General features: G+C 73.6%; 111 protein-coding genes, 4 tRNA genes and 1 pseudogene (1 of these 116 running past the window's edge). 89 read left to right on the top strand and 27 right to left on the bottom strand.

Annotated elements, in window-relative coordinates; genetic code table 11:
* Both ACI791_RS12585 and ACI791_RS12580 read left to right on the top strand, forming a co-directional pair.
* Positions 1-251 carry the 3' portion of an MMPL family transporter gene (locus ACI791_RS12585; RefSeq protein WP_456586340.1) on the top strand. Its footprint begins 1,981 nt before the window's first position, so only the last 251 of its 2,232 coding nucleotides appear in the window; the start codon falls outside the window, past its left edge; its stop codon occupies positions 249-251.
* Positions 252-289: 38 nt separating this feature from the next.
* Complete coding sequence (locus ACI791_RS12580) at positions 290-988, top strand: LmeA family phospholipid-binding protein (RefSeq protein ID WP_456586339.1); 699 nt, start codon at positions 290-292, stop codon at positions 986-988.
* A 12-nt stretch (positions 989-1,000) separates the two neighbouring features.
* On the opposite strand, the gene ACI791_RS12575 is transcribed toward ACI791_RS12580, so the two are convergent.
* The 3 genes from ACI791_RS12575 to ACI791_RS12565 all read right to left on the bottom strand — a co-directional run bounded on the left by ACI791_RS12575 (position 1,001) and on the right by ACI791_RS12565 (position 4,562).
* Positions 1,001-1,729, bottom strand: coding sequence for a hypothetical protein (locus tag ACI791_RS12575; RefSeq protein WP_456586338.1), 729 nt, complete (start codon positions 1,727-1,729; stop codon positions 1,001-1,003).
* A 311-nt stretch (positions 1,730-2,040) separates the two neighbouring features.
* Positions 2,041-3,642 carry a Na+/H+ antiporter NhaA gene (nhaA, locus tag ACI791_RS12570; protein WP_456586337.1) on the bottom strand — a complete coding sequence of 534 codons (1,602 nt, stop codon included), beginning with the start codon at positions 3,640-3,642 and terminating at the stop codon, positions 2,041-2,043.
* A 71-nt stretch (positions 3,643-3,713) separates the two neighbouring features.
* The gene (locus ACI791_RS12565; protein WP_456586336.1) at positions 3,714-4,562 is read right to left on the bottom strand and encodes an aminotransferase class IV; all 849 of its coding nucleotides are present in this window, start codon (positions 4,560-4,562) and stop codon (positions 3,714-3,716) included.
* A 38-nt stretch (positions 4,563-4,600) separates the two neighbouring features.
* Between ACI791_RS12565 and ACI791_RS12560 the strand changes: the two genes are divergently transcribed.
* The 7 genes from ACI791_RS12560 to ACI791_RS12530 all read left to right on the top strand — a co-directional run bounded on the left by ACI791_RS12560 (position 4,601) and on the right by ACI791_RS12530 (position 9,699).
* Positions 4,601-5,059, top strand: a complete 459-nt coding sequence (locus tag ACI791_RS12560) for a Fur family transcriptional regulator (protein ID WP_456586335.1) — start codon at positions 4,601-4,603, stop codon at positions 5,057-5,059.
* The gene (ygfZ, locus tag ACI791_RS12555) at positions 5,056-6,177 is read left to right on the top strand and encodes a CAF17-like 4Fe-4S cluster assembly/insertion protein YgfZ (RefSeq protein ID WP_456586334.1); all 1,122 of its coding nucleotides are present in this window, start codon (positions 5,056-5,058) and stop codon (positions 6,175-6,177) included. The genes ACI791_RS12560 and ygfZ overlap by 4 nt, the downstream gene beginning before the upstream one ends.
* Before the next feature lie 76 nt (positions 6,178-6,253).
* A complete protein-coding gene (locus tag ACI791_RS12550) occupies positions 6,254-6,814 on the top strand; it encodes an RsiG family protein (RefSeq protein ID WP_456586333.1) in 561 nt (186 codons plus the stop codon).
* A gap of 68 nt (positions 6,815-6,882) precedes the next feature.
* On the top strand, positions 6,883-7,902 hold the full coding sequence (locus ACI791_RS12545; RefSeq protein ID WP_456586332.1) for an asparaginase: 1,020 nt from the start codon (positions 6,883-6,885) through the stop codon (positions 7,900-7,902).
* An 88-nt stretch (positions 7,903-7,990) separates the two neighbouring features.
* Positions 7,991-8,452: a helix-turn-helix domain-containing protein gene (locus ACI791_RS12540; protein ID WP_456586331.1), complete on the top strand. Its 462-nt coding sequence runs from the start codon at positions 7,991-7,993 to the stop codon at positions 8,450-8,452.
* Positions 8,453-8,486: 34 nt separating this feature from the next.
* Positions 8,487-9,263 (top strand): hypothetical protein, encoded by a 777-nt coding sequence (locus ACI791_RS12535; protein WP_456586330.1) that lies wholly within the window; start codon positions 8,487-8,489, stop codon positions 9,261-9,263.
* 148 nt (positions 9,264-9,411) lie between these two features.
* Positions 9,412-9,699 (top strand): DUF2516 family protein, encoded by a 288-nt coding sequence (locus tag ACI791_RS12530; RefSeq protein WP_347058121.1) that lies wholly within the window; start codon positions 9,412-9,414, stop codon positions 9,697-9,699.
* Positions 9,700-9,830: 131 nt separating this feature from the next.
* Here the strand turns inward: ACI791_RS12530 and ACI791_RS12525 are convergent, their stop codons facing one another.
* Together ACI791_RS12525 and ACI791_RS12520 are read right to left on the bottom strand one after the other, a co-directional pair.
* On the bottom strand, positions 9,831-10,670 hold the full coding sequence (locus ACI791_RS12525) for a spermidine synthase (protein WP_456586329.1): 840 nt from the start codon (positions 10,668-10,670) through the stop codon (positions 9,831-9,833).
* On the bottom strand, positions 10,667-11,536 hold the full coding sequence (locus ACI791_RS12520) for a class I SAM-dependent methyltransferase (protein ID WP_456586328.1): 870 nt from the start codon (positions 11,534-11,536) through the stop codon (positions 10,667-10,669). Before ACI791_RS12520 ends, ACI791_RS12525 begins: the two co-directional genes overlap by 4 nt.
* Before the next feature lie 34 nt (positions 11,537-11,570).
* Here ACI791_RS12520 and ACI791_RS12515 point away from each other — a divergent pair, with 34 nt between their 5' ends.
* On the top strand, positions 11,571-12,578 hold the full coding sequence (locus ACI791_RS12515; RefSeq protein ID WP_456586327.1) for a UDP-N-acetylmuramate dehydrogenase: 1,008 nt from the start codon (positions 11,571-11,573) through the stop codon (positions 12,576-12,578).
* Between the two features lie 6 nt (positions 12,579-12,584).
* Here ACI791_RS12515 and ACI791_RS12510 read toward each other — a convergent pair whose 3' ends face one another.
* A complete protein-coding gene (locus tag ACI791_RS12510; RefSeq protein WP_456586326.1) occupies positions 12,585-12,851 on the bottom strand; it encodes an N-acetyltransferase family protein in 267 nt (88 codons plus the stop codon).
* A 235-nt stretch (positions 12,852-13,086) separates the two neighbouring features.
* Positions 13,087-13,872, bottom strand: a complete 786-nt coding sequence (locus ACI791_RS12505) for an SDR family oxidoreductase (RefSeq protein WP_456586325.1) — start codon at positions 13,870-13,872, stop codon at positions 13,087-13,089.
* A gap of 84 nt (positions 13,873-13,956) precedes the next feature.
* Here ACI791_RS12505 and mshA point away from each other — a divergent pair, with 84 nt between their 5' ends.
* The 4 genes from mshA (at position 13,957) to ACI791_RS12485 (ending at position 18,317) form a co-directional block, all read left to right on the top strand.
* Entirely contained in the window at positions 13,957-15,294 is a 1,338-nt protein-coding gene (mshA, locus tag ACI791_RS12500) for a D-inositol-3-phosphate glycosyltransferase (RefSeq protein ID WP_456586324.1), read from the top strand.
* On the top strand, positions 15,291-15,836 hold the full coding sequence (locus tag ACI791_RS12495; protein ID WP_347058114.1) for a YbjN domain-containing protein: 546 nt from the start codon (positions 15,291-15,293) through the stop codon (positions 15,834-15,836). The genes mshA and ACI791_RS12495 overlap by 4 nt, the downstream gene beginning before the upstream one ends.
* On the top strand, positions 15,833-17,425 hold the full coding sequence (locus ACI791_RS12490) for an MFS transporter (protein WP_456586323.1): 1,593 nt from the start codon (positions 15,833-15,835) through the stop codon (positions 17,423-17,425). The genes ACI791_RS12495 and ACI791_RS12490 overlap by 4 nt, the downstream gene beginning before the upstream one ends.
* 133 nt (positions 17,426-17,558) lie before the next feature.
* The gene (locus ACI791_RS12485; RefSeq protein ID WP_456586322.1) at positions 17,559-18,317 is read left to right on the top strand and encodes a phosphoglyceromutase; all 759 of its coding nucleotides are present in this window, start codon (positions 17,559-17,561) and stop codon (positions 18,315-18,317) included.
* 60 nt (positions 18,318-18,377) lie between these two features.
* On the opposite strand, the gene phoU is transcribed toward ACI791_RS12485, so the two are convergent.
* Positions 18,378-19,043 (bottom strand): phosphate signaling complex protein PhoU, encoded by a 666-nt coding sequence (phoU, locus tag ACI791_RS12480; protein ID WP_456586321.1) that lies wholly within the window; start codon positions 19,041-19,043, stop codon positions 18,378-18,380.
* 167 nt (positions 19,044-19,210) lie between these two features.
* Here phoU and ACI791_RS12475 point away from each other — a divergent pair, with 167 nt between their 5' ends.
* Positions 19,211-20,416: a sensor histidine kinase gene (locus tag ACI791_RS12475; protein WP_456586320.1), complete on the top strand. Its 1,206-nt coding sequence runs from the start codon at positions 19,211-19,213 to the stop codon at positions 20,414-20,416.
* Positions 20,413-21,099 carry a response regulator transcription factor gene (locus tag ACI791_RS12470; protein ID WP_347058109.1) on the top strand — a complete coding sequence of 229 codons (687 nt, stop codon included), beginning with the start codon at positions 20,413-20,415 and terminating at the stop codon, positions 21,097-21,099. Before ACI791_RS12475 ends, ACI791_RS12470 begins: the two co-directional genes overlap by 4 nt.
* Before the next feature lie 177 nt (positions 21,100-21,276).
* Here ACI791_RS12470 and ACI791_RS12465 read toward each other — a convergent pair whose 3' ends face one another.
* Together ACI791_RS12465 and ACI791_RS12460 are read right to left on the bottom strand one after the other, a co-directional pair.
* Positions 21,277-21,468 carry a DUF3072 domain-containing protein gene (locus tag ACI791_RS12465; protein WP_456586319.1) on the bottom strand — a complete coding sequence of 64 codons (192 nt, stop codon included), beginning with the start codon at positions 21,466-21,468 and terminating at the stop codon, positions 21,277-21,279.
* A gap of 10 nt (positions 21,469-21,478) precedes the next feature.
* Positions 21,479-21,694, bottom strand: a complete 216-nt coding sequence (locus ACI791_RS12460; RefSeq protein WP_456586318.1) for a hypothetical protein — start codon at positions 21,692-21,694, stop codon at positions 21,479-21,481.
* Positions 21,695-21,775: 81 nt separating this feature from the next.
* Here ACI791_RS12460 and ACI791_RS12455 point away from each other — a divergent pair, with 81 nt between their 5' ends.
* Entirely contained in the window at positions 21,776-22,879 is a 1,104-nt protein-coding gene (locus tag ACI791_RS12455; protein WP_456586317.1) for a helix-turn-helix domain-containing protein, read from the top strand.
* Here the strand turns inward: ACI791_RS12455 and ACI791_RS12450 are convergent.
* A complete protein-coding gene (locus ACI791_RS12450; protein ID WP_456586316.1) occupies positions 22,772-23,590 on the bottom strand; it encodes a hypothetical protein in 819 nt (272 codons plus the stop codon). The two genes, ACI791_RS12455 and ACI791_RS12450, sit on opposite strands and share 108 nt — an antisense overlap.
* Positions 23,591-23,679: 89 nt before the next feature.
* On the opposite strand from ACI791_RS12450, the gene ACI791_RS12445 reads away from it, so the two are divergent.
* Positions 23,680-24,624: a Ppx/GppA phosphatase family protein gene (locus ACI791_RS12445; protein WP_456586315.1), complete on the top strand. Its 945-nt coding sequence runs from the start codon at positions 23,680-23,682 to the stop codon at positions 24,622-24,624.
* Entirely contained in the window at positions 24,624-25,397 is a 774-nt protein-coding gene (locus ACI791_RS12440) for a hypothetical protein (RefSeq protein WP_456586314.1), read from the top strand. The genes ACI791_RS12445 and ACI791_RS12440 overlap by 1 nt, the downstream gene beginning before the upstream one ends.
* Positions 25,398-25,412: 15 nt before the next feature.
* On the opposite strand, the gene ACI791_RS12435 is transcribed toward ACI791_RS12440, so the two are convergent.
* A complete protein-coding gene (locus ACI791_RS12435) occupies positions 25,413-25,979 on the bottom strand; it encodes a type 1 glutamine amidotransferase domain-containing protein (protein ID WP_456586313.1) in 567 nt (188 codons plus the stop codon).
* 59 nt (positions 25,980-26,038) lie between these two features.
* On the opposite strand from ACI791_RS12435, the gene ACI791_RS12430 reads away from it, so the two are divergent.
* The 6 genes from ACI791_RS12430 to ACI791_RS12405 all read left to right on the top strand — a co-directional run bounded on the left by ACI791_RS12430 (position 26,039) and on the right by ACI791_RS12405 (position 30,545).
* Positions 26,039-26,698 carry a hypothetical protein gene (locus ACI791_RS12430; protein ID WP_456586312.1) on the top strand — a complete coding sequence of 220 codons (660 nt, stop codon included), beginning with the start codon at positions 26,039-26,041 and terminating at the stop codon, positions 26,696-26,698.
* Complete coding sequence (gene proC / locus ACI791_RS12425; RefSeq protein ID WP_456586311.1) at positions 26,695-27,513, top strand: pyrroline-5-carboxylate reductase; 819 nt, start codon at positions 26,695-26,697, stop codon at positions 27,511-27,513. Before ACI791_RS12430 ends, proC begins: the two co-directional genes overlap by 4 nt.
* A 331-nt stretch (positions 27,514-27,844) precedes the next feature.
* On the top strand, positions 27,845-28,189 hold the full coding sequence (locus ACI791_RS12420) for a helix-turn-helix domain-containing protein (protein ID WP_456586310.1): 345 nt from the start codon (positions 27,845-27,847) through the stop codon (positions 28,187-28,189).
* Positions 28,190-28,425: 236 nt separating this feature from the next.
* The gene (locus tag ACI791_RS12415; protein ID WP_012854759.1) at positions 28,426-28,524 is read left to right on the top strand and encodes a 30S ribosomal protein bS22; all 99 of its coding nucleotides are present in this window, start codon (positions 28,426-28,428) and stop codon (positions 28,522-28,524) included.
* 10 nt (positions 28,525-28,534) lie between these two features.
* Entirely contained in the window at positions 28,535-29,641 is a 1,107-nt protein-coding gene (locus ACI791_RS12410) for an NAD-dependent epimerase/dehydratase family protein (protein ID WP_456586309.1), read from the top strand.
* A complete protein-coding gene (locus tag ACI791_RS12405) occupies positions 29,634-30,545 on the top strand; it encodes a lysophospholipid acyltransferase family protein (RefSeq protein WP_456586308.1) in 912 nt (303 codons plus the stop codon). Before ACI791_RS12410 ends, ACI791_RS12405 begins: the two co-directional genes overlap by 8 nt.
* On the opposite strand, the gene ACI791_RS12400 is transcribed toward ACI791_RS12405, so the two are convergent.
* From ACI791_RS12400 to ACI791_RS12390, 3 genes are all read right to left on the bottom strand, one after another.
* Positions 30,503-31,513, bottom strand: a complete 1,011-nt coding sequence (locus ACI791_RS12400; protein ID WP_456586307.1) for an HAD family hydrolase — start codon at positions 31,511-31,513, stop codon at positions 30,503-30,505. The two genes, ACI791_RS12405 and ACI791_RS12400, sit on opposite strands and share 43 nt — an antisense overlap.
* 107 nt (positions 31,514-31,620) lie before the next feature.
* Positions 31,621-32,793, bottom strand: coding sequence for a DUF5667 domain-containing protein (locus tag ACI791_RS12395; RefSeq protein WP_456586306.1), 1,173 nt, complete (start codon positions 32,791-32,793; stop codon positions 31,621-31,623).
* Positions 32,794-32,893: 100 nt separating this feature from the next.
* Positions 32,894-33,643: a sigma-70 family RNA polymerase sigma factor gene (locus tag ACI791_RS12390; RefSeq protein ID WP_456586305.1), complete on the bottom strand. Its 750-nt coding sequence runs from the start codon at positions 33,641-33,643 to the stop codon at positions 32,894-32,896.
* Positions 33,644-33,838: 195 nt separating this feature from the next.
* Here ACI791_RS12390 and ACI791_RS12385 point away from each other — a divergent pair, with 195 nt between their 5' ends.
* From ACI791_RS12385 to ACI791_RS12315, 15 genes are all read left to right on the top strand, one after another.
* Positions 33,839-35,449 carry an AMP-binding protein gene (locus ACI791_RS12385; RefSeq protein ID WP_456586304.1) on the top strand — a complete coding sequence of 537 codons (1,611 nt, stop codon included), beginning with the start codon at positions 33,839-33,841 and terminating at the stop codon, positions 35,447-35,449.
* Positions 35,442-35,690: a glutaredoxin family protein gene (locus tag ACI791_RS12380; RefSeq protein ID WP_456586303.1), complete on the top strand. Its 249-nt coding sequence runs from the start codon at positions 35,442-35,444 to the stop codon at positions 35,688-35,690. Before ACI791_RS12385 ends, ACI791_RS12380 begins: the two co-directional genes overlap by 8 nt.
* Before the next feature lie 240 nt (positions 35,691-35,930).
* Positions 35,931-36,590: a redox-sensing transcriptional repressor Rex gene (locus tag ACI791_RS12375; protein WP_347058093.1), complete on the top strand. Its 660-nt coding sequence runs from the start codon at positions 35,931-35,933 to the stop codon at positions 36,588-36,590.
* Positions 36,587-37,939 (top strand): glutamyl-tRNA reductase, encoded by a 1,353-nt coding sequence (locus tag ACI791_RS12370; protein ID WP_456586302.1) that lies wholly within the window; start codon positions 36,587-36,589, stop codon positions 37,937-37,939. Before ACI791_RS12375 ends, ACI791_RS12370 begins: the two co-directional genes overlap by 4 nt.
* Complete coding sequence (gene hemC / locus ACI791_RS12365) at positions 37,936-38,922, top strand: hydroxymethylbilane synthase (RefSeq protein ID WP_456586301.1); 987 nt, start codon at positions 37,936-37,938, stop codon at positions 38,920-38,922. Before ACI791_RS12370 ends, hemC begins: the two co-directional genes overlap by 4 nt.
* A gap of 121 nt (positions 38,923-39,043) precedes the next feature.
* Entirely contained in the window at positions 39,044-40,588 is a 1,545-nt protein-coding gene (locus ACI791_RS12360) for a uroporphyrinogen-III synthase (RefSeq protein ID WP_456586300.1), read from the top strand.
* On the top strand, positions 40,585-41,583 hold the full coding sequence (gene hemB / locus ACI791_RS12355; protein ID WP_456586299.1) for a porphobilinogen synthase: 999 nt from the start codon (positions 40,585-40,587) through the stop codon (positions 41,581-41,583). The genes ACI791_RS12360 and hemB overlap by 4 nt, the downstream gene beginning before the upstream one ends.
* A gap of 25 nt (positions 41,584-41,608) precedes the next feature.
* A complete protein-coding gene (locus ACI791_RS12350) occupies positions 41,609-42,091 on the top strand; it encodes a DUF3093 family protein (protein ID WP_456586298.1) in 483 nt (160 codons plus the stop codon).
* The gene (hemL, locus tag ACI791_RS12345; RefSeq protein ID WP_456586297.1) at positions 42,088-43,455 is read left to right on the top strand and encodes a glutamate-1-semialdehyde 2,1-aminomutase; all 1,368 of its coding nucleotides are present in this window, start codon (positions 42,088-42,090) and stop codon (positions 43,453-43,455) included. Before ACI791_RS12350 ends, hemL begins: the two co-directional genes overlap by 4 nt.
* The gene (locus tag ACI791_RS12340; RefSeq protein WP_456586296.1) at positions 43,452-44,087 is read left to right on the top strand and encodes a histidine phosphatase family protein; all 636 of its coding nucleotides are present in this window, start codon (positions 43,452-43,454) and stop codon (positions 44,085-44,087) included. Before hemL ends, ACI791_RS12340 begins: the two co-directional genes overlap by 4 nt.
* Positions 44,088-44,134: 47 nt before the next feature.
* Positions 44,135-44,710, top strand: coding sequence for a TlpA family protein disulfide reductase (locus ACI791_RS12335; protein WP_456586295.1), 576 nt, complete (start codon positions 44,135-44,137; stop codon positions 44,708-44,710).
* 2 nt (positions 44,711-44,712) lie between these two features.
* Positions 44,713-45,552 carry a cytochrome c biogenesis CcdA family protein gene (locus tag ACI791_RS12330; RefSeq protein WP_456586294.1) on the top strand — a complete coding sequence of 280 codons (840 nt, stop codon included), beginning with the start codon at positions 44,713-44,715 and terminating at the stop codon, positions 45,550-45,552.
* Complete coding sequence (gene resB, locus ACI791_RS12325) at positions 45,549-47,162, top strand: cytochrome c biogenesis protein ResB (protein WP_456586293.1); 1,614 nt, start codon at positions 45,549-45,551, stop codon at positions 47,160-47,162. The genes ACI791_RS12330 and resB overlap by 4 nt, the downstream gene beginning before the upstream one ends.
* Complete coding sequence (ccsB, locus tag ACI791_RS12320; protein ID WP_456586292.1) at positions 47,155-48,120, top strand: c-type cytochrome biogenesis protein CcsB; 966 nt, start codon at positions 47,155-47,157, stop codon at positions 48,118-48,120. Before resB ends, ccsB begins: the two co-directional genes overlap by 8 nt.
* A gap of 125 nt (positions 48,121-48,245) precedes the next feature.
* Positions 48,246-48,533, top strand: a complete 288-nt coding sequence (locus ACI791_RS12315; RefSeq protein WP_456586291.1) for a hypothetical protein — start codon at positions 48,246-48,248, stop codon at positions 48,531-48,533.
* 61 nt (positions 48,534-48,594) lie between these two features.
* Here ACI791_RS12315 and ACI791_RS12310 read toward each other — a convergent pair whose 3' ends face one another.
* Positions 48,595-48,807, bottom strand: a complete 213-nt coding sequence (locus ACI791_RS12310; protein ID WP_347058080.1) for a hypothetical protein — start codon at positions 48,805-48,807, stop codon at positions 48,595-48,597.
* A gap of 105 nt (positions 48,808-48,912) precedes the next feature.
* On the opposite strand from ACI791_RS12310, the gene ACI791_RS12305 reads away from it, so the two are divergent.
* Positions 48,913-49,341: an Lrp/AsnC family transcriptional regulator gene (locus ACI791_RS12305; RefSeq protein WP_456586290.1), complete on the top strand. Its 429-nt coding sequence runs from the start codon at positions 48,913-48,915 to the stop codon at positions 49,339-49,341.
* Positions 49,334-49,657, top strand: coding sequence for a DUF4229 domain-containing protein (locus tag ACI791_RS12300; protein ID WP_347058079.1), 324 nt, complete (start codon positions 49,334-49,336; stop codon positions 49,655-49,657). The genes ACI791_RS12305 and ACI791_RS12300 overlap by 8 nt, the downstream gene beginning before the upstream one ends.
* Before the next feature lie 4 nt (positions 49,658-49,661).
* On the opposite strand, the gene ACI791_RS12295 is transcribed toward ACI791_RS12300, so the two are convergent.
* Both ACI791_RS12295 and menE read right to left on the bottom strand, forming a co-directional pair.
* Positions 49,662-50,531, bottom strand: a complete 870-nt coding sequence (locus ACI791_RS12295; protein WP_347058078.1) for a 1,4-dihydroxy-2-naphthoate polyprenyltransferase — start codon at positions 50,529-50,531, stop codon at positions 49,662-49,664.
* A 2-nt stretch (positions 50,532-50,533) separates the two neighbouring features.
* The gene (gene menE / locus ACI791_RS12290; protein WP_456586289.1) at positions 50,534-51,661 is read right to left on the bottom strand and encodes an o-succinylbenzoate--CoA ligase; all 1,128 of its coding nucleotides are present in this window, start codon (positions 51,659-51,661) and stop codon (positions 50,534-50,536) included.
* A gap of 107 nt (positions 51,662-51,768) precedes the next feature.
* On the opposite strand from menE, the gene ACI791_RS12285 reads away from it, so the two are divergent.
* Both ACI791_RS12285 and menD read left to right on the top strand, forming a co-directional pair.
* On the top strand, positions 51,769-52,740 hold the full coding sequence (locus tag ACI791_RS12285) for an o-succinylbenzoate synthase (protein ID WP_456586288.1): 972 nt from the start codon (positions 51,769-51,771) through the stop codon (positions 52,738-52,740).
* On the top strand, positions 52,737-54,425 hold the full coding sequence (gene menD, locus ACI791_RS12280) for a 2-succinyl-5-enolpyruvyl-6-hydroxy-3-cyclohexene-1-carboxylic-acid synthase (RefSeq protein WP_456586287.1): 1,689 nt from the start codon (positions 52,737-52,739) through the stop codon (positions 54,423-54,425). The genes ACI791_RS12285 and menD overlap by 4 nt, the downstream gene beginning before the upstream one ends.
* 1 nt (position 54,426) lies before the next feature.
* On the opposite strand, the gene ACI791_RS12275 is transcribed toward menD, so the two are convergent.
* Positions 54,427-55,671, bottom strand: coding sequence for an isochorismate synthase (locus ACI791_RS12275; protein ID WP_456586286.1), 1,245 nt, complete (start codon positions 55,669-55,671; stop codon positions 54,427-54,429).
* Positions 55,672-55,706: 35 nt separating this feature from the next.
* On the opposite strand from ACI791_RS12275, the gene ACI791_RS12270 reads away from it, so the two are divergent.
* The 20 genes from ACI791_RS12270 (at position 55,707) to ACI791_RS12175 (ending at position 77,497) form a co-directional block, all read left to right on the top strand.
* A complete protein-coding gene (locus ACI791_RS12270) occupies positions 55,707-56,480 on the top strand; it encodes a demethylmenaquinone methyltransferase (protein ID WP_456586285.1) in 774 nt (257 codons plus the stop codon).
* 123 nt (positions 56,481-56,603) lie between these two features.
* The gene (locus ACI791_RS12265) at positions 56,604-57,140 is read left to right on the top strand and encodes a hypothetical protein (protein WP_456586284.1); all 537 of its coding nucleotides are present in this window, start codon (positions 56,604-56,606) and stop codon (positions 57,138-57,140) included.
* The gene (locus ACI791_RS12260) at positions 57,131-57,409 is read left to right on the top strand and encodes a hypothetical protein (protein ID WP_456586283.1); all 279 of its coding nucleotides are present in this window, start codon (positions 57,131-57,133) and stop codon (positions 57,407-57,409) included. Before ACI791_RS12265 ends, ACI791_RS12260 begins: the two co-directional genes overlap by 10 nt.
* Before the next feature lie 432 nt (positions 57,410-57,841).
* Entirely contained in the window at positions 57,842-58,501 is a 660-nt protein-coding gene (locus ACI791_RS12255; protein ID WP_456586282.1) for a phosphoribosyltransferase, read from the top strand.
* A gap of 258 nt (positions 58,502-58,759) precedes the next feature.
* On the top strand, positions 58,760-59,125 hold the full coding sequence (locus ACI791_RS12250; RefSeq protein WP_456586281.1) for an NADH-quinone oxidoreductase subunit A: 366 nt from the start codon (positions 58,760-58,762) through the stop codon (positions 59,123-59,125).
* 13 nt (positions 59,126-59,138) lie between these two features.
* Positions 59,139-59,810, top strand: a complete 672-nt coding sequence (locus tag ACI791_RS12245) for a NuoB/complex I 20 kDa subunit family protein (protein ID WP_456586280.1) — start codon at positions 59,139-59,141, stop codon at positions 59,808-59,810.
* Positions 59,807-60,559 carry an NADH-quinone oxidoreductase subunit C gene (locus tag ACI791_RS12240; RefSeq protein WP_347058071.1) on the top strand — a complete coding sequence of 251 codons (753 nt, stop codon included), beginning with the start codon at positions 59,807-59,809 and terminating at the stop codon, positions 60,557-60,559. Before ACI791_RS12245 ends, ACI791_RS12240 begins: the two co-directional genes overlap by 4 nt.
* A 37-nt stretch (positions 60,560-60,596) precedes the next feature.
* Positions 60,597-61,928 (top strand): NADH-quinone oxidoreductase subunit D, encoded by a 1,332-nt coding sequence (locus ACI791_RS12235; RefSeq protein ID WP_347058070.1) that lies wholly within the window; start codon positions 60,597-60,599, stop codon positions 61,926-61,928.
* The gene (nuoE, locus tag ACI791_RS12230) at positions 61,925-63,040 is read left to right on the top strand and encodes an NADH-quinone oxidoreductase subunit NuoE (RefSeq protein ID WP_456586279.1); all 1,116 of its coding nucleotides are present in this window, start codon (positions 61,925-61,927) and stop codon (positions 63,038-63,040) included. The genes ACI791_RS12235 and nuoE overlap by 4 nt, the downstream gene beginning before the upstream one ends.
* A gap of 3 nt (positions 63,041-63,043) precedes the next feature.
* Positions 63,044-64,372 (top strand): NADH-quinone oxidoreductase subunit NuoF, encoded by a 1,329-nt coding sequence (gene nuoF / locus ACI791_RS12225; protein ID WP_347058068.1) that lies wholly within the window; start codon positions 63,044-63,046, stop codon positions 64,370-64,372.
* Positions 64,369-66,864, top strand: coding sequence for an NADH-quinone oxidoreductase subunit G (locus ACI791_RS12220; RefSeq protein WP_456586278.1), 2,496 nt, complete (start codon positions 64,369-64,371; stop codon positions 66,862-66,864). Before nuoF ends, ACI791_RS12220 begins: the two co-directional genes overlap by 4 nt.
* Complete coding sequence (gene nuoH / locus ACI791_RS12215; protein WP_456586277.1) at positions 66,861-68,348, top strand: NADH-quinone oxidoreductase subunit NuoH; 1,488 nt, start codon at positions 66,861-66,863, stop codon at positions 68,346-68,348. Before ACI791_RS12220 ends, nuoH begins: the two co-directional genes overlap by 4 nt.
* Positions 68,341-68,955: an NADH-quinone oxidoreductase subunit NuoI gene (nuoI, locus tag ACI791_RS12210; protein WP_456586276.1), complete on the top strand. Its 615-nt coding sequence runs from the start codon at positions 68,341-68,343 to the stop codon at positions 68,953-68,955. Before nuoH ends, nuoI begins: the two co-directional genes overlap by 8 nt.
* Positions 68,952-69,809: an NADH-quinone oxidoreductase subunit J gene (locus ACI791_RS12205; protein WP_456586275.1), complete on the top strand. Its 858-nt coding sequence runs from the start codon at positions 68,952-68,954 to the stop codon at positions 69,807-69,809. The genes nuoI and ACI791_RS12205 overlap by 4 nt, the downstream gene beginning before the upstream one ends.
* Positions 69,806-70,105, top strand: coding sequence for an NADH-quinone oxidoreductase subunit NuoK (nuoK, locus tag ACI791_RS12200; RefSeq protein WP_347058063.1), 300 nt, complete (start codon positions 69,806-69,808; stop codon positions 70,103-70,105). Before ACI791_RS12205 ends, nuoK begins: the two co-directional genes overlap by 4 nt.
* A gap of 16 nt (positions 70,106-70,121) precedes the next feature.
* A complete protein-coding gene (gene nuoL / locus ACI791_RS12195; protein WP_456586274.1) occupies positions 70,122-72,017 on the top strand; it encodes an NADH-quinone oxidoreductase subunit L in 1,896 nt (631 codons plus the stop codon).
* A 40-nt stretch (positions 72,018-72,057) separates the two neighbouring features.
* Positions 72,058-73,674, top strand: coding sequence for an NADH-quinone oxidoreductase subunit M (locus ACI791_RS12190; protein WP_456586273.1), 1,617 nt, complete (start codon positions 72,058-72,060; stop codon positions 73,672-73,674).
* Positions 73,671-75,209, top strand: a complete 1,539-nt coding sequence (gene nuoN, locus ACI791_RS12185) for an NADH-quinone oxidoreductase subunit NuoN (RefSeq protein ID WP_456586272.1) — start codon at positions 73,671-73,673, stop codon at positions 75,207-75,209. The genes ACI791_RS12190 and nuoN overlap by 4 nt, the downstream gene beginning before the upstream one ends.
* Entirely contained in the window at positions 75,209-76,264 is a 1,056-nt protein-coding gene (locus ACI791_RS12180) for a polyprenyl synthetase family protein (protein ID WP_347058059.1), read from the top strand. Before nuoN ends, ACI791_RS12180 begins: the two co-directional genes overlap by 1 nt.
* Positions 76,265-76,366: 102 nt before the next feature.
* Positions 76,367-77,497 (top strand): PQQ-dependent sugar dehydrogenase, encoded by a 1,131-nt coding sequence (locus tag ACI791_RS12175; RefSeq protein ID WP_456586271.1) that lies wholly within the window; start codon positions 76,367-76,369, stop codon positions 77,495-77,497.
* Here the strand turns inward: ACI791_RS12175 and ACI791_RS12170 are convergent.
* Entirely contained in the window at positions 77,481-78,167 is a 687-nt protein-coding gene (locus tag ACI791_RS12170; protein ID WP_456586270.1) for a pyridoxamine 5'-phosphate oxidase family protein, read from the bottom strand. The genes ACI791_RS12175 and ACI791_RS12170 overlap by 17 nt on opposite strands.
* An 82-nt stretch (positions 78,168-78,249) precedes the next feature.
* Between ACI791_RS12170 and pdxR the strand changes: the two genes are divergently transcribed.
* Positions 78,250-79,752 (top strand): MocR-like pyridoxine biosynthesis transcription factor PdxR, encoded by a 1,503-nt coding sequence (pdxR, locus tag ACI791_RS12165; RefSeq protein ID WP_456586269.1) that lies wholly within the window; start codon positions 78,250-78,252, stop codon positions 79,750-79,752.
* Positions 79,753-79,755: 3 nt separating this feature from the next.
* Here the strand turns inward: pdxR and ACI791_RS12160 are convergent, their stop codons facing one another.
* Entirely contained in the window at positions 79,756-80,850 is a 1,095-nt protein-coding gene (locus ACI791_RS12160; RefSeq protein ID WP_456586268.1) for a 2-oxoacid:ferredoxin oxidoreductase subunit beta, read from the bottom strand.
* On the bottom strand, positions 80,847-82,814 hold the full coding sequence (locus ACI791_RS12155) for a 2-oxoacid:acceptor oxidoreductase subunit alpha (protein WP_456586267.1): 1,968 nt from the start codon (positions 82,812-82,814) through the stop codon (positions 80,847-80,849). Before ACI791_RS12155 ends, ACI791_RS12160 begins: the two co-directional genes overlap by 4 nt.
* Before the next feature lie 190 nt (positions 82,815-83,004).
* On the opposite strand from ACI791_RS12155, the gene htpX reads away from it, so the two are divergent.
* Positions 83,005-83,883: a zinc metalloprotease HtpX gene (htpX, locus tag ACI791_RS12150; RefSeq protein WP_347058054.1), complete on the top strand. Its 879-nt coding sequence runs from the start codon at positions 83,005-83,007 to the stop codon at positions 83,881-83,883.
* A gap of 129 nt (positions 83,884-84,012) precedes the next feature.
* Here the strand turns inward: htpX and ACI791_RS12145 are convergent, their stop codons facing one another.
* On the bottom strand, positions 84,013-84,504 hold the full coding sequence (locus tag ACI791_RS12145) for a YajQ family cyclic di-GMP-binding protein (protein WP_347058053.1): 492 nt from the start codon (positions 84,502-84,504) through the stop codon (positions 84,013-84,015).
* A gap of 104 nt (positions 84,505-84,608) precedes the next feature.
* On the opposite strand from ACI791_RS12145, the gene ACI791_RS12140 reads away from it, so the two are divergent.
* Positions 84,609-84,690: transfer RNA gene (locus ACI791_RS12140), tRNA-Tyr, on the top strand.
* A gap of 59 nt (positions 84,691-84,749) precedes the next feature.
* Here the strand turns inward: ACI791_RS12140 and ACI791_RS12135 are convergent.
* Positions 84,750-85,181 carry a pilus assembly protein TadG-related protein gene (locus ACI791_RS12135; protein ID WP_456586266.1) on the bottom strand — a complete coding sequence of 144 codons (432 nt, stop codon included), beginning with the start codon at positions 85,179-85,181 and terminating at the stop codon, positions 84,750-84,752.
* Positions 85,182-85,810: 629 nt separating this feature from the next.
* Between ACI791_RS12135 and ACI791_RS12130 the strand changes: the two genes are divergently transcribed.
* From ACI791_RS12130 to ACI791_RS12100, 7 genes are all read left to right on the top strand, one after another.
* The gene (locus ACI791_RS12130; RefSeq protein WP_456586265.1) at positions 85,811-88,342 is read left to right on the top strand and encodes a putative bifunctional diguanylate cyclase/phosphodiesterase; all 2,532 of its coding nucleotides are present in this window, start codon (positions 85,811-85,813) and stop codon (positions 88,340-88,342) included.
* 154 nt (positions 88,343-88,496) lie between these two features.
* Positions 88,497-88,569 (top strand) — tRNA-Thr (locus tag ACI791_RS12125).
* A gap of 56 nt (positions 88,570-88,625) precedes the next feature.
* Positions 88,626-88,699 (top strand) — tRNA-Met (locus ACI791_RS12120).
* A 108-nt stretch (positions 88,700-88,807) separates the two neighbouring features.
* Positions 88,808-88,972, top strand: coding sequence for a 50S ribosomal protein L33 (gene rpmG / locus ACI791_RS12115; RefSeq protein ID WP_091770212.1), 165 nt, complete (start codon positions 88,808-88,810; stop codon positions 88,970-88,972).
* Positions 88,973-89,005: 33 nt separating this feature from the next.
* The gene (locus tag ACI791_RS12110; protein WP_456586264.1) at positions 89,006-89,464 is read left to right on the top strand and encodes an FAS1-like dehydratase domain-containing protein; all 459 of its coding nucleotides are present in this window, start codon (positions 89,006-89,008) and stop codon (positions 89,462-89,464) included.
* Positions 89,461-89,877, top strand: coding sequence for a MaoC family dehydratase (locus ACI791_RS12105; RefSeq protein ID WP_456586263.1), 417 nt, complete (start codon positions 89,461-89,463; stop codon positions 89,875-89,877). Before ACI791_RS12110 ends, ACI791_RS12105 begins: the two co-directional genes overlap by 4 nt.
* The gene (locus tag ACI791_RS12100) at positions 89,874-91,304 is read left to right on the top strand and encodes a M1 family aminopeptidase (RefSeq protein WP_456586262.1); all 1,431 of its coding nucleotides are present in this window, start codon (positions 89,874-89,876) and stop codon (positions 91,302-91,304) included. The genes ACI791_RS12105 and ACI791_RS12100 overlap by 4 nt, the downstream gene beginning before the upstream one ends.
* A 62-nt stretch (positions 91,305-91,366) precedes the next feature.
* Here ACI791_RS12100 and ACI791_RS12095 read toward each other — a convergent pair whose 3' ends face one another.
* A complete protein-coding gene (locus tag ACI791_RS12095) occupies positions 91,367-92,623 on the bottom strand; it encodes a pyridoxal phosphate-dependent aminotransferase (RefSeq protein ID WP_456586261.1) in 1,257 nt (418 codons plus the stop codon).
* Positions 92,624-92,860: 237 nt separating this feature from the next.
* On the opposite strand from ACI791_RS12095, the gene ACI791_RS12090 reads away from it, so the two are divergent.
* The 9 genes from ACI791_RS12090 (at position 92,861) to ACI791_RS12050 (ending at position 105,677) form a co-directional block, all read left to right on the top strand.
* Positions 92,861-92,936: transfer RNA gene (locus tag ACI791_RS12090), tRNA-Trp, on the top strand.
* 70 nt (positions 92,937-93,006) lie between these two features.
* Positions 93,007-93,537 (top strand): preprotein translocase subunit SecE, encoded by a 531-nt coding sequence (secE, locus tag ACI791_RS12085; RefSeq protein WP_456586260.1) that lies wholly within the window; start codon positions 93,007-93,009, stop codon positions 93,535-93,537.
* A 123-nt stretch (positions 93,538-93,660) separates the two neighbouring features.
* A complete protein-coding gene (nusG, locus tag ACI791_RS12080; protein ID WP_456586259.1) occupies positions 93,661-94,548 on the top strand; it encodes a transcription termination/antitermination protein NusG in 888 nt (295 codons plus the stop codon).
* A gap of 86 nt (positions 94,549-94,634) precedes the next feature.
* Complete coding sequence (gene rplK / locus ACI791_RS12075) at positions 94,635-95,063, top strand: 50S ribosomal protein L11 (protein WP_347058044.1); 429 nt, start codon at positions 94,635-94,637, stop codon at positions 95,061-95,063.
* A 139-nt stretch (positions 95,064-95,202) separates the two neighbouring features.
* Positions 95,203-95,922 carry a 50S ribosomal protein L1 gene (gene rplA / locus ACI791_RS12070; RefSeq protein ID WP_347058043.1) on the top strand — a complete coding sequence of 240 codons (720 nt, stop codon included), beginning with the start codon at positions 95,203-95,205 and terminating at the stop codon, positions 95,920-95,922.
* 416 nt (positions 95,923-96,338) lie between these two features.
* On the top strand, positions 96,339-96,953 hold the full coding sequence (rplJ, locus tag ACI791_RS12065) for a 50S ribosomal protein L10 (RefSeq protein ID WP_456586258.1): 615 nt from the start codon (positions 96,339-96,341) through the stop codon (positions 96,951-96,953).
* 17 nt (positions 96,954-96,970) lie between these two features.
* On the top strand, positions 96,971-97,363 hold the full coding sequence (gene rplL, locus ACI791_RS12060) for a 50S ribosomal protein L7/L12 (protein WP_347058041.1): 393 nt from the start codon (positions 96,971-96,973) through the stop codon (positions 97,361-97,363).
* A 782-nt stretch (positions 97,364-98,145) separates the two neighbouring features.
* Complete coding sequence (gene rpoB / locus ACI791_RS12055; protein ID WP_456586257.1) at positions 98,146-101,655, top strand: DNA-directed RNA polymerase subunit beta; 3,510 nt, start codon at positions 98,146-98,148, stop codon at positions 101,653-101,655.
* Between the two features lie 116 nt (positions 101,656-101,771).
* A complete protein-coding gene (locus ACI791_RS12050; RefSeq protein WP_456586256.1) occupies positions 101,772-105,677 on the top strand; it encodes a DNA-directed RNA polymerase subunit beta' in 3,906 nt (1,301 codons plus the stop codon).
* Between the two features lie 72 nt (positions 105,678-105,749).
* On the opposite strand, the gene ACI791_RS12045 is transcribed toward ACI791_RS12050, so the two are convergent.
* Positions 105,750-106,550, bottom strand: a complete 801-nt coding sequence (locus tag ACI791_RS12045; protein WP_456586255.1) for an SDR family NAD(P)-dependent oxidoreductase — start codon at positions 106,548-106,550, stop codon at positions 105,750-105,752.
* A 406-nt stretch (positions 106,551-106,956) separates the two neighbouring features.
* Here ACI791_RS12045 and ACI791_RS12040 point away from each other — a divergent pair, with 406 nt between their 5' ends.
* From ACI791_RS12040 to ACI791_RS12015, 6 genes and pseudogenes are all read left to right on the top strand, one after another.
* Positions 106,957-108,225, top strand: a complete 1,269-nt coding sequence (locus ACI791_RS12040; protein ID WP_456586254.1) for an ABC transporter substrate-binding protein — start codon at positions 106,957-106,959, stop codon at positions 108,223-108,225.
* Positions 108,226-108,275: 50 nt separating this feature from the next.
* The gene (locus tag ACI791_RS12035; protein WP_347058027.1) at positions 108,276-109,157 is read left to right on the top strand and encodes a branched-chain amino acid ABC transporter permease; all 882 of its coding nucleotides are present in this window, start codon (positions 108,276-108,278) and stop codon (positions 109,155-109,157) included.
* Positions 109,158-110,174, top strand: coding sequence for a branched-chain amino acid ABC transporter permease (locus tag ACI791_RS12030; RefSeq protein ID WP_456586253.1), 1,017 nt, complete (start codon positions 109,158-109,160; stop codon positions 110,172-110,174). It abuts the gene before it with no gap.
* Positions 110,171-110,944, top strand: coding sequence for an ABC transporter ATP-binding protein (locus tag ACI791_RS12025; protein ID WP_456586252.1), 774 nt, complete (start codon positions 110,171-110,173; stop codon positions 110,942-110,944). Before ACI791_RS12030 ends, ACI791_RS12025 begins: the two co-directional genes overlap by 4 nt.
* Entirely contained in the window at positions 110,931-111,644 is a 714-nt protein-coding gene (locus tag ACI791_RS12020; RefSeq protein ID WP_347058024.1) for an ABC transporter ATP-binding protein, read from the top strand. Before ACI791_RS12025 ends, ACI791_RS12020 begins: the two co-directional genes overlap by 14 nt.
* Positions 111,584-111,877, top strand: a pseudogene (locus tag ACI791_RS12015) (DUF6537 domain-containing protein); the annotation flags it as partial. The gene ACI791_RS12020 and the pseudogene ACI791_RS12015, both read left to right, overlap by 61 nt.
* A gap of 93 nt (positions 111,878-111,970) precedes the next feature.
* Here the strand turns inward: ACI791_RS12015 and ACI791_RS12010 are convergent.
* A complete protein-coding gene (locus tag ACI791_RS12010; protein ID WP_456586251.1) occupies positions 111,971-113,182 on the bottom strand; it encodes an acyl-CoA dehydrogenase family protein in 1,212 nt (403 codons plus the stop codon).
* Between the last annotated feature and the right edge of the window lie 87 nt (positions 113,183-113,269).

Genomic DNA, 113,269 nt, shown 5'->3' with positions numbered 1-113,269 from the left:
CGCTGGACAGCTTCCGGCAGGTCGCCTTCATCATGGCCCTGGGCCTGCTGATCGACACCTTCCTCATCCGGCCGGTGATCACGCCGGCCGTCCTCACCCTGCTCGGCCGTGCGGCGGGCTGGCCCAGCAGGCGGATCCGGACCTCCGGCGGCACCCTGGACGCGGCGCAGCAGGACACCCTGCTGGAGGAGCGTGACGCCGGGATCGTGCCGGAACGGCAGCCCGCGGTCACCGGTGGACCGAGCGCATGAGAGGGACGGACATGGCCCGGCGGCTGGGAGGCCGTGGCGTGGGGATCGCCCTCGGCGTGCTGCTGGGCACCGTGCTGCTGCTGTGGGGAGCCGACCTGCTGGCCCGCCGTGCGGCCGAGGGGCTCGTCGCCCAGGCGCTGCAGGAGCGGACGGGGACGCACGAGGAGCCGGAGGTCAAGGTGCGTGGCCCCCTGTTCCTCCCCCAGGTCCTCCGCGGTCGCTACGACGAGGTGGAGATCGCCATGCAGGAGGTCACCTCCGGGCCGCTGCGGATCACGTCCGTCGACGCCCGGCTCACCGACGTCTACCTGTCCTTCCACGACCTCCTGCGCGGTGACCCCGACCGGCTGCTCGTCACCGGCACCGAGGCCGAGGCCTTCCTGAGCTACGACGACCTGAACCGGTACCTCGACATGACCGGGCGTCCGCTGTCGCTCGAGGAGGCCGATCCCGGGGAGCTGCGGGTGACCGGGGCGGCGGACCTGCTCGGCAGCACGGTGGAGGCCTCCGCGGATGTCGACCTCGGCGCGGACGGGGACACGCTCGTCGTGGAGCCCAGGCGCTTCAGCGGCGTTCCCGGCCTGGGCGGGGTGAGCGAACTGCTGCTCGCCGAACGGTTCACCTTCCGGGTGCCCCTGGACCCGCTGCCCTTCGCCCAGCGGATCACCGACGTGCGACCCACCGACTCGGGGGTGCAGGTCGACGTCGTCGGGGACTGGGTGCTCATCGGCCCCTGAGCGACGCTCGGCTCAGCCGCGGGGCGGCACCGGGTTGACCGGGTCGTCGCCGAGGCCCACCGGGTCGGCCGGGGCCGCGCGGACGACCTCCAGCGCCGGCGTGGCCAGCAGCTCGGCGATGCACGTCGCCGTTCCGCCCACGTAGGTGCTCACCAGGTCGATGTCGGTCGCCACGAGCCAGGTACGGTCCGACGGCCACCACAGGTTGGCGCTCTGCTCCGAGGGCTCCCGCGCCAGGTTGCGGGTGGCATCGGTGACCCCGCCCCGCACGAGGACGACGTCGCGCGCCCCGGGCAGCGGCAGCGTCGGCAGACCGCGCACGGCGTCGGCGTCGAAGCCCGCCCAGCGGCCGAAGAGGCAGCTGCCGGGGACGGCGGTGTGCCGGGCGAGCACGCCGGCCATGCGCCCGGCGACCGTGGTGGGCAGGTGCCCCTCGGCGGGAGCGCCGTCCCACGTGGGCGGCTGGCTGTCCTCGGTCAGGTACTCCCAGCCGCCCGTCACCGCGGGCCACTGCATGAGCGGATGGGCGACGGTGCCGTTGACGGCGGCGACGGAGGACCAGGTGACCTCGACGTCCTCGTCGCCGTCGTACCGGTAAGCGGGATGCAGCACCCGGGCGTACGCGGGGAAGACCGGGGGCACGAGCGAGCCGACGGTGCCCCGGTCCTCGTGGGCGACCGCTCCGGCGATCCAGGTGCCGACCGACACATCGGTCTCGACGGGGAGTCCGCCGAGCTGCACGCCGACCTCCCCGGAGAACGGACAACCCCCGGGCTGCTCCGCGGCGCCTCCCTGAGGGGGCAGCACGCGGGCCGACTGGACAAATGTCGGCGGCCCGGGGGTCGGGTGACTGTCCGGTTCTCGCTCGCCGCCGTACGACGGACGGGCGATCATGCCGTCGTTCGGATTCCCATCCGAACGGGCGGCCCATCTGGACGGCGGCTAGCGGACAGCCACCTCACGAGTCCTGTAGCTCAGCAAGTTACGGACCACCTCCTCTCTCGTGTACGACGACGGTACGTCGGCGCGGAGGGCTCCGGCAACCGGATTTGTCAGCCGTCAGCGAACGGCCTGGCCGGCCGTCCCGGAGGCGGGGTGCCCGCCCAGTCGGGGTCGTGGTCGGCCTCGTCGTCGACCGTCTCGTAGGGGGCCGGCGGTGCCTCGCTCGTGCCAGCGGCGTCGGTGACGCCCCGCCCGGGCGGGGGTGCGCCCTTCCAGCCGGGGTCGTGGTCGGCCTCGTCGTCGACCGTCTCGTACGCGGGCGGGGGAGCGTCGTCCTCGTCCCCGCGCGGAATCCCGCCGAAGGTGTGGCCCGGTGGGGTCGCACCCTCCCGCTCGTGCTCGGCGCGGTCGTCGACGGTGTCCCAGGCGTCCGGGATCCCGTCCCGGTCGACGTCGCGGCTCTCCGCCGCGTACATCTGCTTGTAGCGGCGGTTCCGCAGCCGCAGGATGACTCCGGCGAGCACGGCGGCGAGCAGCGTGCCGAAGAGGATGCCGATCTTCGCGTGCTCGTAGCTCTCGCTCTCCGCGCCGTAGGCGAGCTCGGTGATCAGCAACGACACCGTGAAGCCCATGCCGCCGAGCAGGGCCAGGCCAACCACGTCGGCCCAGCCCAAGTTCTCGTCGAGCTGCGCCCGGGTGAAGCGCGCGATCAGCCAGGTGGCCCCGGTGATGCCGATCGCCTTGCCGGCCACCAGGCCGACCATGATGCCGATGGCGATGCTGTCGCCGAGCGACTCGCCCAGACCGGAGAGCCCACCGACGGCCACGCCCGCGGAGAAGAAGGCGAACACCGGGACGGCGATTCCCGCCGACAGCGGCCGGATGCGGTGCTCGAAGTGCTCAGCGAGCCCGGGTCCGGCGTCCGGTCCACCGGCCGCGGCGCTGCGGACGACCGGAACGGTGAAGGCCAGCAGCACGCCGGCGACCGTGGCGTGCACGCCCGACTCGTGCATGAGGACCCAGGTGGCCGCCGCGAGCGGCAGCAGCAGCCACCAGGAGCGGATCCGCTTCTGCACGAGGAAGCCGAAGATCGCCAGCGGCACCAGGGAGAGCAGCAGGGCCGGGACGACGAGCTGGGCGGTGTAGAAGACCGCGATGACGACGATGGCCAGGAGGTCGTCGACGACGGCAAGGGTGAGCAGGAAGGTGCGCAGCGCGCTGGGCAGGTGGGTGCTGATCACCGCGAGGACGGCGAGCGCGAAGGCGATGTCGGTGGCCGACGGGATCGCCCAGCCACGCAGGGCGCCCTCCGGTCCGCCGAGGTTGAGCAGGACGAAGAACAGGGCGGGCACCGCCATCCCGCCGACCGCCGCGGCGATCGGCAGCGCCGCACGGCGCGGGTCGCGGAGATCCCCGGCGACGAACTCGCGCTTCAGCTCCAGACCGGCGACGAAGAAGAAGATCGCCAGCAGCCCGTCGGCAGCCCAGGTGCCCAGCGTGAGGTCAAGGTGCAGCGCAGCCGGCCCGACGCGGGTGTCGCGCAGGGCCTCGTAGGACTCCGCCCAGGGGGAGTTGGCCCAGATCAGCGCGATGGCCGCGCCCGTCAGCAGCAGGACGCCGCCGACGGTCTCCTTGCGGAGGACGGAGGCCACCCGGCTGGCCTCGGTCCAGGAGCCGCGCCCGAAGAGGCGGGCGGGTGCGGGCGATGTCATGCGGCGGCTCCGTGGGGAAGGGTCGGTGAAGGGGCTGCCGACCAGACTTCCCGGCTCACCTCCCGTTCACGTTACCCGGCGAGCAGTTCTCGGACCCGTCGGGACAGCCCGGCGTCCCCCCGGCGCACCCCGTCGAGGGTGTGCACCGGTGCGGCGCCGCGCACCCCGGAGAGCAGCCACACGGCGTCGGCGGCGTGCAGGTCGTCGACCGTGCCGGCGGTGACGGCCGTGGGCCAGCCGTCGGCCTCCGCCCTGGCGAACAACCGGGCCTGGGTGGTGCCGGCGAGGATGCCGGTGTCCACCGGCGGCGTGTGCAGGGTGCCGCGGGCGGCCCACACGACGGTCGAGGTCGGGCCCTCGAGGACCAGCCCCTCGAGGCTGGTGAAGACGACGTCGTCGGCGCCGAGGTCGTGCGCGTGGCGCCCTGCCGCCATGTTGACCGCGTAGGACAGGGTCTTCGCGCCGCCGAGCAGCCACGGCGCCCGGGCGCGGAAGTCGGCGGGCACCCCCAGCCCGAGGCTGACCACCGACAGACCCTCGGCCCGCTGCCGCAGCGTCTCCTGCGGCACGGGGGCGAGCAGCGCGAGCGCGGTCGGCGGGGCGCCGTCGCCCGGCCCACGCGTGAGGAACAGGCGGCACAGGCCCTCGGTGCCGGCGTCCCAGTCCCCCAGCACCGCGGCGACCAGCGCCGACCAGACGGCGTCGCCGGGGGAGTCCAGCCCCAGGAGGGCGGCGGAGCGGGCGAACCGGGCCAGGTGCGCGTGCAGGTGCGGGGTGCGCCCGGCGACGACTGCGACGGACTCGAAGACGCCGTCCCCGCGGCCCAGGCCCTGGTCGAAGGCGGTCACCACCGGATCGCCGGCGGGAACCGCCACCGCCGCGCCGTCCCGCCAGACCGCCACCCTGCGCTCCTCCGTCACGCGCCCAGCCTGCCGCACCCCCGGCATAGGCTCTCGCCATGGGCACGGACGACGTCGCCGCGCCGCTCGCCGAGCAGTTGCGGGCCCGCGGCCTGCGGCTGACCCCGCAGCGCGCGCGGGTGCTGGCCGCGGTATCGGCGCTGGCGCACGCGACCCCGGAGGCCATCGGCGCGCGGCTGCGGGAGGAGGCCGGCCCGGGCGGCAGCGCTCCGGACACCTCGACGGTCTACCGCACGCTCGAGCTGCTGGAGCGGCTCGGCCTCGTGTGGCACACCCACCTGGGGCGGGGGGCGCCGGTCTACCACGCCGCCGAGCGGCCCCACCTGCACGTGGTCTGCAACTCCTGCGGGGAGATCTCCTCGGCGGCGCCCGACCTGCTCGACGAGGCGGCGGAACGTCTGGCGGCCGACCTGGGTTTCACCGTCGACGTCGGTCACGTCGCCCTCTCCGGCACGTGCCGCGCCTGCCGAGACCGCGCCCGAACGGAGTCGCCATGACCACGCCCTCGCCCCTGCTATCCCGACCGGGGGCCGTGCCCGTCGAGGTGGGGCCGGAGGCGGCCCGCGCCGTCGCCGCCCACTACGGCGACCCGCTGCGCGAGCAGCGGGTGCTGGCCGAGGGCGCGGGTCTGGTCGACCGCAGCGACCGCGACGTGCTCGCGGTGCCCGGGGCCGACCGGCTGACGTGGCTGCACAGCATCACCAGCCAGCACTTCGAGCGGCTGGGCGACAGCACGGGCAGCGAGGCGCTGGTGCTCAGCCCGAACGGGCACGTGGAGCACCACCTGGTGGTCACCGAGCTGGCCGGCACCACCTGGGCCGACGTCGAGCCGGGCACCGGGGCGGCGCTGCACGCCTTCCTCGAGCGGATGCGGTTCATGCTGCGGGTGGAGCCCCGGCTGGTCACCGACGCCTGGGCGCTGCTGGGCGTGGTCGGGCCCGAGGGCCCGGCGGTGCTCGCGGCGGCGGGGCTGCCCGTGCCGGAGGTGGCCTACGGCGTGGTGGCGACCGGCGGTGGCTGGGTGCGGCGGATGCCGGCCCTGGGGGACGGGACCGCCGCGGCGTTCGACGTCCTGGTGCCGCGGGCCGACGTCGGGGTGGTCGCCGACCGCCTGCTGGCCGCCGGGGCCCGGCTCGCCGGGGTGTCGGCGTACGAGGCGCTGCGCGTCGAGGCCCGGCGGCCGCGCTTCGGGACCGACAGCGACCACCGCACCATCCCCAACGAACTCGAGTGGCTCACCACCGCCGTGCACCTCGAGAAGGGCTGCTACCGCGGGCAGGAGACCGTCGCCCGCGTGCACAACCTCGGGCGCCCGCCCCGCCGGCTGGTGCTCCTGCACCTGGACGGCGTCAGCGAGGACCTCCCGGCCCCCGGCGAGCCCGTCCTGGCCGGCACCCGCACGGTCGGCCGGGTGGGCAGCGTCGTCCGCCACCACGAGCTCGGCGTGGTCGCTCTGGCGCTGGTGAAGCAGTCGGTGGCCCCGGGCACCGCGCTCACCGTGGGCGGTTCGACGGCGGCCGTCGACCCCGACGACGCGCCGTCCGGGCCCGACGACACCCAGGCGGCGGCGCGTGACCGCGTGCGGGCCGTCCGGTCTGGGACGATCCCGCAGTGAGCCCGCCGCACCGCCGGCGCCCACCGATCACCGCCGATGCCCGCGTGCCGGGCGTCCCGCCCCTGGAGGCCACCCCGTGAGCCCGAAGCCGTCCCCCGCCGGCGGTGCCGCCGTCGACGCGCTGCTGGACCCGTCGTTCCTGGAGTCCGCGGTCCAGCGGCCGATGAGCGACGTGCGGCGGCTGCGCCGCGAGGCGGAGCAGCAGGAGGTCAACCTCTCCTACACCCGCCGCCTGCTCCAGGGCCGGCTGGACATCGTCCGGCGCGAGCTGCAGCGGCGGGCCGAGCACGACGGGCGGTCGCTGGTGGACCTCCTGCCGGAGATCCTCGCGGAGAAGGGCCGGGGCCCTGCGCACGGCCTCGGGCGGCACCAGACGGTCCAGCCGGCCGACCCGCAGGAGTACGAGTCCTGGGTGAACTCGCTGACCCCGGGTGCCGACCTGTCGGCGATCACCGAGCTCTCCGGCGACGAGCTCGAGGAGGCCGCGCGCTCGCTCGCCGAGGCGGAGAAGGGCCTGTCGGAGCGCCGGCGCGGGGTGCAGCAGGTCATGGACGGGCTGGCCGCGGAGCTGGGCCGCCGGTACCGCGACGGCGAGGCCGATGTCGCCGCCCTGCTCGCCGACGAGGGCCGGCACTGAACGAGAACCGCCGCGCTCCTGCGGAAGCCGCGGCGCCGGCCGACCCCGTCCAGAGCCTCGCCCCGAGCGTGCGAGGGGTGCCGGGGACGGGGTCCTCCGATGTGCAAGGAGGCCCTTCCTCGTCACGGTGGCCGGACAGCCCCGTTCTCGTCGAGGTGTGGCGGTCGGGGTTCCTGGAGTCGGTCCACCGGGGAGCGCTCGTGGTGTTCGGCGCGGGCGGGGACGTGCTGCTGGCCGCGGGGAACGTCGACCGGCCGGTGCTGCCCCGCTCGGCGAACAAGCCGGTGCAGGCGACCGCGCTGCTCGCCGCGGGCTGGGCCCCGCGTTCGGGCGAGGAGCTCGCCGTCGGCGCGGGCTCGCACAACGGCGAGGACGGTCACCGCGAGCTGGTCGCGGGGATGCTGGCAGCCGTCGGCCTGGGCCCCGGCGACCTCGGCTGCCCGCCGGCCCTGCCGCAGCACGAGGGGACGAGGGCGGGCTGGCTCATCGCCGGCCGGGCTCCGGACCGCCTGGCGATGAACTGCTCGGGCAAGCACGCGGCGATGCTCTCGGCGTGCGTCGCCGCAGGCTGGCCGACCGTGGGCTACCTCGACCCCGTGCACCCGTTGCAGCAGGCGATCGAGTCGCGGCTGGGCGAGGCGGCCGGGGAGCAGGTCGCGGCGATCGTGGTCGACGGCTGCGGGGCTCCGCAGCACGCCCTGTCGCTCACCGGCCTGGCCCGTGGGGCGCTCTCGCTCGTGCAGGCGCGCGGGGGCTCGCGGGACCGGGCGGTGGCCGACGCGATGCGGGCGCACCCCTGGTTCGTCGCCGGCACCGGCCGGGAGGACACCGACCTCATGCAGGCGGTGCCCGGGCTGCTGGTCAAGGGCGGCGCGGACGGCGTCCACGTGGCGGCGCTGCCCGGGCGGGGAGCGGTGGCACTGAAGCTCGACGACGGTGGGGACCGAGGGCGGACCCCGGCGCTCACGGCGGGGCTGCGCCGGCTCGGCGTGCCGGCCGAGGTGCTTGCTCCGTGGGCGCGTCCACCGGTGCCGGGGGGGAACGGCGTCGTCGGCGAGGTCCGGGAGAGCTCGACGCTGGCGGTCTGAGCTGCGACGTCGAGGTGTGAGGGTGTTCACGCCCGGGTGCTAACAGATCCGCTTGCAAGAGCAAGCGCGCGGGGTTAGCGTGGTGTTTGTGCAGACCCCCGGTGACTTCGTCCGCGAACAGGTGACGACGGTCCGCTCGACGGTGGACCGGGTCGCCGGCAGCGTGGCCGACTCGGTCGCCGACGCCTCCGGCGTCTCGGCGGTCGGCTCGGTCGGCGACTTCATCCGTGAGCAGCGCAACGCCGCGCGCGTCTCGCTGCGCGAGCTGGCCCGCACCGCCGGCGTCAGCAATCCCTACCTGTCCCAGGTCGAGCGGGGCCTCCGCAAGCCCTCGGCGGAGATCCTCGCGTCGATCGCCCGGGGCCTGAAGATCTCGGCCGAGACGCTCTACGAGCAGGCGGGGATCCTCGACCGGCGTACCGGGAACCCGGACACCGTGGCGGCGATCCGCAACGACGACGCGCTGTCCGAGCGGCACAAGGCCGTCCTGCTCGAGCTCTACGAGACCTACGTCCGCGAGCACCGGGCGTCGTCCCCGGCCGCCAGCTGAACGTCCCCCACCCTTCCACTCCCAAGGAGTCGGCATGACCCCCACCCAGACCGTGAAGCAGTACGGCGAGTTCGCCGTCGCCCAGAGCCGCACCCTCGCCGAGCAGGCCCGCACCCCGCTGCTGGCCTTCGTCGGCGCCGGTGACCTGGCCGTCGAGCGGGCCCGCACCGTCGTCGCCTCGTTCCGCTCCAAGGCCGAGGCGCTGCCCGGCGAGGCCCAGGTCCAGGCCGACCTGGCCGTGAAGGAGGCCCGCACCCGGGCCACCGAGGCGGCCGGCAGCGCCCGGACCACCGCCCAGCAGCTGGCCACCGCCGTCCGTCCCGAGGCGCTGCGCAGCACCGTCGCCGAACTGGTCGAGCAGGCCCGCAGCCAGGCCGTCACGACCGTCGAGACCCTGGCCGAGCGTGGCGCCGAGGTCGTCGAGGACCTGCGCCGCCAGCCCGGCGTCCGCCGGATCGTCCGCCGCGCCGAGCAGGCCGTCGACAGCGTCGAGGACACCCTCGACGACGTCCTCGAGGACACCGCGGAGGCCGTCGTCGAGGCCTCCAACGAGGTGACCTCCGTGGCGCAGAAGACCGCGGCCAAGGCCACCAAGGTGGCGGCCGAGGCCGAGGACAAGCTCGAGGACGCCGCCGACGCGACCAAGGACGTCGCCGAGGAGGCCGTCGCGGCGCCCAAGGCCCGCACCACCGGCAAGAAAAGCAGCGCCGCCGCGCGCAAGTCGCCGGCCGACGCCACCTCGGCCCGCGTGACCCGGGCCCGAACCGCCAAGCCGGCGGACCCGACCGCGGTGCCCACGAAGAAGAGCTGACGTCCCCCGGACGTCGGACCACCGACCAGGGCCCCGGAGCTGCGACCAGCGCTCCGGGGCCCTGTCGCGTCCCCGGCCGTCCCTCCTCGGGGGTGAGTCGGCCCGCGCAGCGGGCCGGGGTGCGCCCGGGCGCGGGTAGGCTCGCGGCATGGGCCTGTTCGACGGATGGCTGCTGCTCATCCTGTACTGGGCGTCGCTGGCGCTGACCGCCTGGGCGTTCGTCGACGCCCTGATCCGGCCCGCCTCCGGGTACGTGGCGGCCGGCAAGCTGACCAAGCCGGGGTGGGCCGCGATCACCGGTCTCGCCCTGCTGATCATCTTCTGGCAGAAAACGCCGATGTCCCTGCTGGGGCTGCCCGCCGTCATCGCCGCGACCGTCTACCTGGTGGACGTGCGGCCCGCCGTCCGCGGCCTGAGCAGCGGGAACAGCTGGTAGCCGGCGCACCCCCTGCCGGCCCGCCTCAGGGCTGGTCGTCGGCCGGCATCAGCACCCGGACAGCAGATGGGCGCTGAGCTGCGGCCGAGGAGCACGCATGGGCGGCTCCGGGACCGCCTCGTGGTGGCTGCTCAGCGGCCGAACACACCGGCGGGCGGCTCGGGCGAGGCCTGGGCGTCGTCGTCGGAGACCGGGCGGGCGTTGCCCGTGAACCGGTCGAGGTCGGCGCCGTCGACCACGCGCGACGGCATCGGGTCGCGCGCGCAGGCGCGGCTGAGGTCGGCCAGCGGCAGCTCGGCGTCGGACGCGACGGCGACCAGGTTGCCGAACCGGCGGCCGCGGAGCGTGCCCGGCTCGGCCAGCAGGCACACGTGCCGGAAGGCGGCGCGCAGCGTGGCGACCTGCCCGCGGGCGAACCGCAGCGGCGGGCCGTCGGCGACGTTGGCCGCGTAGACGCCCCCGGGGCGGAGCACCCGGGCGACCTCGGCCACGAACTGCGCAGTGGTCAGGTGCGCCGGGGTCCGGGCGCCGGCGAAGACGTCGGTGACGACGACGTCGGTGCTCGCCGTGTGCATCGTCCCCAGCGCCTCGCGGGCGTCGGCGGCACGGACCCGGATGCGGGCGTTCCGGGGAAGGGGCAGGAACTCGCGCACCAGCTGGGTGAGCGGCTCGTCGATCTCGGCCACCCGCTGCCGGGAGCCGGGCCGGGTGGTGGCGAGATACCGCGGCAGCGTGAGCGCACCTCCGCCCAGGTGCACCACGTCCAGGGCGGCGCCGGGCGCCGCGGCGAGGTCGAGCACGTGCCCGATCCGGCGGACGTACTCGAACTCCAGGTGCGCGGGATCGTCGAGGTCGACGTGCGACTGCGGGGTGCCGTCAACCAGGAGCATCCACGACCCGTCGCGATCGGCGTCCGCGAGCAGCTCGGCCGTGCCGCCCGCGACGGCGACCGGCCCCGGCGGCAGCCTCACGCCCCGACCGGCGCGACCGCCGACCAGCGCACGGTGACCTCACCGTGCCGCCACCGCCGGCTCGAGCCCACCAGCGGCCAGCCCTGTTCGCCGAGCGCCTCCACCGCGGCGGTCCAGCGCTGGCGGGGGCCGAACGCGCTCATCCCCGCCGCGGCGGCCCAGGTCGCGTCGAAGGCGCGCAGGAACGCGTGCACCGGCTGCCCCGGCACGTTGTGGTGGATCAGCGCCTTGGGCAGGCGCTCGGCGAGGTCCGACGGCGCCGAGATGTCGGACACCCGGGCGGCCAGCGTGAGGGTGAGCGGGCCGTCGGCATCCAGCGCCACCCACGCTGAGCGGCGACCCCACTCGTCGCAGGTGCCCTCGACGACCAGCCCACCGGGCGCGAGCGCCTCGCGCATCGTGTCCCAGGCGCGGGCGGCGGACTCCTCGTCGTACTGCCGCAGCACGTTGAAGGCGCGGACCAGCACCGGCTGCAGCCCGGCCAGCTCGAACCCGCCCACTCGGAAGTCCACCCGGGGCGGGTCCCGGTCGGCCGCCACCGCCGCCACCCGGGCGGGATCGATCTCCAGGCCGACGACCTCCAGGCCGTCGACCTCGGGCGCCAGCCGCTCCACCAGCTCCAGCGTCGTCACGGCGGACGAGCCGTAGCCGAGGTCGACCACGAGCGGCCGCGCCGAGTCGCGCAGCCGCGGCACCTGGGTGGCCAGCACCCAGCGGTCGACCCGGCGCAGCCGGTTGGCGTTCGTCGTCCCGCGGGTCGGGAGGCCCAGGGCCCGGGCCCGCCCGGCGGCCAGCCGGGGCGCCTTGCGCGGCGGCTGAGGGGACAGCGAGGCCCGGCGCTTGTGCTCGTCGCCCGCCTCGCTCACCGGAGGGAAGCGTAGTCCCGGCTACCGTCGACCCGTGCAGGTGCGATCCGACGTCCCGCTGGCGGAGTTGACGACCCTCGCCGTCGGCGGCCCCGCCGAACGGCTCATCGAGGTGGAGACCCCGGCCGAGCTGGTGGCGGCGGTGCGCGACGCCGACGAGGCCGGCCGCCCGCTGCTGCTCGTCGGCGGCGGCTCGAACCTCATCGCCCCGGACGAGGGCTGGCCCGGGGACGTCGTGGCAGTGCGCACCCGGGGCATCCGGCGGGACGGCGATGCCCTCACCGTGCAGGCCGGGGAGAACTGGGACGCGCTGGTCGCTTACACGGTCGAGAACCGGCTGGCCGGCATGGAGGCGCTCTCGGGCATCCCCGGCTCGACCGGCGCCACGCCGGTGCAGAACGTCGGCGCCTACGGGCAGGAGGTCGCCCAGACCATCACCGCCGTCCGCGTCTACGACCGCGCGGAGAAGGGCGAGCGCGCGCTCACCCCCGGCGAGTGCGGGTTCGCCTACCGCGACAGCCGGCTCAAGCGCGAACCCGGTCGCTTCGTGGTCCTCGAGGTGAGCTTCGCCCTGCACCCGGGCGCGCTGTCCCGGCCCGTCGGCTACGCCGAGCTGGCCCGCTCCCTGGGGGTGGAGGTCGGGAGCAGGGCACCGCTGACGGCGGTCCGCGAGGCCGTGCTGGCGCTGCGCCGCGGCAAGGGCATGGTGTGGGACCCGGCCGACCCCGACTCGCGCAGCGCCGGCTCCTTCTTCACCAACCCGATCGTGCCGGCCGAGCGTGCCGTGGACGGCTGCCCGAGCTGGCCGGCCGGGAACGGGCAGGTCAAGCTGAGCGCCGCCTGGCTGGTGCAGCACGCCGGCTTCGGCCGCGGCACCCGCGCGGGCCACGTCGGGACGTCCTCCCGGCACAGCCTCGCCCTGACCACCGAGGACGGCGCCACCGCCGCGGAGCTGCTCGCGTTCGCCGAGAAGGTCGTCGCGACCGTGCAGGAGAGGTTCGGCGTCACCCTGGACCGGGAGCCGACCGCGGTCCGGCCCTGACCGCGGTCAACCGGCGCGCAGGTCCAGGTACATCACGTGCAGCCCGACGTAGCCCTGCTGCGGGTGGTCGAAGGCCTCGGGGACGGTGCCGACGATGCGGAAGCCCAGCGACCGCCACAGCGCCACGGCCGCCGTGTTGGTCTCGACGACGGCGTTGAACTGCATCGACCGGTAGCCGGCCTCGCGTGCCCAGGTGACGACGTGCTCACCCAGGGCGCGGCCCACACCGCGTCCCTGCGCCGCCGGGCCGACCATGAAGCTCGCGGTCGCCACTGGGAGCCGCGCCCCGGGCGGTTGGGGCCGGCCTTGGCGGTGCCCAGCACGGAGTCGCCGTCGACGGCCACCACCGTGCGGCCTGGGGGCGGCGCCATCCACAGTGCCCGCGCCTCGTCGGACGACAGCCCCGCCGGGTAGGTGTAGGTCTCACCCGCGTCGACCACCGCGCGGAAGACCGGGAAGATCGCCGGCCAGTCGGCGTCGGTCGCCTCGCGGATCTGCACGGGCCGGCTCATCCGTCCCGCGCGACCTTGTGCTGCGCCGCCTGCGCCCGCGGTCGCACGACCATGAGGTCGACGTTCACGTGGTGCGGCCGGGTCACGGCCCAGGCGATGCAGTCGGCGACGTCCTCGGCGACCAGGGGCTCGCGCACCCCGCGGTACACCGCGTCGGCGGCGTCGGCGGAGCCCAGCCGGTTCAGCGCGAACTCGTCGGTGCGCACCATCCCCGGCGCGATCTCGATGACCCGCACCGGCTCGCCCACGAGCTCCAGCCGCAGCGTCTCGGCCAGGGTGTGCACGCCGTGCTTGGCGGCCGTGTACGACGCCCCGCCCTCGTAGGAGATCAGCCCCGCGGTCGAGCTGACGAACAGCACGTCGCCGGCGCCGGAGGCCCGCAGGGCGGGCAGCAGCGCCCTGGTCACCCGCACGGTGCCGAGCACGTTGACGTCGTAGGTGCGCGCCCACGAGTCGAGGTCGGCGTCGGCCACCGCATGGGCGTCGAACGCCCCGCCCGCGTTGTTGACCAGCACGTCGACCCGGTCCAGGGCGTCGGCGAACGCCGCCACGGACCGCGCGTCGGTGACGTCGAGCGGCACGGCCCGGGCGCCGGTCGACTCCGCCAGCGCGGCCAGCCGGTCGGCGCGGCGGGCCGCGGCGACGACCTCGAAGCCCTCGGCCGCCAGCCGGGCGGCCGTGGCCGCGCCGATGCCGCTGGAGGCGCCGGTGACGACGGCGGTGCGCCCGGTGCCGGGCAGCGGGCGGTACCCCGACGGGGCGGAAGGTGAGGGACCTGACATGTGCTCATCCTGGCGCTGATGCAGGATGGGGGACCGACAGGGGTGCCGACAGCGAACCCTCGCGGGAGCAGAGCGGAGGTCCACGTGCCCGCTCGTCGCCTCTCCGGCCCCGGTCTGCCGTCCCGGGTGGCCACCCTCTCGGTGCACACCAGCCCGCTCGACCAGCCCGGTGCCGGCGACGCCGGTGGCATGAACGTCTACATCGTCGAGGTCTCCCGCCGGCTGGCCGCGCGGGGCGTCGCCGTCGACGTGTTCACGCGCGCCACCTCCAGCGACCTGCCGCCCGTCGTGGAGATGAGCCCCGGGGTCACGGTGCGCCACGTGAGCGCCGGCCCCTTCGAGGGCCTGGGCAAGGAGGAGCTACCCGCGCAGCTGTGCGCCTTCACCGCAGCGGTGCTGCGCGAGGAGGCCCAGCACGAGCCGGGCTACTACGACGTCGTCCACTCCCACTACTGGCTCTCGGGCCAGGTGGGCTGGCTGGCCCGGGACCGGTGGAGCGTGCCGCTGGTGCACACCGCGCACACCCTGGCCAAGGTGAAGAACGAGGCCCTGGCCGCCGGCGACCGCCCCGAGCCGCGGGCGCGGGTCATCGGGGAGGAGCAGGTGGTGACCGAGGCCGACCGGCTGATCGCCAACACCGACGAGGAGGCCCGCCAGTTGGTGCGCCTCTACGGGGCCGATCCCGCACGCACGCTGGTCGTGCCGCCCGGCGTCGACCTGGACCGGTTCACCCCGGGCAGCCGGGCCGCGGCCCGCCGCGCCGTCGGGACGGCCGACGACGCCGTCGTCCTGCTGTTCGTCGGCCGGATCCAGCCGCTCAAGGCGCCCGACGTCCTGCTCGCCGGTGCCGCGCGGATGCTGGCCGATGACCCCGGCCTCCGCTCCCGGCTGGAGGTGCACGTCGTCGGCGCGCCCAGCGGTTCGGGGCTGGAGGCGCCGCGGCAGCTCGAGCAGCTGGCCGTCGCGCTGGGCATCGGAGACCTGGTGCGGTTCCACCCGCCGCAGCCGCCCGACCGGCTGGCCGACTTCTACCGCGCCGCCGACGTCACGGTGGTGCCCAGTCACAACGAGTCCTTCGGCCTGGTGGCGCTGGAGTCGCAGGCGTGCGGCACCCCGGTCGTCGCCGCGGCCGTGGGCGGGCTGCCGACGGCGGTCCGCGACGGCGTCTCCGGTGTCCTGGTCGTCGGCCACGACCCGCGCGACTACGCGGCCGCGGTCCGCTCGGTGCTGGGTCGCCGGGAGCTGCTGGCCGCGGGCGCCCGCCGGCACGCCGGGCGGTTCTCGTGGGACCGCACCGCCGACGCCCTCGTCGACGCCTACGTCTCGGCGGCGGCGGAGATGGCCGCCGCGCCCGCCGTTCCGCTACGGGAACGGCGCCCCGGTCCGCTGCGGGCGCTGCCCGGGTTCGGGGTGGCCCGGTGAGCCGGGCGATCGAGGAGCTCGACGCCCTCATCGAGCAGACCCTCCGGGACAGCGAGCTGGTGCACGAGCACCCCCGGCCGGGCACCTGGCTGGTGGACCTCCCGGGCACCAAGAAGCTCAAGACGGTCTGCGGGCTGATCGTGGGGGAGCACGCGCTGCGCGTGGAGGCGTTCGTCTGCCGCCAGCCCGACGAGAACCGCGAGCAGCTGTGGACCTACCTCCTGCAGCACAACGCCCGCATGTACGGCGTCGCCTACTCGATCGACTCGGTCGGCGACGTCTACCTGACCGGCCGGCTGCCGCACGCCGCCGTCACCCCCGAGGAGCTCGACCGCGTCCTCGGCTCGGTGCTCAGCTACGCCGACGACCACTTCAACACCATGCTCGAGATCGGGTTCGGCACCTCGATCCGCCGGGAGTGGGAGTGGCGGGTGAAGCGGGGCGAGTCCCTGCGCAACCTGGAGGCCTTCGCCGCCTTCGTCGAGTCCTCGCACCGCACGGGCGGGAGCCCCGCCGGCGCCGACCCGGCTGCCGGGGCGTGACGGCGACGGACAAGTCGCAGCCGGGCGCCGTGGCACCCGGCGAGGAGACCGGCGCCGGATACGACCGGCGGTGGTGGGTGCTGGCCACCATGACCGTCTGCCTGCTCGTGGTCATCATGGGGAACACGATCCTCAACGTCGCCATCCCGACCCTGCAGCGGGAGCTGGACGCCACCCAGGGCGAGCTCCAGTGGGCCGTGGACGCCTACATCCTCGTGTTCGCGGGGCTGCTGTTCTCGTGGGGGGTGATCGGCGACCGGATCGGCCGCCGGCGGGTGCTGCTGATCGGCCTGAGCATCTTCGCCGTCGGCTCGGTGCTCGCCGCGTTCAGCGACACCGCGCTGGAGCTCATCGCGTGGCGGGCGGTCATGGGCATCGGCGGGGCGGCCGTCCAGCCCACGACGCTCGCCGTCATCACCAACGTCTTCCCGGCCCGGGAGCGCGGCCGGGCCATCGGGATCTGGGCCGGCACCGCCGGGATCGCGGTCGCCGGCGGGCCGCTGGCCGGTGGCGCCGTCCTGGAGCACTTCTGGTGGGGCGCGGTCTTCCTCGTCGGCGTCCCCGTCGCGGTCCTGGGGATCGTGGCCGTGCTCGCCGTGGTCCCCGAGTCCCGGGACCCGAACCCCGGCCGCCTGGACGTGCCCGGCGTGCTGCTGTCGATCGTGGCGCTCGCCGGGCTGGTGTTCGGAATCATCCGGGGCGGCGGTGGTGAGGGCTGGACGACGCCCGGCGTGCTGGTGCCGCTGGTCGGCGGCGTGGTCCTGCTGGTGCTCTTCGTGTGGCTGCAGCGGCGGTCCGCCCACCCGGCGCTGGACGTCTCGCTGTTCCGCAACCCGGCGTTCTCCGCGGCCGCCGGGGCCCTGGGGCTCAACTTCTTCGCCCTGCTCGGCGCCACGTTCTACCTGGTCTTCTACCTGCAGGGCGTGCGCGGCTACTCGCCGCTGCAGAGCGGGGCGGCCCTCATCCCGGTCGCGCTCGGCATGGCGCTCATGGCCCCGCGCAGCTCCGGGTTGGCCGAGCGCTTCGGTGCCAAGGCCGTCTGCGCCACGGGATTCCTGCTGATCGCGCTGTCCTTCGCCGGGGTGCAGCTGCTCGACCTGACGTCCCCGGTGTGGCTGCTGCTGACCGTGCTCTCGGTGCAGGGCGTCGGCATGGGGGCGGTCATGGCGCCCGCGACCGAGTCGATCATGTCCGTCGTCCCCCGGGAGAAGGCCGGCGCCGGGGCGGCGGTCAACAACTCGGTGCGCCAGGTGGGCGGGGCCCTCGGTGTCGCGATCCTCGGCTCGCTGCTCGCCGCCACCTACTCGGCGCAGCTCGGGTCCGCGGCCGACGGGCTGCCCGCCGGCGCGCGCGACGACGCCCGCCACTCGATCGTGGCCACGCTCGAGGCGGTGAGCCGGGCGCAGGCCGAGGGCACGCCGGAGGAGGCCGCGGCCGCCGCGGCGGTGGTGGAGCCGGCGCGGGAGGCCTTCGTCACCGCGATGCACGTGACCGCGGTCGGCACGGCGGCCGCGACGCTGGTGGCGGCGGTGGTCGTGCTGGTCTGGCTGCCGGGCCGGCGAGAGCGCACGTCCTCGGTCGCCCGGTGACTCGACAGGCGCTGCTGGCCGCCCTGCTGAGCAGCCGACCCGTACCCGGGCGGGAAGGCGAGGGTGAGCGGACGCGGGCCCTCGCCCGACGGCCCCGCTGCCCACGCGGGCGGCGTCGGGCAGGATGATCGACGTGACGACCTCCCCCGGAACCCTGGTGCTGCTCCGCCACGGCGAGAGCGAGTGGAACAAGGCCAACCTCTTCACCGGCTGGGTGGACGTCCCGCTGTCGGAGAAGGGCCGGGCCGAGGCCGCCCGCGGCGGGCAGCTCCTCGCCGAGCACGGGCTGCTGCCCGACGTCTCGCACACCTCGCTGCTCCGGCGGGCGATCATGACCGCCGAGCTGGCCCTGCACGAGGCCGACCGGCAGTGGATCCCGGTCAAGCGCTCCTGGCGGCTCAACGAGCGCCACTACGGCGCGCTCCAGGGCAAGGACAAGGCCGCCACACTCGCGGAGTACGGCGAGGAGCAGTTCATGACGTGGCGCCGGTCCTACGACACCCCGCCGCCCCCGATCGAGCCGGGCAGCGGGTTGTCGCAGGACGGCGACGACCGCTACTCGTTCCTGCCGCCGGAGGCGCGCCCGGCCACCGAGTGCCTGGCCGACGTCGTCGTCCGGATGCTGCCCTACTGGTACGACGCGATCGTGCCGGACCTGCGCCTGGGCAGGACCGTGCTGGTCGCGGCGCACGGCAACAGCCTGCGCGCGCTGGTCAAGCACCTCGACGGCATGAGCGAGGACGCCGTCGTGGGCCTGAACATCCCCACGGGGGTGCCGCTGCGCTACGACCTCGACGCCGACCTGCGCCCGACCACGCCCGGCGGGGAGTACCTCGACCCCGAGGCGGCCGCGGCCGCCATCGAGGCGGTCAAGAACCAGGGCAAGAAGTAGGAGCCCGGTGCCCGTCCGGGCGCCCTCGTGAACGGCGCCCCGCGCGCGGGCTCACCCGGATCAGGCCTTGCCGGTGACCTCGGACTCCCAGCGCTCGCCGGTGACCAGGTAGACGACCCGGCGGGCGACGCTGACCGCGTGGTCGGCGAAGCGCTCGTAGTAGCGGCCGAGCAGCGTGATGTCGATCGCCGTCTCGATGCCGTGCGGCCAGGTCTCGCTCAGCAGCTGCCGGAACAAGCCGCGGTGGATCAGGTCCATCGCGTCGTCGTCGGTCTCCAGCTCCCGCGCCGCCTCGACGTCCCGCTTGGCGATGACCGTCGCAGTCTTCGTGATGAGCAGCTCGGCCACGTTGCCGGCCTCGAGGAAGGCCGGACGGACCTCCTGCGGGACCGCGTGGTCGGGGAACCGCATCCGGGCGACCTTGGCGATGTGCGCCGCGAGGTCGCCCATGCGCTCGAGGTCGGCGACGATCCGCATGGCCGCCGTGATGGTGCGCAGATCGCCGGCCACCGGCTGCTGGCGCGCGAGCAGGGTGAACGTGCGCTGCTCGATGCTCTCGCGGGTGGCATCGATCTGGTCGTCGCCGGCGATCACCAGGTCGGCCAGGGCGACGTCGGCGTCGAGGAGCGCTGTCGTGGCGGTGCTCATCTGCGAGCCCACGGAGTTGGCCATCTCCACCAGGCAGGCGTTGATGTCGTCGAGTTCCTCGTGGTAGCTGTCCCGCACGGTCGTCCTCTCATCGTGATCCCCCACCGACAGTAGGCGGAGCGAGGGCCGGTCCGGTCGCCGCGGGGTGAACGTCTGCCCCCCGCGCGGTGAACAGTGACCCGTCGGAGCGGTGAACCTGTTGCCGATGGCTGTTCACCGGCGTCGGCCCACCTACCATCTGGGCCGTGAGCCCACTGGTCGCCCTGGTGGTCGGCCTCCTCCTGGGTGGGGTGGTGGCCGCCACAGTCATCATCCGCTCCCGTCCCGATCTGGGTCGACGCGCCCTCGACGGCGCGGCCGTGCCGCCGCCCGAGGCTGCGCTGGCGCGGCGCCTGGTGGACCTGATGGATCCCGCGGTCGTGGTCGTCGGCATCGACGACGCCGTTCTGCTGGCCAACCCCGCCGCCCGGGCCCTGGGCGTCGTCCGCGGCACCCGGCTGCTCGTCCCGGACCTGCTCGCGCTGGCCCGCACGGTGCGCAGCGGGGGTACCCGGCGCGCCGACGTCCGGTTACCCGGTGACCTGGTCGGCGCCGGTCCGCGCCTGGTCGGGGTGCACGGGGTCCGCCTGGACAGCGGCGCCGTGGCTCCGCCCGGCCCGGTGGCGCTGGTCCTCCAGGACGTCACCGAGGCGCGGCGGGTGGAGGCGGTCCGCCGCGACTTCGTCGCCAACGTGGGCCACGAGCTCAAGACGCCGGTCGGCGCCCTGGCGCTGCTGGCCGAGGCGATCGAGGGCGCGGCCGACGATCCCGAGGCGGTGCAGCGGTTCGCCGTGCGCATCGCCCACGAGGCCGACCGGCTCGGCCGGCTGGTGCGCGAGCTGATCGACCTGTCCCGGCTCCAGGGCGGTGAGCCGCTGCCCGAGCTGGTGCCGGTGGAGGTGGACCGGGTGCTCTCCGAGGCGGTGGACCGCACCCGGACGGCAGCCCGCGCCAAGCAGCTGGAGATCGTGCTCGGTGGCCAGCCCGATCTGGTCGTGCGCGGCGTGGAGAGCCAGCTGGTGACCGCGGTGACGAACCTGCTCGCCAACGCGGTCGCCTACAGCACGGGCAGCAGCCGGGTCGCCGTCGCCGCCCGGGCCCGGTCGGGCTTCGCGGAGATCGCCGTCACCGACAGCGGCATCGGCATCCCGCGCGCGGACCGTCACCGGGTGTTCGAACGCTTCTACCGGGTGGACCAGTCCCGGGCCAGCAGCACCGGGGGAACCGGGCTGGGACTGGCCATCGTCAAGCACGTCGCGAGCAACCACGGTGGTTCGGTGACCGTCTGGAGCGAGGAGGGGCTGGGCTCGACCTTCACCCTGCGGATCCCGCTCGCCGGCCCGGCCGACCACCCGGCGGCGGAGCCGTCCGCCGTTCCCGCACCCCAGAGTCTGGAGACCGAGCGTTCATGAGCCGTGTCCTGGTCGTCGAGGACGAGGAGTCCTTCTCCGACGCGTTGTCCTACATGCTCCGCCGGGAGGGGTACGAGACCGTCGTGGCCGCCACCGGGCCCGACGCCCTGGCCGAGTACGACCGCGGCGGGGCCGACATCGTGCTCCTCGACCTGATGCTCCCCGGCCTCCCGGGCACCGAGGTGTGCCGGGCGCTGCGGGCCCGCGGCAACGTGCCGATCATCATGCTCACCGCCAAGGACGCCGAGATCGACAAGGTCGTCGGCCTGGAGCTGGGGGCCGACGACTACGTCACCAAGCCGTACTCGGCGCGCGAGCTCGTCGCCCGCATCCGCGCGGTGCTGCGCCGCCGCGGGGAGGTGGCCGACGCGGCTCCGGTGGAGGGCGTGCTGGCCGCAGGCCCGGTCCGGATGGACGTCGAGCGGCACGTGGTCGCCGTGGACGGCGAGCAGGTGGCGCTGCCCCTCAAGGAGTTCGACCTGCTCGAGTTCCTGCTGCGCAACGCCGGGCGGGTGCTCACGCGTGCGCAGCTGATCGACCGCGTCTGGGGCTCGGACTACGTCGGCGACACCAAGACCCTCGACGTCCACGTGAAGCGGCTGCGGGCCAAGCTCGAGCCCGACCCCGCGAACCCGAAGTACCTGCTCACGGTGCGGGGCCTGGGCTACAAGCTCGAGGCCTGACGACAGCCTCGGGAGCATCGCAACGAGGAACGAGCGGCGAGCGGGCCGGGGCGCGGAGTCGGGCCAGGGGCGAGGCCTCGAAGGAGGACCCCGTCATCCCCACCCCCGGCACGCTCGGGGTCGGATCCGGGACGGGCCCGGGGGAACGGGCCCGTCGCCGAGGGCCTTCTGCTTTCCTCAGTCGTTCTTCAGCTCGTCGATCTTCTTCGACGCGTCGGCCTTCGACAGGTCCTCGGGGACCGCCTCGTCGGTGCCCCGGGCCAGGGTCTCCAGGTAGCTCTTCTGCGCTCCCGTGGCCGGCTCGTCGCCGGTGACCCAGGTGTCGGGGTCCTTCTCGGTGGTCTGGTCGGCGGAGTTCGCTTCGCTCATGTGTTCGATGCTAGGCGCGGGCGAGCTCTCTCGCCTGCTGAGCGGCCGCCGCCCGTGCGGCCCGGATCGCCTCCCAGCGGCGTCCGGTGCGGTAGACGTGGACCGCCCCGCAGGCGGGACAGTCCACGTGCAGCGCGACGTGCGTCGGGTGGTTGGTGACCGACCGGATCCGCCGGTCGGCGACCAGCTCGTCGGAGCGGGTGACGGGGCAGGTGATCAGCAGCATGGGCGCAGCCTGCGTCGCTCGGCTCGCCGAGACGAGTGGCAGGACCGACCGCCATCGCCTCTTTTCTGCCAACATGTCCGCATGACCAGCACCGTGCCCGCCGTGCCGGACACCCGCCCGGCCCCCGTCGTCGTCAGCGCCGTCGTGGCCGACGGGCTCGTCGGCAGCTTCGGGGTGGGGGTCGCCGCCGAGGTGTTCGGCTACGACCGCCGGGCGATGGGCCTGCCCGCCTTCGACTTCGCGCTGGTCACCCAGCGGCCGGGTGTGGTCCGCACCGACACCGGCATCCCGATCGTCGTCGAGCAGGGCCTCGACCGGCTCGAGCGCTCCGACATCGTGCTGATCACCGCCTGGGAGGTCTTCGAGGAGCACCCGTCGGCGGACCTGTTGGACGCGCTGCGGGCGGCCGCGGCCCGCGGCGCCATCCTGGTCAGCCACTGCACCGGGGCCTTCGTGCTCGCCGCAGCCGGGCTGCTGGACGGCCGGCGGGTGACCACCCACTGGAAGTACGCCGGGGAGCTCGCCGCGCGGTTCCCCGCGCTCGACGTCGACCCGTCGGTCCTCTACGTCGACAACGGGCAGGTCATCACCGGCGCCGGGACGGCGGCCGGCGTCGACGCGCTGCTGCACCTGCTGCGCCGCGAGTGGGGCGCGGCCGCGGCGAACGCGCTGGCCCGGGAGATGGTCGTCCCGCCGCACCGCGACGGAGGTCAGGCGCAGTTCATCGACGCGCCCGTGCCCGCCTGCCGCGACGACCTCCTGGGTGTGGTCCTGGACTGGGCCGCGGCGCACCTGGCCGAGGAGATCAGCGTGGACGATCTCGCTCGTCGCGCGCTGATGAGCTCCCGGAGCTTCGCCCGCCGGTTCAAGGCGACCACGGGCACCACGCCGCACGCCTGGCTGCTGGGTCAGCGCCTCGCGGCGGCCGAGGAGCTCCTGGAGAACAGCGACGCCTCGATCGAGGAGATCGCCCGGCTGGTCGGGTTCGGCACCGCGGCCGGGCTGCGCGAGCAGTTCACCCGCCGGCGCGGCGTCTCCCCACGGGCCTACCGGCAGACGTTCCGGTCGGCTGCGGCCTCAGCTGCCGGGACGTCGCCGGTGCAGCTCGACGGGCACCGGCCGCGGGCTGGCGGGGTGCGGCGCGATCAGGCCCTGGTCGAGGCGGGCCTCGGTCAGCCGGCGTAGCTCCTCGTACGCCGGGGCGCCGAGCAGCGCGGTCAGCTCCGCGGCGTAGGTGAGCACCAGCGGCTCGGGTGAGACGTGCGCCGTCGGCGACCCGGTGCACCACCAGTGCAGGTCGTGCCCGCCCGGGCCCCAGCCGCGGCGGTCGAACTCCCCGATGCTCGAGACCAGCACCCGGGTCCCGTCGGGGCGGTCGACGTGCTCCTGCTCCCGGCGCACCGGCAGCTGCCAGCAGACGTCGGGCTTGGTCGTGAGCGGGTGCAGCCCGGTGCGCACCGCCATGCGGTGCAGGGCGCAGCCGCTGCCACCGGCGAAACCGGGCCGGTTGAGGAACACGCAGGCGCCGTCGACGACGCGGGTGCGCAGCGACCGCACGGGCTCGGCGCCGTCGCCGTCGCCGGCGTCGTCCTCCTCGGTCCACGCGCCGCGGCCGGCCGGGGCGAGCTGCCAGTCCTCGTCGGTCAGGTCGGCGACCGCCGCGGTCACCCGGAGCAGGTCGTCCTCGTCGGTGAAGAACGCGCCGTGGCTGCAGCACCCGTCGTCGGGCCGGCCCGCCACGACGCCCGCGCAGCCCCGGCCGAAGACGCACGTCCAGGCCGACGTCAGCCAGGTGAGGTCGGCGCGGACGAGGTGCTCGGGATCCACGGGGTCGGGGAACTCCACCCACTCCCGCGGGAAGTCCGGTCCGACCTCCTCGGGGGCGACGTCGGGCACCGGGCCAGTCTAGTCAAAGGACTGCCTGCCCCCTCCGCTCGCAAGCTCGCGGTCGAACCCTGCAGGCGGCCGTCCGGCAGAATCGGCCCATGCGGCTCGGTGTGCTGGACGTCGGATCGAACACGGTGCACCTGCTGGTGGTGGATGCCCATCGCGGGGCGCACCCCACGCCGATGCACGACGACCGCTGGCTGCTGCGGCTCGCCGAGCAGATCGGGGACGACGGGCTGCTGTCCAAGGCGGGGGAGAAGGCGCTCCTGCGCGCGGTGCAGGCCGCCTGCGACCAGGCCGAGAAGCAGGGCTGCGAGGAGCTGCTCGCGATGGTCACGTCGGCCATCCGGGATGCGGCCAACGGCGTCGAGGTGCTCCACCGCATCCGCGAGCGGACCGGCGTCGAGCTGCAGGTGCTGAGCGGTGAGGACGAGGCCCGGCTGACCTTCCTCGCCGTCCGCCGGTGGTTCGGCTGGAGTGCGGGACGGCTGCTCGTCCTCGACATCGGCGGCGGATCGCTCGAGCTGGCCAGCGGTGTCGACGAGGAGCCGGACGTCGCCCTGTCCCTGCCGCTCGGTGCCGGTCGTATGTCCCGGCGGTTCCTGCCCGAGGCCCAGCGGGGCGGGCGGCCGGACCTGGCGGCGCTGGACGACCTGAACACCTACGCGAAGGGGCTGATCGAGCCGGCCGGGAAGAAGCTGCGCGGCGCCGGGACGCCGGACCTCGTGGCAGCCACCAGCAAGACCTTCCGCACCCTCGCCCGCCTGACGGGGGCCGCCCCGTACTCGGCGGGGCTGCAGGTCCCCCGGGAGCTCACCGCCGACGGGCTGGAGCAGCTGGTCGGCTTCGTCTCGCGGATCGAGAGCTCGGCGCTGGCCGAGCTCCGGGGGGTCTCGCCCGACCGCGCGCACCAGGTTCCCGCTGGGGCTGTTGTCGCTGCCGCAACTCTGCGTGCGCTCGACGTACGGTGCGTGCGGATCTGTCCGTGGGCGCTGCGCGAGGGAGTCATCCTGCGCAGGCTGGATTCGTTGGGAGGGGTGTGATGGCCGAACCGGACTGGAACCCGGACACGGGAGGGCGCTCGCTCGCCGAGATCCTCCGCGAGGCCGGCATCGAGTCCGCCGCCCGTACCGCCCGCCGGCGCCGTGTCGACGACGGCGACACCGGCATCCGCCAGCGGCGCGCCGACGACCCGGCGGCGGCCGACCGGGCCGGCTACGGCCGGCGCCGCAGCGACCTGCCCTCCTCCGATCCGACGGCGGCCCCGGCGCGCGGGAGCCGCGCCCCGGAGCGCGCGCCCGACCCCTCGACCGCCGCGATCCCCGGGCTGCGCCCCGACCGCAAGCCCGGTGTCCCCCAGCCGTCGGCGCCGGTGCCCTCGCTGCGCCGGTCGGCCGAGGCGGCCGGTGGGCAGCGCCGGGCCACGCGTACCGCGGCCCGGACCGCGCCCGCCCCCGGCGGGGTCGCCTCCACCGGCCCGATCCCGGTGGTGCGCGCCGGTGACGTGGACGACGCGGACCTCGACGCGACGCCGCGGGAGAGCGCGCTGGCCTGGCTGCGCTTCGCCGGCGAGCTGGTCATCGCCCTGGCGGCCGGGGTGGGGATCTACTTCGCCGCCACCGTCCTCTGGGAGATGATCCCGCACCTGGCGGTTTTCCTGGCCCCCCTCGCCGTCACCGGCCTGGTGGGCGGGGTGAACCTGTGGCGCCGGCGGCAGGGCACCGAACCCGTGGGATCCGGGATGCTCGCCGTCCTGGTGTTCGCGGGCACCCTGCTGACCATCGCCCCGGCGGCCACCCTCCTCGCGACCTCCTGACCGCCGGGGAGGCGGTCAGGCGTCGGCCGGCTCCTCCTCGCGGGAGACGGCGAACTCCTCCACGATCGCGGCGCCGAAGGCGTCGAGGTCGTCGGGCTTGCGGCTGGTGACCAGGTTCCCGTCGACGACGACCTCCTCGTCGACCCACGTCGCGCCGGCATTGCGCAGGTCGGTCTGCAGCGAGGGCCACGAGGTCATGCGTCGGCCGCGGACGACGCCGGCCTCGATCAGCACCCACGGCGCGTGGCAGATGGCCGCCACCGGCTTGCCGGCGTCGAAGAACGCCTTCACGAAGGTGACGGCGTCGGCGTCGGCGCGCAGGAAGTCGCCGTTGATGACACCTCCGGGCAGCACCAGCGCCGCGTAGTCGTCGGGGTCCGCCGAGCCCAGGTCGGTGTGGACGGTGCGGCGCTCGCCCTTGTCGATGTGCTGGTAGGCGGTGATCGTGCCGGTGGCGAACGAGACCAGTTCCGGCTCCGCACCGGCCTCCTCGAGGGCCTGCCAGGGCTGGTCCAGCTCGACCTGCTCCACGCCGTCGGTGGCCAGCACGGCCACCCTCATCCCGTCCAGTTCTCCTGCCATGCAGCCGCCGCTACCCGCCCCCCCGACCGAGCACACGCCGGAGCACTACGGTTTCGGGCGTGTCCGTCCGTACGCGCTTCCGCCGGCTGCCCGGCCGGCGCGCGCACCCGGCGCTCGCCCCCGAGGACGCCGTCCACGCCGCCGGTGACCTGGTCGCCGCCGGCCGACTGGTCGGCCTGGACCTCGCCGCAGCGGCATCGGACGCCGGAACCGCAGGGCTCGCCGTGCGGGTGGTCGACGCTGGGCTCGCCGCCGCCTGCGAGGTGACGGTCGCCGCGCGGACCGGGGCGGCCGGGGAGCTGGCCGCCCGGGGTCTCGCCGTCGCCCTGACCGGCCCGCCGGCCGAGGTCGACCCGGTGGCGCGGGCGCTGCCCGGGGCCCGGGTGGTGGTCCCGGCGGGCGAGCCGTGGGCGGAGGACCGGTGCCGCGCGCTGGCCGGAGGCCGGGTGCGGCTGGTCGCCGGCCGGGGGACAGGTGCGGAGCTCTCGTTCGTCCGCTGCGTGAACATCCTGATGGCCGGGGACGGCGAGCCGGCCGTCGCGACCACCGATCCACGACTGATCGCCATCACCGGTGAGCGCGCCGCCTGGAACGGCCGTTCGCCCGACAGCTGGGAGCACGTCATGCCCTGGGGAGAACCCACCGACGACCAGTCCCGCCTGCTGGCCGCGGGCCACACCGTCCGCGTGCTGGTGCCCGTCGCGGGGGGCCGGGGATGACCGCCACGGGCCGGCGCGGGCTGGCCGTCATCGGGGGCGGGAAGATCGGCGAGGCGCTGCTGTCCGGCCTGGTCCGGCGCGGTGGGCCCGACGGGATCCTGGTCGTCGAGCGCAGCGCCGAGCGCGCCGCCGAGCTGACCGCGCGCTACGGCGTCCCCGCGGTGGAGCTCGCCGACGCCGCCGCCCGGGCCCGGGTGCTGCTCCTGGCGGTGAAGCCGCAGGACATCGACACGCTGCTCGGGCTGGTGTCCGGGCACGTCGACGACGGGCACCTGGTGGTCTCGGTAGCCGCCGGGGTGCCGACGAAGCGGATCGAGGCGGCCCTGCCGGCCGGCGTCCCGGTGGTGCGCGTCATGCCGAACACGCCGGCGCTGGTGGACGAGGGCATGAGCGTGCTCTCGGCCGGCGCCCACGCCGGGGAGGAGCACCTGGACGAGGCGGAGGCGCTGCTGGCCGCCGTCGGGCAGGTGCGGCGGGTGCCGGAGTCGCAGCAGGACGCCGTCACGGCGCTGTCGGGCAGCGGACCGGCCTACTTCTTCTACCTCGTCGAGGCGATGGTGGACGCGGGCATCCTGCTGGGGCTGCCGCGGACGCTGGCCGCCGACCTGATCGTGCAGACCGCGCTCGGCGCGGCGGTGATGATGCGCGACTCGGGGGAGCACCCCGTCCAGCTGCGCGAGGCGGTCTCCAGCCCGGGCGGAACGACCATCGCCGCGATCCGGGAGCTGGAGAAGCACGGCGTCCGGGCGGCGCTCATGGCCGCGATCGAGGCGGCGCACGCCCGCTCCGTCGAGCTGGGCGTCGACAAGTCCTGACGTCGACAGGGCAAGACGTGGTGCCGGCGCCTTCCCGTGTCGACAGGTCGACGGGCACCGGGCGTGAGCGGTCGAATACGATAACGCACGTGCGGGCGTCCTGGTGCGACGCAGCGTCATCAGACCCTGACCGTGTCGCGAAACGCGCCGGAACGGGTGTGCACCGTGTTGCATAGGTGTAGTTCTGCCTAGTACGGACCGGTCCGCCTGTTCGTTTCACCCATCGCTTCAGTCACGCCAGCCCCCTTACTCTCAGTACCAGCGCGTGCGTGTTCAGTTGCCGGTGGGGAAGCCGGCGCCACGACACGAGCTAGGTTCCGGAGACGAAGACATGACCATGCCCCAGCGCCACGCTGCCGCCACCGTCGTCCGTCCGGGGATGCCCGTCCCCCGCCCGATGGGTCGCCCGATGAGCGCCGCGGCGGTCGCCCGGCCCGTGCCGGCCCAGCACCCCGCCGCCATGCCGCTCGGTCGTTCGGCCGTCCCGGCTCCCCGCGCCGCCGTCACCTTCCTGACCGTCGCCGAGGTCGCCTCGATGATGCGGGTCTCGAAGATGACCGTGTACCGCCTCGTCCACGCCGGTGAGCTCTCCGCCGTCCGCGTCGGCCGCTCGTTCCGCGTGCCGGAGCGCGCCGTGCAGGACTACCTGCGCGACGCCTACACCGACATCGCCTGAGACATTCAGGCCGCAACGCCTGCGGTGTCACGACCAATGGGGGGCCGGAGGCTGCCGCGAGGAGTGACGTGCCGGCTCCGCCCGACGGGAGCCGGCACGCGGCCGCGGTATCGCCCGGACGGCGACAGTGTCATCGGCGCGGGGCGGCTCGGGTACGCTCGGTCGCCGAGCGACACCGGGCACGGCCCGTGTCACGTTCGAGCTGATCTGTTTCGTCACGACGTCGGGAGCACCACGTGGGTTCGGTCATCAAGAAGCGGCGCAAGCGGATGGCGAAGAAGAAGCACCGCAAGCTGCTGAAGAAGACGCGCGTTCAGCGTCGCAACAAGAAGTGAGCTGACGCTCGTGCCGCCCGCGGTCGTCCTGGTCACCGGTGTCAGCCGGTGGCTGGGAGGCGCGCTGGCGGCCGAGCTCGCAGCCGATCCGCGGATCAGGCGGGTCATCGGCGTGGACACCGTCCCGCCGTCACCGGAGATGCTGCGCCGGCTGGGCCGCACGGAGTTCGTCCGGGCCGACATCCGCAACCCGCTGATCGGCAAGGTCATCGCCGCGGCGTCGGTCGACACCGTCGTGCACATGAACATCAGCTCCACGCCCGCCGGCTCCGGCGGGCGGGTGCCGATGAAGGAGCTCAACGTCATCGGCACGATGCAGCTGCTGGCCGCGTGCCAGCGGGCGCCGTCGGTGCGCCGGTTCGTGCTGAAGTCCACCAGCGCCGTGTACGGGGCCTCCTCGCGCGACCCCGCGGTCTTCACCGAGGCGATGCAGGCGCGGCAGGTCCCCTCCGGAGGGTTCGCCAAGGACAGCGTGGACATCGAGGGCTACGTGCGCTCCTTCGGCCGCCGCCGTCCCGACGTGGACCTGGCCGTGCTGCGCTTCACCAACTTCATCGGGCCGCGCATCGACTCGCTGCTCACCGGCTTCCTGCGGATGCCGCTGGTCCCCACCGCGCTCGGGTACGACGCCCGCGTCCAGCTGCTGCACGAGGACGACGCCCTCGCGGTGCTCACCCGCGCCAGCACCGGTGACTACGTCGGGACCGTCAACGTGGGCGGTCAGGGCACCCTGCTGCTGTCCCAGGCCATCCGCCGGCTCGGCCGCATCGAGGTGCCGCTGCCCTCGCCGGCGCTCGGCTCGGTCGGCCGGCTCTCGCGCCGCTTCGGGTTCGTGGACTACTCGCCGGAGCAGATGCGGTTCCTGAACTTCGGCCGGGTCGTGGACACCACCGTCCTGCGCACCGAGTTCGGCTACACCCCCCGATACACCACGGAGGCCGCCCTGGCCGACTACGCCCGCACCGTGCCCCCGGTCGTCGACCCCGGCGCGGTCCGTTCCGTTGCCGGCGGGCTGCGGTCGCTGCTGGGCAGGGTCGGTGACACCGCGAACACAGTCGGGCAGCGGTTCCGCCCGGCTCCGCCGCCCCCCGGCCTGCGGGCGGTGCGCGATGCCTGAGGCCCGCGTGATCCCGCTGCGTCGCGACGACGACGAGCCCTACGTCCCGGCTGCGCCGCCGCCGGGCTGGGAGGAGCAGCTCACCGACGGGGTGGACTTCCTGCAGCGCCGGCTGACCGGCGACTACCGGACCGACGAGTTCGGCTTCGACCCGGACCTGACCGACCACGTCCTGCTGCCGGTGCTGCGCCCGCTGTTCCAGAAGTGGTTCCGGGTGGAGACCCTCGGCCTGGAGAACGTGCCGGCCGACAGCGGCGCGCTGGTGGTGGCCAACCACTCGGGCACGCTGCCGGTCGACGCGCTGATGACCACCGTCGCGCTGCACGACCAGCACCCCGCCGCACGGCGGTTCCGCCTGCTCGGAGCCGACCTCGTCTTCGAGCTGCCCATGGTGGGGGCCATGGCGCGCAAGCTCGGCGCCACGCTCGCCTGCAACGAGGACGCCGAGCGGCTGCTCACCGAGGGGGAGCTGGTCGGCGTCTTCCCCGAGGGCTACAAGGGCATCGGGAAGCCGTTCCGCGAGCGCTACACCCTCCAGCGCTTCGGCCGCGGTGGCTTCGTGTCCGCGGCGCTGCGCACCGGGGCGCCGATCGTCCCGTGCGCCATCGTGGGCGCCGAGGAGATCTACCCGATGATCGGCAACGCGAAGACCGCTGCCCGGTTGCTGGGTCTGCCGTACTTCCCGGTCACCCCGACGTTCCCGCTGCTGGGTCCGCTCGGGCTGGTGCCGCTCCCGTCGAAGTGGCTGATCGCCTTCGGGACGCCGATCGAGACGGCGTCCTACGGCCCGGCCGCCGCCGAGGACCCCATGCTGGTCTTCAACCTCACCGACCAGGTGCGGGAGACCATCCAGCACTCGCTCTACCAGCTGCTCCTGCGCCGGAAGAGCGTCTTCGGCGCCTGAAGGGCCTGCCAGGCCGGCCGCGGCTCCTCCACCGGGGTGACCGGCTCAGCGGCCCACCAGGACAGCTTGTTGCGCCTGCGCAGGGCCAGCGCCCCGCCCACCAGCCCACCCGAGAGGGCGGCCGCGGCCACCGTCGGGACGCCGATCCTCGCGGCCTTGCGCCCGGTGCGGTAGTCGCGGATCGCCCACCCGCGGACGCGGGCGACGGCGCGCAGCTCGGTGTCGGGGTTCACCGCGACCGCCGTCCCGGTCAGGGACAGCATCGGCAGGTCGTTGGCCGAGTCGCTGTACGCGGTGCACCGGGAGAGGTCCAGGCCCTCGCGCTCGGCCAGGGCGCGCACGGCCTCGGCCTTCGCCGGGCCGTGCATGAGCTCGCCGACCAGCCGGCCGGTGTAGCGGCCGTCGACGATCTCCGAGACGGTGCCGAGGGCGCCGGTCAGCCCCAGCCGGTGAGCGATGATCGAGGCCAGCTCGACCGGTGTGGCGGTCACCAGCCACACCCGCTGGCCGGCGTCGAGGTGCTGCTGGGCGAGGACACGGGTGCCCGACCAGATCCGGTCGGCCATCAGCTCGTCGTAGATCTCCTCGCCGGCCTGCGCGATCTCGGAGACCTCGCGGCCGGCGACGAAGGCCAGCGCGTTCTCGCGGATGGTGTGCATGTCGTCGGCGCTCTCGTTGCCGGCGATGCGGAACTTCGCCTGCTGCCAGGCGAACCGGGCGATGTCGCGGCTGGACAGGTACTTGCGCGCAGCCAGCCCGCGGGCGAACCAGAACAGCGACGCGCCCATCATCATCGTGTTGTCGACGTCGAAGAACGCGGCCGCGGTGAGGTCGGGCTCGACGGCCGACGGGGCCGCCACCTCGGCGGCCGCGGCCGATGCCGCACCGGCGACGTGGGCGCGGGTCTCCTCGGCGGTCCGTTCCGTGGGCTGCGCGGCACGGCGTCCGCGTACCGGCAGTCGCGGCACTGCGACCTCCCTGAGTGGTCCGTCTCGATCGCCGGGCACGAGCTGCGCGCATCCCCGGCGCCGTCGTCGCGACCCTAGCCCGGTCGGCGGCCGCGCTCAGATCCTGGTCAGCAGTCCCCGATCGTGGCCAGCGGCGGAAAGCAGATGCGCACCGGTCCCGGCAGCGGGACGGCGACGACGGGGGGATCCAGGGTTCCGCTCGGAACGGTGCCCGACCCGTCGGGCAGCGGCAGGGACGGGACCGGCGGCAGCACGCCCCCGTTCTGCGTCGGCACCGGGAGCTCCGTCGGGACGGCGCCCTGCCCAGGGACCCACGGGGCTCCTGGAGACGGGGTCCCGGGGCCCGACGGGGGCGCCGGGTCGGCGGGGCCCGCGGACGGCGGGACGGCCGTTCCGGTGCCCGTCCCGGTGTCGGTCCCCGTGCCCGGGTCGGACCGGGGGGTGGCCGGTGGCGCCTCGACCACCTCGGGCGGGGTGTCCGTCAGGCAGAGCCCGGGAACCGGCCCGAGCGCGTCGGTGCCGGTCGTGGCGGGGCCGGTGGCGCAGGACAGCGCCGTCCGCAGCCCCTCGGCGCGCCCGGTGAGCGCGCCGAGCAGGCCGGCGGACCGGTCGAACACCGGTTCCGCATCCGCCGGCACGCTCCCCTGCAGGGCGCTCAGGCCGGTGGACTGTTCCGCCGTCCACCGGGCCAGGGCCTGCAGCGGCTCGGGGTCCCGCATCCGGACCGCACGCTCGGTGAGCCAGGCGGCCCCCTCGGTGGTGTGCCCGTCCATCGTGGCCAGCGTGCGCCCCACCAGCGCGGCGTCGTCCTCACCGACGAGCAGCCCGAGCTCGTCGAGCCGGGTGCTCGCCAGCTCCAGGAGGGTCTGGCCGCGGCTGTCACCGGCGAGCGCCAGCTGCGTCTGCTCGGTGCCGCGCTTGAGGTCGTACAGCGGGTCGCCCGGCTGGGCTCCGGCCGCGACGGCGACGAGCGCCGCCAGCCCGGTCACGCCCACGGCGGCCCCGGCCAGCCCGGCGGTGATCCGCCCGCGCCAGGGGGACGGCGGCCGGTCGACGGCCCGGGCCACCAGCAGCCGGTCGCGCAGCGTGCGCGGAGCCGGCGCGGGAGTGCGGACGGCGGCCATCGCCACCAGCCGGGCCCGTGCCCGCGCCTGGTACTGCGGGTCGGGGCCGGTGTCCAGGTGCGCGGCGAGCGACTCGAGACGGGCGACGAGCCCATCCTCGGGACCGGGGGCGGCCGGGGGGCCGGTCAGGGTCGAGCCGTCGTCGTGCCGGATCACCTGCCACCTCCCGTCGTCGTCCTGCTCCCGGCGGGCGCCGGCTGCGACGTGCCCAACGACGGGGCGGCGCGCTCGGTTACGCACGCGCACCTCGCCGGGGTCACCGCAGGCCCTCGGGCAGCAGGCTCGCCAGCCGCCGGACCGCCCGGTGCTGGAGCGCCTTGATGGCGCCGTCCTTCTTCCCCATGATCTCGGCAGTCTCGGAGACGGAGAGACCGTGCAGGAAGCGCAGCACGATGCACTCCTGCTGCTCGCTCCCCAGCTGTCCCACGCACGCGAGCAGCTGCTCGTTCGTGAGGTGCTGCAGCACCGCGTCCTCGGGCCCGTCGGTGACGCGGTCGGCGTCGCGCATGTCGGCGGTGGTGATCTCCAGCCGGAAGCGGCTGCTCTTCACCTGGTCGCGGATGATGTTGCGGGCGATGGTGACCAGCCAGGCCCCCACGTCGCGGCCCTGGAACGACAGCGAGTCGATGCGCCGCAGCGCCCGCACGAACGTCTCGCTGGTGACGTCCTCGGCCGTGGCCCGGTCCCCGACCCGGTGGTACACGTACCGGTGCACCAGCGTGACGTAGTGGTCGTAGAGGCGGCCGAACGCCTCGGCGTCGCCGCCCTGCGCCAGGGAGACCAGCTCCCACACGGCGACGTTCCCGGCGGCGACCGCACCGGGGTCGGCGGCGGCGAGCTCCGCGACGACGTCCGTGGGGAGCTCGGCGATCTCCTCGGCCGGCTCCGCCGGCGGCTCGGGGACCGCCTGCAGCACCTCGGAGCTCGAGCGGGGGAACGGGGTCGCGCGAGGGCCGGGCCGGGCGGCCGGACCGGCGGCGCGCTCGGTGTCCAGGGGGTGCGGCATGCGGGCGATCGACCTCCTCGTCGGCCCGCTGTGCCAGGACCGTCCTCGTTCGGCGCGCACGCCGGAACGGCGCGCGCGGGCTGCGGCGCTGGGCCCATGGTGACAACATCGCCCCAGCTCGTCCACGGCAGCCTGCCCGCATGCGTCCCCGAGCGCGCGCCGGGACACGGTTGCGCGCCGGTCCGACGACAGGAGATGTCAGTGTCCGAGGCAGGCACCTCGCTGGCCGCGCTGGTCCGCGCGGCCGCGCAGCGCGACCCTGACGCCCCGGCGGTGGTGGCCGGGGACCGGCGGCTGAGCTGGGGTCAGCTCGACGCGGCGGTGGACCGGGTCGCGGCCGGGTACGCCGACCGCGGGCTGACTCCCGGGGATCGGGTCGCCGTCCAGCTGCCGAACGGGCTGGACTGGCTGCGCGCGGTGCTCGGTGCGCTGCGGGCCGGGCTGGTCGTCGTCCCGGTCAACACCGCCTACACCGACCCCGAGCTCGAGCACGTCCTCACGGACTCCGGCGCGGCGCTGCTGGTCGCCGCCGCCGAGCGCGAGGCGCCGGGCGGCGTACCGGTCTGGGCGGGCCCGCCCGAGGCCGACGGGCCGGCCGCCGCGGTGGACGACGACCCGGAGGCGCTCGCCTTCCTCTGCTACACGAGCGGGACGACCGGCCGCCCGCGCGGCGCGATGCTGACGTCGGGAGCCCTGCGGGCCAACCAGGAGCAGTGCCTGGCGATGTCGCCCCCGCCGGTGCGGCCCGACGACCGGGTGCTCCTGGCGCTGCCGCTCTTCCACGTCTACGGCCTGAACGCCGGCTTCGGCCTCGTGGCGGCCACCGGGGCCTGCGCCGTGCTGCTGGAGAGCTTCGACCCGCGCGGATCGCTGGCGGTCATGGCCGAGGAGCAGGTCACGGCGGTGCCGGGCGCGCCGCCGATGTACCAGGCCTGGCTGGCGGCGGCCGACGCGGCCGGCCTCGAGGACCCCGCCCACCCCGACGCCGAGCTGCGGCGGGCCTTCGCCGCCGTGCGGATCGCCTCCGCCGGCGCCGCGCCGCTGCCCGAGGAGGTGTGGACGGCGATGCGTGAGCGGGCGGCCGTCACCGTGTGGGAGGGCTACGGCTTGACGGAGGCGGCGCCCGTGGTGGCGAGCACCCTGGCCACCGGCCGCGCCAAGCCCGCCTGCATCGGCGGTCCCGTGCCGGGCGTGGAGCTGGCGCTGCGCGACACCGCCACGATCGGCGCGGCCACCGTGGAGCCGCCCGCCGGCGAGGAGACCGGCGACGGCGCGGACGGGCCGGGGACCGGGCACGCCGACGACGCCGACGACGCCGACGCGGGTCCGGGCGAGATCTGGGTGCGCGGCCCCAACCTCTTCGCCGGCTACTGGCCCGACCGCGCCGACGGGCCCGACGCCGACGGCTGGCTCGGCACCGGTGACCTCGCCTACCGCGACGCCGACGGCGACCTGCACCTGGTCGACCGGCGCAGCGACCTGATCCTGGTGAGCGGCTTCAACGTCTACCCGGCAGAGGTGGAGCGGATCCTCGACCAGCACCCGGCGGTCGTGGAGAGCGCGGTCATCGGCATCCCCGACCCACGCACCGGCGCGGCGGTCCGGGCCGTCGTCGTCCTGGCGCCGGGGGAGAGCCTTCCCGTGGACGAGCTCCAGGCACACGCCGCGGAGTCCCTGGCCCGCTACAAGGTGCCGAGCTCGGTGCAGTTCCTCTCCTCGCTGCCGCACTCGCTGACCGGCAAGGTCAGCCGTGCCCGATTGCGCGAACTCGGGCTCACCGGCGCCGGGGAGGCCGCCGGTGGGTGACCAGCCGCGGCTGCAGCTGCTGGTCCGGGACGGCTGCCACCTCTGCCTGACCGCCGCCGAGCAGCTCACCCCGATCGCCGCCCGGGCCGGGCTCGAGCCGCGGCAGGTCGACGTCGACGCCGATCCAGAGCTCCGGGCCGAGTACGGGGACCGCCTGCCGGTGCTGCTGCTCGACGGGCGGGAGCACTCCTACTTCACCCTCGACGTCCCCCGCCTGCGGCGGGACCTAGGGCTGGACTGACGGCAGGCGCGGGCCCGCCCCCCGTCCGGGGCGATCGACCCGGGGCCGTTACGGTGGTTCCTGCCACACCTGCGGCCGGATCAGGCCAGCTCAGCGGGCCGGTGCCCCGTCAGCGACTTTGTTCCTGCGTTCACAAGCGGTTACCGTGGCGGACGCGAGCACGTGCTGCTCGCGTCCCGATGTCGTAGCTCCGCCCCGGCGCCCGCCGGGTTCCCGGGCGCGACCGCTGTGGAGTGCCCCGTGATCCAGCCGCGGCCCCGGACCATCCCGGAGGCCACCGTCGCCCGACTGGCCGTGTACCTGCGGGTGCTCACCAGCTTCGCCGACGGCGGCCGGATCACCGTCTCCTCCGGTGACCTCGCCTCCGCGGCCGGCGTCAACCCTGCCGGGCTCCGCAAGGACCTGTCCCACCTCGGGTCCTGCGGGGTGCGCGGGGTCGGCTACGACGTGCGCGCCCTGCGCGAGCGGATCGCCCGGGTGCTCGGCGCCGAGCAGTCCCGCGCCTGCGTCCTCGTCGGCATCGGGAACCTCGGCACCGCGCTCGCGGACTACGCGGGCTTCGGCAGCCGGGGCTTCGAGTTCGTCGGCCTCTTCGACGCCGGGCCGGACCGGATCGGCCGGCGCATCGGCGGGCTGACCGTGCAGGACACGACCGACCTGGAGGCGACCGTGGCGGACACGCAGGCCTCCATCGGGGTCATCGCGACCCCGGCCGACGTCGCCCAGGGGATCTGCGACCGGCTCGCCGCGGCTGGGGTGAGGAGCATCCTGAACTTCGCGCCCGTGACGCTGACGGCCCCGGCGGGTGTCGACGTCCGCCAGGTCGACCTCTCCGTCGAGCTGCAGGTGCTGGCCTTCCTCGGCCAGCAGCGCACGACCGTGGGGGAGGAGTCCGCGTGAGCCTCCTCGCGGTGGGCGTCAGCCACCAGACCGCACCGGTCGCGCTGCTCGAGCAGTTCGCCATGGGCGCCGACGAGCGGGTCAAGGCGCTGCACGAGCTCGTCGGCAGCGATCACGTCAGCGAAGCCATCGTGCTCGCCACGTGCAACCGGGTCGAGGTGTTCGCCGAGGTCGAGCGCTTCCACGGCGGCGTCACCGACGTCAGCCGGGTGCTGGCCCGCCAGGCCGGGGCGACGGTGGAGGAGCTGTCCCCGTACGTCACCGTGCACTACGAGGACCAGGCCGTCGCGCACCTGTTCACCGTGGCCGCGGGGCTGGACTCGATGGTCGTCGGGGAGACCCAGGTGCTCGGGCAGCTGCGCGCGGCCTATGCGCTCGCCCGCGAGGAGGGGACGGTCGGCCGGGCGCTGCACCCGGTCGCGCAGCGTGCGCTGCGGGTGGGCAAGCGGGTGCACTCCGAGACCGGCATCGACCGCGCCGGCGCCTCGCTGGTCTCGGTCGCGCTGGACCGGGCCGAGGCCCGCATCGGTGACCTCGCCGGGCGCCCCGTGCTCGTCGTCGGCGCGGGCTCGATGGGCGCGCTGTCGGCCACCACGCTGGCCCGCCGCGGCGCCGACGTCGTCGTCAGCAGCCGCACGGAGGCCTCCGCCGGCCGGCTGGCCGAGGCGGTGGGCGGGCGCCCTGCGCCGCTGGACCGCATGCCCGCGGAGCTGGCCGCCGCCGACGTCCTGCTCACCTGCACCGGCGCCACCGGGCTGGTCGTCACCACCGACGTCGTCGCCGCGGCGATGGCCGGCCGCGCCGACCGGCCGCTGGTCGTCATCGACCTGGCGCTGCCCCGCGACGTGGACCCGGGCGTGGCCGCCCTTCCCGGCGTGCACGTGGTCGACCTCGCCCTGCTGCAGGGCGAACGGCGCGACGGCGAGGCCTCGCCGGGTCCGGTCGCCGCCGACGACATCACCACCGCGCGCGCCATGATCGAGGCCGAGACCGCGCTGCTGCGCGCCGAGCGCCACGCCGCCGAGGTCGGGCCGACGGTGTCCGCGCTGCGCAGCCAGGCCGCCGAGGTCGTCGACGCCGAGCTGCTCCGGCTCTCGGGCCGGCTGCCCGACCTCGATGCGCGTGCCCGGGCGGAGATCGCCCGCACCGTGCGCCGCGTCGTCGACAAGCTGCTGCACGAGCCGACCGTGCGGGTGAAGGAACTGGCCGCCACGCCGGGCGGCACGGACTACGCCGGTGCCCTCCGGGCGCTGTTCGGGCTGGGGATCGACGCCGACGTCACCCCCGGGGCCGGCCGGCTGGCCGACGCCGTCACCGTCGACCCCGACCGTCCGGGAGGCCCGGCATGACCGCCACCGACGTGCAGGCCACGGCTCCCACCGCCGCGGGCAGCGCCCTCCCGCTCCGGCTGGGCACCCGTGCCAGCGTCCTCGCCCGCACCCAGTCGCAGGCCGTCGCCGACGCCCTGACCGCCGCCACCGGCGTGCCGGTCGAACTCGTGCTGATCAGCACCGAGGGCGACCGCTCGCAGGCGACGATCGCCCAGATGGGCAGCACCGGGGTGTTCGTCGCGGCGATCCGCCGGGCGCTGCTCGCGGGCGACGTCGACCTGGCGGTGCACAGCTACAAGGACCTCCCCACGGCACCGGAGCCGGGCCTGAGCCTCGCGGCTGTCCCGCCGCGGGAGGACCCGCGCGACGCCCTCGTGGCCCGCGACGGGCTCACCCTCGGCGAGCTCCCGCCGGGCTCGCGGATCGGCACCGGCGCGCCGCGCCGGGTCGCCCAGCTGCGGGCGCTCGGGCTCGGCCTGGAGATCGTGCCGATCCGCGGCAACGTCGACACCCGGCTGGGCCGGGTGGCCGGCTCGACCGGCGGCCCCGGCGACCTGGACGCCGTCGTCCTGGCCCGCGCCGGGCTGAGCCGGATCGGCCGCGACGACCGGATCACCGAGACCCTCGACCCGCTGCAGGTGCTGCCGGCCCCCGCCCAGGGAGCCCTCGCCGTGGAGTGCCGCACCAGTGACGCCCGCACCCGGGAGCTGCTGGGCCGGCTCGAGGACACGTCGACCCGCGCCTGCGTGGTCGCCGAGCGGGCGACGCTGGCCGCGCTCGAGGCCGGCTGCAGCGCGCCGGTCGCCGCCTACGCGGAGGTCGCCGAGGGCGAGGCCGGCCCGGAGCTGTACCTGCGTGCCTCGGTCACCGCGCTCGACGGCAGCGACTCCGTGCGCGGGTCGTCGACCGGCCCGCTGGCCGCCGCGGCCGCGCTCGGCCGCAGCCTCGCCGCCGAGCTGCTCGACCGTGGTGCGGTCGAGCTGATGGCGGCCGGAGAGTGATCGGGCCCGCGAGGTCCCCGGCGCCACCCGCCACCGCACCCCACCCCCAGACCCCCCCAACGGCCCGGAACCGGGCCATGACAGACGCCCGGGACTCCCGGGCCAGGATCAGGAGCACGCGATGACGCGCTTCCGCAAGACCGCAGGCCAGTCCGGCCGGGTCGTGTTCGTCGGCGCCGGCCCGGGCGATCCGGGCATGCTCACCGCCCGCGCCACCGCGGCGCTGGCCGAGGCGGCGGTGGTCCTCGTCGACCCCGACGTCCCGCCCGCCGTCCAGGACGCCGTCCGCGAGGCCAACACCGGCACCGAGCTCACCCCGGTGTCCGGCGAGCCCGCCGACGTCGCCAGGGGCGCCGTCGCCGCGGCCAAGAACGGCTCGGTGGTCGTCCGGCTGGTCACCGGTGACCCGTACACCTCCGACGACGTGGTCAAGGAGGTGCTCGCCGTCGGCCGCACCTCGGTGCCCTTCGACGTGGTGCCCGGCGTCGCCACCGCCACCGCCGTCCCCGCCTTCGCCGGCGTGGCCCTGGGCAGCACCGCGGTGACCGCCGACCTGCGCAGCGGCGTCGACGTCACCGCGCTGGCCGGCGCGGCCACTGCGGCCGGCGGCACGCTGGTCCTGCAGGGGACCGCCGACGAGCTCCCCGACGCCGCCGTGCGGCTGGTCGAGGGCGGGCTGTCCGGCAGCACGCCGGTCGTGGTCACGACCGGTGGCTCCGGGACCGGCCAGAAGAGCATCGTCACCAAGCTCGCGGCCGTCGCGGAGAAGACCGCCGGCCTCGACCCGCTCAGCGGGCGGGTCGTGGCCACCATCGGCACCGCCGTCGACAAGCGCGCCCGCATGTCCTGGTGGGAGAGCCGCCCGCTGTTCGGCTGGCGCGTGCTCGTGCCGCGCACCAAGGACCAGGCCGGCGAGATGAGCGACCGGCTGCGCGCCTACGGCGCGGTGCCGGTCGAGGTGCCGACGATCGCCGTCGAGCCGCCGCGCAGCCCCGCCCAGATGGACCGCGCCATCAAGGGCCTGGTCACCGGCCGCTACGGCTGGATCGTGTTCACCTCGGTGAACGCGGTGAAGGCGGTCCGCGAGAAGTTCGCCGAGCTGGGCCTCGACGCCCGGGCGTTCGCCGGGGTCAAGGTCGCCTGCGTCGGCGAGCAGACCGCCGAGGCCGTGCGCGACTTCGGCATCCAGCCGGAGCTGGTGCCCACCGGCGAGCAGTCCAGCCAGGGTCTGCTGGCCGACTTCCCGCCCTACGACGACGTCTTCGACCCGATCGACCGCGTCCTCCTGCCGCGCGCCGACATCGCGACCGAGACCCTGGCCGCCGGCCTGGTCGAGCGGGGCTGGGAGATCGACGACGTCACCGCCTACCGGACCGTGCGCGCCGCGCCGCCGGCCGCATCGGTGCGCGAGGCGATCAAGGGCGGCGGCTTCGACGCCGTCTGCTTCACCTCCTCGAGCACCGTGCGGAACCTGGTCGGCATCGCCGGCAAGCCGCACGCCAAGACCGTCGTCGCGGTGATCGGCCCGGCGACGGCGGCCAGCGCCCAGGAGTTCGGCCTGCGCGTGGACGTCCAGCCCGAGACCGCCGCGGTCGCGCCGCTGGTCGACGCGCTCGCCGAGTACGCCCTGTCGCTGCGCGAGGCGGAGGACGGCGAGGGCAAGTGACCGTCACGGGGGGTGCCAACCCGGGATTCGCGCGCGGGCGCCGGCTGCGGTCGACGCCGGCGCTGCGGCGGCTGACCGCGCAGACCCGGCTGGCCCCGGCCGACCTGGTGCTGCCGGTCTTCGTCAAGGAGGGCATCGACGAACCGGTCCCCATCGGCTCGATGCCCGGCGTCGTCCAGCACACGCCCGACTCGCTGCGGAAGGCCGCGCAGGAGGCCGCCGAGGCCGGCATCGGCGGGTTGATGCTCTTCGGCATCCCGTCGGAGAAGGACGCCGTCGGCTCCCAGGCCGACGCCGCCGACGGCATCGTCAACGTGGCGCTGCAGCAGCTGCGGTCGGACCTGGGCGATGAGCTGGTCCTGATGGCCGACCTGTGCCTGTGCGAGTACACCGACCACGGCCACTGCGGCGTCGTCACCCCGGCCGGGGTCGTGGACAACGACCCCACGCTGGACCGGTACGCCGCAGTGGCGATCGCCCAGGCGCAGGCCGGCGCCCACCTGGTCGCGCCCAGCGGGATGATGGACGGCCAGGTGGCGGCCATCCGCGCCGGGCTGGACAGCGCCGCCTTCACCGAGGTGCCGATCCTCGCCTACGCGGCCAAGTACGCCTCGGGCTTCTACGGCCCGTTCCGCGAGGCGGCCGAGGGGGCGCCGCAGTTCGGCGACCGGTCGACGTACCAGATGGACCCGCCCAACACCGACGAGGCGCTGCGGGAGGTCGCGCAGGACCTGGCCGAGGGCGCCGACGCGGTGATGGTCAAGCCGGCGCTGGCCTACCTGGACATCATCGCCCGGGTCGCCGACGCGGTGCAGGTGCCGGTGAGCGCCTACCAGGTCAGCGGCGAGTACGCGATGGTGGAGGCGGCGGCCGCCAACGGCTGGGTGGACCGGGAGCGGGCGATCCTCGAGACGCTGATCGCCATCCGCCGGGCCGGTGCCGGTCAGGTGCTCACCTACTGGGCGGTCGAGGCCGCGCGGCTCGTCGCGCGCTGACCGGCCCGGGTGGGGGGACAGCACGGTGGACCCGTACGTCGAGCCCGGGGGCTCCTGGCGGCCGCTCTGGACGGTCACCGGGGTCCTCGGGCTCTTCCTCGTCTGGGACCTCGTGCTGCCCGGGCCCGACGTGCCGCCGCTGCTGTGGCTGGTGGCGCTGATCGCGGTGCCGGGCACGGTCGCGCTGGGCTGCCTGTCGGCCCGGCGGGTCTGGACGCTGCGGGTCGACGACGACGGGCTGGCGGTGGGGCGGGAGCAGGTGCCGCTCCGCTACGTCGACGCCACCGCGCTCCGCGACGCCGACCGGGGCGTGGACGCCGGGGCACCGGTGCTGGGCGGCGCCTGGTCGCTGCCCCGCGGCCGGACCGGCCTCCCGCTCCGCCTGACCGACGGACGCACCGTGCTGGTGCCCACCCGCGATCCCGCCGCGCTGCGCGCCGCGCTGCTGGCCGGTGTGGCTGATGCCTCCGACCGGTCCCCGGGAACAGAGGGGACACTGGGCACGTGACCTCGCCGGACAGCTCGCCCTACACCTACGAGGCGCCGGTCTCGGCCGGCCTCTTCGCCCGCGGGCAGGAGATCACCCCGGGCGGGGTGAACTCGCCGGTCCGCGCCTTCCGCGCCGTCGGCGGCACCCCGCGGTTCATGGTGGAGGGCTCCGGCCCGTGGATCACCGACGCCGACGGTCGCCGCTACGTCGACCTGGTGAGCTCCTGGGGCCCGATGATCCTCGGGCACGCGCACCCCGCCGTCGTCGACGCGGTGGCCACCGCCGCCCGCCGGGGGCTGTCCTTCGGTGCGCCCACCGAGGGCGAGCTCGACCTGGCCGAGGAGATCCGCGACCGGATGCCGCCCGTGCAGCGGGTGCGGCTGGTCAACTCCGGCACCGAGGCGGTGCTCTCGGCCGTCCGGCTGGCGCGCGGCGCCACCGGCCGCCCGCTGCTGGTCAAGTTCGCGGGCAACTACCACGGCCACGTCGACGCGCTGCTGGCCTCGGCCGGCTCCGGGGTCGCCACGCTCGGGCTGCCCGACACCCCCGGCGTCACGAGCGGGGCCGCCGCCGACACGATCGTGCTGCCCTACAACGACGTCGCCGCCGTCGAGGCCGTCTTCGCCGAGCGCGGGACGGACATCGCCGCGGTCATCAGCGAGGCCGCCGCCGGCAACATGGGCGTCGTCCCGCCGCTGGACGGCTTCAACGTCGAGCTGCGCCGAATCACCGCCGCCCACGGGGCGCTGCTGATCCTCGACGAGGTCATGACGGGGTTCCGGGTGTCGCGCTCGGGCTGGTACGGCATCGACCCGGTCGACGCCGACCTGTTCACCTTCGGCAAGGTCATGGGCGGTGGGCTGCCCGCCGCCGCGTTCGGCGGCCGCGCCGACCTCATGGACCACCTCGCGCCGAGCGGGCCGGTCTACCAGGCCGGCACACTGTCGGGGAACCCGGTCGCGGTCGCCGCCGGGCTGACCACGCTGCGGCACTGCACCGACGAGGTCTACGCGCACTGCGACGAGGTCTCCGCGGTGCTGCGGGGCGCCGCCAGCGCCGCGCTCTTCGCCGAGGGCGTGCCGCACCGGGTGCAGCAGGCCGGGAGCATGTTCTCGATCTTCTTCGTGCCCGACGAGCGCCAGGTGCGCGACTACGACGACGCCCGCACCCAGGACGTCGAGCGCTACACCGCGTTCTTCCACGCCTTGCTCGCCCGCGGGGTGTACCTGCCGCCCTCGGCGTTCGAGGCGTGGTTCGTCAACGCCCAGCTCGCCGGCGAGGCCCTCGACCGGGTCCTCGAGGCGCTCCCGGCCGCGGCGCGGGCCGCCGCCGAGGTCGAGACCCACCGCACCGGCGCGCTGGACAGCGAGCGGTCCTCATGAGCGAGACGACCGTCGTCCACCTGCTGCGGCACGGCGAGGTGCACAACCCCGCCGGCGTGCTCTACGGCCGGCTGCCCGGGTTCCGGCTGTCCACGGCCGGTGAGGCCATGGCCCGTCGCGCCGCGGACTGGTTCACCGGGCACGACGTCACCCACCTGGTGTCCAGCCCCCTGGAGCGGGCGCAGCAGACCGTGCGCCCGCTCGCCGAGGCGACCGGGCTGGAGGTCCACATCGACGAGCGGATCATCGAGGCGGGCAACGCCTTCGAGGGCCGGGTCGTCGGCGCCGGGGGCGGGGTCTTCCGGGCCCCGCGCAACTGGTGGAAGCTGCGCAACCCGTTCCAGCCCTCCTGGGGCGAGCCGTACGTGGAGATCGCGGCGCGGATGCTCGCCGCGGTCGAGGCCGCGCGCGACGCCGCGCGGGGGCACGAGGCCGTGCTGGTCAGCCACCAGCTGCCCATCTGGACGACCCGGCTGCACGTGGAGGGCCGTCGGTTCGTCCACGACCCGCGCCGTCGGCAGTGCTCGCTGGCCAGCGTCACGTCCCTGACCTACGACGGCGACCGGCTCGCGGGTGTCTCCTACGCCGAGCCGGCCGGCGCCACCGATCCGGATGCGGTGCCGGGCGCATGACCACCCCACGGGAACGCTCCGCCGGCGCTGCACGTCTCCGCGGGCGCATGAGGCGGCTGCTCACGGCGGTCCTGGCGGCTGCGCTGCTCACCGGGTGCAGCACCGGCACCGACGCGGTGGACGTGAACAACGGCGGCGAGTTCCGGTTCGTCGCCGGTACGCCGCGCGGTGAGGTCATCCCCCCGGACGAGCGGGCCTCGGCGCCGGAGTTCTCCGGCACGCTGCTCGGTGGCGGGGAGTTCTTCTCCGCCGAGCTCGCCGGCGACGTCGCGGTGCTCAACTTCTGGGGCTCCTGGTGCGGCCCCTGCCGCGTGGAGACGCCGGCGTTCCAGGAGGTCTACGCCGACGTGCGGGACGAGGGCGTGCAGTTCCTCGGGCTGAACGTGAAGGAGACCAGCGACCAGTTCGCGCTGGCCTTCGTCGAGCGCTTCGGCATCGAGTTCCCCTCGATCTACGACCCGCGCGGCGAGGTGGCCCTGGCCTTCCGCGACTACCCGGCCACGGCGGTCCCGTCGACCATCGTGCTGGACCGGGAGGGCCGCGTGGCCGCCGTCTTCACCGCCGAGGTGTCGCAGGAGGACCTGCGCAGCACCCTCGACCTGCTGCTGGCGGAGGAGGCCTGACCATGGGGGAGACGTTCGCCGGCCTGGTCACCGACGGCCCGATGCTCGTGGCGGCGGGCGTGGCCGCGCTGGTCGGGCTGATCAGCTTCGCCTCGCCCTGCGTGCTGCCCCTGGTGCCCGGCTACCTGTCCTACGTCACCGGGCTGGTCGGCAGCGGCACCCGTGCTCCGGCGCCCGCCGCGGATGGCACGGCCGCCGGCGCCACCGCGACCGCCACCGCCACCGCGGTGCGCGCGCCGGCCGACGAGCGCGCCCCCCGCGGCCGGATGGTGCTCGGCGCGCTGCTCTTCGTGCTGGGCTTCAGCGCGGTGTTCATCGCCTTCGCGACGGCGTTCGGCGGCCTGGGCCGGCTCGTCCTCCAGTACGCCCGCACCGTGGACGTCGTCTTCGGGCTGATCACCGTGGTCGTCGGGCTGGCCTTCCTCGGCTGGCTCCCGCTGCTGCAGCGCACCAGGAAGCTGTCGGTCCGCCCCGCGGGGGGGCTGGCCGGCGCCCCGCTGCTGGGCGTCGTCTTCGGCGTGGGCTGGACGCCGTGCCTCGGCCCCACGCTCGGCGCCGTCTACTCGCTGGCCGTCAGCGAGGCCTCTGCCGGGCGGGGCGCGGTGCTCGGCGTCGCGTACTGCCTCGGCCTCGGCGTGCCCTTCGTGCTGGTCGCGCTCGGCGCCCGGTGGGCGGTGGGGGCCACCACGTTCCTGCGCCGGCACGCCGCGGCGGTGACCCGGATCGGCGGTGTCGTCCTCGTCGTCATCGGGTTGCTCCTGCTCACCGGCGCCTGGACCGAGATGATGAGCTGGCTGCGGTCCTGGCTCGCCGCGAACGGGCTCGCGGAGACCTCGCTGTGAGCGTCGAGGCGCCCCCGCGGCCGGCGACGCCCGTTCCGCCGGCCGGCCCGTCCGCGGGCCGCCGGGTGGGCGGGCTGCTGCTGCGCTGGTGGCGGCGGCTGACCGCGATGCGGACCGCGATCGTCCTGCTGTTCCTGCTCGCCCTGGCGGCGGTGCCGGGTTCCCTGCTGCCGCAGCGCTCGCTGTCGCAGAACAACGTGAACCAGTACTTCGCCGACCACCCGGACCTGGCGCCGGTGCTCGACCGGCTGTACCTGTTCGACGTCTTCAGCTCACCGTGGTTCGCCGCGGTGTACCTGCTGCTGTTCCTCTCGCTGATCGGCTGCGTGATCCCGCGGGCCCTGGAGCACGCCCGGGCGCTGCGCACCCCACCGCCGCCCGTGCCGCGCAACCTGCTCCGGTTGCCCGACTCCGGCGAGCTGCGCAGCCCGCTGGAGGGGCCGGCCGCCCTCGACGCCGTCGAGGAGGAGCTGCGGGTGCGGCGCTACCGCGTCGTGCGCCGCGACGGCGCCCGCGGCCCCGAGCTGTCGGCGGAGAAGGGGCACCTGAAGGAGACCGGCAACCTGGTCTTCCACCTGTCCCTGCTGGCGCTGCTGCTCGGCCTCGCCGGCGGAAAGCTGTGGGGCTACGAGGGCAGCATCCTGGTCACCGAGGGCCAGGGCTTCTGCAACGCGTTCCAGCAGTACGACACCTACTCCTCGGGCCCACTGGTCGACAGCGGAGACCTCAGCCCGCTCTGCGTGGACCTCGAGCAGTTCCGGGCCGAGTACGAGGAGAACCTCACTGCGGCGTCGTTCACCGCCGACATCCGCTACGGCGAGCCCTCCGCCGAGGGGCGGCCGACCACCATCGGCGTCAACGATCCCCTGCGGATCGACGGCGACCGGGTCTACGTCACCGGCCACGGGTTCAGCCCGACGTTCACCGTCAGCGTCCCCGACGGCACGACGTTCTCCGACCTGACCGTGCCCTTCCTGCCCACCGATCCCACGTCGATGGCCAGCGAGGGTGCGGTAAAGCTCCCCGACATCCCTGGGCGGGAGGAGCAGCTGGCGCTGGAGGGCTTCTTCGCGCCCACGGGGTTGGTGCAGGGCGGTGTGCTGACGTCGGTCGACCCGCGGCCGCTGGCCCCGCAGGTCGCCGTCGTGGCCTACTCCGGCTACCTGGGCCTGGACTCCGGCCTTCCGCAGTCGGTGTACTCCCTGGACGCGAGCCAGATCGAGCGCGGCCGGCTCAGCGAGGTCGGCTCGGCGAACCTGTCGGTGGGCGAGTCCCTGGACCTGCCCGACGGCACCCGCATCACCTTCAGCGGGGTGAAGGAGTTCGCCGCTCTGCAGTTCTCCCACGACCCCGGCCAGATCTGGGTGCTGGGCTCGGCGATCACCCTGCTCGCCGGTCTGCTGGGCATGCTGCTGCTGCGCCGGGAGCGGGTCTTCGCCCGGGCCGGGCCTGCCCGTGACGGCGGCGGTACCGTGCTGACGCTGGCCTCGCTGACGCGCGGCGGCGAGAACGGCTCCCGGTTCGCCACGCTGTCCGACGACCTGCGGGACGCGCTGAGCGCCGCACCCGCCCGCACCGCACCCGAACCGGAGGTCCCCCCGCGTGACTGACTCCTCGCTGGCCGAGCTGTCCGACAACCTCTTCTCCGTCAGCGTCGCGCTCTACTCCGTCGCGCTGCTCGCCTTCTGCGCGCAGCTGGCCTTCGGTCGGCGCACCCAGCGCAGCCGCGAGCTGGCCGGTGTCGGCGGCGGGCCGGTGCCCCCCGCGGCCCGCGCCGTCCCGGCCGGGCACGACGCCCCGGAGACGGCCTGGGGCACCCGCTGGGGCCTCCTGGGGATGGCGCTGACCGCGCTCGGCGCGCTGGCCCACGCCGGCGTCCTCGTCGCCCGCGGCATGGCCACCGACCGTCTGCCGTGGGGCAACATGTACGAGTTCGCCACGGCCGTCGTGCTGGTCGCCGTGGTCGCCTACTTCGTGCTGGCCGTGCGGCAGCCCTCGCTGCGGCACATCGGCGTCTTCGTGCTCGGCCCGGTGATCCTCGCGATGGTCGGGATCGGGCTGTTCCTCTACACCGAGGCCGGGCCCCTGGTCGCCGCCCTGCGGTCGAGCTGGCTGGGCATCCACGTGAGCAGCGCGATCCTGGGGTCGGGCATCTTCCTGGTGAGCGGCATCGCCAGCGCGCTCTACCTCGTGCGCACCCGCCGCGACGCCGGGGCTGGCGGCACCGGCGGGGGCCTCATCGACCGGCTGCCGTCCGCCGCGGGGCTGGACCGGGTGGCGCACCGCACAGCCGTCTTCGGTTTCCCGATCTACACCTTCGCCATGATCGCCGGCGCCATCTGGGCGGAGAGCGCCTGGGGCCGGTTCTGGGGCTGGGACCCCAAGGAGACCTGGATGTTCATCTCCTGGGTCGTCTACGCCGGCTACCTGCACGCCCGGACGACGGCGGGGTGGCGGGGCCGCCCGGCGGCCTTGGTCAACGTGATCGGGCTGGCGGTCGTGCTGTTCAACCTGCTCTACGTGAACATGGTCTCGACCGGGCTGCACAGCTACGGCGGGCTGGACTGAGCGATCGGTCACCGCCCCCCGTCCGGGGCACCATGCGGCGCGGGGCGGTGACCGATCTGCGTCCGCGTGCTTCCATGCACCCATGGAGCTGACCAGCAGCGCACGGGCCCGTCAGGAGGCGCGGCGTGGGTAGGCACGCGGCGGCTGACGAGGCTCCGTCGCATCCGCTCGTGGCGGCCGCGCTCGCCGGCCGGGAGGCCGACGGCCCGGGCGCGCACCGCGGGAGCCCGCAGGGGACCGTGGAGCAGGGCGACCTGGGTTGGCCGGGCGGCCCGACCCGCCAGGGTGGCGGCGGCCTCGGCTGGCCCGGGGACGCCGACGGCGGCGCGCCGGACGCCGAGCCGGCCGAGGGCACGGCTGACGCGCCCCCGCGCCGCGGGTGGCGCCGACTGTTCGGCGCGCCGGCGGCCTGAGGAAGACGTCGTCCCTACCCCTCACAGGCTCGGGGCCGGCCCCGGTGGGGCCGGCGGAGCACTACGTGGGGGAGCCGTCGTCCCGCCGCGCCCGGCGCTCGAGCTCGCGCAGGAACTCCGGGTCGTCGTCCGGGGCGACGAAGCGCACCGGGCCACGAGGCTTCTGCGGACGGCGCGCCGGTCGGGCACGACCCTCCGGGTCGGCGTTCGCCGCGGCGCGGACCACCAGGCCCACGACCACCACTGCCATCACGAGAACCACCAGGAACAACACGGGCCCACCCCCTCGTCGGCACCCAGCGTACGTCCGCGGCGATACTCGGTGCCGAGAATCGGGCGATCCCCGTGCGGGGCAGGACGGAGAACCACCATCGACGCCGTGGACCGGCAGCTCATCGACCTGCTGCGCGCCAACGGCCGGGCCAGCTACGCCGAGCTGGCCCGGCAGGTGGGCCTGTCCTCGCCGGCCGTGCACGAGCGGGTGGGCAAGCTCGAGGCCGCCGGCGTGATCACCGGGTACCGCGCCGTCGTCGACCCCCCGGCGGTGGGCCTGCACGTCACCGCGCTGGTGAGCGTGATCGAGAGCGACGCGGTGGACGACACCGGCATCGAGGCCGGCCTGCGCGAGATCCCCGAGGTGGAGGACTGCTGGCGGGTCGCCGGCAGCGAGGGCTACGTGCTGAAGGTGCGCGTGACCGACATCCCGGCACTCGAAGCGGCCATCGATGCGTTGAACCGGATCAGAGGGGTCGCACGCACGAGGACGACGGTCGTTCTCTCGACCAAGTGGGAGGGCCGTCATGGCTGAGCACAACCCGACCGCCGGCGCACCGGTGAGCCCCGCGGGGGGCACCGCGACGCCGCCGAAGGTCCTGCCGTGGCTGGTGATCTACACGGTCGGCCGGTTCGCGATCGCCGCGGCGCTGGTGCTGGTCCTCTGGTGGGCGGGCCTGGGCAGCTTCCCCGGGCTGCTCTTCGGCCTGCTGCTGTCGATGCCGGTGTCCTATCTGCTGCTGCGCCCGTCGCGCGAGCGGCTGACCGAGGCCCTCGCGGCCCGCAGCGTCGCCCGGCGCGCGGCCAAGGAGGACCTGCGCGACCGGCTGAGCGGCGGCGGCGCGCAGTAGCCGCTCAGGAGAGGGCGAGCCCCGCGCCTAGCAGCACGCCGGTGACGAGGGTGAGCAGCCCGGTGGCCTGGAGCACCGCGACGAGCGCGGGGCCGCGGCCACCGGCCAGCACCGTGCGGATCGGGGACAGCGCCAGCGGCGCGGCGGCCAGGCCGAGCAGCGCCCACGGCCGGGGGACACCGATGGCGGCGATGACCAGGAACGGCACGACCAGGAGGGCGGCGAAGGCGAGCCGGGTGGTGCGGTCGCCGAGCAGCACCGCCAGGGTGCGCTTGCCCACCCGCCCGTCGCCCTCGATGTCGCGCAGGTTGTTGACCACGAGGATCGCCACGACGAGCAGCCCGATCGGCACGGAGGCCGCGAACGCCAGCCCCGGCAGCGTGCCGGTCTGCACGAACGTCGTCCCGACGACGGCGACCAGCCCGAAGAACACGAAGACGAAGACCTCACCGAGGGCCCGGTAGCCGTACGGCAGCGGGCCGCCGGTGTAGGTCCACGCGGCGGCGATGCAGACGGCGCCGACCGCGACCAGCCACCAGCTCGACAGCGCCGCCAGCGCCAGCCCGGCGACCCCGGCGACGGCGAAGGACAGCAGCGCCGCCGTCAGCACCTGCCGCGGCGTGGCCGCGCCCGAGCCGACCAGCCGCATGGGGCCGACGCGGTCGGCGTCGGTGCCGCGCCGGCCGTCGGAGTAGTCGTTGGCGTAGTTGACCGCGACCTGCAGCGCGAGCGCGACGAGCAGGGCCAGCAGCGCCGGCCCGGGCCGGAACCCGTCGAGGGCCGCGGCGGCCCCGGTCCCGACGAGCACGGGGGCGAGCGCCGCGGGCAGCGTGCGCGGGCGGGCGCCGGCCAGCCACTGGGCGGGGGTGGCCATGGTCAGTGCGCTCCCTCGGGGATCGATGCGGCGACCGCACGGCGGTCGGGCTTGCCGGTGTGCAGGAGGGGGACGCCGGCGACCAGGTGCAGCTCCCGCGGGGCGGCCGGCGGACCGAGCCGCTCGGCCACCCACGGGCGCAGGTCGGGCAGCGCCGGCTCCGCGCCGGGGGCCGGGACGACGGCGGCGACGACCCGCTGCCCCCACTCCGGGTCCGGTCGGCCGAACACCACCGCGTCGGCGACGGCGGGGTGCTCCCGCAGCGCCGCCTCCACCGCGGCGGGCGCCACGTTCACCCCGCCGGTGACGACGACGTCGTCGAGCCGGCCGTGCACGGTGAGCCGGCCGTCGGCGCCGAGGGCGCCGGCGTCGCGGGTGCGGAACCAGCCGCCGGTGAACGCCGCCGCGGTCGCCCGCGGATCGCCCCGGTAGCCGAGGGCCAGGGTGGGCCCGGAGAGCTCGATCCCGCCCTCGGTCACCCGCACGCCGACACCGTCGAGGGGCGCACCGTCGTAGACGCAGCCGCCGGCCGTCTCGGTCATGCCGTAGGTGGTCACCACGGCGACCCCGTCGGCGCGGGCGCGGTCCAGCAGCGCCGGATCGGTGGCCGCGCCGCCGACGAGGACCGCGTCGAAGGCGCGCAGGGCGCCGGGCTCGGTCTCCAGGGCCCGGCGCAGCTGGGTGGGGACCATGGAGGTGTAGCGGCGGGTACCGGCCGGCATGCGGGCGACGGCGTCGGTCAGCGTCTCCCCGGCGCCCAGCCGGACCGCCGGCCGCCCGGCCAGCAACGCGCGGCAGAGCACCTGCAGCCCGGCGATCGCCGACACCGGCAGGGCGAGCAGCCAGCTGCCGGGGCCGCCCAGCCGGGCGTGCGCGGCGGCCGCGGAGGCCCGGACCGCATCGGCCGGCAGCAGCACGCCGCGACCGCCGCCGGTGGAGCCGGAGGTGACGACGACGAGGTCGGCGCCGGGCTCGAGCGGTTCGTCGGGACGCAGTGCGTCGCGGGCCGCGTCGACCACCGCGGGCGGCCCGTCCGGCAGCACGGCGAGCGGGCGGACGCCGTCGAGGGCGGCACGGACGTCGTCGTCGGAGAGGTCGGCCGCAGCCACCAGAGTCAGCTGCCGGACCACGAGGGGCGAGGATACGTTGGCCGCGCCGCAGGCCCCGGCCGTCGGCCTTGTCCCGGGCGCCGTGCGCGAGGCGGGGAGGACGGGCTCCTCTCACTACGCTGATCACCATGACCGCCGCCCCCGCCCCCGCCGCCGCTTCGCCGGCGGGGATCACCGGCCTGGCCGTCTACGAGGTGCCGATGCGCACCCGGTTCCGCGGCATCGACGTCCGCGACGGCGTGCTGCTGCGCGGCCCGGCCGGCTGGGGCGAGTTCTCCCCCTTCTGGGACTACGACGCCGTCGAGAGCCGCCGCTGGTGGGCCTCGGCCGTGGAGTCGGCCGTCGAGGGCTGGCCGGCGCCGGTGCGCGACGCCGTGCCGGTGAACGTGACCGTGCCCGCGGTCGACGCCGAGCGGGCGCACGCGATCGTCCGTGCCTCCGGCTGCCGGACGGCGAAGGTCAAGGTCGCCGAGCCGGGGCAGACGCCGGCGGACGACCTCGCCCGCGTGGAGGCGGTGCGCGACGCGCTGGGCGCCGGAAAGGCGATCCGGGTGGACGCCAACGCCGCGTGGGACGTCGACACCGCCGCCGCCCGGATCGGCGAGCTCGACCGGTTCGGCCTGGAGTACGTCGAGCAGCCGTGCGCGTCGCTGGAGGAGCTGGCCGCGCTGCGCCGCCGGATCGACGTGCGGATCGCCGCCGACGAGCTGGTGCGACGGGCCGACGACCCGCTGCGGGTCGACCTGCGCGAGGCCTGCGACGTCATCGTCCTCAAGGTGCAGCCGCTGGGCGGGGTGCGGGCCGCGCTGCGGGTCGCCGAGGCGCACGGCCTGCCGTGCGTCGTCTCCTCGGCGCTGGAGTCCTCGGTCGGGATCGCCGCCGGCGTCGCGCTGGCCGCGGCTCTGCCCGAGCTGCCGTTCGCCTGCGGGCTGGCGACGGTGGCCCTGCTCGCCGGCGACGTGAGCGGGAACCCCCTGCTGCCGGTCGACGGCGTGCTGCCGATCGGCCCGCGGGAGCCCGACCGGCTGTCGGCGGTGGCCGCGGGCCCGGGGACCACCGGCCGCTGGCTCGCCCGGATCGCCGAGGTGCGTGCCGCGTGAACCCCGCCACCGCGTTCGCCCGCGTGCTGGTCGACGAGCTGGTACGCGGCGGCGTCACCGACGCCGTCCTCTCACCCGGCTCCCGGTCGGCGCCCGTGGCGCTGGCCCTCGCCGCGGCCGAGTCGAACGGCCGGCTGCGGCTGCACGTGCGGATCGACGAGCGCACCGCCGCCTTCCTGGCGCTCGGGCTGGCGAAGGCCACCGGCCGGCCGGTGCCGGTGCTCACCACGTCCGGGACCGCGACCGCCCACCTGCACGCCGCCGTCCTCGAGGCCGACGCCAGCGGGGTGCCGCTGCTGGCGCTGACCGCCGACCGGCCGCCGGAGCTGCGGGCCACCGGCGCCAACCAGACGATCGAGCAGGCCGGCCTGTACGGGACCGCGGTGCGCTGGTCGGCCGACGTCGGCGTCCCCGAGCCCGGCCGCGCGGCCGAGCAGAACCGCTACTGGCGGTCGGTGGTGACCAAGGCGCTCACGGTGGCCGCCGGCACGCTGTCGGCCGACCCCGGCCCGGTGCAGCTCAACCTCGCGCTGCGCGAGCCGCTGCTGCCCGACGAGGAGCCGCCGGCCGGGCTCGCCGCCCCCTGGGCCGGCCGCCCCGGAGGTGCGCCCTGGACCGCGGCGGAGCCGTCTGCCGGCTGGGCGGCGCGGGCGCACCGGCTGCCGCCGCGGACGCTGGTGATCGCCGGTGACGGGCCGCTGCACGCCGCCCCCGGGCTCTCGGAGGGCTCGGCGTGGCCCGTGGTCGCCGAGCCGAGCAGCGGGTTCTGGGGCCTGCCGGGCTCGATCCGCGGTGGCGTGCTCGCGCTCGGTGCGGCCGGCTGGCTGGCCGCGCACCGGCCCGAGCGGGTCGTGGTGGTGGGCCGGCCGACGCTCTCCCGGCCGGTCAGCGCGCTGCTGGCCGACCCCGCCGTTCCGGTGGAGACGGTGAGCGCCTCCCCGCGGTGGGCCGACGCCGGCCGGTCGAGCACCGCCGTCCGGCGGCTGTTCGCCGGTGCCGAGCCCGACGAGCCGGTGGACGAGCCGTGGGTGGCTGCGTGGCACGCCGCCGCCGATCGGGTGGGCGCCGCCGTCGACGCGCTGCTCGACGAGGCGCCGGCGCTGACCGCCGCCCGGCTGGCCCGCGACGTCGTCGCCGCCCTCCCCGCGGGCGCCCTGCTGGTGCTCGGCTCCTCGACCCCCGTGCGCGACGTCGACCGGCTGGCGGTGCCGCGCGCCGACGTCACCGTGCTCGCCAACCGCGGGGTCGCGGGCATCGACGGGACGATCTCGACCGCGGTGGGCGCGGCGCTGGTGCACGGCGGCCCGGCGTTCGCGCTGATGGGCGACCTGACGTTCCTGCACGACCTGACCGGGCTGCTGCTGGGCGAGGGCGAGCGTCGGCCCGACCTCACGGTGGTCGTGCCCGACAACGACGGCGGCGGCATCTTCGCCCAGCTCGAGCCGGGGCAGGACCGCCACGCCCGCGACTACCGCCGGGTGTTCGGGACGCCGCACGGACGCGACCTGGTGGCGGTCGCCTCGGCGCTCGGGTGGGCCGCGTCGCGGATCACCGCGGCCGAGGAGCTCCCCGGCGCGCTGGCCCTCGGCGGCCCGCGCGTGGTCGTCGTCCGCACCGACCAGCGGGCCGAGGCGGCGCTGGCGACGGATCTGCGGGCGGCCGCCGCGCAGGCGCTGGGGGAGTAGCTCAGCCCTCGAGCGCGGCCTGGAAGGCAGCGAACTTCGACTGGGTCTCGGCGAGCTCCGCGGCCGGATCCGAGCCGGCGACGATGCCGCAGCCGGCGAACAGCCGCGCCCCGTCATCGCCGACCAGCTCGGCGCAGCGCAGCGCGAGCCCGAACTCGCCGTCGCCGGCCGCGTCGAGCCAGCCCACCGGCCCCGCGTACCGGCCGCGGTCCATGCCCTCCAGCTCGCCGATGAGCGCCGCGGCGTCCGGCGTCGGGGTGCCGCACACGGCGGCGGTGGGGTGCACGGCGCCGACCAGCTCCAGCAGCCCGGCGGAGTCGCGCTGGGTGCCGACGACGTCGGTGGCGAGGTGCCGCACGTTCGCCAGCGTGAGCAGCTCCGGCTCGGCCGGTGCCGTCAGCTCCCGGCAGTACGGCTCCAGCGCGCGCACCAGGGAGTCGACGGCGAGCGCGTGCTCGGCGCGGTCCTTGGCCGAGTTCAGCAGCGCCTCGGCCAGCCGCTCGTCCGCGGCGCCCGCCCCGCGCGGCGCCGTTCCGGCCAGCACACGGGAGAACAGCCGCCGGCCGGTGCGGCGCAGCAGCAGCTCGGGAGTGGCGCCCAGCAGGCCGTCGACGGCGAAGGTCCAGCAGCCCGGGAAGCGGGCGGCCAGCCGGCGCAGCATCCGCCTGGGATCGAGCGGGACGTCGGAGGAGACCAGCAGGTCGCGGGCGAGCACGACCTTCTCCAGCTCGCCGGCGTCGATGCGGACCACGGCGGCGGCCACCGCGGCGCACCAGCTCGCGGGGTCGAGCGCGCCGTCGGCGTAGCGCAGCCGGGGAGCCGGGCCGTCGTCGGCCGGCGCCGACTCCGGCAGGTCCGGGGCGGCCCCGACGGCGGTGATCCAGCCGACGCCGTCCCGCCGTCCGACGACGACCTCGGGGACGACGAAGACCGACGTCCCGGCGGCGGGGTCGAAGGCGATGCTCGCGAACACCACCGGGCCCGAGCCCGGGACGCGAAGCTCGTCGGCGACGTCCAGGCCGGCGGCGAACCGGTCCCACCAGTCGGCGGCCTCGGCGAGCGCGTGGGGGCCGGAGACCTCCAGCCGCGCCGCCTCGCCCCAGCCGACCAGGCCCTCGCCGTGGCGGACCCAGGACAGGCCACCGCGGGCCGGGAGCAGGCCGAGCAGCTCGCCGGCCGTGTCGGACCGCACCGTGGTGACGGTGCGCGACGCCGCTGCCGGGGAGGTCAGGGCGGCCGCTGTCACGCGATCAGAGTAGGAGGGCTTGTAGCGTCCACGCCGTGGCAGACCGGCGAGAGACCGCCCACAGGACCCCTTCCGGGACCCGCGCCGAGCGTGCGAGGGGCGGGGAGGACGGGGTCCTGCCACTGCGGGCCGGGCTGGACAAGCGACCGGCCGAGGTCGCGGCCATGTTCGACCGCGTGGCGAAGCGGTACGACGTCACCAACACCGTCCTCTCCGGTGGTCTGGACGCCGGCTGGCGGCGGGCCACCCGGGAGGCGCTCAGGGCCCGGCCGGGGCAGACCGTCCTCGACGTCGCGGCAGGGACCGCCGTCTCGACCGTCGAGCTCGCCGCAGGGGGGGTCACGGCGATCGCCTGCGACTTCTCGCAGGGCATGCTCCGCGCCGGGGCGGCCCGGCCGGTGCCCAAGGTCGCCGGGGACGCGATGGCGCTGCCGCTGGCCGACGAGAGCGTCGACGCCGTGGTCATCTCCTTCGGCCTGCGCAACGTGGCCGACCCCGACGCGGCGCTGCGCGAGTTCTCCCGGGTGACGAAGCCGGGCGGCACGCTGGTGGTCTGCGAGTTCTCCAGCCCCACGTGGTCGCCGTTCCGCACCGTCTACACCGAGTACCTGATGAAGGCGCTGCCCCGCATCGCCCGGGCGGTGAGCAGCAATCCGGAGGCCTACGTCTACCTCGCCGAGTCGATCCGCGCCTGGCCCGACCAGGCCACGCTCGCCGGCCGCCTGCAGGACGCCGGCTGGGTCGACGTCGCCTGGCACAACCTGACCGGCGGGATCGTCGCGCTGCACCGGGGCCGCAAGCCCACCTGACCTCGGCGCCGAGTTCGTGCTGGTCAGACTGGGGAAGTGTCGTACTCCGGCGTTGGCGTGGTGGTGTGTTCGACGGCTGGGGCGTGGACCTGACGGTGGTCCCGCGCGGTCAGGCCACCGTGAGTGGGGCCGGCGCGGTTGGCCGAGGCGCTGCCGGTCGGGTCGATGCCGGAGGCCGAGCTGTCGCTCGAGCTGCAGCGGATCCAGCAGCTGAAGGCCGCGGTGTGCCCGGGTGGGCTCTGGGCGCCGGCCGGGGGGTCGCTGGAGGTGGCGGTCACCGACGAGGCCGCCGGTGTGCTGCTCGCCACGGCCACCAGCGCGGAGCTGGCACGGATCGCCCGCTGCGGGTGCCGCGAGCACCCGGACGGTGGCCAGGGCACGGCCCCCAGGACGGACCGGTGCGGTTGCCCGGTGCTGGGTGCACCGCCGACCGTGGACGGTCACGCCCCGGGTGTCGAGCAACGACGGTTCCAACGGCAGCGGGACCGTGGCTGCCGGCATCCCGGTTGCGGGCAGCCGGTCGGCCGCACCGACCTCGACCACGTCACCGCCTACGGTGCGGGCGGCTCCACCGACTGGGACAGCTCCGTCGACTCCGAGGACACCCTCGACCGGGCAACAGTGGCCAGCCAGGCGCTACCGTGCCTCCGATGCGCTTGACCATCGTCATGGTCGCGGACATCCCGAGTGGAGCCGACGCGGGCTTCCAGGCGTACGAGTCCGCAGTTCTGCCCCTCCTTCCGCGTCACGGCGGTCGCCTCGAACGACGCCTACGAACTGGCGACGCGCTCACGGAGGTCCACATCGTCTCCTTCGCGTCGCACGACGGCTTCGCGTCCTACCTGGCCGACGAAGAGCGGCAGTCGCACAAGGGGCTGTTGGACGGCCTCGGCGTCACCCAGCGCGTGCTTCTCGTCGACGACGTGTAGGTGCCGTCGCACACGCGCGCGGCTGGCCCCGCCCACCCATCCGACCGCCCGGGGCGGCATCCCTACAGCTGGCGCCGCAGGCCGCCGGGGAGCCCCGGGGGCCGCGCGGGAGGCGGGCGGAGCGGACCCTCGACGGGCGGAGGAACGGCCGACCCGGTGGCACGCGCCGTAGGGCGCGCCTCTCGACTCGTCCTAGCGAAGGATCTCGCCAGCCAGGGTGACACCTGGCTGGCGAACCTGTGCTGCTCTGCCGGCGCCACCGCCCTCACCGGTGGGACCTGTCGACCCGCCACCGTTCCGACGATGTCGCCGGGCGCCCGGACGAGCGTGCGAAGGGTGGGGGAGGACGGGGTCGCTGTTCTAGCGTCGGACCATGACGAGCACACCTGTTCCGCCGACCGGGCCGACGCCGGCGTCGCCGTAGCGGTGGCCGTGCCCCCTCCCCGCTACGCCGACCGGGCCGACGCCGGCCGAGCGCTCGCCACCGCCCTCGCCGGGCGGGCGGACGCACACGCCCTGGTCCTGGGTCTGCCCCGCGGCGGCGTGCTCGTCGCCGCCGAGGTGGCCGCCGCCCTCGGCGCTGACCTCGACGTCCTCGTCGTCCGCAAGCTCGGCGTCCCCGGGCACCCGGAGCTGGCGATGGGCGCCATCGCCGCGGTCGGCGGCGCCGTCGAGACGGTGTGGGTCCGCCGGGTCCTCGACCGCGCCGCGCCCGACCCCGCCGCGGTGTCGGCGGTGCACGACCGGGAGCTCGCCGAGCTCCGCCGGCGCACCACCGCCTACCGCGGCGCCCGGACGGCACCGGTGGTCGCCGGCCGCCACGTCGTGCTCGTGGACGACGGCCTGGCCACGGGGGCCACCATGCGCGTCGCCGTCCGGGCTCTCCGGCGGAGCGGCCCGGCGCGGATCACCGTGGCCGTTCCGGTCGGCCCGCCGGAGTCCGTCGCCGAGCTGACCGGCGTGGTCGACGAGGCGGTGTGCCTGCAGGCGCCGGCCGGCTTCCGCTCGGTCGGGCAGGCCTACGCCGACTTCTCCGACACCCCGGACGAGGAGGTCCTGGCGGCGCTGGACCGAGGGGGGGCTGTCGGCTAGATCACATCGCGGCCTAGACTCGGACCGAGCACCTTGTGAACCTTTTCACAAGGTCACGGGACTCGGGCGACGGACCGGAGGTGGCGGCGTGACGCAGGCCTCGATCGAGCGCACGGCCCACGACGTCGTGGTCGGCGCCGGACCGACTGACGCCGGCGACGTGAGGGGGCTCGGTGTGGCGACAGGTCGTCGACCCGATACGGACGCTCCGTGGTCGAAGTGTGACCCGCCCGTGACCGAGATCACCCTAGGGTGGCGATGATGCTCTCGACCTACGTCCCGATCGTCGGGCTCTTCGCGCTGGCCGCGGCGTTCGCGCTGTTCTCGGTCGCCGTCGCCCCATTCGTGGGCCCCCGCCGGTACAACCGCGCCAAGCTGGCGGCCTACGAGTGCGGCATCGAACCGGTCGACCAGCCGCTCACCGGCGGCCGGTTCCCGGTCAAGTACTACCTGACCGCGATGTTGTTCATCGTCTTCGACATCGAGATCGTCTTCCTCTACCCGTGGGCCGTCGCCAACGACGCCCTGGGTGTGTGGGGCCTGGTCGCGATGGTCGTCTTCATCGGCACCGTCTTCCTCGCCTTCGCCTACGAGTGGCGGCGCGGTGGGCTCGAGTGGGACTGACAGGGAGCACCTGATGGGACTCGAGGAGAAGCTGCCCAGCGGCGTCCTGCTGACCAGCGTGGAGAAGCTGGTCAACTGGACCCGCAAGTCGTCGCTGTGGCCCGCGACGTTCGGCCTGGCCTGCTGCGCCATCGAGATGATGGCCTCCGGGGCCGGCCGGTACGACCTCGCCCGGTTCGGGATGGAGGTCTTCCGCGCTTCGCCGCGGCAGGCCGATCTGATGATCGTCGCCGGCCGGGTGAGCCAGAAGATGGCGCCGGTCCTGCGGCAGATCTACGACCAGATGCCCGAGCCCCGGTGGGTGCTGGCGATGGGGGTGTGCGCGAGCTCCGGCGGCATGTTCAACAACTACGCGATCGTGCAGGGCGTCGACCACGTCGTCCCGGTGGACATGTACCTGCCCGGCTGCCCGCCGCGGCCGGAGATGCTCATGGACGCGATCCTCAAGCTGCACCACAAGATCCAGCACGAGCCGCTCGGCGAGAAGCGGGCCCGCCAGCTCGAGCGGGAACGCCAGGACGGCACCGCGAAGGACCTCCTGGTCGAGATGCCCTCGACGGTCCGCGTCGACAAGGCCGCCCGCCGCGCCTACGAGCAGGCCGCCGCCGAGGGCCGCACCGGTCAGTTCGGCATCGAGCAGCGCGGCGGGAACGCCGTCCTCCTGCCGAGCGAGCGCACGCGATGAGCAACGACGGCGGCTCGAACGTCGTCCCCGGCCGCCAGGAGGCCGGATACGACGACAGCACGGCGCCCTCGGGCGGCTTCCGGAAGGGCGCGTTCGGCGTCTCCGGCAGCGGCGACACCTCCGGGTTCGGTGGCCTCGTGCGGGTCGAGCCCGGTGGTGCGGTGGCGCTGCACTCCACCGAGCGGCCCTACGGCAGCTACTTCGACGAGGTCACCGACGCGCTGATCGAGGCCGTCGGGGAGGCGACGTACGCGGCCGCGGTCCAACGGGTGCTGGTCGACCGCGGTGAGATCACCTACTTCGTCGCCCGCGAGCACCTGCTGACCCTCGTGCAGCCGCTCCGCGACGACGAGGCCCTGCGCTTCGAGCTGTGCAGCAGCGTCTCCGGCGTCGACTACCTCGACAGCGGTGGCCCGGCGGTGGCTCCCGGCCGGCCACGGCTGCACGTCGTCTACCACCTCACGTCGATGACCTACCGGCGCCGCATCCGCCTGGAGGTGGCGGTGAGCGCGGAGGACCCGCACGTTCCGTCGATCACCGCGATCTACCCGACGGCGGACTGGCACGAGCGGGAGACCTGGGACATGTTCGGCGTCGTCTTCGACGGCCACCCGGCGCTGACCCGGATCCTCATGCCCGACGACTGGGACGGCCACCCGCAGCGCAAGGACTACCCGCTCGGCGGGATCCCGGTGGAGTACCACGACGCGACGGTCCCGCCGCCGGACACCCGGAGGGCCTACCGATGAGCACCGAAGGCACGAGTTCCCCCGCGGAGCGGCGACGATGAGCACCACCTACAACCCTGCCGACCCCTACGCCGGGTCACGCGAGACCACCGAGGGCCGCGTCTACACCGTGACCGGTGGGGACTGGGACCTCACGCTCGGCGCGGACCCGCACGGCGAGGAGCGCCTCGTCGTCAACATGGGCCCGCAGCACCCGTCCACGCACGGCGTGCTGCGGCTGGTCCTCGACCTCGAGGGCGAGACGGTGACCAAGGCGCGGGTGGTCATCGGCTACCTGCACACCGGCATCGAGAAGAACACCGAGTACCGCAACTGGGTGCAGGGCACCACGTTCGTGACCCGCATGGACTACCTCGCCCCGCTGTTCAACGAGGCCGGCTACTGCATGGCGGTGGAGAAGCTGCTGGGCGTGGAGATCCCGCAGCGGGCGGCCACCATCCGGGTGCTGGTGATGGAGCTCAACCGGATCGCCTCGCACCTGGTCGCGCTGGCCACGTTCGGCATGGAGATGGGTGCCCTCACGGGCATGACCAACGGCTTCCGCGAGCGCGAGATGGTCCTCGACCTGCTCGAGGAGATCACCGGCCTGCGGATGAACCACGCCTACATCCGGCCCGGCGGCCTGGCGCAGGACCTGCCCGAGGGCGCGGTCGAGCACATCCGCGAGTTCCTGGCGGTCATGCCGGCGCGGGTGGCCGACTTCCACCGGCTCCTCACCGGCCAGCCGATCTGGCAGGCCCGGCTCAAGGACGCCGGCTACCTGGACCTGACCGGTTGCGTGGCGCTCGGCGTCACCGGGCCGATCCTGCGCGCCACCGGCCTGGCGTGGGACCTGCGCAAGGTCGAGCCCTACCTCGGTTACGACACCTACGACTTCGAGGTGCCGACCGCGGACACCTGCGACGCCTGGGGCCGGTACCTGGTGCGCATGGCCGAGGTGAACGAGTCGCTGAAGCTCATCGGCCAGGCGCTGGACCGGCTCGAGCCCGGGCCGGTGATGGTCGAGGACAAGAAGATCGCCTGGCCCGCGCAGCTCTCGCTCGGGCCCGACGGGATGGGCAACTCCCTCGACCACGTCCGGCACATCATGGGCCAGTCGATGGAGGCCCTGATCCACCACTTCAAGCTGGTCACCGAGGGCTTCCGGGTGCCCGCCGGCCAGGTGTACGTGCCGATCGAGTCACCGCGCGGCGAGCTCGGCTACCACGTGGTCAGCGACGGCAGCACCCGCCCGTGGCGCGTCCACGTGCGCGACCCCAGCTTCGTGAACCTGCAGGCCACCGCGGCGATGAGCGAGGGCGGCATGATCGCCGACGTCATCGCCGCGATCGCCTCGATCGACCCGGTCATGGGGGGCGTCGACAGATGAGCGCACTGCCAGGCAGCCCGGAGGCCACGGCGGTCACCGGGCTCGACTCGAGCCCGGTCGACTCCGCGGCCCTCGCCGAGGTCCCGCCGCTGACCGAGCAGGCCCGCGTCGAGGCGCGGGAGATCATCGCCCGCTACCCGGTGGCCCGGTCGGCGCTGCTGCCGATGCTGCACCTGGTGCAGAGCTACCAGGGCTACGTCACCCCCGAGGGCGTCGCGCTGTGCGCCGAGGAGCTGGGGCTGACCAAGGCCGAGGTCGGCGCGGTCGCGACCTTCTACACCATGTACAAGCGCCGGCCGACCGGGCGGCACCTCGTCAGCGTCTGCACCAACACGCTGTGCGCCGTCCTCGGCGGGCAGCGGATCATGGACGCCCTGTCGGCGGATCTCGGCGTGCACCACGACGAGACCGCCGCCGACGGCTCGATCACCCTCGAGCACGCCGAGTGCCTCGCCGCCTGCGACTACGCGCCGGTGGTCACCGTCGACTACGAGTTCTACGACCAGCAGGACGTCGAGAGCGCCCGCGAGCTGGTGGCGGCGCTGCGCCGGGGCGAGAAGCCGGCGCCCACCCGAGGCGCCCCGCTCACCGACTTCCGGGGGATCTCCCGCCAGCTGGCGGGGTTCTCCCAGTACCCGGACGCCGCCGCGGCGGCCGCCGCCGTCGACGCCCCGGGGTCCTACGAGCCGACGCTGCGCGGGCTGCGGCTGGCCGCCGAACGCGGCGAGTCCGCGCCGCCGATGCGCGGCCCCGAGCCGGAGCCGGTCCCCGACGCTGCAGAAGGACCCCGTCCTCCCCACCCTTCGCAAGCTCAGGGCGGGCCCCGGGACGGGGCCGGGGAGACGGTCCGCCCCTCGGGCCGCACCGGGGAGACGCCGGGCAAGGAGGCCGCCGACGCGCGCGTCGCCGCGGCCGACACCCCGGCGGAGAAGGCCGGCGCAGCGCAAGCCCACCCCGACGAGGGCACGGAGTACGGCCGCGGGCGGCCGCCCGGCGGCCTCGACGCCAGCGGCACCGACACCCCGGCGGCGAGCGAACCGGCAGGCGGCTACCAGGGGCCCGGGACCGGGCGCACCGTCGAAGGCCGTACCCCGCCGAAGCGGAGGAAGTGAGCCATGCCCCTCACCCCCGTCCTCACCACCCGCTGGGGCGCCGAGCACTCGTGGCGGCTGTCCACCTACGAGCGGCTCGACGGCTACTCGGCGTTGCGCACGGCGTTGTCGATGCAGCCCGACGAGCTGGTCACCCTGGTCAAGGACTCCGGCCTGCGCGGCCGCGGCGGCGCCGGTTTCCCCACCGGCATGAAGTGGAGCTTCATCCCGCAGCCCAAGCCGGGGGAGGAGCCCACCGGCCCGGCGGCGATGCCCAAGTACCTCGTGGTCAACGCCGACGAGGGCGAGCCGGGCACCTGCAAGGACCTGCCGCTGATGATGGCCGACCCGCACTCGCTGATCGAGGGCGTGATCATCTCGTCCTACGCGATCCGGTCGAAGCTGGCCGTCATCTACGTCCGCGGCGAGGCGGTGCACGCCCACCGGCGGCTGATGAACGCGGTGGGCGAGGCCTACGCCGCCGGCTACCTCGGCACCGACATCCTCGGCTCCGGCTACGACCTGGAGCTGATCGTGCACGCCGGCGCCGGCGCGTACATCTGCGGCGAGGAGACCGCGCTGCTCGACTCGCTCGAGGGCTACCGCGGTCAGCCCCGGCTCAAGCCGCCGTTCCCCGCGGTCGCCGGCCTGTACGGCGCCCCGACCGTCATCAACAACGTCGAGACCCTGGCCAGCGTGCCGTTCGTCGTCCGCGGCGGCGCCGAGTGGTTCAAGGCCTTCGGCCCCGAGAGGTCGCCCGGGCCGAAGATCTACTCGTTGTCGGGCCGGGTGGTGCGGCCGGGCCAGTACGAGGCCCCCATGGGTACGACGATGCGCGAGCTGCTGGAGATGGCCGGGGGGGTCCGGCCTGGTCACCAGCTGAAGTTCTGGACACCGGGCGGCTCGTCGACGCCGTACTTCACCCCCGAGCACCTCGACGTCCCGCTGGACTTCGACTCCGTCGCCGCCGCGGGCTCCATGCTCGGCACCACCGCGCTGATGGTGTTCGACGAGACCGACTCGATCGTCGAGGCGACCCTGCGGTTCACCGAGTTCTACGCCCACGAGAGCTGCGGCAAGTGCACCCCCTGCCGCGAGGGCACCTACTGGCTGGTGCAGATCCTCGAACGGATCGCGCACGGCCGGGGCACCGCGCAGGACCTCGACATCTTGGTCGACACCTGCGACAACATCCTCGGCCGCTCGTTCTGCGCCCTCGGTGACGGCGCCACCAGCTGCATCACCAGCTCGCTGAAGTACTTCAAGGACGACTACGTCGCCCTGCTGCCGCCCGAGGAGCAGGCCCGGCTGGGCCGCAACCTTCGCATCGAGCCCGTGGGAGTGGCGTCATGACACTCACCCCGACCAATCCGCCCCCCGCCGCCGCGGTGCCCCCCGGCGCGCCGGGCCCGCACACCCCGCCGGACGCCGTCCACTGCACCATCGACGGCTTCGACGTCGCCGTCCCGAAGGGCACGCTCATCATCCGGGCGGCCGAGCAGGTCGGCGTCTTCATCCCACGGTTCTGCGACCACCCGCTGCTCGAGCCGGTCGGCGCCTGCCGGCAGTGCCTGGTCGAGGTCGAGGGCCAGCGCAAGCCGGTCGCCTCCTGCACCATGCCGGTCACCGACGGCATGGCGATCAAGAGCCAGCTGTCCAGCCCGGTCGCCGACAAGGCGCAGCAGGGCACGATGGAGCTGCTGCTGATCAACCACCCGCTCGACTGCCCCACCTGCGACAAGGGCGGCGAGTGCCCCCTGCAGAACCAGGCGATGGGCCACGGGCGCACCGAGAGCCGGTTCGTCGACGAGAAGCGGACCTATCCCAAGCCGCTGCCGATCAGCAGCGAGATCCTGCTCGACCGCGAGCGCTGCGTGCTGTGCGCCCGCTGCACCCGGTTCTCCCAGCAGGTCGCCGGCGACCCGTTCATCGAGCTGTTCGAGCGCGGCGCGCTGGAGCAGGTGGCCATCTACGAGGACGAGCCCTTCGAGTCCTACTTCTCCGGCAACACCACCCAGATCTGCCCGGTCGGCGCCCTCACCAGTGCCCAGTACCGCTTCCGCGCGCGCCCCTTCGACCTGCGCAGCGAGGCGAGCGTCTGCGAGCACTGCGCCTCCGGCTGCGCGATGCGCAGCGACTACCGGCGCGGCAAGGTCACCCGGCGGCAGGCCGGGGAGGACCCGGCGGTCAACGAGGAGTGGACCTGCGACAAGGGCCGCTACGCGTTCCGGTACGCCACGTCGAACGAGCGGCTGACCACCCCGATGGTCCGGGGGGGCGACGGCCTGCTGCACCCCGCGTCCTGGCCGGAGGCGTGGGCCACGGCCGCCGTCGGCCTGCTGCGGGCGCGGGCCGAGGGCGGTGTCGGCGTCCTCCCCGGTGGCCGGCTCACGCTCGAGGACGCCTACGCCTGGGCTGCCTTCGCCCGGGTGGCACTGGGCACCAACGACGTCGACGCCCGGGCCCGGGCGCACTCGGCCGAGGAGCTGGCCTTCCTGGCGGCCACCGTCGCCGGCACCGGACCGGCGACCGGCGCCGTCACCTACGACGACGTCGGCTCCGCGCCCGCGGTGCTGCTCGCCGGCCTGGAGCCGGAGGAGGAGTCCCCGATCCTGTTCCTGCGGCTGCGCCGGGCGGTGCGGACCGGCGGCCTCGCGGTCTTCGACCTGGCCCCCTTCGGCACCCGCGCGGCGGAGAAGCTGCAGGCCACCGTGCTCACCACGTTCCCCGGTGCCGAGGCCCGCTCCCTGCAGGCCCTCGCCGAGGGCAGCTGGGGCGGCCCCGCCGTCGAGGCGCTGCGCCGGCCGGGCGCCGTCGTCCTCGCCGGCGAGCGCCTGGCCGAGGTCCCCGGCGCCTTCACGGCACTGCTGGAGCTGTCGCGGGCCACCGGCGCCCGGCTGGCCTGGGTGCCGCGCCGCGCCGGTGAGCGCGGCGCCGTCGAGGCCGGCGCACTGCCGACGCTGCTGCCCGGCGGCCGCGCCGTCGACGACCCCGCCGCCCGCGCCGAGGTGGCCGCGTTGTGGGGCATCGACCCCGCGGCCGTGCCCGCCGCCCCCGGCCGAGACGTCACCGGCATCCTGACCGCCGCCCGCGCCGGGCGGCTGCCCGGGCTGCTCGTCGGTGGCGTCGACCCGGCCGACCTGCCCGACCCCGCCCTGGCCCGGGCGGCGCTGGACGCCGCGGCGTTCGTCGTCAGCCTGGAGATGTTCCCGAGCGAGGTCACCGAGCGCGCCGACGTCGTCCTGCCGGTCGCCGCCGCATCGGAGAAGTCGGGGAGCTACCTCGACTGGGAGGGCCGGCTGCGGCCCTTCGACGCCACCCTGCACAACACGGGTCGGCTGCCCGACGGGCGGGTGCTGCACGGACTGGCCGACGAGATGGACGTCGACCTGCGCCTGCCCACCCCCGAGGTCGCCCGAGCCGCGCTGGCCGCCCTGGGCGCCCGCCGGTCCGCCGCCGAGGGCCAGGCGCCGGCCGTCGCGCCACCGGCCGCGCCCGTGCTGCGCGACGACGAGGCGGTGCTCGCGTCGTGGCGCCAGCTGCTCGACGTCGGCACGCTGCAGCGGGAGGAGCCCGAGCTCGCCGGTACCGCCCGGCGCCCGGTCGCCCGCATCGGCGCCGAGGCCGCTGCCCGGCTGGGCCTCGTCGACGGCGACCGGCTCACCGTCAGCGGGTCCACCGGCTCCATCAGCCTGCCGGTGCAGATCACCCCGATGCCCGACCACGTGGTCTGGGTGCCGATGCGGTCGCCCGGCAGCGAGATCCGGACGGCGCTGGGCGCCGGGCCCGGGAGCGTCGTGCGGCTGGCCCGCACGAGCGCCGACGCCGGGGAGAGCGTGCGATGAGCGTGTGGGCGGCTGCGGCCGACCAGCCGACGCTGGCGGACTTCGGCAACGACGTCTGGTGGATCGTCGTGATCAAGGTCGTCGGCGTCTTCGCGGTGCTGGTGCTCATGACGTTGTTCGCGATCGTGTTCGAGCGCAAGGTCGTCGCGCGGATGCAGCAGCGGATCGGGCCCAACCGGGTCGGTCCGCGCGGCTACCTGCAGAGCCTCGCCGACGGGCTGAAGCTCGCGTTCAAGGAAGACATCATGCCCGCGCTCGCGGACAAGCCGGTGTACTTCCTGGCCCCGGTGATCGCCACCATCCCGGCGTTCGTCGCGTTCTCCGTCATCCCGATGGGCCCGGTCGTGAGCATCTTCGGCCAGCAGACGCCGCTGCAGCTCACCGATGCCCCGATCGGGGTGCTGATCATCCTGGCGATGTCCGCGATGGGCATCTACGGCATCGTGCTGGGCGGCTGGGCCTCCGGATCCACGTACCCGCTGCTGGGCAGCCTGCGCAGCGCGGCCCAGATGATCAGCTACGAGATCGCGATGGGGCTGTCGCTGGTCGCGGTGTTCCTCTACGCGGGGACGATGTCCACGTCGGGGATCGTCGCAGCCCAGGCCGACGGGTCCGAGCTCTCCTTCTTCGGCTGGGAGTTCACCGGGCCGAGCTGGTACGTCGTCCTGCTCCCGGTCTCCTTCGTGATCTACGCGATCGCCGTCGTCGGTGAGACCAACCGTGCGCCGTTCGACCTGCCCGAGGCCGAGAGCGAGCTGGTGGGTGGCTTCCACACGGAGTACTCGTCGTTGAAGTTCGCCCTGTTCTTCCTGGCCGAGTACATCAACATGGTCACCGTCTCGGCGCTGGCCGCGACGCTCTTCCTCGGTGGGTGGCGGGCACCGTGGCCGATCTCCGTCTGGGACGGCGCCAACAGCGGCTGGTGGCCGCTGCTGTGGTTCTTCCTCAAGGTCGTCGCCGCGCTGTTCGTCTTCATCTGGCTGCGCGGCACCCTGCCCCGGCTCCGCTACGACCAGTTCATGCGGTTCGGCTGGAAGGTGCTGGTCCCGGTGTCGCTGGTGTGGATCCTCGTCGTCGCCACGATGCGGACCGTGTCCCGCGAGGCCGGCCTGTCCGCCGGTGAGGTGGCGCTCTACGTGGGGCTGCCCATCGCGCTGGTCCTGCTGGGAGGCCTCTGGCTCGCCGGCCGGGCGAGCCAGCGCGACACCCGGCTGGCCGCGGTCGAGGCCGCCGCCGGCTCGAACCACCCGACGAGCACCGAGCCCGAGGTCCTGCCCCCGGCCGGCGCACGCCGCCGGCCGGCCGGCGGCCCCATCCGGGCCGAGGGCGGCTTCCCGGTCCCGCCCATGGACCTGCGGGTCCCGCCGTCGCCACGGCTGCGGCGGCAGCCGGTGAGCACCGCCGGTGAACCGGTGCCCGGAGCAGTCGTCGGCACCGGCCGGCGCGGCGCCACCAGCACTTCGGAGGAGGACGGCGATGTCTGAGCGCAGCAAGCCGGGCGAGCAGGACCTGGTGCGGCGGTCCGCGGGCGAGGTCGAGCGCTCTCCGGAGGGCGGCCGGAAGCGGCCGGCGGTCCGCGACGGGCTGCTGCCCGCCGCCGTCCAGGGGTTCGGCGTCACCTTCGCCCAGATCTTCCGCACGGTGACCACCGAGCAGTACCCGTTCGAGCCCAAGGTGACCAAGCCGCGCTACCACGGCCGGCACGTGCTCAACCGGCACCCCGACGGCCTGGAGAAGTGCGTCGGCTGCGAGCTGTGCGCGTGGGCCTGCCCGGCCGACGCGATCTACGTGGAGGGCGGCGACAACACCGAGGACGCCCGCTTCTCGCCCGGTGAGCGGTACGGCGCGGTGTACCAGATCAACTACCTGCGGTGCATCTTCTGCGGGCTGTGCATCGAGGCCTGCCCGACGCGGTCGCTGACGATGAGCAACGACTTCGAGCTGGCCGACGACAACCGGCGCGACCTGATCTACACCAAGGAGCAGCTCATGGCTCCGCTGCTGCCCGGCATGGAGGCCACGCCACACCCGATGCGGCTCGGCGACGACGAGAAGGACTACTACGTGCGCGAGCCGGAGCCCCGCCCGTGACCCCGGAGACGGCCGGTGTCGTCATCGGCACCGGCGAGGCGGTCATCTTCTGGATCCTCGGGCCGGTCGCCCTCGCCGGGGCGCTGGGCATGGTGCTCAGCCGCAACGCGGTGCACTCCGCGCTGTGGCTGGTGCTGACCATGCTCTCCCTCGGTGTCTTCTACGTGGTGCAGGAGGCGCCCTTCCTGGGCGCGGTCCAGGTGATCGTCTACACCGGGGCGATCATGATCCTGTTCCTGTTCGTGCTGATGCTGGTCGGGCGGGACTCCTCCGACTCGGTGGTCGAGACGCTGCGCGGCCAGCGGGTCGCGGCGCTCGCGCTGGGCGCCGGCTTCGCCGCCCTGGTCGGCGCCGGCATCGCCCGGGCCACCCAAGACCTGCCCGTCGCCGGTCTCGAGGCCGTGCAGGGCGGGGTGGGCGGCCCCTCGTCCGGCAACGTGGAAGCGGTCGCCGGGCTGCTCTACACCCGCTACCTGCTGGCCTTCGAGGTCACCGGTGCGCTGCTGATCGTCGCCGCGGTCGGTGCGCTGCTGCTCACCCACGTGGAGCGGGAACCGGGCAGCCGGCAGACGCAGAAGGAGCGGTCCCGGGCCCGCTTCCTCACCGACCGGCCGCAGACCCTGCCGGGGCCGGGTGTGCACGCCCGCGCCACCTCCGTGGCCGCGCCGGCGCTGCTGCCCGACGGCAGCCTCGCCGAGGACAGCTTCGCCACCGGTATCGAGCCGCAGCAGGTCGAGCAGATGCCCCGCCCGACCGGCCGGGAGCAGCTCGGCTCCCCGGACGCCGCGCTCGGCTCCCTCGACCCCACGCTCAGCGACACCCCGGGCGGGCGGACGGGAGACGAGCACCGGTGAGCGTCTCCTACTACCTGGTGCTGGCGGCCATCCTCTTCACCATCGGCGCCGTCGGCGTCCTCGTGCGGCGCAACGCGATCGTCGTCTTCATGTGCATCGAGCTGATGCTCAACGCGGTCAACCTGACGCTGATCACCTTCGCCCGGTCCACCGGGACCGTCGACGGCCAGATCATCGCGCTGTTCGTCATGGTCGTCGCCGCCGCCGAGGTGGTCGTGGGTCTCGCCATCATCATGTCGATCTACCGGACCCGCCGGTCCGCCTCGGTCGACGACGCCAACCTGCTGAAGTACTGACCGGGACGGGGTTGCAGTGCCTGCTGAAGGGCTCCTCGCCGCCTCCTGGCTGCTGATCGCGCTGCCGCTGGCCGGTGCCGCGGTGCTGCTGCTGGGTGGCCGGCGCACCGACCGCTGGGGTCACCTGCTGGGGACGGCGACGGTCGTGGCGGCTTTCGTCCTCGCCGTGGCGTGCACCGTGCAGCTGGCCGGCCTCGACGAGCGCGCCGCAGACGTCGAGCTGTTCACCTTCGTCGCGACCGGCGAGCTCGACGTCACCGCCGGGCTGCTCTACGACCCGCTGTCGGCGGTGTTCGTGCTGCTGATCACCGGTGTCGGCTCGCTGATCCACGTCTACTCGATCGGCTACATGGCGCACGACCCCGCACGCCGCCGCTTCTTCGCCTACCTGAACCTCTTCGTCGCGGCGATGCTGCTGCTGGTGCTCGGCAACAGCTTCGTGGCGCTCTACGTGGGCTGGGAGGGCGTCGGCCTGGCGTCCTACCTGCTCATCGCCTTCTGGTACACCCGCCCGGCCGCGGCCACCGCGGCGAAGAAGGCGTTCATCATGAACCGGGTCGGCGACGTCGGCCTGGCGCTGGCGATCTTCGTGATGTTCGCCCAGCTGGGGACGACGTCCTACGCCGGCGTCTTCGGGTCGGTGGGCACCCTGGCCGGCGGCACGATCACCGCCATCGGCCTGCTCCTGCTGCTGGGTGCCTGCGGCAAATCCGGCCAGTTCCCGCTGCAGGCGTGGCTGCCCGACGCGATGGAGGGGCCCACGCCCGTCTCCGCGCTCATCCACGCCGCCACGATGGTCACCGCGGGCGTGTACCTGATCGCCCGCTCCGCGCCGATCTACGACCTGACGCCTACGGCGCGGGCCGTGGTCCTCGCGGTCGGCGCCCTGACCCTGCTGATCGGCGCGATCGCCGGGTGTGCCTACGACGACATCAAGAAGGTGCTGGCCTACTCGACGGTCAGCCAGATCGGCTACATGTTCCTGGCCGTCGGGCTCGGCCCGGCCGGCTACGTCGCGGGGCTGGCGCACCTGCTCGCGCACGGCTTCTTCAAAGCCGGCCTCTTCCTCGGCGCCGGGTCGGTCATGCACGCGATGGACGACTCGGTGGACATGCGCCGGTTCGGCGCGCTGTGGAGGAAGCTGCCGGTCACCTTCGTCACCTTCGGGCTGGGCTACCTGGCGCTGATCGGCTTCCCCTTCCTCTCGGGGTACTTCACCAAGGACGCGATCATCGAGGCGGCGCTGGACCGCGACGACGTCTGGGGGTGGGTCCTGGGCGGCGTGATGGTCCTCGGCGCGGGGCTGACCGCCTTCTACATGACGCGGCTGATGCTCATGACGTTCTTCGGCCGGGCCCGGTGGGACGACGGCGTCCACCCGCACGAGTCGCCGTCGATCATGACCGCGCCGATGATCGTGCTGGCGTTCGGCTCGGTGTTCGCCGGCGCCCTGCTCGTGGCGGTCTTCCCGCTCTCGGGCTGGCTCGAGCCGGTCTTCGGCGAGCCGGCGGAGGCCGCGCACGTGGTGGCGCCGGCCGTCGTCGGGCTCGTGGTCACGCTCGTCGCCTTCGCCGGTGTCGCGCTCGCCTGGCTGTTCGTCGGTCGCCGGGAGGTGCCGCTCACCGCCCCGGTGCGGGTCTCGCCCGTCACGCGGGCGGCCCGCCAGGCCCTCTACGCCGACGCGGTCAACGAGTCGCTGTTCATGCGCCCGGGGCAGTGGCTCACCCGCGCGCTCGTGTGGGTCGACAACCGCGGCGTCGACGGCGCGGTCAACGGCCTGGCCGCCGGGCTCGGCGGCTCGTCCGCCCGGCTCGGCCGCACGCAGACCGGCTTCGTGCGCACCTACGCGCTCGGGATGCTCGGCGGCGCGGTCGTGGTGGCCGGCGCCCTCCTGGCGGTGACGGCCGGATGAACCGGCAGACCCCACCCCTCCTCGGAAAGGGAACCGACCAGTGAGCGACTTCCCCTGGCTGCTGGCGATGATCGCCGTGCCGGCCGTCGGTGCCGCGGCGGTCGCCGCCCTGCCGCGTGGCCGGGAGCTGCTCGCCAAGCAGGTCGCGCTCGGCGTCAGCCTCGTCGTCCTGCTGCTCGCGGTGCTCACCACGGTGGCCTTCGACGCCGGCGGCGAGCGGTTCCAGCTGACGACGGCGGTGTCCTGGATCCCCGATTTCGGCTCCGAGTTCGCCCTCGGGGTCGACGGCATCGCGCTGGTGATGCTTCTGCTCATCGGCGTGCTCGTGCCCCTGGTGATCGGCGCCTCCTGGCACGAGGCCGACGCCGGGCCCCGCCCGGCCCGGGTCTTCTTCGCCTGGCTGCTGCTGCTCGAGGCGATGATGGTCGGCGTCTTCGCCGCCACCGACGTGCTGCTCTTCTACGTCTTCTTCGAGGCGATGCTGGTTCCGATGTACTTCCTGATCGGCAGCTTCGGCGGGCCGCGCCGGCAGTACGCGGCCGTCAAGTTCTTCGTCTACAGCCTGGTCGGCGGGTTGGTCATGCTCGCCTCGGTCATCGGGCTGTACGTGGTGAGCACCAGCCAGCTGGGGGAGGGCACTTTCGCCTTCGACGCGCTCCGGCAGCTGGACATCGACCCCGACGTGCAGAAGCTGCTCTTCCTGGGCTTCTTCGTCGCCTTCGCCATCAAGGCGCCGCTGGTGCCCTTCCACACCTGGCTGCCCGACTCCGGCGCCGAGGCCCCGATCGGCGGAGCGGTGCTGCTGGTCGGCGTGCTCGACAAGGTGGGCACGTTCGGCTTCCTGCGCTACTGCCTGCCGCTGTTCCCCGACGCCTCCCGTGACCTGGCGCCGTTCGTGCTGGTCCTGGCGGTCGTCGGGATCCTGTACGCCGCGCTGCTGGCCATGGGGCAGAGCGACATGAAGAGGCTGGTGTCCTACACGTCGATCTCGCACTTCGGGTTCATCGCGCTGGGCATCTTCGCCTTCACCACCGAGGCGGCCACCGGCGCGGTGCTCTACATGGTCAACCACGGCATCGCGACGGGGCTGCTGTTCCTCGTCGTCGGCATGCTGATCAGCCGGGGCGGCTCCCGCCAGATCGGGGACTACGGCGGCGTCGCGGCGAAGGCTCCGCTGCTGGCCGGCGCCTTCCTGGTCGCCGGCCTGGCTTCCCTGGCGCTGCCGGGTACCAACAGCTTCGTCAGCGAGTTCCTCGTGCTGATCGGCTCGTTCCCCGAGCGGCCGGTGTTCACGATCCTCGCGACGGTCGGCATCATCCTGGCCGCGCTCTACGTGCTGCTGATGTACCAGCGCACCATGCACGGGCCGGCCCGGGGCGTCCTGCTGCCCGACGTGCACGGTGGCGACCCCGCACCGGGCACCGAGCCCGCCCGGGGTGGTGCGTCGGCGGCCACCGCGACGGTGACCGCGCCGGCTCCTGCGCGCGGCCGGTCGCGGTTCGCCGACCTCAGCCGGCGGGAGCTCGCCGTCGTGGCGCCGCTGGTCGCGCTGATCATCGGCCTGGGGGTCTACCCGCAGCCGCTGATCGACCTCATCGAACCCGCCGTCGTCGCCACCCTCGGCGACCTGGGTGCCCCCGGAGGGACCGACCGATGATCGAGGCGCCCGACTTCGACTTCGCCGCGCTGGCGCCGCTGCTGCTCGTCCTCGGTGCGGCCTGCATCGGCGTCCTGGTGGAGGCGTTCGCCCCACGCAGGCTCCGGCACCCCCTGCAGGTGGGGCTCGCGCTCGCCGGCACCGCAGGCGCGTTCCTCGCCACCCTGCTCCTCGCCGGCGCTCGGCAGGTCACCGCCGGCGGCGCGCTGGCCGTCGACGGCGCGGCACTGTTCCTGCAGGCCACGATCGCCGGCCTGGGCGCGCTGTCGATCCTGCTGTTCGCCGAGCGGGCGCTGGACCCGGCGCGGTCGGCGTTCGTCGTCAGCGCCGCCGTTCCGGCGGGCAGCCCGCGGGACCGGGAGCTCGCCACGGTGCCGGAGGTGCAGACCGAGGTCTACCCCCTCGCGAGCTTCGCCATCGGCGGCATGATGCTCTTCGTCGCCTCGAACGACCTGCTGGTCATGTTCGTGGCGCTGGAGGTGCTCAGCCTGCCGCTGTACCTGATCAGCGGGATGGCGCGGCGGCGTCGGCTGCTGTCCCAGGAAGCGGCGGTCAAGTACTTCCTGCTGGGCGCCTTCGCCTCGGCCTTCTTCCTCTACGGGCTGGCGCTGGTCTACGGCGCCACCGGCAGCGTCCGCCTGAGCGACATCCGCGAGGCGGCGACCGCCGACGCCGGCGGCGTGCTGCTGGTCCTGGGGCTCGCCCTGCTGATCGTGGGCCTGCTGTTCAAGGCCAGCGTCGCGCCGTTCCACTCCTGGACGCCCGACGTCTACCAGGGCGCCCCGACGCCGGTCACCGCCTTCATGGCCGCGTGCACGAAGGTCGCGGCGTTCGGCGCCATCCTGCGGCTGCTGTACGTCGCGTTCGGCACCGCCGAGTGGACCTGGCGGCCGCTGGTCTACGCCGCCGCCATCGCGTCGATGGTGGTGGGCGCGATCCTCGGCCTCACCCAGACCGACCTCAAGCGGATGCTCGCCTACTCCTCGGTCGCCCACGCCGGCTTCCTGCTCACCGGCGTCATCGGCCTCGGCGCCGACGGCGGCGGCTCCGGTCTCGCGGCCACGATGTTCTACCTGCTCACCTACGGGCTCACCACGCTCGGCGCCTTCGCCGTCCTGACGCTCGTGCGCGACGGCGACGGGGAGGCGAGCCACCTGTCGCAGTGGGCGGGCCTCGGGGCGCGGTCCCCGCTGACCGCGGCGGTGATGACGTTGTTCCTGCTGGCGCTGGCCGGCATCCCGCTCACCGCCGGCTTCACCGGAAAGTTCGCCGTCTTCCGGGCCGCGATCGAGCAGGGCGCCTGGCCGCTGGTCGTCGTGGCGCTGCTGGCGAGCGCGGTCGCCGCCTTCTTCTACCTTCGGGTGATCGTGCTGATGTACTTCTCCGAGCCGGTCGCCGACGGGCCCACGGTCGGCGTTCCGGGGGTGCCCACGACGCTCGTGCTCGCGGTGACGGCCACCGGCACCCTGGTGCTCGGCATCCTCCCCGGGGCGGTGCTCGCCCTCGCCGAGCAGGCGGCTATCTTCGTCGGTTGATGACCGGAGCCCGTGCCGCAGTCGACGGCACTCCCACCGAGGCCTGGCACCGGATCTCCACCCCGGCGTCGACCATCGGCCCCTGGCTGCCCGAGGGCGAGCTCGGGGAAGCGCTGGCCGATGGGCTCGCCCGGGTCGAGTCGGAGCTGGCCCGGGCGGTGGGCAGCGAGCACCCGTTCGTGCGGGAGGCGGCCGGTCACCTGATGGCCGCCGGGGGCAAGCGGTTCCGCCCGATGCTGGCGCTGCTGGCCGCCCAGCTCGGCGACCCGGCTGCTCCGGAGGTGACCCGGGGCGCGGTGGTGTGCGAGCTCACCCACCTCGCGACGCTCTACCACGACGACGTCATGGACGAGGCCGCCGTCCGCCGGGGGGCGCCCAGCGCCAACAGCCGGTGGAGCAACAGCATCGCGATCCTCACCGGCGACCTGCTCTTCGCCCGGGCGTCGGACATCCTGGCCGACCTCGGGCCCGAGGCCGTGCGGATCCAGGCCCGCACCTTCGAGCGGCTGGTCACCGGGCAGATCAAGGAGACCGTCGGCGCCCAGCCCGGCGAGGACGCGATCGCCCACTACCTCGACGTGCTGGCGGACAAGACCGGCTCGCTGGTGGCGACGTCGGCCCGCTTCGGCGCTGCCTTCGCCGGTGTGGACGCCGGCCTGGTCGCCGCTCTCACCGAGTTCGGCGAGGAGGTCGGGGTCGCCTTCCAGATCTCCGACGACCTGATCGACATCATCAGCCGCGACGGCGTCTCCGGGAAGTTGCCCGGCACCGATCTTCGCGAGGGCATCGCCACGCTGCCGGTGCTCTTCGCGCTGGCCGGTGACGACCCCGCGGAGGCCCGGCTGCGCGAGCTGGTGGCCGGCCCCGTCACCGACGACGCCCAGCACGCCGAGGCGCTGGCGTTGCTGCGGTCCTCCCGGTCGCTCGAGCGGGCCACCGAGGTGCTGCGCCAGTACGCCGACCGGGCGCGGGCCCGGCTGGACGCCGTTCCCGAGGGGGCCGTCCGGGACGCCCTGTCCGCCCTCTGCGGCTACGTGGTGATCCGCACCAGCTGACACCCTCACCCGGAACTGTCCCGGGCTCGTGGTCGTGGCCGATGTCCCCTGTCCCGGCCGCGGCGGGAGGCAGCCTGCAGTGGCCGGCGCCATGCTGGGTAGGTGCGCTCCCTCCCCGTCCTGCTGGCCGCGGCCCTCCTGACGGCCGGCTGCTCCGGGGCAGAGAGCGACGCCGGGTTGCGCCCGGCCGGGCCGTCCGTCCTGACCGGCACGCCCACGGGCGCACCGGAGTTGGACGTCGAGGTGCTCGCCGAGGGGCTGGACCACCCGTGGGACGTCGTCCAGGCGCCGGACGGCACCCTGCTGGTCGACGAGCGGGCCGGAGGCTTCACCGCCGTCCTGCCCGACGGCACCGCCCAGCAGGTCCGGGCGGACCTCGGCGACCTCCGCGCCCTCGGCGAGACCGGCCTCATGGGGCTGGCCCTGGACCCCGCGTTCGAGGCGAACCGCCGCCTCTACAGCTGCCAGGGTGCCACCTCCGGCGAGATCCAGGTGGTGGCCTGGACCGTGGCCGGGGACTGGTCCGCCCTCACCCGGGCCGACGACCCCCTGGTCGGCGGGCTGCCGCTCAACGAGCGCAGCGGCCGGCACGGCGGGTGCCGGCTGGAGTTCGCCCCTGACGGCGCCCTGCTGATCGGCACCGGCGACACCGCCGCCGGCACGGTGCCGCAGGACCCCGGCTCGCTCGGCGGCAAGGTGCTGCGCGCCGATCCGGCCACCGGGGAGGTCACCGTCTGGACCAGCGGGCACCGCAACGTGCAGGGCCTGGCCGTCCGCCCCGGCAGCGGGCAGGTCTACGCCGTCGAGCACGGTCCGGACCGGGACGACGAGGTGAACCTCCTGCGCGAGGGCGGGAACTACGGCTGGAACCCCGACGGCGGCGGCTCCTACGACGAGAGCGTCCCGATGACCGATCCGTCGATCCCCGGCGCCGTCCCGGGCGTCTGGGCCTCGGGGCAGCCCACCCTGGCCACCAGCGGCGCGACCTTCGTGAGCGGCGACGAGTGGGGCGCCTACGACGGACTGCTGCTCGTCGCCCTGCTCAAGGACCGGGGCGTGCTGGCGCTGCGGCTCGACGACGAGGGCGTCCTGACCGAGCAGTTCCAGGTGCCGCCGCTCGACGACGCCCACGGGCGGATCCGCACCGTCCAGCAGGGCGCCGACGGCGCGCTGTACGCCGTCACCGACAACGGCGACGACGACCGGCTGCTCCGGATCACGCCGGAGAGCTGAACCGCCGGTCGCGCACCCGCGCCGGGACCCCCACCCCCCCGGGGAGCAGCGGGCAGGGCTCCGGCTCCCCGGCCACCGTGCGCAGCGGCAGCACCCCCGCCCACACCGGGTCGGCGACCCCGGGGCCCGCCAGGTCGCGCTCGTCGTCGCCCGGCGGACCGGTGCGGAGCTTCACGCTCGCCTCGGCCAGGTCCAGAGCGAGCACCGCGGTCGCAGCCAGCTCCTTGCGGTCGGGGAGGCGGGCCGCTGTCCAGGAGCCGGGGGCCAGGTGTTCGGTGAGCACCCGGAGGCCGAGCAGCCGCTCGTCGGGGTCCTCGACCAGGCGGGCCCGGCCGTGCACGACGGCGCAGCGGTAGTTGACCGAGTGGTGGAAGGCCGAGCGGGCGTACACGATGGCGTCCAGGAGGGTGACGGTGAAGCACACCGGCGCGCCGGCCCCGGCGGCCCGGAGCGTCGCGGCCCCCGTGGAGCCGTGCAGGTACAGGGTGTTCCCGTTCCGGCCGTAGCCCGTGGGCAGCACGACGGGAGCGCCGCCGAGGTCGACGCCCAGGTGGCCGATCAGTCCGGCATCGAGCACCGTGTGGAGGTCGGCGCGGTCGGTCCGGGCGCGCTTCGCGCCCCGGCGCACAGTGCTGCGGTCGGTGGGGGAGAGCGGGGCGGGAGCGTCCATGCCGTCGATCCTGCGGGGCGCGGTGGCCTTCCGGAACGGCCAATACGCTAGCTTCCCGACAGGCCACCGGGTGAGGAGGAGCGTGACCGGCGTCCCGCCCCTGCTGCTCGACCGCGCGTCGGGCACCCCGCTGTCGGTGCAGCTCGCCGACGCGCTGCGGGCCGCCGCCGCCGAGGGAACCCTGCGCCCCGGTGACCGGCTGCCGTCGACGCGCGAGCTCGCGGGTGCACTGCGGGTCAGCCGGACCGTGACGGCCGCCGCCTACGACCAGCTGCTGGCCGAGGGCTGGGCCGGTGGGCGCCGGGGTGTGGGCACCTTCGTGCTCGGTGCCGCACCGTCGTCCCCGCCCGCGCGGGTGTGCCCGTCGCCCGCGGGGCCGGCGGATCCCGCGCTGGTCGACCTGCGGGCCGGCTCGCCCTGCCTGGAAGTGCTGGACCGGGCGGTGTGGCGGCGCGCCTGGCGTGCCGCCGGTGACGTGCCGCCCGACCTCCGGCCGGACGCCGCGGGCGACCCCGCCTTCCGGTCGGTGGTGAGCGAGCACCTGCTCCGCCACCGCGGGCTCGTGGCGACGGCCGACGACGTGCTCGCGACCGGCGGCACCTCGGCCGCGGTGGGTGAGGTGGCGCGCACGCTGCCGCCGGGCAGTCGGGTGGCCGTGGAGGATCCCGGCTACCAGCGAGCCGGAGGCGCGCTCCGGGACGCGGGGCTGGCGGTCGTCCCGGCCCCCGTCGATGACGACGGCCTGGTCGTCGACGCGCTGCCCGCCGGTCTGGCGGCGGTCTACTGCACGCCGGCGCACCAGTACCCGCTCGGCCGGCGGATGTCCGCCGTGCGGCGGCAGGCGCTGGTCGCCCGGGCACGAGCTGAGGGCTGGTGGGTGCTCGAGGACGACTACGACGGGGAGCTGCGCTACGACGTCGCCCCGCTGCCCCTGCTGGGGGCGCTGGGACCCGACGTCGTGGTCCACCTGGGCACGACGAGCAAGATCCTCAGCCCGACGCTCGGCGTCGGCTGGCTGGTGGCTCCGGCGGCGCTGCGCGCCGAGCTGCTGGCCCGCCGCACGGCTACGGGCACCCGGCCGGCGCGGGCCGGGCAGCGGGTGCTCGCCGCGCTCGCGTCCTCCGGTGACCTGGCCCGCCACCTGCGCCGGCTGCGCCGGGAGCTGTCGGGACGGCGGGAGGACGTCCGGGCCGTGGTGGCCGCGGCCGGTCTCGTCGCCGAGGGTGACCCGGCCGGTGCGCACGTGCTGGTGCCCGTTCCGGACGTCGCCGTGGAGGAGGCGGTCCTGGTGGCCGCCGCCCGACGGGGGATCGCCCTGGACGGTCTCGGCCGCCACCACCTGGACGGCGCGCACCGACGGGCGGGTCTGGTGCTCGGCTTCGCCGCCCCGGACCGGGCCGAGCTGGACCGGGTGCTGCCCCTGCTGACCGGCGTGCTCCGGGAGGTGACCGGGAACGACCGCGGGGGGGGGCGGCGCCCCCGCCGGGGGGGCCGGGGGGGGCGGCGGGCCGCCAGCCCTCCGGCTCCCGCCCCCCATGGGCCCGCCTCCCCCGAGGGGAGACGGGCCCGCGACGGCCTGGCCTGACGGCTACGCCTGGACCTCCCACGTGTCGCCGCCGGCCAGCAGCTCGTCGAGGTCGCCGGGGCCCTGGAGCCGCGCCTCGTGGAGCTGCTCGGCCATCATCGACTCGTAGGACGGCTTGCGCACCGACCGGAAGACGCCCATCGGCGAGTAGCGGAGGTCCTGGGAGGACAGCCGCGACAGGGCGAAGGCGTAGGACGGGTCCTCGCGGGTGGCGTCGTGCACCACGATCTCGCTCGCCTCGACCTGGTTGGTCTCGGCGATCCGCAGACCCCCGAAGTCGTCGCGGACCACGCAGGAGGCGCCGTCCGGACCGAACACGAGCGGCTTGCCGTGCTCCAGCGGGATCGTCCACATCGGGCCCGTGGACGGGTCCTTCAACAGGTCGAATGCACCGTCGTTGAAGATGTTGCAGTTCTGGTAGATCTCCACCAGCGCGGTGCCCTGGTGCTCGGCGGCCTGCCGCAGCACCTCGGTGAGCCCCTTGCGGTCGGAGTCCATCGCCCGGCCCACGAAGGTGGCGTCGGCGCCGATGGCCAGCGACACGGGGTTGAACGGGTGGTCCAGCGAGCCCATCGGCGTGGACTTGGTGACCTTGCCGACCTCGGAGGTGGGCGAGTACTGGCCCTTGGTCAGCCCGTAGATCCGGTTGTTGAACAGCAGGATCGTCATGTTGACGTTCCGCCGCAGCGCGTGGATCAGGTGGTTGCCGCCGATGGAGAGGGCGTCGCCGTCGCCGGTGACGACCCAGACCGACAGGTCGGGTCGCGAGGCGGCCAGGCCGGTGGCGATCGCCGGGGCGCGGCCGTGGATCGAGTGCATCCCGTAGGTGTTCATGTAGTACGGGAAGCGCGACGAGCACCCGATGCCCGAGACGATGACCATGTCCTCGCGGGCGATGCCGAGGCTCGGCAGGAAGCTCTGGACGGCGTTGAGGATGACGTAGTCACCGCAGCCGGGGCACCAGCGGACCTCCTGGTCGGTCTTGAAGTCCTTGCCCTTGAGCTCGGTCTGCTTGGGACCGTGCTGCTCGAGCGAGCGGGCGATGGCGGCGTCGATCGGGGTCGGCGCGTCCGGCATGCCGAGTTCGACGGTGGTCACTGCAGTGCTCCGTTCAGGGATGCGGTGGTGCTGTCGATGGCGTCCTGGATCACCGCGGCCAGTTCGGCCGCGCGGAAGGGCAATCCGCGCACCTGGGTGTGGCTCTGCACGTCGACCAGGTACTTCGCGCGCAGGAGCAGGGCCAGCTGCCCGAGGTTCATCTCCGGGCAGATCACCCGGTCGTACCTGGCCAGGACCTCGCCGAGGTCGGCCGGGAACGGGTTGATGTGCCGCAGGTGGAGCTGGGCCACCTTCCGGCCGGAGCTCCGGATCCGCCGGCAGGCGGCGCCGATCGGGCCGTAGGTGGAGCCCCACCCGATGACGGCGACGCGCGCGTCGCCGTCGGGGTCGTCGACGTCGGTGGCCGGGATCGACGCGGCGATGCCGTCGATCTTCGCCTGCCGGGTGCGGGTCATGAAGTCGTGGTTGGCCGGGTCGTAGGAGATGTTGCCGGTCTTGTCGGCCTTCTCCAGCCCGCCGATCCGGTGCTGCATGCCCGCGGTGCCCGGGATGGCCCAGGCGCGCGCCAGGGTCTCGGGGTCGCGCAGGTAGGGGAGGAACTCACCGTCCTCGCCGTTGGGCTCGGTGGCGAACGCCACCGACCCGGTGAGGTCGGGCAGCGCGTCGGCGTCCGGGATCGCCCACGGCTCGGCGCCGTTGGCGAGGTAGCCGTCCGACAGCAGCATGACCGGCGTCCGGTAGGTGAGCGCCATCCGCGCCGCCTCCACGGCGGCGTCGAAGCAGTCACCGGGGGAGCGCGGGGCGATGACCGGGATCGGTGCCTCGCCGTTGCGGCCGAACATCGCCTGCAGCAGGTCCGACTGCTCGGTCTTCGTCGGCAGGCCGGTGGAGGGGCCACCGCGCTGGACGTCGACGATGACCAGCGGCAGCTCGGTCATGACCGCGAGGCCGATGGTCTCGGCCTTGAGCGCCACGCCGGGGCCCGACGTCGTCGTGATGCCCAGTGCGCCGCCGAACGAGGCGCCGAGGGCCGCACCGATGCCGGCGATCTCGTCCTCGGCCTGGAAGGTGCGCACGCCGAACGCCTTGTGCCGGGACAGCTCGTGGAGGATGTCCGACGCCGGGGTGATCGGGTAGGCGCCGAGGAACACCGGCAGCCCGGAGCGCTGGCCGGCGGCCACCAGCCCGAGAGCGAGCGCCTGGTTGCCCGAGATGTTCCGGTAGCGGCCCGGCTTCATCGGGGCCGGCTTGATCTCGTAGGAGACGGCGAACGCCTCGGTGGTGTCGCCGTAGTTGTAGCCGGCGCGGAACGCGGCGATGTTGGCCGCGGCGATCTCCGGCTTGCGGCGGAACTGGCGCTCGAGGAAGCGGATCGTCCCCTCGGTGGGCCGGTGGTACATCCACGACAGCAGGCCGAGGGTGAACATGTTCTTGCTGCGCTCGGCCTCCTTCTTCCCCAGGCCGGAGTCGGCGAGCGCCTCGAGGGTCATCGACGTCAGCGGGACGCTGACGGTCTGCCACCCCTCCAGCGAGCCGTCCTCCAGCGGGCTGGTGGCGTAGCCGACCTTGGCCAGGTTGCGCGGCGTGAACTCGTCGGAGTCGACGATCAGCAGCCCACCACCGGGCAGCTCGCCGAGGTTGGCCTTGAGCGCGGCCGGGTTCATCGCCACGAGCACGTCCGGGGCGTCGCCCGGCGTCATGACGTCGTGATCGGCGAACTGCAGCTGGAAGGAGCTGACACCCGGCAGCGTCCCCGTCGGCGCCCGGATCTCGGCGGGGAAGTTCGGCAGCGTCTTCAGGTCGTTGCCGAACGACGCCGTCTCACTGGTGAACCGGTTGCCGGTCAGCTGCATGCCGTCGCCGGAGTCACCGGCCAGCCGGATGACGACGCGGTCGAGCTCCACGACGCTCTTGACGAGCCCGCCGGGGGCCGAGCTGGACACCGTGGTGGCCAGGGCGCCGTTCGAGTCCGACGGCGCGATGGTCGGGTTGGGGCCAGTCATGAGCGGTCTACCTCCACCGGGCGAGGTTACGTGCGTGTGTCGGCGCTCGGGATGTGCAACCGGACACGCTGCAGCGGCGACGATTTCACCGCGTTCACGGGGCACAACGGCGCCGGGTGCTCCGTCATTCCACCGGGGGCGCGGGTCGCCCACCGGGAACGGGGGCCCGACGGACGACGTTGGAGCGGACGTGCAGCGCTGGAACAACGGAGTGAAGACCGCCCTGCTCCTGGGGCTCATGGGCGGACTGATCCTGATGGCGGGTGCGCTTATCGGCGGGCGCGGCGGCCTGGTCGTCGCGCTGGTCGTCGCGCTGGGCGTCAACGGCTACGCGTACTTCAACTCCGACAAGCTGGCCCTGCGGGCGATGCGGGCCTTCCCGGTCACCCAGACCCAGGCCCCGGCCCTCTACGCGATCGTGCGGGAGCTGGCCACCGAGGCGCGGCAGCCCATGCCCCGGCTCTACGTCAGCCCGACCGCGCAGCCCAACGCCTTCGCCACCGGCCGCAACCCGCGCAACGCCGCCGTCTGCGTCACCCAGGGCATCCTCGAGCTGCTCGACCGCCGGCAGCTGCGGGGCGTGCTGGCCCACGAGCTCTCGCACGTCTACAACCGCGACATCCTGATCAGCTCCGTCGCCGGCGCCATGGCCACCGTGATCACCTACCTGGCGCACATGGCGATGTTCGCGTCGCTGTTCGGCGGCCGGTCCGATGAGGACCGCGGCGGCGGCAACATGATCGGCGGTCTGTTGCTCATGCTGCTGGGCCCGCTCGCCGCCGGGCTGGTGCAGATGGCGGTCAGCCGCAGCCGCGAGTTCCAGGCCGACGCCTCGGGCGCCCAGCTGTCGCAGGACCCGCTGGCGCTGGCCGACGCACTGCGGGTGATCGACCGGGGGACCGCGGCCCGGCCACTGCCGCAGGAGGAGCGGCTGGTCACCCAGAGCCACCTGATGATCGCCAACCCGTTCCGCGGTCAGGGGATGGCGTCGATGTTCGCCAGCCACCCGCCGATGCCCGAGCGGATCGCCCGCCTGGAGCAGATGGCCCGGGAGCTGGGCCAGCGCTGAAGGAGGACCCCCCTCGCCCCCTCGTGCCTCGGGGTGGGCCCTTGCGAGGGGGCCGTTCCGTCAGCTCACCCGCTCCCCACGACACGCTCCGCGCGCCGTGGGCCCCTGCGGCCGGGCCGCTCCCTCACGTCATCTGTAGTTGTCGAACTGCAGGGCGACGTCGAGGTCCGCGCCGCGGAGCAGCTGCTGCACCGCCTGCAGGTCGTCGCGCTTCTTGCCGCTCACCCGGAGCTGGTCGCCCTGGATCTGCGCCTGGACGCCCTTGGGACCCTCGTCGCGGATCAGTTTCGCGATCTTCTTGGCGGTGTCGGACTCGATCCCCTGCTTGATCGTCGCGCCGATCTTGTAGCTCTTGCCCGAGGACTGGGGCTCGCCGGCGTCGAGCACCTTCAGTGAGATGTTCCGCTTGATCAGCTTCTCCTTGAAGACCTCGAGCGCGGCGACCACCCGCTCCTCGGTGTCGGCCTGCAGGGTGACGCCGTCCTCCCCGGCCCAGGCGATGGTGGCGTTGGTGCCGCGGAAGTCGAAGCGCTGCGACAGTTCCTTGCCCGCCTGGTTGAGGGCGTTGTCGACCTCCTGCCGGTCGACCTTGCTCACGACGTCGAAGGATGCGTCGGCCATGTCGTTCCTCTCCGTGCGGGACGGGGCGCTGCAGCGGCCCCGTCGGTGGGGACCCGTCACGTGCCGGGCCCCTCGTCTTGTAGTCTCTCCCGCGTACCAATCGCGGCGGGTTGCCCGAGTGGCCAATGGGAGCGGACTGTAAATCCGTCGGCTTAGCCTACGAAGGTTCGAATCCTTCACCCGCCACGCCCGGTACGACGGCCCCCGACCTCCAGGTCGGGGGCCGTCGCCTCTCCGGCGCCGGATCAGGGCAGCGTGGGCGCCCGCGCGCCGGAGACGGCGGTGCGCTCGAGCTGCTGACCACCCAGGAACAGCCAGCCGAACGCGATGTCGACGTGGCGGGTGCAGCGCACCGTCACCTCTGCGCCGTCGGTCTCCGCCGCCCAGCTGTCCAGCAGCACGCCGCCGTCGGCCAGCTGGTCGGCCACCGCCGCCTGCGCGGCCGCACGGGTGAGCGGCAGCTCCGTGCCCACCCCGCGGGCGTAGACGATGGCCTCGTCGGCCTGGTTCGCCGCCGCCAGGGCGGCGCTGTCGCACACCGACTGGACCTCCTGCTGCTCCAGGAAGGCGTCGGAGGCCGTGATGGCGCCGAAGGCCATGAGGGCGGCGACCAGCCAGCACACGAGGACGAAGGGCAGCGTCGAGCCGCGTTCGCGGTCGTCCTGGCCGGGGCGCACGCGCGGCAGCGTAGGCACCTGTCGACCGTCGTCCACCACCTGTGGACACGATCTGTGGACACTGTGGACGGTGGTTCACCCGTCCGGCGCACAGCCCGGCGACGCCTGTGGGCGACGGCCGCAGCGAGGGCTTCGGGGCGGTGGCTGGGATCACTCATCGTGTGACCGGAGTGGCGTCTGGTCACGACATGACGACGGAGGCGGCGTGTCGCCGCCGACGTGCTTGTCGCTGGTAGTGACGGGAAGGAGTGTCTCACGCGCGGTCCGTATTCGACGACGCTCTGCCCCCGCGCGTGGATGGCTGCCGCTACAGCCAATCAGTCGTGCCCAGAGGGAGGCGCCATGAACAGCACCGTGCAGCGTGGGACCGGGAACCGTGGAGTGAAGTGGACCCGCGGCGTCAAGTGGACCCGTGGCGTCAAGTGGACGCGTCAGGCCGACTGACCGTCCCTCCGGACATCAGCACAGGACGGTCGTCCGCGAGGACGACCGCCCTGTTCGCTTTCCTCCGGTGAACCGCACATTCCGGTCGTGGATCGGCTGACCCTTCCGAGTCGGACGAGGCTTGTGGCGGATGAGGTCGCTGTTAGCCTTCGCCCGCCCACCGACCCGGAAGAAAGCAGCCCCCGTTGCCCGAGCAGGACGTCCGCGAGGCAGGTGGGTCGCGCGACGAGCGGAGCCCCTGGCTGGTGACGCTGCTCGGCCTGGCGTTCGCGGCGCCGGCGGGTGTGGCGGTGCTGGTCGGCGGTCCGGCCGCGGTCGACCCACGCGTCGTGGTGGCGGTCTTCCTGGCGGCGATGGTCGCGGAGTGGATCAACGTCCACGTCGAGTTCCGGCGGCAGAGCTTCCACAGCTCGGCGAGCGAGCTGGTCTTCGTGATCGCGCTCCTGGAGGTCGGCGGAGCGTGGACGGCCATCACCCGGGCCGCGGCGGTCGCCCTGGTGTTGGTGGTGCAGCGGCTCCCGGCGCCCAAGGTCCTGTTCAACACCGCGGTGGCGGTCCTGGAGGCATCCGTCGCCGTCGCCGTCCTGGCCGTGCTGCCGGGCGGCGACGTCACGTCCCCGGTCACGTGGTTCTCGTGCCTGCTGGCGATCTTCGCGGCCAACGCCGTGGCGGCGGTCCTGGTCGCCGGAGCGATCAGCGTCACGCAGGGCTACCCCGGGCGCGCCATCTGGACGAGCCTGCTCGTCCCGGTCGTCGTCGTGCAGCCGGTGGCCGTGCTCGTGGGCCTGGTCGTCCTGCTGCTGCTGCACGCGACGCCCTGGTCCTGGGCGCTCATCGCTCCGCTCATCCTCGCGCTGGTGCTGCTCTACCGCCGCTTCGCCGCGGTGACGCGGGAGAGCCACTCGCTCGAACGCGTCTACGAGTTCGCGCGGCGGGTGGAGCAGGTGCATCCCGACGAGGCCGGCACCCGGCAGATCGTGCAGGCGGTGCGCGAGCTCCTCAACGCCGAGCGGGTCGCCCTCTGGCTGCCGCCCTACCTCGACGAGGGGCCACGGCTGGTGGTCGCCACCGAGGACGGCGCCGACTGGTACGACGGCCCGGGCGACTCCGACGACCTGTTGCGCCGCCGCGCCGTCGCCTCCACCGGAGGGGCGATCCGCGTCTCGGTGGGGCGCGCCGATCAGCACGAAGCCGCTGCACTGGCCCGCCGGGGCGTGTCCGAGCTGCTCGGTGCGCCGGTCACCACGGCCGCGGGCGAGCCGGGCTACCTCGAGGTGTGCGACCGGCGCAGCGACATCGTCTCCTTCGGTCGCAGCGAGCGTGGCGCGCTGGACTCCATGCTCACCCACGTCAACGCCGCCATCCGGCAGCAGCAGCTGCTCACCCGCATCCGCTTCGACGCCGACCACGACCGGCTCACCGGCCTGCCCAACCGCCAGCGGCTCGCCGCGGAGGTCAGCCGGCTGGTGTCCGCCGAGGGCGGCCAGGCCGGGCTCATCCTGGCCTCGCTCGGCACCTACGCCGACGTCACCGACACCCTCGGGCACGCCGCCAGCGACGAGCTGCTGCAGGTCACGGCAGGGCTCCTCCGCGAGCACGCTCCGCCGCGGGCCCTGCTGGCCCGCATGGAGCGCGAACAGTTCGCGGTCCTGCTCCCCGGGCTCTCCCTCGAGGCCACCGAGCGGGCCGCGCGCCGGCTGCGCGAGGCCGCCGCGACCCGCGTCCGGGTGGCCGGGCTGGATCTCGAGGTGTCACTGACCATCGGCGTCGCCGCCGCCCCCGTGCACGGCGCGGACGCCGGGACGCTCATGCAGCGGGCCGACGTCGCCCTCCTGGCGGCCGGGAGCTCCAACGGTGTGGCGAGCTACCACCCGGTGCTCGACCAGCAGAGCCTCCGCCGGCTGCAGCTGGGCACCGAGCTCGAGCAGGCCATGGTCGACGGCCAGATCGGGGTCGTCTTCCAGCCGGTCATCGACGCCCAGAGCTCCGACATCGTGTCGGTGGAGACGCTGGTGCGCTGGACCCACCCGCGGTACGGGAGCATCCCGCCCGAGGACGTCATCGGCCTGGCCGAGCAGATCGGCCGGATCGGCGCGATCACCGACCACGTCCTGGACCTGGCGCTGGCGCGCTGCCGGCGCTGGCTGGACCGGGGGATCGCGCTGTCGGTCGCGGTCAACATCTCCGCGTGCTCGCTGAGCGAGCCGAACCTGGTCCAGCGGATACGCGATGCCCTGGCGAGGCACCAGGTGCCCGGGGAGCTGCTCGTCCTGGAGCTCACCGAGAGCAGCGTCGTCGACGACTCGGTGCGCGGGAGCTCGGTCCTGGAGGAACTCCACGACCTCGGGCTGCGGCTGTCGATGGACGACTTCGGCACCGGCTACTCGTCGCTGTCCCAGCTGCGCCAGCTGCCCATCGACGAGCTGAAGATCGACAAGTCCTTCATCCTCACCATGGCCACGAGCCAGGGTGAGTCGTTCATCGCGCGCTCCATCATCGAACTGGCCCACAACCTCGGCCTGTGCGTCGTCGCCGAGGGTGTCGAGGACGAGATGACCCGCAACCAGCTGGCCACCATGGGTTGCGACAAGCTCCAGGGCTTCCTGATCAGCCGGCCGTTGCCGGAGGATCGGCTGGAGAGGTGGCTCCTCGCGCGTACCGGCGTGCGCTCGGCCGCGCCGGGTGCGACCCACCGCCGACTGTTCGTCCGGACCTGAGGGCCGGCCCGTCCCCCTCACCCCTCGCAGGCTGGGGGCGGAGCCTCTGGACGGGGCCGGCCGGAGTGGCTGTTACAGTGCTTCCCGCACGGTCCGGAGGGCCCCGCCGGTCGCCCCGAAGCGGCTTGGTAGAGTTCCTGGCGGCTCGGAGCACGCCCCTTTAGCTCAGTCGGCAGAGCGTCTCCATGGTAAGGAGAAGGTCTACGGTTCGATTCCGTAAAGGGGCTCTGGCAGTAACCCGACCTACCGGTCCTGTCGCGAGATCGGCCCGGGGGGTCACCCCGGCGGTGTAGCTCAGCCTGGTAGAGCAAGCGGCTCATAATCGCTGTGTCACCGGTTCAAGTCCGGTCACCGCTACTCCCGACGGACCCCGCGACACCGGGGTCCGTCGCCGTGTCGGCACCAGTGCCGGCCCGGCAGCAGGACCCGGTCCCGGGCCCTGTCCCACAAGGCTAGGAGCGCCCCATGGCAGCCACCGACGTCCGTCCGAAGATCACCCTGGCCTGCCAGGAGTGCAAGAACCGCAACTACATCACCCGCAAGAACCGGCGGAACGACCCCGACCGGCTCGAGCTGATGAAGTACTGCCCGCGTGAGCGCAAGCACACGCTGCACCGCGAGACCCGCTGACCGCGGTCCGCGACTGAGCGAGAGGGCGGGAGCATGGCGTTGGACCGAGGACTGGTCGGGCGCAGCTACCCGCCCTCTGCCGTTCACGAGGTGGGCCGGGTGGCGCTGGCCGAGTTCGCCGTTGCGGTCGGTGCCACCGACCCGGTGCACCTCGACCCGGAGGCCGCCCGCGCCGCCGGCCACCCCGACGTCATCGCGCCCCCGACGTTCGCCGTGGTGGTGTCGCTGGGCGCCGCGAACGTCGTCCTGGACGACCCCGACGTCGCCCTGGACTACAGCCGGGTGGTCCACGGCGAGCAGCGGTTCGCCCACCACCGGCCCATCCGCGCCGGCGACCGGCTCGTCGCCACCACCAGCATCGAGGCCGTGCGCAGCGTCGGCGGCAACGACCTGCTGACCACGCGGGTCGAGCTGACCACCGAGGACGGCGAGGCCGTCTGCACGGCGACGACGATGCTCGTCGCCCGCGGAGCGGACGGGGGAGCCGCATGAGCCGGCCGGAGATCGCCGTCGGAACCGAGCTGCCGGAGCGGACCTTCACGGTCACCCGCGCCGACCTGGTGCGCTACGCGGGCGCGTCCAAGGACTTCAACCCGATCCACTGGAGCGACCGGGTGGCCACGGCCGTCGGCCTCCCCGGGGTCATCGCGCACGGCATGCTCACCATGGCGCTGGCCGCCCGCGCCGTCACGGAGTGGACCGGCGACCCGGCGGCCCTCATCGAGTACCAGGTGCGCTTCGGCCGGCCCGTCGTCGTGCCTGACGACGACGCCGGGGCCCAGATCGTCGTCCGCGGCCGGGTGGCCACGGTGGGCGACGACGGCCGCGCCCGCGTCGACCTGACCGTCACCAGCTCCGGGGAGAAGGTCCTCTCGCTCGCCCGCGCGGTGATCCGCCTCCCGTGACCGGTCGCCGGTCCCTCGGCGTCGTGGTCGGTGTCCTGTTGCTGTCCGGCTGCACGTCGTTCGCCGACACCGGGCAGCCGGAGACCCGGGCACCGGCGGCGCCGACGTCCGCGGCCGCCGACGAGAACGTCTGCCCGGCCGAGCGCGCGGCCCCGGATCCCGACCGGCCCGAGATCGCCTTCGACTTCCGGCTGGACGACGACCTGCGCACGGTATGGGGCACCGAGACCGTCGTCTTCACCCCCGACCTCCCGACCGACGAGCTGGTCTTCCGGCTGGTCCCCAACGCCCCGGGGTCCGCGCCGGCCGGCTCCCGGCTGGTCGTCGACGCGGTCACCGGGGACGACGTCACCGGAGGCCGGTACGAGGAGGCCGGAGGAGCGGCTCCCGGCGGCCGCTACGTCGTCGAGCTGGCCGACCGGCTGGCGGCGGGGGAGTCCACCGAGGTACGCCTGGAGTTCACCCTCGACGTGGGCGGTGGGGAGTTCGAGCGCTTCGGCGCCGACGAGGGCGTGACGTGGTGGGCCAGCGGCGCCCCGCTGCTGGCGTGGGAGCCGGGCGTGGGCTGGGCGCGCGACCCGTTCGTCGGGCTGACCGGTGAGACGGCGACGAGCCCCGCGGCCGACACCCGCATCCGGGTCTCGGCGCCGGAGGAGCTCACGGTGCTGATGACCGGTGACCAGGCTCCGCCCACGACACCCCGGGACGGGCGCCGGGTCTGGACGTCGTCCGAGCCCGCCGCCCGGGACGTGAGCGTCGCCGCGGGCACCTTCGCCACCGAGGAGCGCACCAGCGGCAGCGGCGTCCGGGTGACCGTGGGGGTGCTGCCCGGCGCCGAGCTCGACGCCACCCGGCTGGCGGAGTGGACCACCGGGGCGATCGGCGACCTGGAGAACCTTCTCGGACCCTTCCCCTACGAGACGCTCACCGTGCCGCTGTTGCCCGATCACGGCGGCGGGATCGAGTACCCCAGCTCCATCCTGCAGGCCACGCCGTCCCGGGAGGTGCTGGTCCACGAGGTCGCCCACATGTGGTTCTACGGGATGGTCGGCAACTCGCAGTTCCGGGACCCGTGGCTGGACGAGGCGTTCGCCACCTACGCCGAGGCGCTGCCCGGTCCGCCGTCGGCCGACGTGCTCGATCCGGTGCTGGCCCGCCCCGGCGCCGTCGGCGGCAGCATGGCCGACTTCACCGGGGACGGCCCCTACGTCCGGACCGTCTACGGCAAGGGCGGCGCGGCGCTGCTGGCCGCCCGGGCCGTGGCGGGCCCGGAGGCCTTCGACGCCGCCGTCCGCTGCTATGTGGACGGCAACGCGTGGCGGATCGCGACCCCCGACGACGTGGGGCGGGCGCTCGCCGACCTGCCGTCAGCGGTGGACGTCCTCGTCGGCGCCGGGGCGCTGGACGAGGAGGACCTGCCCGGCTGAGGCCCGGCCCCCTGCAGCGTGCCGCCGCGACCGTGCGAGCGGTGGGCGGCGGAGGGCGTTCCTCAGCCCGCCTGGCCGAGCAGCCGCTGCATGCGGCTGACGCCCTCGACGAGGTCGTCGTCGCCGAGCGCGTAGGACATGCGCACGTACCCGGGGGTGCCGAAGGCCTCGCCGGGCACGACCGCCACCTCCGCCTCCTCCAGGACGAGCTCGGCGAGCTCGGCGCTGGTCGCGGCAGTCCGCCCGGCGATGGGCCGGCCCAGCAGGCCCTTCACCGACGGGTAGACGTAGAAGGCGCCCTGCGGCTCGGGGCAGGCGATCCCGGGAATCTCCCGCAGCATCGACACGATCGTCTGCCTGCGCCGGTCGAACGCCTCGCGCATGGTCGCCACCGCGGAGAGGTCGCCGTTGAGCGCCGCGACGGCCGCGGCCTGCGAGACGTTGGCGACGTTCGACGTCGCGTGGGACTGCAGGTTCGTCGCCGCCTTCACCACATCCGCCGGGCCGACGATCCAGCCGACCCGCCAGCCCGTCATCGCATAGGTCTTGGCGACCCCGTTGACGACCACGCAGCGGTCGGCCAGCTCGGGGACGAGCACGGGCATGGACGGTGCGGTGACGCCGCCGTAGGTCAGGTGCTCGTAGATCTCGTCGGTGAGCACCCACAGACCGTGCGCGACGGCCCAGCGGCCGATCTCCTCGACCTGCTCGGCCGGGTACACCGCGCCCGTGGGGTTCGAGGGGGAGCAGAACAGCAGCACCTTGGTGCGCGGGGTGCGAGCGGCCTCGAGCTGCGCGGCCGACACGAGGTAGCCGCTCTGCTCGTCGGCGACCACCGGCACCGGCACGCCCCCGGCCAGGCGGATCGCCTCCGGGTAGGTGGTCCAGTAGGGAGCCGGCAGGAGCACCTCGTCACCCGGGTCGAGCATGGTGGCCAGCGCCTCGTAGACCGCCTGCTTGCCGCCGTTGGTGACCAGCACCTGCGCGGGGGTGATCCGGAGGCCGGAGTCGCGCGCCGTCTTGGCGACGATCGCCTCCTTGAGGGACGGCAGCCCGCCCGCAGGGGTGTAGCGGTGCATGGCGGGCGTGCGGGCCGCCGTGATGGCCGCCTCGACGACGTAGTCGGGCGTGGGGAAGTCCGGCTCGCCGGCGCCGAAGCCGATCACCGGCTTCCCGGCGGCCTTCAGCGCCTTCGCCTTGGCGTCCACGGCCAGGGTCGCGGACTCGGCGATCGCGCCGATGCGGCGGGACACGCGCCGCTCGGCGGGCGGCAACGGGGTCGAGGGGGCGGCGGACTCCGGCGAGGAGGCGGCGGTCATGGGCCCATCGTCTCAAAGCCGGCGGCCTGCGGGCTGTCCGCCCGGTGCGGCACCGCCGTCGCGCGAGGGAGGACGCCCTCCGGGGGTGCGGGGGATGGGACGTTCGCTGATCCCCGCACGGGTCCCGTACACTGGCTCCACCGGGGCAGTTGACCCCGCCACCGGCGTGCCTCGGATCCCTCCGGAGGTCGGGCGCCGCAGTGGCGGTTCGGCGGCGCCGGGGCCCGCCCAGGGCACAGGGGTGTAGCTCAATTGGCAGAGCAGCGGTCTCCAAAACCGCAGGCTGCAGGTTCAAGTCCTGTCACCCCTGCCAGCAGGACACGGACAGCACCGACCGACGGCCCTCGCGCGAGAGGCCACCACGACGAGGCGAGCGAGGCGCAGTGAGCGACGAGAAGCCGGACCGCGAGGACGACCCTCGCGCCGCCTCCGACGCCGAGCTCACCGACGAGCAGCTCGACCGCGAGGCCCCGGGGGTCGACGACGCCTCCGCGCTCGAGGCAGCCGAGGACCAGGTCGCCGGCGAGGCCGAGTCCGAGGAGGACAAGGTCGTCGCCCGCACGGGTGACCAGGGCGGCCGTCGGCGGGGCCGGATCACCGCCGACGGTGACGAGGACGACGAGCCCGGCCGTCGGCGGGTGGCTCGTTCGGCCACCGCGGCCGGCCGGGAGGGCTCCGGAACCCGTTCGCGGGCCGCGGCGGAGCGGGCCCGCGCCGAGGAGATGCGGCCCCGCCGCTCGCTCGCGCGTTTCCTGCGCGAGGTCGTCGCCGAGCTGCGCAAGGTCATCTGGCCGGGACGTCGCGAGCTGATCACCTACACCACGGTGGTCATCGTCTTCGTGGCGTTCATCGTCGCGCTGGTGGCAGGCCTGGACCTGCTCTTCGCGCAGGGCGTGATCGCCGTCTTCGGCTGACCGTCGCCTGCGCGCCTGAACGCCCTCTGACAAGGAAGAGACCCCCGTGATCGAGCTTGCGAGATCACCCATCAGCACAGCGCCGTCGGGCACGACGCCGACGAGCGCCAGCGAGGAGAAGCAGTGACCGACCCCCGCGAGCCCTTCGAGACCGACAGCGCGGTCGAAGGAATCGACCTGGACGACGCCCGCTTCGGCGAGCGCGGAACCGCCGACGTCGAGACCGGCGCCGGCGAGACCGGTGCCGCCGAGGGCTCCGGCGACACCGCCGACCTCGACACCGACACCGCCGTCTCCGACGTGACGCCGGAGATCGAGACCGGCGACGCGGACACCCTGGCCACCGACCCGCTGGCTGCCCCGGCCCCCGACTCCGACGTGGAGCAGGAGGAGGACGAGGACCCGGCCGAGGCGATGAAGAAGGCGCTGCGGCGCGCGCCGGGCGACTGGTACGTCGTGCACTCCTACGCGGGCTACGAGAACAAGGTGAAGACCAACCTCGAGGCGCGCATCCAGTCACTGGACGTCGAGGACTACATCTACCAGATCGAGGTGCCCACCGAGGAGGTCACCGAGATCAAGAACGGCAAGCGGTCGCAGGTCAACCGCAAGGTGCTGCCGGGCTACCTGCTCGTGCGCATGGAGCTCAACGACGAGTCCTGGGGCGCGGTCCGCAACACCCCCGGCGTCACCGGCTTCGTGGGTGCCACCTCCAAGCCCTCGCCGCTGACCCTCGACGAGGTCGTCAAGATCCTGGTCCCCGCCACCGCGCCGCAGGCGCCCCGGGCCACCGAGGCGGCCGCGTCGGCCGGCGGCGCCCCCGCCGCGGCGGCCGCGGTCGTCGACTTCGAGGTCGGCGAGTCGGTCACCGTCATGGACGGCCCGTTCGCGACGCTGCCCGCCACCATCAACGAGATCAACGCCGAGCAGCAGAAGCTGCAGGTGCTGGTCTCCATCTTCGGCCGCGAGACGCCCGTCGAGCTGTCGTTCAACCAGGTCAGCAAGATCTAGACAGGACTCGTCGCCCCCCACCGCTCGTAAACTGGCGGCGGGGCCCTGCGACGGGGCCGTTCCATCCCGTCACCAAGAAGGAAGTCATGCCCCCCAGGAAGCGGTTGACCGCGGTCATCAAGCTCCAGATCAACGCCGGCGCGGCCACCCCCGCGCCGCCCGTGGGTCCGGCGCTGGGCCAGCACGGCGTCAACATCATGGAGTTCTGCAAGGCGTACAACGCCGCGACCGAGTCGCAGCGCGGGAACGTCGTCCCCGTGGAGATCTCGGTCTTCGAGGACCGGACCTTCACGTTCGTCACCAAGACCCCGCCGGCCGCGCGCATGCTGCTGAAGGCCGCCGGTGTCGAGAAGGGCTCGGGCGAGCCGCACAAGACCAAGGTCGCCACGGTCACCCGTGACCAGGTCCGCGAGATCGCCCAGACCAAGATGGCCGACCTGAACGCCAACGACCTCGAGCAGGCGGAGAAGATCATCGCCGGCACCGCCCGGTCGATGGGCATCACGGTCCAGTAAGAGAACCCCTCCGCCCTCCACCGCTCGCACGCTCGCGGCGGGGCCGGGTGGAGGGACCGTTCCAGCACGTCACGAGTGGGAGGGCCCCGCCAGGCCCGGCAACCACACGACCGGGGGCATCCCCCGGAGAGGAATCACCATGGCGAAGCACGGCAAGAAGTTCCGCGCCGCGGCCGAGAAGGTCGACCGCGACAACCTGTACAGCCCGCTCCAGGCAGCCACGCTGGCCAAGGAGACGTCGACGACCGCCTACGACGCCACCGTCGAGGTCGCCATGCGCCTGGGCGTCGACCCGCGCAAGGCCGACCAGATGGTCCGCGGCACGGTCAACCTGCCCCACGGCACCGGCAAGACCGCCCGCGTCATCGTCTTCGCGACCGGTGACAAGGCCGCTGAGGCCGAGGCCGCCGGCGCCGACGTCGTGGGCTCCGACGACCTGATCGAGCGCATCCAGGGCGGCTTCCTGGACTTCGACGCGGCGATCGCCACCCCCGACCAGATGGCCAAGGTCGGCCGGATCGCCCGCATCCTCGGCCCCCGTGGACTGATGCCGAACCCGAAGACGGGCACCGTGACCCCCGACGTCACCAAGGCCGTCAACGACATCAAGGGCGGCAAGATCAACTTCCGCGTCGACAAGCAGGCCAACCTGCACCTGGTCATCGGCAAGACGTCGTTCGACCAGACCAAGCTGGTCGAGAACTACGCGGCCGCGCTCGACGAGGTGCTCCGGGCCAAGCCCGCCGCCGCCAAGGGCCGGTACGTCAAGAAGGTCACCATCTCCACCACGATGGGGCCGGGCATCCCGGTCGACCCGAACCGCACCCGCAACCTCACGGTGGACGAGCCCACCGCCTGAAACACCACCCGTCCTCCTCACCCCTCGCAGGCTCGGGGTGAGCCTCTGGACGGAGCCGACCAGCACCTCACCGGGGCCCCGCCGCGTACTGCGCGGCGGGGCCTCCGGCGTTCCGGCGCGACCGGCGACCGTGTGATCCCGGTCGCCCCTGACGGGTTGGTCGCCGCCTCCACCGCGGCATGGCGTAGTCTTCTGCCTGTTCCCCCCAAGACCGCTGGTCGTCGCACGTCCGCGTGCGATCGAAGGTCCGCAGATTGCGGGCGGCCCGCGCAGGAGGACGGATCGATCGTCGGGTGCCATCGTGCGCCTGTCCATCGCCCCGTGCGCCCTGCGCCGGGGCGTTTCGTGTCTCCGGGGCGTCGATCGCCCGTCGTCGTGCAGCGTCCAGTGGTCGCCCGACAGACGAGAGGAGGCCCATGCCCACGCAGGCGAAGGCCGCGGTGATCGACGAGATCACCGAGCGGTTCCAGTCGTCCAGCGCGGCGGTGCTCACCGAGTACCGCGGGCTGACCGTGGCCCAGCTGACCCAGCTGCGCCGTTCCCTCGGTGAGGGCAGCAGCTACGCCATCGTCAAGAACACCCTGACGAAGCGTGCGGCGGAGCAGGTCGGCTTCTCCGACCTCACCCCGCTGCTCAACGGCCCCACCGCGATCGCCTTCATCGAGGGCGACCCGGTGAACGCCGCCAAGGCCATCCGTGACTTCGCGCGCGCCAACCCGCTGCTCGTCGTCAAGGGCGGCGTGGTGGAGGGCCGCACGGTCGACGCCGCCGAGGTCACCCGCCTCGCCGACGTCGAGAGCCGTGAGGTGCTCCTCGCCAAGCTGGCCGGCGCGATGAAGGGCAACCTGACCAAGGCCGCCGGGCTGTTCCAGGCCCCGCTGTCGCAGGTCGCCCGGCTGGCCGCCGCGCTCCAGGAGAAGAAGGCCGCCGACGCACCGGCGGGCGAGGCTCCTGCCGGCGACACCGCTGCTGCTGACACCACCACCGACACCGACGCTGACGCCGCGGACACCGCGGCCAGCACCGACTGACCCCAGAAGGAGACATCATGGCCAAGCTTTCCAGCGCCGAGCTGCTCGACGCGTTCAAGGAGATGACCCTCCTCGAGCTCTCCGACTTCGTGAAGCAGTTCGAGGAGACCTTCGACGTCACCGCGGCTGCCCCGGTCGCCGTCGCGGCCGCCCCGGCCGCCGGTGGCGGCGACGGTGGCGCTCCCGCCGCCGAGGAGCAGGACGAGTTCGACGTCATCCTCGAGGCTGCCGGCGACAAGAAGATCCAGGTCATCAAGGAGGTGCGCGGCCTGACCTCGCTCGGCCTCAAGGAGGCCAAGGACCTGGTCGACAACGCACCGAAGCCGGTCCTCGAGAAGGTCGCCAAGGACGCTGCCGAGAAGGCCAAGGCCGCCCTCGAGGGCGCCGGCGCCTCCGTCACCGTCAAGTGACCCCTCGCCCGGCGGTTCCGACCGCCGGGCACGTCACGGCGACGTGACACCCCCCCCGGCCCGGCCGGGGAACGCTCCACCACGCACAGGGGCCGTCCTCCTCAGAGGGCGGCCCCTGTTGCATGTCCGGGTGGTTCTCGCCTCCGAGGGGGAGATCCGGGTCACGGAAACCGCGCGACACACGTAGCCTTCGCCCCCCGTGATCGTTACTGACCGGTAGCGATGCGGCGCCACCGCTCCGCATGCGGAGTCGGTCGAGGTGTCGCACATGGCCGGTGTCCGCCGACGTGGCGGGGCGGTGGACCGGCATCGCAGCCGGAGCGGGAGGCAGGGACACGTGGGCGTCGCAGTGGAGGTCTCGGGGCTGACCAGGTCGTTCGGCAGCCAGAACATCTGGAGCGACTGACGGAGGGTTCTCCCGGGCGCCGTCCCCGGCGTGGCGGTGCCGCCCACGGGAGCCGGCTGGCATCATGGGACCGGCGCACGCCCCGCCGGCCGGTTCCGGCCCGCGCGTCCAGGTTTGTGGTGCCGGTCGCACCGGTCCCCCCGCGTGGACATCGCGCGACACCAGGGGTAGGGTCTCCTGTTGCGCTGCCCTCTGACTGCCTGCCCGCCGAGACGGGTCACGACGGGTCCCCGGGAATCCTCCCGGCGTCGCCCGCGCTGACCGTCGTAGCGGGCGATCGCGGCCGTCTCGGACAGCGTCGCCATCACCGACGACGACCCAGGACGACCCCGCAGCCCACCGCCCGCACGTCGTGAGGTCCTTGGAAGGACGCATCTTGGCAGGCTCTCGCCCCACCAGCATCAACCCCAGCACCACCGAATCAGGCCCCTTCGGCCAGCAGGACCAGTCTCCCGTGGCGGGCCCCCGCACCGGCGAGGCCGACCAGGCGAAGATCCCCGGCGCGCCGCTGCGCGTGTCGTTCGCGAAGATCAACGAGCCGCTCGAGGTCCCCGACCTCCTGGCGCTGCAGACGGCGTCGTTCGACTGGCTGGTCGGCAGCCCCGAGTGGCGCGCCACCCTCTCGCCCGAGGAGCAGGCCGACGCCGTCGGCGGCCTGGCCGAGATCCTCGAGGAGATCTCCCCGATCGAGGACTTCAGCGGCTCGATGTCGCTGTCCTTCTCCAACCCGCGCTTCGAGGACGTCAAGGCGTCCCTCGAGGAGTGCAAGGACAAGGACATGACCTACGCGGCGCCGCTGTTCGTCACCGCCGAGTTCATGAACAACACCACCGGCGAGATCAAGAGCCAGACGGTGTTCATGGGCGACTTCCCGATCATGACGAACAAGGGCACCTTCGTCATCAACGGGACCGAGCGCGTCGTCGTCTCGCAGCTCGTGCGCAGCCCGGGCGTCTACTTCGACAAGTCCCTGGACAAGACGTCGGACAAGGACGTCTTCTCGGCCAAGGTCATCCCCAGCCGCGGTGCGTGGCTGGAGTTCGACGTCGACAAGCGCGACACCGTCGGCGTCCGCATCGACCGCAAGCGCCGCCAGCCGGTCACCGTCCTGCTCAAGGCTCTCGGCTGGGGCGAGGACCGCATCCGCGAGCACTTCCAGTGGTCGCCCACGGTCCTGGCGACGCTCGAGAAGGACCACATCGCCGGGCAGGACGAGGCGCTGCTGGACATCTACCGCAAGCTGCGGCCGGGCGAGCCGCCGACGCGTGAGTCGGCGCAGGCGCTCCTGGAGAACCTGTTCTTCAACCCCAAGCGCTACGACCTGGCGAAGGTCGGCCGGTACAAGGTCAACAAGAAGCTGGGCGTCGAGGTGCCGCAGAGCACCTCCACGCTGACCGAGGACGACATCGTCGCCACCATCGAGTACGTCGTGCGTCTCCACGCCGGCGAGCCCGACCACGGCGTCGACGACATCGACCACTTCGGCAACCGTCGCCTGCGCACCGTCGGTGAGCTGATCCAGAACCAGATCCGGGTCGGCCTCTCCCGCATGGAGCGCGTGGTCCGCGAGCGGATGACCACCCAGGACGTCGAGGCGATCACGCCGCAGACCCTGATCAACATCCGGCCGGTCGTCGCCTCCATCAAGGAGTTCTTCGGCACCAGCCAGCTGTCCCAGTTCATGGACCAGACCAACCCGCTCGCGGGCCTGACCCACAAGCGCCGGCTCTCGGCGCTGGGCCCGGGTGGTCTGTCGCGTGAGCGGGCCGGCATGGAGGTGCGCGACGTGCACCCCAGCCACTACGGCCGGATGTGCCCGATCGAGACGCCGGAAGGCCCGAACATCGGCCTCATCGGCTCGCTGTCCTCGTTCGGCCGGGTGAACCCGTTCGGCTTCATCGAGACGCCCTACCGCAAGGTGGAGAACGGCACCGTCACCAACCAGATCGACTACCTGACCGCCGACGAGGAGGACCGCTTCGTCGTCGCGCAGGCCAACAGCCCGCTCGACGCGCAGGGTCGCCTCGCCGAGGAGCGGGTGCTGGTCCGCACCAAGGGCGGTGAGGTCGACTACCTCGCACCCGAGAACGTCGACTACATGGACGTCTCGCCGCGGCAGATGACCTCGGTGGCGACGGCGATGATCCCGTTCCTCGAGCACGACGACGCCAACCGCGCGCTCATGGGCGCGAACATGCAGCGTCAGGCGGTGCCGCTGCTGCGCAGCGAGGCCCCGCTGGTCGGCACCGGCATGGAGCTGCGTGCCGCCGTCGACGCCGGCGACGTGGTCGTGGCGGAGAAGGCCGGTGTCGTCGAGGACTCCACCGCCGACTACGTCACCGTCATGGCCGACGACGGGACCCGGCAGACCTACCGGCTGCTGAAGTTCCGCCGCTCGAACCAGGGCACCTCGATCAACCAGAGCCCCGTCGTCGACGAGGGCCAGCGCGTGGAGGTCGGTCAGGTCATCGCCGACGGTCCGTGCACCGACAACGGCGAGATGGCGCTGGGCAAGAACCTGCTGGTCGCCTTCATGCCGTGGGAGGGCCACAACTACGAGGACGCGATCATCCTGTCGCAGCGCCTCGTGCAGGACGACGTCCTGTCCTCGATCCACATCGAGGAGTTCGAGGTCGACGCCCGCGACACCAAGCTCGGTGCCGAGGAGATCACGCGGGACATCCCGAACGTCTCCGAGGACGTGCTGGCCGATCTCGACGAGCGCGGCATCATCCGCATCGGTGCCGAGGTCGTCCCCGGCGACATCCTCGTCGGCAAGGTCACGCCCAAGGGCGAGACGGAGCTGACCCCCGAGGAGCGGCTGCTGCGCGCGATCTTCGGCGAGAAGGCCCGCGAGGTCCGCGACACGTCGCTGAAGGTCAAGCACGGTGAGTCGGGCAAGGTCATCGGCGTCCGCGTGTTCTCGCGCGAGGACGGCGACGAGCTGCCCGCCGGGGTCAACGAGCTGATCCGGGTCTACGTCGCCCAGATGCGCAAGATCTCCGACGGCGACAAGCTCGCCGGACGCCACGGCAACAAGGGCGTCATCTCGAAGATCCTGCCGCAGGAGGACATGCCGTTCCTCGCGGACGGCACCCCGGTCGACATCGTCCTGAACCCGCTCGGCGTGCCCGGCCGCATGAACGTCGGCCAGGTCCTGGAGATGCACCTCGGGTGGATCGCCAAGCAGGGCTGGCAGGTCGAGGGCACGCCGGACTGGGCGAAGAACCTGCCGGAGGCGGCGAAGTCGGCGGCGCCGGGCACCCGCACGGCGACGCCGGTGTTCGACGGCGCGCGCGAGGACGAGATCATCGGCCTGCTCGGCTCGACGACGCCGAACCGCGACGGCGAGCGGATGGTCAAGGAGACGGGCAAGGCGCGGCTGTTCGACGGCCGCTCCGGGGAGCCCTTCCCCGAGCCGATCGCCGTGGGCTACGTCTACATCCTCAAGCTGCTGCACCTGGTCGACGACAAGATCCACGCCCGCTCGACCGGCCCGTACTCGATGATCACGCAGCAGCCGCTGGGTGGTAAGGCGCAGTTCGGTGGCCAGCGCTTCGGCGAGATGGAGTGCTGGGCCATGCAGGCCTACGGCGCCGCCTACGCGCTGCAGGAGCTGCTCACCATCAAGTCCGACGACATCCTCGGCCGCGTCAAGGTGTACGAGGCGATCGTCAAGGGCGAGAACATCCCCGAGCCGGGCATCCCGGAGTCGTTCAAGGTGTTGCTCAAGGAGCTCCAGTCGCTGTGCCTCAACGTCGAGGTGCTCTCCGGCGACGGGCAGGCGATCGAGCTGCGCGACACCGACGACGAGGTCTTCCGGGCCGCGGAGGAGCTGGGCATCGACCTGTCCCGCCGCGAGCCGTCGTCCGTCGAAGACGTCTGAGAAAGGACCCCCTCCCCGGACCCCTTCGCACGCTCAGGGGACCCCGGGGAGGGGGCCTTCGATCCAAGCCATCGATTCGAACAGTGCAGTAACGATCCCCTGAAAGGGGTCACACCTTGCTCGACGTCAACTTCTTCGACGAGCTCCGCATCGGGCTGGCCACCGGCGACGACATCCGCCAGTGGAGCCACGGTGAGGTGAAGAAGCCCGAGACCATCAACTACCGGACCCTGCGTCCGGAGAAGGACGGTCTCTTCTGCGAGAAGATCTTCGGCCCCACCCGGGACTGGGAGTGCTACTGCGGTAAGTACAAGCGCGTCCGGTTCAAGGGCATCATCTGCGAGCGCTGCGGCGTCGAGGTGACCCGCGCCAAGGTCCGCCGCGAGCGGATGGGCCACATCGAGCTGGCCGCACCGGTCACCCACATCTGGTTCTTCAAGGGCGTCCCCTCGCGCCTGGGGTACCTGCTCGACCTGGCCCCCAAGGACCTCGAGAAGATCATCTACTTCGCGGCCTACATGATCACCTCGGTCGACGACGAGGCGCGGCACCGCGACCTCCCGACCATCGAGGCCGAGATCAGCGCCGAGAAGTCCAACCTCGAGGGCCGGCGTGACGCCGACGTCGAGGGCCGCCAGCAGAAGCTGGAGGCGGACCTCGCCGAGCTCGAGGCCGAGGGTGCCAAGTCCGACGTGCGCCGCAAGGTGCGCGAGGGCGGCGAGCGCGAGATGCGCCAGCTGCGCGACCGCGCCCAGCGGGAGATTGACCGCCTCGACGAGGTGATGGACACCTTCCGCAAGCTCGAGGTCAAGCAGCTCATCGCCGACGAGGGCCTCTACCGCGAGCTGCGCGACCGCTTCGGTGAGTACTTCGAGGGCGGCATGGGCGCCGCGGCGCTGCAGAAGCTGCTCGCCGGCTTCGACCTCGACGCCGAGGCCGTCTCGCTGCGCGAGACCATCCGCAGCGGCAAGGGCCAGCGCAAGCTGCGGGCCCTCAAGCGGCTGAAGGTCGTCGCGGCGTTCCAGCAGACCCGCAACTCGCCCATGGGCATGGTGCTGGACTGCGTCCCGGTCATCCCGCCGGACCTGCGCCCGATGGTGCAGCTCGACGGTGGCCGCTTCGCCACCAGCGACATGAACGACCTGTACCGCCGCGTGATCAACCGGAACAACCGGCTCAAGCGTCTGCTGGACCTCGGCGCCCCCGAGATCATCGTGAACAACGAGAAGCGGATGCTCCAGGAGTCCGTGGACGCGCTGTTCGACAACGGCCGTCGTGGCCGGCCGGTCACCGGTCCGGGCAACCGCCCCCTGAAGTCCCTGAGCGACCTGCTCAAGGGCAAGCAGGGCCGGTTCCGCCAGAACCTGCTCGGCAAGCGCGTCGACTACTCGGGCCGTTCGGTCATCGTCGTCGGCCCGCAGCTCAAGCTTCACCAGTGCGGCCTGCCCAAGCAGATGGCGCTGGAGCTGTTCAAGCCCTTCGTCATGAAGCGGCTGGTCGACCTCAACCACGCGCAGAACATCAAGTCCGCCAAGCGGATGGTCGAGCGCGCGCGGCCGGTCGTGTGGGACGTGCTGGAGGAGGTCATCACCGAGCACCCGGTGCTGCTGAACCGCGCGCCCACACTGCACCGTCTGGGCATCCAGGCCTTCGAGCCCCAGCTGGTCGAGGGCAAGGCCATCCAGATCCACCCGCTGGTCTGCACCGCGTTCAACGCGGACTTCGACGGTGACCAGATGGCGGTGCACCTGCCGCTGTCGGCCGAGGCCCAGGCCGAGGCCCGGATCCTGATGCTGTCGAGCAACAACATCCTCAGCCCGGCCGACGGTCGCCCGATCACCGCGCCGACGCAGGACATGGTGCTCGGGCTGTACCACCTCACGACCCTGGTGGCCTCGCCGCTGGAGGTCGACGGTGGTCAGCCGCGCTCGTTCTCGTCGGCGGCCGAGGCGGTCATGGCCTACGACCTGGGCGATCTGGCGCTGCAGGAGCGGGCCTGGATCCGCCTGGACGAGGTCTACGGCGTCGACAACGGTGCGGTCAACGAGCCGTGGGAGCAGCCGGAGGACTGGACGCCGGGCGCCCCCGCGCGCGTGCTCACCAGCCTGGGCCGGGTGCTGTTCAACGAGGCGCTGCCCGAGGACTACCGCTTCGTCAACTACCAGGTGCCGAAGAAGGAGCTCGGGGCGATCGTCAACGACCTCGCCGAGCGCTACCCCAAGGTGCAGGTCGCGGCGACGCTGGATGCCCTCAAGTCGGCCGGGTTCCACTGGGCCACCCGCGCGGGCATCACGATCGCCATCGACGACGTGGTGACCCCGCCGGCCAAGCGCGAGATCCTGGACCGGCACGAGGCCGAGGCCGCCAAGATCGAGCGCCAGTACGAGCGCGGCGTCATCACCGACGCCGAGCGTCGTGGGGAGCTCATCGAGATCTGGACCCGCGCGCGGGCCGAGGTCTCCCAGGCGATGGTGGACAACTTCCCGACCACCAACCCGGTCTGGGTCATGGTCAACTCGGGCGCCCGAGGCAACATGATGCAGATCAGCCAGATCGCCGGTATGCGTGGTCTGGTCGCCAACCCGAAGGGCGAGATCATCCCGCGGCCGATCAAGGCCAACTTCCGGGAGGGTCTGTCGGTGCTGGAGTACTTCATCTCCACGCACGGTGCCCGCAAGGGTCTGGCGGACACCGCCCTGCGGACCGCGGACTCCGGGTACCTCACCCGTCGTCTGGTCGACGTCTCGCAGGACGTCATCATCCGCGAGGAGGACTGCGGCACCGATCGCGGCGTGCTCATGCCGATCGGCACCGTCGTCGACGGTGTGGTGACGCGTGACGCCCACGTGGAGACCAGCGTCTACGCCCGCGCCCTGGCCGCCGACGTGGTGGCCGAGGACGGGACGGTGATCGCCCCGGCGAACGCCGACCTGGGTGACGTCCTGATCCAGACGCTGATCGACGCGCAGGTGTCCGAGGTCAAGGTCCGCTGCGTGCTCACCTGCGAGTCGCTGCTGGGCACCTGCGCCACCTGCTACGGCCGCTCGCTGGCGACCGGCAAGCTGGTGGACGTCGGCGAGGCGGTCGGCATCATCGCCGCCCAGTCGATCGGTGAGCCCGGCACCCAGCTGACGATGCGCACCTTCCACACCGGTGGTGTCGCGGGTGAGGACATCACCCACGGTCTGCCGCGTGTGGTGGAGCTCTTCGAGGCCCGTGTCCCGAAGGGGAAGGCGCCCATCGCCGAGCTGGCCGGCACCGTGCGGATCGAGGACGGCGAGCAGTTCCGGAAGCTCACCATCACCCCGGACGACGGCTCCGACGAGGTCGTCTATGACAAGCTGTCGCGCCGGTCGCGGCTGCGGGTCGAGGACGGCGCCCACGTCGAGGTCGGCGAGCAGCTCACCGAAGGTGCCGTCGACCCGCACGAGGTGCTGCGGATCATGGGCCCGCGCGAGGTGCAGCTGCACCTGGTCCGCGAGGTCCAGGAGGTCTACCGGTCGCAGGGTGTGTCGATCCACGACAAGCACATCGAGGTGATCATCCGCCAGATGCTGAAGCGGGTGACCATCATCGACTCGGGGGCGACGGAGTTCCTCCCGGGTGCGCTGGTCGAGCGGACGCTGTTCGAGACCGAGAACCGTCGCGTCGTCGCCGAGGGCGGCGAGCCGGCCTCGGCCCGTCCGGTGCTCATGGGCATCACCAAGGCCTCGCTCGCGACCGAGTCGTGGCTGTCGGCCGCCTCCTTCCAGGAGACGACCAAGGTGCTCACCGACGCCGCCATCCAGGGCAAGAGCGACAGCCTGCTCGGGCTCAAGGAGAACGTGATCATCGGAAAGCTGATCCCGGCGGGTACGGGCATCAGCCGCTACCGGAACATCACGGTCGAGCCGACCGAGGAGGCGCGCGCCGCCGTCTACACGATGGCCGGCTACGAGGACGGGCAGTACTACAGCCCCGACGTCTTCGGGCAGGGCACCGGCGAGGCCGTCCGCCTCGAGGAGTACGACTGGCGGGGCTGAACCCCTGGCTAGGCAGTGACGGAAGGGCCCCGCGGATCGCGAGATCTGCGGGGCCCTTCCGCGTCGCCGCGGTCACCAGCCGCCGTAGGCCAGCCACCCGCCGTCGACCGGCACGCTGACGCCGGTCAGGTACGCGGCGGCGGGCGACACCACGAACGCGACCACCTCGGCGACCTCCTCGGGCGTCGCCAGTCGCCCGAGTGGCGTTCGGCGCTCCAGCGCACTCGCGTCGAAGCCTCCGGCGGCCATCGTCTTCTCCACGAGGGCGGTGGAGACGTAGGCGGGGCTGACCGCGAGCACCCGCACACCGGCCGGCGCCCATTCCACCGCCAGCACCTTGGTCAGGCCTTCCAGACCGTGCTTGGCCGAGCAGTACGCCACCCGCCCGCTGATGGCGGTGTGCCCGAGGATCGACGAGATGTTGACGATCACCCCTTGCCCCTGAGCGGCCATGGTGGGGTAAGCGGCCTGCGCGAGCAGGAACGGCGCGGTGAGGTTCGTGCTCAGTACCGCGTTCCAGTCCCTCGCGGACAGTTCACTCGCCGGTGCGACGGACGGGATCCCGGCGTTGTTGACCAGGATGTCCAGCCGCCCGTGGACGGCCGTCGCTTCCTCGACCAGTCGGCTGATCTGCTCGGGCTCGGCGACGTCGGCGGCCACCGGCGTCACGGTCAATCCCTGCGCGCGGAACTCCTCGGCGCAGGCCTCGGCGCGCTCCTCCGACCGGCTGTTCACGATCACGCTGGCTCCCGCGACCGCCAGCCGACGGGCGATGGCCTTGCCGATCCCTGCGGAGGAGCCGGTCACCACGGCGACGCGGCCCGACAACGGAGTGGCGGGCGTCACGGCGTGTGGTTCGAGCGATTCACTCATCGGGTGACCTCCGGGCCTGCGGATTGCTTCGTCGGGTCACACAAGCACACGTCGGATGGTCGTGTCTTCGTTCGGCCGCGGCAGAAGTTGGAACGGCCCGCCCCGCCCCGGCCGGGCCCGGCGCCGGAGGCGCCGACCGCGTCAAGCGCCCGGAAACTGCGTGACCAAACCGTGATACGCGAACGGCCACCCGCCGGGCGCCCCCATCGGCTCGCCCCTGACGAGGGCTTTCGTGCCAGGCCACACCTCGATACGCCGGGCCGCTCCCCGCTGCGCACCCGGTCGGCCTGCCATGAGGGCGACGAAGAGGTTGCGTGTCGTGCCTCACAGTCCCTAGGTTGCTGACGACCGTTCGTATGGGGCAGGCGGCTCATCGAGCCGCCGGAAGCATCGAGGTGCAACGACTGTGAGCCGACTCATCCCACGCAGGAGGCGCCGCCTCGCCGCCGGCGTCGTGGCCGTGTCCTTCCTCGCCGCCTGTGGGGGTGGCGGCTCTGCCGGCGGCGGAGACGAGAGCGGGCCCATCAGGATCGGCGTCCTGTCCGACCTCGGCAGCCCGGCCGGCGAGAGCATCGTCAACGCCGCCGAGCTCGCCGCCGAGCGGATCAACTCGGACGGGGGCGTGCACGGCCGGGACTTCGAGCTCGTGGTGCGCGACACGGAGCTGAACCCACAGGAGGCGGTCGCGGCCTACCAGCGGCTCGGTCAGTCCGACCAGGTGGCGGCAGCGGTGGGCATCCGCAGTTCGGGTTCGAGCTTCGCGATCATGGACCACCTCGCGCGGGTCCAGGTCCCGTTCCTCAACACCGGTTCCGCGACGACCGAGCTCGCCGACATGGTCAGCGAGAACTACGACGACTACAAGTACTGGTTCCGCTTCATGCACAACAGCGCGGAGATCCCGGAGCCGATCATGAGCTTCGTCTCGGACCACCTCCAGCCGACGTACGGGGTCGAGCGCATCGCGATCTTCAGCGAGGACGCCACGTGGACCGAAGAGGTCCGCCAGATCATGCGGGACCACATCGAGCAGGACCCCAACCTGGAACTGGTGGCAGAGGAGCTCTTCGACGTCCAGACCACCAACTTCACGCCGATCTTCCAGCGGCTCCTGGCGGCGGAGCCGGACTTCATCGTCGAGGTGTCCGCGCACGTCAACAGCGCGGGGTACACGAAGCAGTGGGCAGCCCTGCAACCGGCTCCCATGGGCGGTGTGGCGGTGTCGCAGATCTCGTCGACCTTCTACGACGAGACCGACGGAGCCGCGGCCTGGCTCTTCGGTCAGCACTACGGCTTCCCCGAGGTGCCGGTGACCGACGCGAGCGCCGACTTCTACGAGAGCTACCTGGCCGAGTTCGGCGAGGCTCCGAACTACACCGGCACCTACACCTACGAGGCGATGATGGCTCTGGCGGACTCCTTCGAGCGGATGGAGCCCGGCGAGATCGGCGACGCCGATGCGCTCATCGCCTCGCTCGAGGACCTGGACATGACCGGTGTGCTGGGGCAGTGGCAGTTCCAGGAGGACCACCACCCGGTCTTCGAGGGAAACCGCGAGCAGTCGCTCATGCTCGTGCAGTGGCTGCCCGACAACCAGCGTCAGGTGATCTGGCCCGAGGAGGTCGCGACCGGCGAGTACCAGCCGCCGACGTGGTGGACCGGGTGGGGTCAGTGAGCCGGGGCGGACCGGCCGACGCCGCACAGAGCGACTAGGGGACCTCCGCCTTGGACGAACTCCTGAACATCCTCGTCCTGGGGATCACGCGGGGGACGCTGTACGCGCTGCTCGCTCTCGGGTTCGCGCTGATCTTCAGCGTCGCCCGCGTGATCAACCTGGCGCACGGCGCCTACTTCATGATCGGGGCGTACTTCTCCTACATCTTCTACGACTACGTCCTCGGCGAGGGGGGCGTCGCGATGATCATCATCGCGGTCGTCGTCGGTGCCCTGGCGAGCGGGCTGATCGCCCTCTTCCAGTTCTACGTGCTGTTGCGAGGACTGAAGAACCCGCGGCACGACTACATCCTGGTGATGTCCCTGGCACTGTCCCTGCTGGCCGGTGAGATCTTCCGTCAGGTCTTCGGTGCCGAGCGTGCGACCCCGCCGGCCTTCGTGAACAGCTACGGCACCGTGTTCGGGGTGCGGGTGATCAGCCAGGAGCTGATCATCGTGCCGGTCGCCGTGCTGGCGGTCGTCGCGATGGTCCTCTACCTGAAGTACACGAGGCAGGGCCGTTCGGTGGTGGCGGTCGCCCAGAACCGGCACGGGGCGGTGCTCATGGGCATCGACCCGGTGAAGGCGTTCGCCATCGTCTTCTTCCTCGCCGGCTGCACCGCCGGGCTCTCCGGCGCGCTGATGGGGCCGATCCGCGTCGTCGATCCGCTGATGTGGATCCCCCCGTTGATCCTCTCGTTCGCGATCGTGGTGATGGGCGGCCTCGGCAGCCTCTACGGCACGATCGCCGGCGCCTTCCTGGTCGGACTCATCGAGACGGCCACCGCCCTGCAGATCGGCGCCGCGTACACCGAACTGGTCGCGTTCGTGGTGATCATCGCGGTCCTGGCGATCCGGCCGGCAGGTCTTTTCGGAAAGCAGGTCAGGCTCTAGATGGACACGGCACTCAAGAACGTCCGAGTCGTGGGCTCTCCCGTCGTGCTGGTCGGTCTCGTGGTCATGGCGGTCGCCGTGCTGATGATCGCCGACCCGTTCGTGACCCAGATGCTCACGATCGCCCTCCTCTACGGCTTCTACGTGATGTCGTGGGACGTGCTCTCGGGGACGACCGAGGAGATCAACTTCGGGCACCCGTTCTGGCTGCTGGCCGGCGCATTCACGGCCGGCTGGCTGAACCTGGAGTTCGAGTACACCGCCTGGATTACCGTGCCGGCCGGTGCGCTCGTGGCGATGCTCCTGGGGCTCCTGGCCGGCGGGCTCACGCTGCGCCTGCGGGGTCCCTACTTCGCCCTCGTCACCCTGGCGCTGGCCGTGACGCTCTACAAGCTCAGCTTCATCTGGGACGAGTTTTTCGGGGGTGAGGAGGGGATCTCGGGGGTCGACTTCATCACCGAGTCGGCCAGGGGCGACTACTACGTCGTCCTCGCCCTGCTGGCCGTGTCCTACTTGCTGCTGCACCAGTACTACCGCAGCCGGATCGGGTTGATCCTCATGGGGATCAAGGCCAACGACGACATCACCCGGGCCTCGGGTCACAACACGACCTTCTACCGGATCATGACCTTCGGGATCGCGATGTTCTTCGCCGGCATCGCCGGCGCCCTCACCGCGCACGTCCAGGGGTCGGTGAACTCGGAGCTGGCGGCCGGTGTGGTCGGTACCCTCATCGTCCTCTACGCGATGATCGGGTCGCGCGGCACGCTCGCCGGGCCGCTCATCGCCGGGTGTCTCTTCTACGTCCTCGACCAGAACCTTCGCGTCCTGGAGGAGTGGCGGACGATCATCCTGCTCGGGTCGATCATGCTGGCGATCTATCTGTTCCCCGACGGAGTCGTCCGGGAGATCCAGGACCGCATCCGCCGACGGCGGCTGCGACACTCACCGAGGTCGGAGGCAGCGTTGACCCCCGAGGAACCGGGATCCGTGGCGACCGCGAGCTCCCCGCGATGAGTACGGCGATCGATCAGGACGTCATCCTGGAGGTCCGGGGACTGACCAGGCGGTTCGGGGGGCTGGTCGCGGTGAACGACATCTCCTTCCAGGTCCGCCGGGGCCACGTCCTCGGCATCATCGGCCCCAACGGTGCCGGGAAGTCCACGCTGTTCAACCTCATCTCCGGGGTCGACCGGCCGACGAGCGGACGGGTCGTCATGGAAGGCGACGACATCACCGGCAAGTCCAGCAGCGCGGTGGTCCACCACGGCGTGGCCAAGACCTTCCAGCTGGCTTCACCCATGCCGCACATGACCGTCCGGCAGATCCTCTCGCTGGCGGCCAGCTCGAGTCGGCCCCGGGCTCGCGCCCGGGACCGGGGGATGGATGCCTACATCGGCGAGATCGCCGAGGAACTCGGCCTGGTCCCATTGCTGGACGCGTACACCGAAGAGCTGAACGTCGCCGCGTTGCGCCTGGTGGACATCGGCCGGGCGCTGGCAACGGATCCGACGCTGCTGCTGCTCGACGAGCCGTTCTCCAGCCTGTCGCACGACGAGATCGAGCGGGTGAGCACGGTGCTCCGGGAGCTGCGGGCGCGGGGCATCACGATGGTCATGGTCGAGCACAAGCTGCCCGCCCTCATGCGGTTGGTCGACGAGGTCATCGTCATGAACTTCGGTGAGCAGATCGCCCACGGTGCCCCGCGGGAGGTCGTGGAGAACGAGCAGGTGATCGAGGCATACCTCGGCACCAAGGCGACGAGGATGTTCGATGCCCCTTCTTGAGATCCGGGACATGCGGGCGTCGTACAACGCCGTCCCCGCTGTCCACATCGACGAGATCACCGTGGAGGAGGGCGAGCTCGTCGCCGTCCTCGGCCCCAACGGGGTCGGCAAGAGTACGACGTTGTCCGCCATATCCCGCACCGTGTCGACGGTCGGGACCCTCCGGTTCGACGGCGAGGACCTCGGCCCTCTACGGCCGGCCGACGTCATCCGGCTGGGGGTCGTGCACGCTCCCGAGGGGAGGCTGCTGTTCCCCGAGATGACGGTGACGGAGAACCTGCGGATGGGTGCCTTCCTGCGGTCGGACAAGGCGGAGATCGAGCGTGATCTCGAGTTCGTGCAGGACCTCTTCCCGATTCTCGCCCAGCGGGCCCGTCAGGACGCCGGCACGCTGTCGGGAGGGGAGCAGCAGATGTGCGCCATCGGGCGGGCGCTCATGGCCCGCCCCCGGTTGCTGTTGCTCGACGAGCCGTCGTTCGGGTTGGCCCCGGTCATCGTCGAGCGGATCGAGCGGGTGATCGCCGACCTCAACCGGGAACGGAAGTTGAGCATGCTCCTCGTGGAGCAGAACGTCTCGATGGCACTGGGCGTGGCCAGCCGCGCGTACGTGCTGGAGAACGGGCGGGTGGCCCGGCACGGATCGTCGCGGGAGCTGTCCGGGGATCCGGACTTCCGCCGGGCGTACCTGGGCGTCGCGTAGGCGGCAGTGGCGGGACCGTCCGCTCGGCACTCGGTCGCTGGTTCGGTCCCGCCTCCTCGGCTCTGTACGCCATGCGGCGGGTGCGCGGCACGGCGCTCGACCCGTTCGGCCGCGCCGAGATCCGCCGGGCGGCGCGCGGGCTGGTGCGGGAGTACTGCGAGGTGCTGGAGGAAGTTCTCGAGCCCCTGGGGGACCGGGTGATCAACACGGCGGTGGAGAGCGCGGCGCTGCCGACATGTGCGCGGCTACGAGGACGTCGGGCTGGGCGACGTGCAGCGCTACCGGGAGCGGCTGGCGGAGCTGCGGTCGTCGTGGGCGGGCGCCGATCAGTCGTACTGGCGCAGCTCCCGCCGGGACAGCGTCATCTTGTGCACCTCGTCCGGGCCGTCGGCGATCTGGAGAAGGCGGGCCTGGGCGTAGAGCGCCGCCAGGGGCGTGTCCTGCGAGACGCCGGCACCCCCGTGCGCCTGGATCGCGCGGTCCACGACCCACGTGGCGACGGCCGGTGCCGCCACCTTGATCGCGGCGATCTCCACCCGTGCACCCTTGTTCCCCACGGTGTCCATCAGCCAGGCGGTCTTGAGTACCAGCAACCGCACCTGCTCGATCCTGATCCGGGACTCGGCGACCCAGTCCTGGAGGACGCCCTGTTCGGCGATGGGCTTGCCGAACGCGACCCGCTCCTTCGCTCGCCGGCACATGAGTTCCAGCGCCCGCTCCGCCATCCCGATCAGTCGCATGCAGTGGTGGATCCGGCCCGGACCGAGGCGGGCCTGGGCCATCGCGAAGCCGCCGCCCTCCGTGCCTAGCAGGTTCCCGGTGGGGACGCGCACGTCGTCGTAGTGGATCTCGGCATGGCCGCCGTGGATGCCGTCGGTGAATCCGAACACCGACGTGGAGCGGAGGACGTTGACGCCCGGGGTGTCCAGCGGGACCAGGATCATGCCGTGCCGATCGTGCCGGTCGTTCTCCGGGTTGGTCACGCCCATGACGATCGCGATCCGGCATCGTGGGCTCATCGCTCCGGAGGACCACCACTTGCGCCCGGTCACGATGTACTCGTCGCCGTCCCGGCGGATCCGGGTCTCGATGTTGCTGGCGTCGGAGGAGGCGACGGCGGGCTCCGTCATGCTGTAGACGGAGCGGATCTCCCCCTCCAGGAGCGGCGCCAACCAGCGCTCGCGCTGTTCCGGGCTGCCGAACAGGGCCAGTAGCTCCATGTTGCCGGTGTCGGGGGCGCTGCAGTTCAGTGCCTCGGGTGCGATGATCGGGCTGCGGCCGGTGATCTCCGCCAGGGGCGCGTACTCGGCGTTCGAGAGCCCTGTGCCGAACTCGGAGTGCGGCAGGAACAGGTTCCAGAGCCCGCGTCGGCGTGCCTCGGCCTTCAGGTCCTCCATCACCGGAGGCGTGTCCCACGGGTGGTCCATGGCTGCCGCCTGCTCCGCGAACAGTGGCTCGGCGGGGTAGACGTGCCCGCGCATGAAGTCCTCGAGTTCGCCGATCAGTTGCTGCGTCCGCGCGGTGAACGCGAAGTCCATGTTCGTACCCCCAGCGCAGTTCAGTCGCGTGGCCACCGGATCGGTTCCGCAGCTGACGTTTCATGAACGTTCGTCCGTCCGGTGGGC

The organism is Blastococcus sp. SYSU DS0973 (genome assembly GCF_054051055.1).
This window is presented reverse-complemented; position numbering and strand designations above follow the sequence as displayed.

Bases quoted from the DNA above. Each gene is read 5' to 3' on its own strand.
- nhaA (WP_456586337.1), bottom strand. From the start codon at position 3,642: ATGACATCGCCCGCACCCGCCCGCCTCTTCGGGCGCGGCTCCTGGACC.
- ACI791_RS12560 (WP_456586335.1), top strand. From the start codon at position 4,601: ATGGGCACGGACGACGTCGCCGCGCCGCTCGCCGAGCAGTTGCGGGCC.
- ygfZ (WP_456586334.1), top strand. From the start codon at position 5,056: ATGACCACGCCCTCGCCCCTGCTATCCCGACCGGGGGCCGTGCCCGTC.
- ACI791_RS12535 (WP_456586330.1), top strand. From the start codon at position 8,487: ATGACCCCCACCCAGACCGTGAAGCAGTACGGCGAGTTCGCCGTCGCC.
- ACI791_RS12530 (WP_347058121.1), top strand. From the start codon at position 9,412: ATGGGCCTGTTCGACGGATGGCTGCTGCTCATCCTGTACTGGGCGTCG.
- ACI791_RS12505 (WP_456586325.1), bottom strand. From the start codon at position 13,872: ATGTCAGGTCCCTCACCTTCCGCCCCGTCGGGGTACCGCCCGCTGCCC.
- ACI791_RS12470 (WP_347058109.1), top strand. From the start codon at position 20,413: ATGAGCCGTGTCCTGGTCGTCGAGGACGAGGAGTCCTTCTCCGACGCG.
- ACI791_RS12465 (WP_456586319.1), bottom strand. From the start codon at position 21,468: ATGAGCGAAGCGAACTCCGCCGACCAGACCACCGAGAAGGACCCCGAC.
- ACI791_RS12460 (WP_456586318.1), bottom strand. From the start codon at position 21,694: ATGCTGCTGATCACCTGCCCCGTCACCCGCTCCGACGAGCTGGTCGCC.
- ACI791_RS12455 (WP_456586317.1), top strand. From the start codon at position 21,776: ATGACCAGCACCGTGCCCGCCGTGCCGGACACCCGCCCGGCCCCCGTC.
- ACI791_RS12445 (WP_456586315.1), top strand. From the start codon at position 23,680: ATGCGGCTCGGTGTGCTGGACGTCGGATCGAACACGGTGCACCTGCTG.
- ACI791_RS12440 (WP_456586314.1), top strand. From the start codon at position 24,624: ATGGCCGAACCGGACTGGAACCCGGACACGGGAGGGCGCTCGCTCGCC.
- ACI791_RS12435 (WP_456586313.1), bottom strand. From the start codon at position 25,979: ATGGCAGGAGAACTGGACGGGATGAGGGTGGCCGTGCTGGCCACCGAC.
- proC (WP_456586311.1), top strand. From the start codon at position 26,695: ATGACCGCCACGGGCCGGCGCGGGCTGGCCGTCATCGGGGGCGGGAAG.
- ACI791_RS12420 (WP_456586310.1), top strand. From the start codon at position 27,845: ATGACCATGCCCCAGCGCCACGCTGCCGCCACCGTCGTCCGTCCGGGG.
- ACI791_RS12405 (WP_456586308.1), top strand. From the start codon at position 29,634: ATGCCTGAGGCCCGCGTGATCCCGCTGCGTCGCGACGACGACGAGCCC.
- ACI791_RS12390 (WP_456586305.1), bottom strand. From the start codon at position 33,643: ATGCCGCACCCCCTGGACACCGAGCGCGCCGCCGGTCCGGCCGCCCGG.
- ACI791_RS12385 (WP_456586304.1), top strand. From the start codon at position 33,839: ATGTCAGTGTCCGAGGCAGGCACCTCGCTGGCCGCGCTGGTCCGCGCG.
- hemC (WP_456586301.1), top strand. From the start codon at position 37,936: ATGACCGCCACCGACGTGCAGGCCACGGCTCCCACCGCCGCGGGCAGC.
- ACI791_RS12360 (WP_456586300.1), top strand. From the start codon at position 39,044: ATGACGCGCTTCCGCAAGACCGCAGGCCAGTCCGGCCGGGTCGTGTTC.
- ACI791_RS12340 (WP_456586296.1), top strand. From the start codon at position 43,452: ATGAGCGAGACGACCGTCGTCCACCTGCTGCGGCACGGCGAGGTGCAC.
- ACI791_RS12335 (WP_456586295.1), top strand. From the start codon at position 44,135: ATGAGGCGGCTGCTCACGGCGGTCCTGGCGGCTGCGCTGCTCACCGGG.
- ACI791_RS12330 (WP_456586294.1), top strand. From the start codon at position 44,713: ATGGGGGAGACGTTCGCCGGCCTGGTCACCGACGGCCCGATGCTCGTG.
- ACI791_RS12300 (WP_347058079.1), top strand. From the start codon at position 49,334: ATGGCTGAGCACAACCCGACCGCCGGCGCACCGGTGAGCCCCGCGGGG.
- ACI791_RS12295 (WP_347058078.1), bottom strand. From the start codon at position 50,531: ATGGCCACCCCCGCCCAGTGGCTGGCCGGCGCCCGCCCGCGCACGCTG.
- ACI791_RS12285 (WP_456586288.1), top strand. From the start codon at position 51,769: ATGACCGCCGCCCCCGCCCCCGCCGCCGCTTCGCCGGCGGGGATCACC.
- ACI791_RS12260 (WP_456586283.1), top strand. From the start codon at position 57,131: ATGCGCTTGACCATCGTCATGGTCGCGGACATCCCGAGTGGAGCCGAC.
- ACI791_RS12250 (WP_456586281.1), top strand. From the start codon at position 58,760: ATGATGCTCTCGACCTACGTCCCGATCGTCGGGCTCTTCGCGCTGGCC.
- ACI791_RS12245 (WP_456586280.1), top strand. From the start codon at position 59,139: ATGGGACTCGAGGAGAAGCTGCCCAGCGGCGTCCTGCTGACCAGCGTG.
- ACI791_RS12240 (WP_347058071.1), top strand. From the start codon at position 59,807: ATGAGCAACGACGGCGGCTCGAACGTCGTCCCCGGCCGCCAGGAGGCC.
- ACI791_RS12235 (WP_347058070.1), top strand. From the start codon at position 60,597: ATGAGCACCACCTACAACCCTGCCGACCCCTACGCCGGGTCACGCGAG.
- nuoE (WP_456586279.1), top strand. From the start codon at position 61,925: ATGAGCGCACTGCCAGGCAGCCCGGAGGCCACGGCGGTCACCGGGCTC.
- nuoF (WP_347058068.1), top strand. From the start codon at position 63,044: ATGCCCCTCACCCCCGTCCTCACCACCCGCTGGGGCGCCGAGCACTCG.
- ACI791_RS12220 (WP_456586278.1), top strand. From the start codon at position 64,369: ATGACACTCACCCCGACCAATCCGCCCCCCGCCGCCGCGGTGCCCCCC.
- nuoH (WP_456586277.1), top strand. From the start codon at position 66,861: ATGAGCGTGTGGGCGGCTGCGGCCGACCAGCCGACGCTGGCGGACTTC.
- nuoI (WP_456586276.1), top strand. From the start codon at position 68,341: ATGTCTGAGCGCAGCAAGCCGGGCGAGCAGGACCTGGTGCGGCGGTCC.
- nuoN (WP_456586272.1), top strand. From the start codon at position 73,671: ATGATCGAGGCGCCCGACTTCGACTTCGCCGCGCTGGCGCCGCTGCTG.
- ACI791_RS12180 (WP_347058059.1), top strand. From the start codon at position 75,209: ATGACCGGAGCCCGTGCCGCAGTCGACGGCACTCCCACCGAGGCCTGG.
- ACI791_RS12170 (WP_456586270.1), bottom strand. From the start codon at position 78,167: ATGGACGCTCCCGCCCCGCTCTCCCCCACCGACCGCAGCACTGTGCGC.
- ACI791_RS12155 (WP_456586267.1), bottom strand. From the start codon at position 82,814: ATGACTGGCCCCAACCCGACCATCGCGCCGTCGGACTCGAACGGCGCC.
- ACI791_RS12145 (WP_347058053.1), bottom strand. From the start codon at position 84,504: ATGGCCGACGCATCCTTCGACGTCGTGAGCAAGGTCGACCGGCAGGAG.
- rpmG (WP_091770212.1), top strand. From the start codon at position 88,808: ATGGCAGCCACCGACGTCCGTCCGAAGATCACCCTGGCCTGCCAGGAG.
- ACI791_RS12110 (WP_456586264.1), top strand. From the start codon at position 89,006: ATGGCGTTGGACCGAGGACTGGTCGGGCGCAGCTACCCGCCCTCTGCC.
- ACI791_RS12105 (WP_456586263.1), top strand. From the start codon at position 89,461: ATGAGCCGGCCGGAGATCGCCGTCGGAACCGAGCTGCCGGAGCGGACC.
- ACI791_RS12095 (WP_456586261.1), bottom strand. From the start codon at position 92,623: ATGACCGCCGCCTCCTCGCCGGAGTCCGCCGCCCCCTCGACCCCGTTG.
- rplK (WP_347058044.1), top strand. From the start codon at position 94,635: ATGCCCCCCAGGAAGCGGTTGACCGCGGTCATCAAGCTCCAGATCAAC.
- rplA (WP_347058043.1), top strand. From the start codon at position 95,203: ATGGCGAAGCACGGCAAGAAGTTCCGCGCCGCGGCCGAGAAGGTCGAC.
- rplJ (WP_456586258.1), top strand. From the start codon at position 96,339: ATGCCCACGCAGGCGAAGGCCGCGGTGATCGACGAGATCACCGAGCGG.
- rplL (WP_347058041.1), top strand. From the start codon at position 96,971: ATGGCCAAGCTTTCCAGCGCCGAGCTGCTCGACGCGTTCAAGGAGATG.
- ACI791_RS12045 (WP_456586255.1), bottom strand. From the start codon at position 106,550: ATGAGTGAATCGCTCGAACCACACGCCGTGACGCCCGCCACTCCGTTG.
- ACI791_RS12030 (WP_456586253.1), top strand. From the start codon at position 109,158: ATGGACACGGCACTCAAGAACGTCCGAGTCGTGGGCTCTCCCGTCGTG.
- ACI791_RS12025 (WP_456586252.1), top strand. From the start codon at position 110,171: ATGAGTACGGCGATCGATCAGGACGTCATCCTGGAGGTCCGGGGACTG.
- ACI791_RS12020 (WP_347058024.1), top strand. From the start codon at position 110,931: ATGCCCCTTCTTGAGATCCGGGACATGCGGGCGTCGTACAACGCCGTC.
- ACI791_RS12010 (WP_456586251.1), bottom strand. From the start codon at position 113,182: ATGGACTTCGCGTTCACCGCGCGGACGCAGCAACTGATCGGCGAACTC.